The organism is Acidovorax sp. WCS2018Noco2-16, from assembly GCF_031843945.1.
Lineage (GTDB): Bacteria > Pseudomonadota > Gammaproteobacteria > Burkholderiales > Burkholderiaceae_C > Paracidovorax.
In genome coordinates, this window is sequence record NZ_JAVTJJ010000009.1 from 1 (window position 1) to 114,526 (window position 114,526).

At 63.1% G+C, this 114,526-nt stretch carries 101 protein-coding genes and 1 riboswitch (1 of these 102 cut by a window edge); of the genes, 30 read left to right on the forward strand and 71 right to left on the reverse strand.

From position 1 onward, the window contains the following. Positions 1-408: 408 nt before the first annotated feature. The 5 genes from RQI28_RS15760 to RQI28_RS15780 all read right to left on the reverse strand — a co-directional run bounded on the left by RQI28_RS15760 (position 409) and on the right by RQI28_RS15780 (position 7,686). Positions 409-1,806, reverse strand: a complete 1,398-nt coding sequence (locus RQI28_RS15760) for a phospholipase D-like domain-containing protein (RefSeq protein WP_311222507.1) — start codon at positions 1,804-1,806, stop codon at positions 409-411. Then, positions 1,803-3,251, reverse strand: coding sequence for an ATP-binding protein (locus RQI28_RS15765; protein ID WP_311222508.1), 1,449 nt, complete (start codon positions 3,249-3,251; stop codon positions 1,803-1,805). Before RQI28_RS15765 ends, RQI28_RS15760 begins: the two co-directional genes overlap by 4 nt. Next, the gene (locus RQI28_RS15770) at positions 3,248-3,907 is read right to left on the reverse strand and encodes a response regulator transcription factor (protein ID WP_311222509.1); all 660 of its coding nucleotides are present in this window, start codon (positions 3,905-3,907) and stop codon (positions 3,248-3,250) included. Before RQI28_RS15770 ends, RQI28_RS15765 begins: the two co-directional genes overlap by 4 nt. A gap of 189 nt (positions 3,908-4,096) precedes the next feature. After that, on the reverse strand, positions 4,097-5,641 hold the full coding sequence (locus RQI28_RS15775) for a Do family serine endopeptidase (RefSeq protein ID WP_311222510.1): 1,545 nt from the start codon (positions 5,639-5,641) through the stop codon (positions 4,097-4,099). 125 nt (positions 5,642-5,766) lie between these two features. Further along, a complete protein-coding gene (locus tag RQI28_RS15780) occupies positions 5,767-7,686 on the reverse strand; it encodes a serine/threonine-protein kinase (RefSeq protein ID WP_311222511.1) in 1,920 nt (639 codons plus the stop codon). A gap of 192 nt (positions 7,687-7,878) precedes the next feature. Between RQI28_RS15780 and RQI28_RS15785 the strand changes: the two genes are divergently transcribed. After that, complete coding sequence (locus RQI28_RS15785) at positions 7,879-8,787, forward strand: 23S rRNA (adenine(2030)-N(6))-methyltransferase RlmJ (protein WP_311222512.1); 909 nt, start codon at positions 7,879-7,881, stop codon at positions 8,785-8,787. Between the two features lie 51 nt (positions 8,788-8,838). On the opposite strand, the gene RQI28_RS15790 is transcribed toward RQI28_RS15785, so the two are convergent. The 5 genes from RQI28_RS15790 to RQI28_RS15810 all read right to left on the reverse strand — a co-directional run bounded on the left by RQI28_RS15790 (position 8,839) and on the right by RQI28_RS15810 (position 14,662). Continuing rightward, complete coding sequence (locus tag RQI28_RS15790) at positions 8,839-9,582, reverse strand: septal ring lytic transglycosylase RlpA family protein (protein WP_311222513.1); 744 nt, start codon at positions 9,580-9,582, stop codon at positions 8,839-8,841. A 148-nt stretch (positions 9,583-9,730) separates the two neighbouring features. Next, positions 9,731-10,594 (reverse strand): methylenetetrahydrofolate reductase [NAD(P)H], encoded by an 864-nt coding sequence (gene metF / locus RQI28_RS15795; protein WP_311222648.1) that lies wholly within the window; start codon positions 10,592-10,594, stop codon positions 9,731-9,733. Positions 10,595-10,620: 26 nt separating this feature from the next. Then, positions 10,621-11,622 (reverse strand): TlyA family RNA methyltransferase, encoded by a 1,002-nt coding sequence (locus RQI28_RS15800; protein WP_311222514.1) that lies wholly within the window; start codon positions 11,620-11,622, stop codon positions 10,621-10,623. A gap of 155 nt (positions 11,623-11,777) precedes the next feature. Beyond that, complete coding sequence (gene ahcY, locus RQI28_RS15805) at positions 11,778-13,208, reverse strand: adenosylhomocysteinase (RefSeq protein WP_311222515.1); 1,431 nt, start codon at positions 13,206-13,208, stop codon at positions 11,778-11,780. 83 nt (positions 13,209-13,291) lie between these two features. Then, positions 13,292-13,374, reverse strand: a riboswitch (S-adenosyl-L-homocysteine riboswitch). A gap of 37 nt (positions 13,375-13,411) precedes the next feature. Beyond that, complete coding sequence (locus RQI28_RS15810) at positions 13,412-14,662, reverse strand: MFS transporter (protein WP_311222516.1); 1,251 nt, start codon at positions 14,660-14,662, stop codon at positions 13,412-13,414. Positions 14,663-14,872: 210 nt separating this feature from the next. Between RQI28_RS15810 and RQI28_RS15815 the strand changes: the two genes are divergently transcribed. From RQI28_RS15815 to RQI28_RS15845, 7 genes are all read left to right on the forward strand, one after another. Further along, the gene (locus RQI28_RS15815) at positions 14,873-16,501 is read left to right on the forward strand and encodes a peptide chain release factor 3 (RefSeq protein WP_311222517.1); all 1,629 of its coding nucleotides are present in this window, start codon (positions 14,873-14,875) and stop codon (positions 16,499-16,501) included. A 3-nt stretch (positions 16,502-16,504) separates the two neighbouring features. Then, positions 16,505-17,866, forward strand: coding sequence for a hypothetical protein (locus tag RQI28_RS15820; RefSeq protein WP_311222518.1), 1,362 nt, complete (start codon positions 16,505-16,507; stop codon positions 17,864-17,866). Between the two features lie 12 nt (positions 17,867-17,878). Beyond that, positions 17,879-18,226, forward strand: coding sequence for an EamA family transporter (locus RQI28_RS15825; RefSeq protein WP_311222519.1), 348 nt, complete (start codon positions 17,879-17,881; stop codon positions 18,224-18,226). Between the two features lies 1 nt (position 18,227). Then, on the forward strand, positions 18,228-19,235 hold the full coding sequence (locus tag RQI28_RS15830; protein WP_311222520.1) for a glycosyltransferase family 2 protein: 1,008 nt from the start codon (positions 18,228-18,230) through the stop codon (positions 19,233-19,235). A 4-nt stretch (positions 19,236-19,239) separates the two neighbouring features. Further along, the gene (locus RQI28_RS15835) at positions 19,240-21,075 is read left to right on the forward strand and encodes a hypothetical protein (protein WP_311222521.1); all 1,836 of its coding nucleotides are present in this window, start codon (positions 19,240-19,242) and stop codon (positions 21,073-21,075) included. Positions 21,076-21,280: 205 nt separating this feature from the next. Next, positions 21,281-22,147, forward strand: a complete 867-nt coding sequence (locus RQI28_RS15840) for an HAD-IIB family hydrolase (RefSeq protein WP_311222522.1) — start codon at positions 21,281-21,283, stop codon at positions 22,145-22,147. Positions 22,148-22,474: 327 nt separating this feature from the next. After that, entirely contained in the window at positions 22,475-22,756 is a 282-nt protein-coding gene (locus RQI28_RS15845) for a hypothetical protein (RefSeq protein WP_311222523.1), read from the forward strand. Positions 22,757-22,934: 178 nt separating this feature from the next. Here RQI28_RS15845 and RQI28_RS15850 read toward each other — a convergent pair whose 3' ends face one another. Continuing rightward, positions 22,935-23,897, reverse strand: coding sequence for a tripartite tricarboxylate transporter substrate binding protein (locus RQI28_RS15850; RefSeq protein WP_311222524.1), 963 nt, complete (start codon positions 23,895-23,897; stop codon positions 22,935-22,937). Between the two features lie 418 nt (positions 23,898-24,315). On the opposite strand from RQI28_RS15850, the gene RQI28_RS15855 reads away from it, so the two are divergent. After that, positions 24,316-25,662 carry a hypothetical protein gene (locus tag RQI28_RS15855; protein ID WP_311222525.1) on the forward strand — a complete coding sequence of 449 codons (1,347 nt, stop codon included), beginning with the start codon at positions 24,316-24,318 and terminating at the stop codon, positions 25,660-25,662. Between the two features lie 78 nt (positions 25,663-25,740). Here the strand turns inward: RQI28_RS15855 and RQI28_RS15860 are convergent, their stop codons facing one another. The 7 genes from RQI28_RS15860 to RQI28_RS15890 form a co-directional block, all read right to left on the reverse strand. Next, positions 25,741-26,166 carry a hypothetical protein gene (locus tag RQI28_RS15860; RefSeq protein ID WP_311222526.1) on the reverse strand — a complete coding sequence of 142 codons (426 nt, stop codon included), beginning with the start codon at positions 26,164-26,166 and terminating at the stop codon, positions 25,741-25,743. A gap of 123 nt (positions 26,167-26,289) precedes the next feature. After that, complete coding sequence (locus RQI28_RS15865; RefSeq protein WP_311222527.1) at positions 26,290-27,027, reverse strand: amino acid ABC transporter ATP-binding protein; 738 nt, start codon at positions 27,025-27,027, stop codon at positions 26,290-26,292. Positions 27,028-27,088: 61 nt separating this feature from the next. Then, positions 27,089-27,757 (reverse strand): amino acid ABC transporter permease, encoded by a 669-nt coding sequence (locus RQI28_RS15870; RefSeq protein WP_311222528.1) that lies wholly within the window; start codon positions 27,755-27,757, stop codon positions 27,089-27,091. Position 27,758: 1 nt separating this feature from the next. Beyond that, entirely contained in the window at positions 27,759-28,487 is a 729-nt protein-coding gene (locus tag RQI28_RS15875; RefSeq protein WP_311222529.1) for an amino acid ABC transporter permease, read from the reverse strand. Positions 28,488-28,601: 114 nt separating this feature from the next. Continuing rightward, a complete protein-coding gene (locus RQI28_RS15880) occupies positions 28,602-29,504 on the reverse strand; it encodes a transporter substrate-binding domain-containing protein (RefSeq protein WP_311222530.1) in 903 nt (300 codons plus the stop codon). A gap of 123 nt (positions 29,505-29,627) precedes the next feature. Beyond that, on the reverse strand, positions 29,628-30,515 hold the full coding sequence (locus RQI28_RS15885) for an amino acid ABC transporter substrate-binding protein (protein WP_311222531.1): 888 nt from the start codon (positions 30,513-30,515) through the stop codon (positions 29,628-29,630). Between the two features lie 260 nt (positions 30,516-30,775). Continuing rightward, on the reverse strand, positions 30,776-31,723 hold the full coding sequence (locus RQI28_RS15890; protein ID WP_311222532.1) for a LysR family transcriptional regulator: 948 nt from the start codon (positions 31,721-31,723) through the stop codon (positions 30,776-30,778). 211 nt (positions 31,724-31,934) lie between these two features. Between RQI28_RS15890 and RQI28_RS15895 the strand changes: the two genes are divergently transcribed. The 3 genes from RQI28_RS15895 (at position 31,935) to RQI28_RS15905 (ending at position 34,921) form a co-directional block, all read left to right on the forward strand. Further along, a complete protein-coding gene (locus RQI28_RS15895) occupies positions 31,935-32,528 on the forward strand; it encodes a TRAP transporter small permease (RefSeq protein WP_311222533.1) in 594 nt (197 codons plus the stop codon). Further along, positions 32,525-33,823 carry a TRAP transporter large permease gene (locus RQI28_RS15900; protein ID WP_311222534.1) on the forward strand — a complete coding sequence of 433 codons (1,299 nt, stop codon included), beginning with the start codon at positions 32,525-32,527 and terminating at the stop codon, positions 33,821-33,823. Before RQI28_RS15895 ends, RQI28_RS15900 begins: the two co-directional genes overlap by 4 nt. Positions 33,824-33,886: 63 nt before the next feature. Continuing rightward, positions 33,887-34,921 carry a DctP family TRAP transporter solute-binding subunit gene (locus tag RQI28_RS15905; RefSeq protein WP_311222535.1) on the forward strand — a complete coding sequence of 345 codons (1,035 nt, stop codon included), beginning with the start codon at positions 33,887-33,889 and terminating at the stop codon, positions 34,919-34,921. 184 nt (positions 34,922-35,105) lie between these two features. On the opposite strand, the gene RQI28_RS15910 is transcribed toward RQI28_RS15905, so the two are convergent. Both RQI28_RS15910 and RQI28_RS15915 read right to left on the reverse strand, forming a co-directional pair. Then, entirely contained in the window at positions 35,106-35,426 is a 321-nt protein-coding gene (locus RQI28_RS15910; protein WP_311222536.1) for a nucleotide pyrophosphohydrolase, read from the reverse strand. Between the two features lie 63 nt (positions 35,427-35,489). After that, positions 35,490-37,373: an ABC transporter ATP-binding protein/permease gene (locus RQI28_RS15915; RefSeq protein WP_311222537.1), complete on the reverse strand. Its 1,884-nt coding sequence runs from the start codon at positions 37,371-37,373 to the stop codon at positions 35,490-35,492. Positions 37,374-37,414: 41 nt separating this feature from the next. Between RQI28_RS15915 and RQI28_RS15920 the strand changes: the two genes are divergently transcribed. Then, positions 37,415-37,891 (forward strand): acyl-CoA thioesterase, encoded by a 477-nt coding sequence (locus RQI28_RS15920; protein ID WP_311222538.1) that lies wholly within the window; start codon positions 37,415-37,417, stop codon positions 37,889-37,891. A gap of 191 nt (positions 37,892-38,082) precedes the next feature. Here the strand turns inward: RQI28_RS15920 and RQI28_RS15925 are convergent, their stop codons facing one another. From RQI28_RS15925 to RQI28_RS16000, 16 genes are all read right to left on the reverse strand, one after another. Beyond that, positions 38,083-38,673: a polymer-forming cytoskeletal protein gene (locus tag RQI28_RS15925; RefSeq protein ID WP_311222539.1), complete on the reverse strand. Its 591-nt coding sequence runs from the start codon at positions 38,671-38,673 to the stop codon at positions 38,083-38,085. Positions 38,674-38,820: 147 nt separating this feature from the next. Continuing rightward, the gene (locus RQI28_RS15930; RefSeq protein ID WP_311222540.1) at positions 38,821-39,294 is read right to left on the reverse strand and encodes a thioesterase family protein; all 474 of its coding nucleotides are present in this window, start codon (positions 39,292-39,294) and stop codon (positions 38,821-38,823) included. 158 nt (positions 39,295-39,452) lie between these two features. Beyond that, entirely contained in the window at positions 39,453-40,259 is an 807-nt protein-coding gene (locus RQI28_RS15935; RefSeq protein WP_311222541.1) for an enoyl-CoA hydratase, read from the reverse strand. Positions 40,260-40,290: 31 nt separating this feature from the next. Further along, positions 40,291-41,127: a thioesterase family protein gene (locus RQI28_RS15940; RefSeq protein ID WP_311222542.1), complete on the reverse strand. Its 837-nt coding sequence runs from the start codon at positions 41,125-41,127 to the stop codon at positions 40,291-40,293. Positions 41,128-41,331: 204 nt separating this feature from the next. Next, positions 41,332-42,531, reverse strand: coding sequence for an acetyl-CoA C-acyltransferase (locus RQI28_RS15945; RefSeq protein WP_311222543.1), 1,200 nt, complete (start codon positions 42,529-42,531; stop codon positions 41,332-41,334). 53 nt (positions 42,532-42,584) lie between these two features. After that, positions 42,585-43,103 carry a DUF4442 domain-containing protein gene (locus RQI28_RS15950; RefSeq protein WP_311222544.1) on the reverse strand — a complete coding sequence of 173 codons (519 nt, stop codon included), beginning with the start codon at positions 43,101-43,103 and terminating at the stop codon, positions 42,585-42,587. Between the two features lie 40 nt (positions 43,104-43,143). Then, positions 43,144-45,543: a 3-hydroxyacyl-CoA dehydrogenase NAD-binding domain-containing protein gene (locus tag RQI28_RS15955; protein WP_311222545.1), complete on the reverse strand. Its 2,400-nt coding sequence runs from the start codon at positions 45,541-45,543 to the stop codon at positions 43,144-43,146. A 33-nt stretch (positions 45,544-45,576) separates the two neighbouring features. Next, the gene (locus RQI28_RS15960; protein ID WP_311222546.1) at positions 45,577-46,011 is read right to left on the reverse strand and encodes a DUF2147 domain-containing protein; all 435 of its coding nucleotides are present in this window, start codon (positions 46,009-46,011) and stop codon (positions 45,577-45,579) included. 49 nt (positions 46,012-46,060) lie between these two features. Continuing rightward, on the reverse strand, positions 46,061-47,866 hold the full coding sequence (locus RQI28_RS15965; RefSeq protein ID WP_311222547.1) for an acyl-CoA dehydrogenase C-terminal domain-containing protein: 1,806 nt from the start codon (positions 47,864-47,866) through the stop codon (positions 46,061-46,063). Between the two features lie 81 nt (positions 47,867-47,947). After that, entirely contained in the window at positions 47,948-48,598 is a 651-nt protein-coding gene (locus RQI28_RS15970) for a TetR/AcrR family transcriptional regulator (RefSeq protein ID WP_311222548.1), read from the reverse strand. A gap of 164 nt (positions 48,599-48,762) precedes the next feature. Beyond that, positions 48,763-49,461, reverse strand: coding sequence for a nucleoid occlusion factor SlmA (gene slmA, locus RQI28_RS15975; protein WP_311222549.1), 699 nt, complete (start codon positions 49,459-49,461; stop codon positions 48,763-48,765). A 78-nt stretch (positions 49,462-49,539) separates the two neighbouring features. Further along, complete coding sequence (locus RQI28_RS15980; protein ID WP_311222550.1) at positions 49,540-51,012, reverse strand: ATP-binding protein; 1,473 nt, start codon at positions 51,010-51,012, stop codon at positions 49,540-49,542. Between the two features lie 61 nt (positions 51,013-51,073). Beyond that, positions 51,074-51,781: a response regulator transcription factor gene (locus RQI28_RS15985; RefSeq protein WP_311222551.1), complete on the reverse strand. Its 708-nt coding sequence runs from the start codon at positions 51,779-51,781 to the stop codon at positions 51,074-51,076. A gap of 177 nt (positions 51,782-51,958) precedes the next feature. Beyond that, positions 51,959-52,849 carry an acetylglutamate kinase gene (argB, locus tag RQI28_RS15990; RefSeq protein ID WP_311222552.1) on the reverse strand — a complete coding sequence of 297 codons (891 nt, stop codon included), beginning with the start codon at positions 52,847-52,849 and terminating at the stop codon, positions 51,959-51,961. 176 nt (positions 52,850-53,025) lie between these two features. Beyond that, positions 53,026-54,126 (reverse strand): glycosyltransferase, encoded by a 1,101-nt coding sequence (locus RQI28_RS15995; RefSeq protein WP_311222553.1) that lies wholly within the window; start codon positions 54,124-54,126, stop codon positions 53,026-53,028. Then, positions 54,123-54,914, reverse strand: coding sequence for a glycosyl transferase (locus RQI28_RS16000; RefSeq protein ID WP_311222554.1), 792 nt, complete (start codon positions 54,912-54,914; stop codon positions 54,123-54,125). Before RQI28_RS16000 ends, RQI28_RS15995 begins: the two co-directional genes overlap by 4 nt. Positions 54,915-55,008: 94 nt before the next feature. On the opposite strand from RQI28_RS16000, the gene RQI28_RS16005 reads away from it, so the two are divergent. Beyond that, positions 55,009-59,052 carry a methyltransferase domain-containing protein gene (locus RQI28_RS16005; protein ID WP_311222555.1) on the forward strand — a complete coding sequence of 1,348 codons (4,044 nt, stop codon included), beginning with the start codon at positions 55,009-55,011 and terminating at the stop codon, positions 59,050-59,052. A gap of 266 nt (positions 59,053-59,318) precedes the next feature. On the opposite strand, the gene RQI28_RS16010 is transcribed toward RQI28_RS16005, so the two are convergent. The 17 genes from RQI28_RS16010 to gspE form a co-directional block, all read right to left on the reverse strand. After that, the gene (locus RQI28_RS16010) at positions 59,319-60,176 is read right to left on the reverse strand and encodes a class I SAM-dependent methyltransferase (protein WP_311222556.1); all 858 of its coding nucleotides are present in this window, start codon (positions 60,174-60,176) and stop codon (positions 59,319-59,321) included. A gap of 198 nt (positions 60,177-60,374) precedes the next feature. Further along, positions 60,375-61,271, reverse strand: coding sequence for a class I SAM-dependent methyltransferase (locus RQI28_RS16015; protein ID WP_311222557.1), 897 nt, complete (start codon positions 61,269-61,271; stop codon positions 60,375-60,377). 147 nt (positions 61,272-61,418) lie between these two features. Continuing rightward, the gene (locus tag RQI28_RS16020) at positions 61,419-62,690 is read right to left on the reverse strand and encodes an ABC transporter ATP-binding protein (RefSeq protein ID WP_311230743.1); all 1,272 of its coding nucleotides are present in this window, start codon (positions 62,688-62,690) and stop codon (positions 61,419-61,421) included. A gap of 80 nt (positions 62,691-62,770) precedes the next feature. After that, positions 62,771-63,571, reverse strand: coding sequence for an ABC transporter permease (locus RQI28_RS16025; RefSeq protein ID WP_311222559.1), 801 nt, complete (start codon positions 63,569-63,571; stop codon positions 62,771-62,773). A gap of 184 nt (positions 63,572-63,755) precedes the next feature. Continuing rightward, a complete protein-coding gene (locus RQI28_RS16030; RefSeq protein WP_311222560.1) occupies positions 63,756-64,769 on the reverse strand; it encodes a peptidylprolyl isomerase in 1,014 nt (337 codons plus the stop codon). 99 nt (positions 64,770-64,868) lie between these two features. Next, positions 64,869-66,590, reverse strand: a complete 1,722-nt coding sequence (locus RQI28_RS16035) for a cell surface protein (RefSeq protein ID WP_311222561.1) — start codon at positions 66,588-66,590, stop codon at positions 64,869-64,871. A 175-nt stretch (positions 66,591-66,765) separates the two neighbouring features. Continuing rightward, complete coding sequence (locus RQI28_RS16040; protein ID WP_311222562.1) at positions 66,766-67,182, reverse strand: hypothetical protein; 417 nt, start codon at positions 67,180-67,182, stop codon at positions 66,766-66,768. A 38-nt stretch (positions 67,183-67,220) separates the two neighbouring features. Continuing rightward, complete coding sequence (gene gspD / locus RQI28_RS16045) at positions 67,221-69,569, reverse strand: type II secretion system secretin GspD (RefSeq protein ID WP_311222563.1); 2,349 nt, start codon at positions 69,567-69,569, stop codon at positions 67,221-67,223. Between the two features lie 900 nt (positions 69,570-70,469). Beyond that, the gene (gspM, locus tag RQI28_RS16050; protein ID WP_311222564.1) at positions 70,470-71,030 is read right to left on the reverse strand and encodes a type II secretion system protein GspM; all 561 of its coding nucleotides are present in this window, start codon (positions 71,028-71,030) and stop codon (positions 70,470-70,472) included. Further along, on the reverse strand, positions 71,030-72,289 hold the full coding sequence (locus RQI28_RS16055; RefSeq protein ID WP_311222565.1) for a PilN domain-containing protein: 1,260 nt from the start codon (positions 72,287-72,289) through the stop codon (positions 71,030-71,032). Before RQI28_RS16055 ends, gspM begins: the two co-directional genes overlap by 1 nt. A gap of 3 nt (positions 72,290-72,292) precedes the next feature. Further along, positions 72,293-73,027 carry a type II secretion system protein GspK gene (locus tag RQI28_RS16060; protein WP_311230445.1) on the reverse strand — a complete coding sequence of 245 codons (735 nt, stop codon included), beginning with the start codon at positions 73,025-73,027 and terminating at the stop codon, positions 72,293-72,295. A 145-nt stretch (positions 73,028-73,172) separates the two neighbouring features. Further along, entirely contained in the window at positions 73,173-73,832 is a 660-nt protein-coding gene (locus RQI28_RS16065; RefSeq protein ID WP_311222567.1) for a prepilin-type N-terminal cleavage/methylation domain-containing protein, read from the reverse strand. A gap of 26 nt (positions 73,833-73,858) precedes the next feature. Continuing rightward, on the reverse strand, positions 73,859-74,263 hold the full coding sequence (locus RQI28_RS16070) for a prepilin-type N-terminal cleavage/methylation domain-containing protein (protein ID WP_311230443.1): 405 nt from the start codon (positions 74,261-74,263) through the stop codon (positions 73,859-73,861). Continuing rightward, positions 74,260-74,706 (reverse strand): GspH/FimT family pseudopilin, encoded by a 447-nt coding sequence (locus RQI28_RS16075; RefSeq protein WP_311222569.1) that lies wholly within the window; start codon positions 74,704-74,706, stop codon positions 74,260-74,262. Before RQI28_RS16075 ends, RQI28_RS16070 begins: the two co-directional genes overlap by 4 nt. A 33-nt stretch (positions 74,707-74,739) precedes the next feature. Continuing rightward, a complete protein-coding gene (gspG, locus tag RQI28_RS16080) occupies positions 74,740-75,195 on the reverse strand; it encodes a type II secretion system major pseudopilin GspG (protein WP_311222570.1) in 456 nt (151 codons plus the stop codon). 25 nt (positions 75,196-75,220) lie between these two features. Then, positions 75,221-76,489 carry a type II secretion system F family protein gene (locus RQI28_RS16085; RefSeq protein WP_311222571.1) on the reverse strand — a complete coding sequence of 423 codons (1,269 nt, stop codon included), beginning with the start codon at positions 76,487-76,489 and terminating at the stop codon, positions 75,221-75,223. Beyond that, positions 76,482-78,185, reverse strand: coding sequence for a type II secretion system ATPase GspE (gene gspE / locus RQI28_RS16090; RefSeq protein ID WP_311222649.1), 1,704 nt, complete (start codon positions 78,183-78,185; stop codon positions 76,482-76,484). The genes RQI28_RS16085 and gspE overlap by 8 nt, the downstream gene beginning before the upstream one ends. A gap of 386 nt (positions 78,186-78,571) precedes the next feature. Here gspE and RQI28_RS16095 point away from each other — a divergent pair, with 386 nt between their 5' ends. Continuing rightward, complete coding sequence (locus RQI28_RS16095; protein WP_311222572.1) at positions 78,572-80,320, forward strand: hypothetical protein; 1,749 nt, start codon at positions 78,572-78,574, stop codon at positions 80,318-80,320. A 36-nt stretch (positions 80,321-80,356) separates the two neighbouring features. Here RQI28_RS16095 and rfbC read toward each other — a convergent pair whose 3' ends face one another. The 4 genes from rfbC to rfbB form a co-directional block, all read right to left on the reverse strand. Continuing rightward, the gene (gene rfbC, locus RQI28_RS16100; protein ID WP_311222573.1) at positions 80,357-80,902 is read right to left on the reverse strand and encodes a dTDP-4-dehydrorhamnose 3,5-epimerase; all 546 of its coding nucleotides are present in this window, start codon (positions 80,900-80,902) and stop codon (positions 80,357-80,359) included. 269 nt (positions 80,903-81,171) lie between these two features. Then, the gene (rfbA, locus tag RQI28_RS16105) at positions 81,172-82,059 is read right to left on the reverse strand and encodes a glucose-1-phosphate thymidylyltransferase RfbA (RefSeq protein ID WP_311222574.1); all 888 of its coding nucleotides are present in this window, start codon (positions 82,057-82,059) and stop codon (positions 81,172-81,174) included. Between the two features lie 26 nt (positions 82,060-82,085). After that, the gene (gene rfbD, locus RQI28_RS16110; protein WP_311222575.1) at positions 82,086-82,976 is read right to left on the reverse strand and encodes a dTDP-4-dehydrorhamnose reductase; all 891 of its coding nucleotides are present in this window, start codon (positions 82,974-82,976) and stop codon (positions 82,086-82,088) included. Further along, positions 82,973-84,043 carry a dTDP-glucose 4,6-dehydratase gene (rfbB, locus tag RQI28_RS16115; protein ID WP_311222576.1) on the reverse strand — a complete coding sequence of 357 codons (1,071 nt, stop codon included), beginning with the start codon at positions 84,041-84,043 and terminating at the stop codon, positions 82,973-82,975. The genes rfbD and rfbB overlap by 4 nt, the downstream gene beginning before the upstream one ends. A 221-nt stretch (positions 84,044-84,264) precedes the next feature. Between rfbB and RQI28_RS16120 the strand changes: the two genes are divergently transcribed. After that, the gene (locus RQI28_RS16120; RefSeq protein ID WP_311222577.1) at positions 84,265-84,936 is read left to right on the forward strand and encodes a TetR/AcrR family transcriptional regulator; all 672 of its coding nucleotides are present in this window, start codon (positions 84,265-84,267) and stop codon (positions 84,934-84,936) included. A gap of 32 nt (positions 84,937-84,968) precedes the next feature. After that, on the forward strand, positions 84,969-85,775 hold the full coding sequence (locus tag RQI28_RS16125) for a hypothetical protein (protein ID WP_311222578.1): 807 nt from the start codon (positions 84,969-84,971) through the stop codon (positions 85,773-85,775). 30 nt (positions 85,776-85,805) lie between these two features. Here RQI28_RS16125 and RQI28_RS16130 read toward each other — a convergent pair whose 3' ends face one another. Further along, positions 85,806-86,582 (reverse strand): type III pantothenate kinase, encoded by a 777-nt coding sequence (locus RQI28_RS16130; protein ID WP_311222579.1) that lies wholly within the window; start codon positions 86,580-86,582, stop codon positions 85,806-85,808. Between the two features lie 188 nt (positions 86,583-86,770). On the opposite strand from RQI28_RS16130, the gene lysM reads away from it, so the two are divergent. The 8 genes from lysM (at position 86,771) to RQI28_RS16170 (ending at position 95,539) form a co-directional block, all read left to right on the forward strand. Next, the gene (gene lysM / locus RQI28_RS16135) at positions 86,771-87,253 is read left to right on the forward strand and encodes a peptidoglycan-binding protein LysM (RefSeq protein WP_311222580.1); all 483 of its coding nucleotides are present in this window, start codon (positions 86,771-86,773) and stop codon (positions 87,251-87,253) included. A 242-nt stretch (positions 87,254-87,495) separates the two neighbouring features. Next, positions 87,496-88,968 carry a UbiA family prenyltransferase gene (locus RQI28_RS16140; RefSeq protein ID WP_311222581.1) on the forward strand — a complete coding sequence of 491 codons (1,473 nt, stop codon included), beginning with the start codon at positions 87,496-87,498 and terminating at the stop codon, positions 88,966-88,968. Next, complete coding sequence (locus RQI28_RS16145; RefSeq protein WP_404976906.1) at positions 88,962-90,281, forward strand: FAD-binding oxidoreductase; 1,320 nt, start codon at positions 88,962-88,964, stop codon at positions 90,279-90,281. Before RQI28_RS16140 ends, RQI28_RS16145 begins: the two co-directional genes overlap by 7 nt. A gap of 48 nt (positions 90,282-90,329) precedes the next feature. Continuing rightward, positions 90,330-91,094, forward strand: coding sequence for an SDR family NAD(P)-dependent oxidoreductase (locus RQI28_RS16150; protein ID WP_311222583.1), 765 nt, complete (start codon positions 90,330-90,332; stop codon positions 91,092-91,094). A gap of 3 nt (positions 91,095-91,097) precedes the next feature. Further along, positions 91,098-92,804 (forward strand): hypothetical protein, encoded by a 1,707-nt coding sequence (locus RQI28_RS16155; protein ID WP_311222584.1) that lies wholly within the window; start codon positions 91,098-91,100, stop codon positions 92,802-92,804. A 37-nt stretch (positions 92,805-92,841) separates the two neighbouring features. Further along, entirely contained in the window at positions 92,842-93,780 is a 939-nt protein-coding gene (locus RQI28_RS16160) for an NAD-dependent epimerase/dehydratase family protein (RefSeq protein WP_311222585.1), read from the forward strand. Beyond that, a complete protein-coding gene (locus tag RQI28_RS16165) occupies positions 93,780-95,120 on the forward strand; it encodes an NAD(P)/FAD-dependent oxidoreductase (RefSeq protein WP_311222586.1) in 1,341 nt (446 codons plus the stop codon). The genes RQI28_RS16160 and RQI28_RS16165 overlap by 1 nt, the downstream gene beginning before the upstream one ends. An 8-nt stretch (positions 95,121-95,128) precedes the next feature. Further along, the gene (locus tag RQI28_RS16170) at positions 95,129-95,539 is read left to right on the forward strand and encodes a GtrA family protein (RefSeq protein ID WP_311222587.1); all 411 of its coding nucleotides are present in this window, start codon (positions 95,129-95,131) and stop codon (positions 95,537-95,539) included. A gap of 21 nt (positions 95,540-95,560) precedes the next feature. Here the strand turns inward: RQI28_RS16170 and RQI28_RS16175 are convergent, their stop codons facing one another. The 9 genes from RQI28_RS16175 to RQI28_RS16215 all read right to left on the reverse strand — a co-directional run bounded on the left by RQI28_RS16175 (position 95,561) and on the right by RQI28_RS16215 (position 105,286). After that, positions 95,561-96,025 carry a rhodanese-like domain-containing protein gene (locus RQI28_RS16175; RefSeq protein WP_311222588.1) on the reverse strand — a complete coding sequence of 155 codons (465 nt, stop codon included), beginning with the start codon at positions 96,023-96,025 and terminating at the stop codon, positions 95,561-95,563. A gap of 75 nt (positions 96,026-96,100) precedes the next feature. Next, positions 96,101-97,102 (reverse strand): SprT family zinc-dependent metalloprotease, encoded by a 1,002-nt coding sequence (locus tag RQI28_RS16180; protein WP_311222589.1) that lies wholly within the window; start codon positions 97,100-97,102, stop codon positions 96,101-96,103. A 3-nt stretch (positions 97,103-97,105) separates the two neighbouring features. Continuing rightward, positions 97,106-97,885 (reverse strand): lysophospholipid acyltransferase family protein, encoded by a 780-nt coding sequence (locus RQI28_RS16185; protein ID WP_311222590.1) that lies wholly within the window; start codon positions 97,883-97,885, stop codon positions 97,106-97,108. 95 nt (positions 97,886-97,980) lie between these two features. Beyond that, positions 97,981-98,592, reverse strand: a complete 612-nt coding sequence (gene gmhB / locus RQI28_RS16190) for a D-glycero-beta-D-manno-heptose 1,7-bisphosphate 7-phosphatase (protein ID WP_311222591.1) — start codon at positions 98,590-98,592, stop codon at positions 97,981-97,983. A 32-nt stretch (positions 98,593-98,624) separates the two neighbouring features. Further along, a complete protein-coding gene (gene glyS, locus RQI28_RS16195) occupies positions 98,625-100,895 on the reverse strand; it encodes a glycine--tRNA ligase subunit beta (RefSeq protein ID WP_311222592.1) in 2,271 nt (756 codons plus the stop codon). Positions 100,896-100,927: 32 nt separating this feature from the next. After that, positions 100,928-101,869, reverse strand: a complete 942-nt coding sequence (gene glyQ, locus RQI28_RS16200) for a glycine--tRNA ligase subunit alpha (RefSeq protein WP_311222650.1) — start codon at positions 101,867-101,869, stop codon at positions 100,928-100,930. Between the two features lie 220 nt (positions 101,870-102,089). Then, positions 102,090-103,316, reverse strand: a complete 1,227-nt coding sequence (gene fabB, locus RQI28_RS16205) for a beta-ketoacyl-ACP synthase I (RefSeq protein ID WP_311222593.1) — start codon at positions 103,314-103,316, stop codon at positions 102,090-102,092. Then, complete coding sequence (gene fabA / locus RQI28_RS16210; protein WP_311222594.1) at positions 103,313-103,855, reverse strand: 3-hydroxyacyl-[acyl-carrier-protein] dehydratase FabA; 543 nt, start codon at positions 103,853-103,855, stop codon at positions 103,313-103,315. The genes fabB and fabA overlap by 4 nt, the downstream gene beginning before the upstream one ends. A gap of 321 nt (positions 103,856-104,176) precedes the next feature. Beyond that, on the reverse strand, positions 104,177-105,286 hold the full coding sequence (locus RQI28_RS16215; protein ID WP_311222595.1) for a type II asparaginase: 1,110 nt from the start codon (positions 105,284-105,286) through the stop codon (positions 104,177-104,179). 221 nt (positions 105,287-105,507) lie between these two features. On the opposite strand from RQI28_RS16215, the gene RQI28_RS16220 reads away from it, so the two are divergent. After that, on the forward strand, positions 105,508-106,431 hold the full coding sequence (locus RQI28_RS16220; protein WP_311222596.1) for a LysR family transcriptional regulator: 924 nt from the start codon (positions 105,508-105,510) through the stop codon (positions 106,429-106,431). A gap of 20 nt (positions 106,432-106,451) precedes the next feature. On the opposite strand, the gene lnt is transcribed toward RQI28_RS16220, so the two are convergent. The 4 genes from lnt to RQI28_RS16240 form a co-directional block, all read right to left on the reverse strand. Beyond that, entirely contained in the window at positions 106,452-108,056 is a 1,605-nt protein-coding gene (gene lnt, locus RQI28_RS16225; protein WP_311222597.1) for an apolipoprotein N-acyltransferase, read from the reverse strand. Continuing rightward, positions 108,056-108,940, reverse strand: a complete 885-nt coding sequence (locus RQI28_RS16230) for a transporter associated domain-containing protein (RefSeq protein WP_311222598.1) — start codon at positions 108,938-108,940, stop codon at positions 108,056-108,058. Before RQI28_RS16230 ends, lnt begins: the two co-directional genes overlap by 1 nt. A gap of 66 nt (positions 108,941-109,006) precedes the next feature. Further along, the gene (locus RQI28_RS16235; protein ID WP_311222599.1) at positions 109,007-109,765 is read right to left on the reverse strand and encodes a GNAT family N-acetyltransferase; all 759 of its coding nucleotides are present in this window, start codon (positions 109,763-109,765) and stop codon (positions 109,007-109,009) included. 194 nt (positions 109,766-109,959) lie between these two features. After that, positions 109,960-110,442: an Lrp/AsnC family transcriptional regulator gene (locus tag RQI28_RS16240; protein ID WP_311222600.1), complete on the reverse strand. Its 483-nt coding sequence runs from the start codon at positions 110,440-110,442 to the stop codon at positions 109,960-109,962. Positions 110,443-110,606: 164 nt separating this feature from the next. Here RQI28_RS16240 and RQI28_RS16245 point away from each other — a divergent pair, with 164 nt between their 5' ends. The 4 genes from RQI28_RS16245 to RQI28_RS16260 all read left to right on the forward strand — a co-directional run. Beyond that, positions 110,607-111,566, forward strand: a complete 960-nt coding sequence (locus tag RQI28_RS16245) for a triacylglycerol lipase (protein WP_311222601.1) — start codon at positions 110,607-110,609, stop codon at positions 111,564-111,566. Between the two features lie 4 nt (positions 111,567-111,570). Next, positions 111,571-112,575, forward strand: a complete 1,005-nt coding sequence (locus tag RQI28_RS16250) for a lipase secretion chaperone (protein WP_311222602.1) — start codon at positions 111,571-111,573, stop codon at positions 112,573-112,575. A 195-nt stretch (positions 112,576-112,770) separates the two neighbouring features. Further along, positions 112,771-113,898 (forward strand): 4-hydroxyphenylpyruvate dioxygenase, encoded by a 1,128-nt coding sequence (gene hppD, locus RQI28_RS16255; RefSeq protein ID WP_311222603.1) that lies wholly within the window; start codon positions 112,771-112,773, stop codon positions 113,896-113,898. A 120-nt stretch (positions 113,899-114,018) separates the two neighbouring features. Further along, positions 114,019-114,526: the 5' portion of a Bug family tripartite tricarboxylate transporter substrate binding protein gene (locus tag RQI28_RS16260; protein ID WP_404976907.1), read on the forward strand. The gene runs 494 nt beyond the window's last position; 508 of the gene's 1,002 nt are visible here — the first part of the coding sequence; its start codon is at positions 114,019-114,021; its stop codon lies beyond the right edge, outside the window.

Below are 114,526 nucleotides of genomic sequence, written 5' to 3' on the forward strand. Positions count from 1 at the left end.
CCAACACCCACACGGGCCATCGCTTTGCTCGGCCTGGGGCGCGGCGCAAGCGCCTGCGCAAAGGGCCGAGCGCAGCGATGGCCCGTGTGGCTCCCCCACTCCCGTGTGGATGCGCCTGTGTCGGGCAGGGCGTGGGGTGAGCGGGTGCGCCGCAGGACGCACACGCATCGTTGTCTAGCTCGCCGCGGCTGTCTGAACGTAGCTGCAAAGCAGCGCAGTGAGTTCCGCGGCGCATCCCACGCCCTGCACGACACAGGTTGCCCCGCTCGCCGCAGGCGAAAGGGGTCGCAGACAGTCGGGTCGCCTTTCTTTTGGGTACTTTTCTTTGGCGAAGCAAAGAACAAGTACCTCGCCCGCCGGGACGAGACCCGGCCCCGGGAAACAAACGCAGAACAAAACCCCAAAAGACTAAAGCTGAAACCCCACAGCCCTAACCACCCCCTCCCCCACATCCCGAACCCACGAAGGCCGCCGGGCAGCGTAAGGCACAGCCAGCCCCACCTGCGCCTCGCACCACCGCGAAAGCCATCCCACCTCTACAGGTGAATAGAAAACAGCCATCGCCTCGTAGTTCAAGAACAGACTCCGCGCATCCAGATTCAGCGACCCCGACATCGCCAGGTCATCGTCGATCAACACCGCCTTGGCATGCACCATCCCCGGCGCCAGCCACACCTGCGCGCCAGCAGCCGTCAGCTCACGCAACGCCCGCTCGCGCGCCCAGTCCGCCAGCCGGTGGTTGGACCTGGCAGGCACCAGCAAGCTCACCTGCACACCCCGCCGGCAGGCCAGGCACCAGGCGTCCAGCAGCGCGTCGTCGGGCACGAAGTACGGCGTGACGGCCACGATGCGCTGGCGGGCGTGATAGCCGCCCGCCAGCAGCAGCGCGTGCACGGTGTCGTCCGCATGGTCAGGCCCGCTGGGCAGCCACTGCACCAGCGGGCCGTGCGATGTCGCTGCGGGCGGCAGGCGGGGCAGCACGGTGCGCGCCAAGCGGCCGCTGGCAGACTGCCAGTCGGCGCCGAACTGCGCTGCGGCCTGCGCGGCGACGGCGCCCTGGATCTCGTAGCTCAGGTCAATCCACGCCGGTCGGCCGGACCGGTCGAGAAAATACTCGCAAGCCAGGTTTCGCCCGCCGCTCCACAGGCGCACCCCGTCGGCCACCACCAGCTTGCGGTGGTTGCGCAAGTTGGTGCGCCCGCGCAGCGGGTTGTGCAGCACGGGCATGAAGCGCTGCACCTGCACGCCGCCGCGGCGCAGCTCACGCAGCAGGCGGCGCGGCATGTGCAGGCTGCCCACGGCATCGACCAGCAGGCGCACGGCCACGCCACGTTGCACGGCACGCAGCAGCCCGCGCGCGACGCGTTCGCCGATCTCGTCGGCGCCGAAGACGAAGGTGCACACGTCCAGGCTGCGCTCGGCCGATTCGATGGTGTGCAGCAGGCCGCGCAGCGCCTGGGCGCCGTCCTGATGCAGCTCGATCGCGTCGTTGCGCACGGCGGGTGCCAGCTCCATGGAGGCCAGCAACTCCATCGCCCACACCGGGCCGCCGGCGGGCAGCGGTTCGACCTCGGCACCCCTGGCCGCCCGAGCCCGGCGCAGCGGCCGTGCGAACTTGCGGGTGCCGAACAGCAGGAACAGTGGCACCGCGACATACGGGAACGCAATGATGGCCACCACCCAGGCCATGGCGGCCGAGGGGTGGCGCCGCTGGTGCCCGATGCGCGTGCCCATCACGTAGACCAGCAGCCCCAGGGCCACGAACGCGGCATGGCCGACGCCGGAGAGAACGGCCAGCCAGGTCATGCGCCGCGCTCCTGGCCGGCCACCGCCGGCTCGGCCGCACTTGCATGCAAAGGCAGCGACACCGTCACGCGCAGTCCACCCAGTTGCGGCGATGCATCCAGCACCACGGCCGCGCCATGCATGCGTGCGATGGTCTGCACGATGGACAGGCCCAGGCCGCTGCCCGCGATGGCGTCGCCATCGGCCTCGGACTGCGCTGCGCGGTGAAAGCGCGCCATCACCTGCGTGCGGTCTTCCGGCGCGATGCCGGGGCCGCTGTCTTCCACGGTTAGTTGCACCGCCGTGCCGCCCCGCTCCGCCACCACGCTCACGTCTACCGTCCCGCCGGCGGGGGTGTATTTGAGGGCGTTGTCGATCAGGTTGCGCAGCAGAATGCGTAGCGCTTCCGCATGGCCGGGGACGGCGGCGGCATCGGCTGGGCCCAGGCCCAGGTCGATGTTGCGCGCCTGCGCGTGAACCGCAGCGTCCACCACCGCCTGGCGGGCCAGGTCGGCCAGCACCACGGGCTGCGGGGGCGTGCCGGCGGTCAGGCGGGCCTCTTGCCGGGCCAGGGCCAGCAATTGCTCGACCAGTGCCGTGGCGCGGTCGATGCCGGCGGCCAGCCGCGCCACGGCGCGCTCGCGCGTGTCGGCATCGGGCGCGCGCTGCAGGCCCTGCACCTGCAACTTGAGTGCCGCCAGCGGAGAGCGCAGCTCGTGCGCGGCATCGGCCACGAAGTGCTGTTGCGCTTCGAACGCGTGGTGCACACGGCCCAGCAGCAGGTTCAGCTCATCGACCAGGGGACGCACCTCGGCGGGCAGTGCATCGCCATCGACCGGCGAGAGATCGCCCGCCTGCCGCTGGGCCACCTGGCGGCGCACGCGCTCGACCGGCGCGAGCGAGCCGCTCACCGCCCACCACACAGCCAGCGCCAGCAGCGGCGCCAGCAGCGCGATGGGCGCCGCCGTGCGCAGCGCCAGCGAGCGCGCCATGTCACGGCGCACGGCCATGTCCTGCGCCACCTGAATCACCTGCGCTTGCGTCTGCACCGACAGCACACGGTAGGTCGTGTGGTTGGCCCGCACGTTGGAAAAGCCCAGCACCGCACGCTGCGGCAGCGCCGCGCCCACCGCCGACTCATACACGCGTAGCCCGTCGGACGACCACACCTGCACCACGAATTCATGGTTCTCGGGCTCGCCCGGCAGCAGCGGCGCATCGCCTGAAGGCAGCGAAGGCAGGCCCGGGCGCAGCGCCTGCGCCATCTGCTGCATGTGATAGTCGAACAGCACATCGGCCTCAGCCAGCGCGGCGCGGTAGGCCAGGCCCACTTGTGCCAGCGCGGCGCAGGCAATGGCGGCCAGCAAAAACCACAGCAGCCGGGCACGCAGCGAATGTGCACGCCGGGTCGTGGCCGGATGCGTATCCGAGCCAGTCTCTTCTGCGCCCGCGGCCGGCCCGCTCATACCTTGGGCACCATGTAACCCACACCGCGCACGTTCAGCACCAGGTCGGCGCCCAGCTTCTTGCGCAGCCCGTGGATGTAGACCTCCACCGCGTTGCTGCTGATCTCTTCGCTCCAGCCGTAGAGCTTTTCTTCCAGTTGCTGGCGCGACAGCACTGCGCCGGGGCGGGCCAGCAGCGGCTCCAACACGGCCCATTCGCGCGCCGACAGCACCACCGGCTGGCTTTGCACGGTCACTTCGCGTGTGGCGGGGTGGATGACGACACCCCGGTGTTCATAGGCCGGCTCGGCCCGCCCCGCCGCGCGGCGGGTGAGCGCGCGAATGCGGGCCAGCAACTCGTCCATGTCGTAGGGCTTGAGCAGGTAGTCGTCGGCGCCGGCGTCCAGCCCCTGCACGCGCTCGGCCACGGCGTCGCGTGCGGTGGCGATCAGCACCGGCGTGCGGTCCTTGCGCGCGCGCAGATCGCGCAGCACGTCCAAGCCGTCGCGGCGGGGCAGGCCCAGGTCCAGCAGCACTGCGTCATAGATCTGCGTGCGCAAGGCAGCGTCGGCCATAGCACCGTCGCGCGCCCAGTCCACTGCGTAGTGCTCGGCGCGCAGCAGGTCGTGCACGGCCTCGCCGATCATGGTGTCGTCTTCGACCAGCAGCAGGCGCATACCGACGGCTCCCGTCAGACTGGCGCCGCCGCCACCTGCGCACGCACGCAGACAGCGCAGCGATGGAGGGTGTGGATGGCGAGGGGTTCGGTAGGCGCAGGCATGCAGCAAAGCATAGCGGCAGCCTGTGGCCGGCAGGGGTAGGACGGCTTCAACCGTATGCCACGCCCTGCCGGCACGCCAGCCCGGTCAACCCAGCCGCACCGGCACGAAGATGCGGTCGCCATCGCGCTGGATCAGCAGCGCTACCGACTTGCCAGCCTTGGCCACGGCTTCGCGCACCTGGTCCATGCCCTGCGCGGGCGTGCCGTTGATGGCCAGCAGCACGTCGCCCGGCTCCACCCCCGCGATCGCTGCGGGGCCACGCACCTGCTCGATCAGCAGGCCGGCCTCCACGCCGGCTTCGCGCCGCTCCTGCGGCTTGAGCGGGCGCAGCGCCAGGCCCAGCTGGCCCTTGCCCACAGCCTGGTCGGCGGCGGCGGCCTTGGCGGACTTCTTGTCGCTGGCATCGCCCAGCGTGGCGACGATCTCTTCCTTCTTGCCGTGGCGCCAGACTTCCATGCGCGCCTGGCTGCCGGGCGCGGCCTGCCCCACGAACGCAGGCAGGTCGCCCGAAGCCACGATGGGCTGTCCGTCGATGCTGCGGATCACGTCGCCCGACTTCAAGCCCGCCTTGTCGGCCGGCCCGCCCGGCTCGACGCCCGCCACCAGCGCGCCTTCGGGTTTGTCGAGCTGGAACGAATCGGCAAACGCCTGGTTCACCTCCTGCACCGACACGCCCAGCCGCGCATGGCTGGCCTTGCCGGTAGCCAAAATCTGGTCCTTCACCTTCGCCGCCACTTCGATTGGAATGGCGAACGACACGCCCTGGTAGCCGCCCGAGCGGCTGTAGATTTGCGAGTTGATGCCCACCACCTCGCCGCGCGTGTTGAACAGCGGCCCGCCGGAATTGCCCGGGTTCACCGCCACGTCGGTCTGAAGGAAAGGCACGAAGCTGTCGTCCGGCAGCGCGCGGCCCTTGGCGCTGACCACCCCGGCCGTCACGCTGTTTTCAAAGCCGAAAGGCGAACCGATGGCCAGCACCCATTCGCCCACGTTCAGCGACCGCGTGCTGCCCAGTTGCACCACCGGCAGGTTGCTCGCGTCGATCTTCAGCACCGCGATATCGGTCTTGGGGTCGGAGCCCAGCACCTTGGCGCGAAACTCCCGCCGGTCGGTCAGCTTCACCGTGACGCTGCTGGCGCCCTTGACCACATGCGCATTGGTCAGCACCACGCCGTCCGCACTGACGATGAAGCCCGAGCCTTCGCCCTGCATCGGCACCTCGCGCTGATGCGGCATGCGCCCGCCGCCCGGCATGCCAAAGCGCTTGAAGAATTCATAGAACGGATCGTTGGGGTCGATACCCTGCGCGCCACGTTGCTGCGCGGCCGGCGTGCCGTCGTCATCGTCGTCATCGCCCGCGCCGCCCAGCGACGTCTTGGTGGTGCCGGTGACGCTGATGTTCACCACTGCCGCACCGTTGCGTGCGGTGATCTGCGCAAAGTCGGGCATCGCCACACCGCCACCCGGCAACCCGCCTGGCGCAGCAACCGCTGACACCGGCACCTGCTCAGCCGTGGCCGCATGCCCGGGCCGCATGTTGGTGACCAGCCCGGCACCGGTCGCCCCGATGGCGCCCGCAGCGACCAATGCCAGAGTCAGGCGGCGAGGAGTGGAGAGGATGGAGTTCATGGCAAACCTTTCAGTGGGTTGTTGCATGAACGGCAGTGTGGGAGCTAAGACTTAGGCGAGGCTTAGGTCCCAGGCATGCAAACATCGGCCGCGGCGTTGGAGCGGCCAGTCCTCTCATCCCTTTGCTATTGCGAGAACATTTCCCGCTTGCGCGCCTCTTCCTCCTGGCGGCGCCGGTTTTCGACGCAGACGGGATGGTTGGCAGCACCCGGTGCCTGACATTCGCGGTGCACGCACATCGGGCGTGTCAGCAGCGAGGAGCTGGCGCAGGCTTCGTCGGGACCCGGGGCGCGAGCGGCGCGCTGGGGTGCTGCGGGCGCAGGGGCTGCTGGCGTTGCAGGTGCAGGCGCATCGCTGGGCACTGTGCCGGTGGCAGCGGCTGGCGTTGTGCCGGCGGCGGGGGCGTCACGGCGCGTCGCGGTTTTGGCCGGACGCGGCGCTGGCGCGGTCACGAACGCGGGCGGCGGAGCATCGGCCGATGCAGGCGTTGCAGGGGCAGTCGCTGCCTGAGTGCCCGCGGCTGAAGCTGCCAGGGCAGCGGAGGCCGGCACGGCGGACGGCTCCGCCATTTCCGTGATGATTTCGCTATCGGGTGTGCGAACCGGCTGGGAGGCAGTCCGCCACCACAGCGCGGATGCAATGGCGACCATCACGAGCGCGCCGAGCAGCGCAGCGACCAGGACAGGCGACTTCTTCAGGTTGACTGCGGCTGCCGACGGCTGATTGGAGGATGTCAGTGTCTGACCGCCACCACCCGCCACGTCGGAGCCAGCAGAACGCGGAGCCGGACTGCGCTGGCTGGCCTCTGCCGCGCGCCGCGGCTTCGCAACGGGTGTAGTAGCGGCTTCTTCCACGGGCAGCACCAAATCGGCAATAGCCTTCTCGGGCGCCGGTGGGGCGGCGGGCGGCACAACGGCCACTGCTGCCCCGACTGCGGCCTGCTGCTGTGCCAACACATCGGCCAAGGTTTGCGGAACGCGCGTCGTGGGCATGGATACCGCGTCGAGCACGACTGAGGCGGACGACACAGACAGGTTGGCCGCATCTGCAGAACCTGGTTCGATCCAAACATCGCCCAGTTCGGCGCGGAAGTCGAAGTGCTCCAGCCCCAGAGCCGGCGCCTGCAATTCCAGAATCTGCGCGAACGCATCGATGGACTGGGGCCGATCTTGCGGGCGCAATTCCAGCGCCTGTGCCATGGCGGCGACGAACGGCGCCGAATATTCAACGCCGAACTGCTTTTGCACCGTGCGCGCCACGCGCGAGAAAGGCACCATGCGGTCGCGGATGGAGCGCAGCGTGGCGGGCAGCGGCGTGTCGTTGCACAGGCACCCGTGCATGACCGCTGCCAGCGAATACAGATCGCTCCATGGCCCTTGCTGCAGGTCGCTGCCAGCGTCGGTGTATTGCTCGATGGGGGCGTAATTGACCTTCAGCACGGCAGTGTGCTGGCGGTCGCGGTCGCTGATGGCGCGGCGCGCGGCGCCCAGATCCAGCAGCACAGGGGGCCCCACGTCCTGCAGGAAGACGTTGTCCGGCGAGATGTCGCGGTGCAGCATCTGCGCGTCATGCAGCACCCGCAGGGCGCCCAGCACCGACCACAGCACCTTGCGCAGCAAGGCCTCGGACGGCGGCGTGCGCATGTGCGCGCGCGCCTGCTTCAGCGTCATGCCGCCATAGAGCGGCATCACCATGTAGGCGGTGTGATTGGCTTCCCAGAAGCGGAACACCTTCACCAGCGAGGGATGGTCGAACTGCGCCAGCAGACGTGCCTCGTCCACGAACGATGCAAGGCCGGTCTGGTACGACTGCTCGTCGGATGAGGAGCGTACCCACAGCGACTGGCCTTCCGCACGCCCCGCCAGCGACGAAGGCATGTATTCCTTGATGGCGACGAAGCGCATCAGGGAATGGTCGAACGCGCGATACACCATGCCGAAGCCACCCACGCCCAGCAGCGACAGCACCTCGAACTCACCCAGGCGTGCACCGGGCTCCAGCGCATCGACATGGTTCACGGCGCTGGCAGATAGGGGACTGGGCATGGTGGAAATGAACAAAAACGGGGAGGCGAAAAGGGGAGGCGAGCAGCGTCCCTCCCAATCGTAGCGTGCGCTGCAGCCAATCCGCGCGCCATCATCGGTGAAGAAACGCCACCCAGGGCGACAAAAGTGCTCCGCGCCCGTGGAAACAGCGCCTAACGACACACCAGCGGCCGCGCTGGTTACCATTGGGCAATGTTCAGTTATCGCCACGCCTTCCATGCAGGCAACCACGCCGATGTGCTCAAGCACACCGTGTTGATTGCCACCTTGCAGCATTTGACCCAGAAAGACGCGGCGTTGACCGTGCTCGACACCCACGCGGGGGCCGGGCTTTACCGGCTGGACGGCGACTACGCCAACACCAGCGGCGAAGCGGCCGACGGTATCGCCCGGTTGCTGGCGACCGCGCCGGCTGACGCCAAGGCCCCGGCGGTCAAGCTCACCCCTGCGTTGCAGGCCTACCTGGACGTCGTGCGCGCCTTCAATCAGGGCACGCAAACGCGCGTTTACCCTGGCTCGCCCTTCATCGCCCACCAACTGCTGCGCAGCCAAGACAAGCTCAAGCTGTTCGAGCTGCACCCGACCGACCTGCGCTCGCTGGCCGGCAACGTGGCCCAACTGGAAGCCGGCCGCCAAGTGGCCGTGCTGCACGAAGACGGCTTCGAGGGTGTCAAGAAATTTTTGCCCCCACCGGCTCGCCGCGCCCTGCTGCTGTGCGATCCCAGCTATGAAATGAAGAGCGACTATGGCCGCGTGCTGGACATGGTGGCCGACTCGCTCAAGCGCTTTGCCACCGGCACCTACGCCATCTGGTACCCGATCATTCCGCGCCCTGAGGCGCACGATCTTCCGCGCCGCTTGAAGACCATGGCAGTCAAGGCCGGCAAGCCCTGGCTGCACGCCACGCTGACGGTCAAGAACAGCAAGCTGGTCGAAAACGCGGAAGGCGAGAAGCGACGCCCCGGCCTGCCCGCCAGCGGCATGTTCCTCATCAACCCGCCGTTCACGCTGAAGGCCGCGCTGAAAGACGCCCTGCCGCAGATGGCCGAGCTGCTGCAGCAGGACCGGCACGCCGCGCACAGCCTCGAATCGGGCGGCTGACGCACCGAGCAGCCCCGCAGACGCCATGCGTCGTGGGGCACAGGCTTTTGTTTACTCGCCCACGTCCTTTTCAGGGCAGCCCGCATCGTCTTCCGGCGCCAGCGCCGTGATGGCTACGGGCTTGGTGCCCAAACCCAGCATGCCCAGCTGCTTTGCCGCAGCCTGGCTCAGGTCGATGATGCGGCCACCCGTGTGCGGTCCCCGGTCGTTGATGCGCACCTGTACCGCCCGGCCGGTCGCCAGGCTGCGCACGCACACCCGCGTGCCGAAGGGCAAGGTGGGGTGGGCAGCGGTCAGCGCATACATATCGAACCGCTCGCCGCTGGCGGTGCGACGTTTATGGAATCGCGCGCCGTACCACGACGCCATGCCCTGCTGATCGGGTTCTGCGTCGTCGTCTTCGAGCGGCTTGCGCAAGCCTCCGCCGGGTTTGTCGCTGTCCAGCGAATACATGCCGTTGGGCCCCGGAACGCCGGCGGGTGCGATGGACGGAACGACGGTGGAGATGGGGGGCAGGTCGGCCTCGCGGCGTGCCCGGCTGCCAGCCGCTGATGCCTGCTGGGAGGCGGCCTCGGCCTTGGTGTCAGCACCTGTCGCCGCCTGATTCTTCCGGGGTGGCACCAGCGTGCGCAGTGGCGGACTGTCTGCTGCGGGCTTTTCACCGGAGGCGGGCGGAGAAGGTGCAGCGCAGGCGGCGATCAAGCAGACCCCCGCGAGCACGGCGCCCCAGCGCACCGCACACTGTGCGGCGTTCACCATGGAGGGACGAAAGGCGGCTGCCGCGATACGCCTCATGCGGGCTGCGCCAGAAGGTGGGCGAGACGGCTTGCACCGCCACACCACCAGGGGGCGAAGGAAATTTTCATCGGCGCGATGTTAGCCGAGCCATCCGCGGCCGCGTAACCAAGCGCAGTCTGGGGCTGCGTGGGCCGATGGCAAGACCCTATAGCCCCAGACGACGGCACAGCTCCAGCGTGGCACCGCTCTGGTTCATCGTGTAGAAGTGCAGCCCCGGCACGCCGCGTGTGCGCAATTGCTCGCACAGTTCGGCCACTACGTCCAGGCCAAAGGCGCGAATGCTGGCCACGTCGTCGCCGAAGCCCTGCAGGCGCAGCCGTATCCAGCGCGGGATCTCGGCGCCGCAGGCGTCGGAAAAGCGCATCAGCTGGGTGGAGCCCAAAATGGGCATGATGCCCGGCACCACCGGCACGTCCAGCCCCAGGCGCCGCGTGTCGTCCACGAAGCGGAAGTACGCATCGGCGTTGAAGAAGTACTGCGTGATGGCCGAATCGGCACCCGCGCGCACCTTGGCGGCATAGGCCTGCAGGTCGGCTTCGGGCGAGCGGGCCTGCGGATGCACTTCGGGGTAGGCCGCGACTTCGATATGAAAGTCGTTGCCCGTCTCTGCGCGGATGAAGGCCACCAAGTCGCTGGCGTAATGGAATTCACCACCCGCGCCGTAGCCGCTGGGCAAATCGCCACGCAACGCCACCAGGCGGGTGACGCCCATGGCTTTGAGCTGCGCAAGCTGGGTGCGCACCGTCTCTTGCGTGGCGCCGATGCACGAGAAATGCGAAGCCGCGCTCACGCCTTCGGCCAGTATCTCTCGCACAGTGCTGAACGTGCCTTCCTGCGTGGAGCCGCCGGCGCCGTAGGTCACCGAACAGAATTCGGGCCGGCGGGCGTAGAGCTGCTGGCGCACGGTGCGCAGCTTCTCGGCACCCTCGGGCGTCTTGGGCGGAAAGAATTCGAAGCTGACCGGGAACGCTCCCGATCTGGCCGCCGATGCGGCGGGCGCATCGGTCATGCTGGTGGTGGTAGTGGTAGTGATGTTCAAGCCGCACTCCTTGCGTGAATGAAGAACTCGCGGTTGCCGTCGCCGCCATCGACCGCGCTGTCGTACCAGCCCAGCACCTGAAGGCCCTCGGCCGCGCAGCAGTCGCGGATGCGCTGCTCGACCAGCGGGTACATCGCCACGTCGCGCACGATGCCGCCCTTGCCGACCTGGCCGGGCTGCAGCTCGAACTGCGGCTTGACCAGCATGAGCAGGTCGCCACCGGCCTTCAGCAGAGGCGCCACGGCAGGCAGGATCAGCGTGAGCGAGATAAACGACACGTCGCCCGTCACCAGGTCGAACACCGGGGTGACGTCGACCTGTTCCAGCCCCGCACGCCGGCGGCGCACGGTGGGCAAGGCGCCCTGGGCACGGGCACGCGCCCTGGCTGAACGCTCGGCCTTGAAGGCCTCCACGTCGTGTTCCTTGGCGTCGTCGCTGTCGTCGTACGCTTCGTCGACCAGGCCGCCGTTGCGCATCCAGCTGTAGGGCGCCTCGGGCTGGGTGTCGTTGTCGTCCGGGTCTTGCTCGACCTGCTCGGACAACGCGTCTTCGCAGGCCTCCCGCAGCGATGCGGCCGTTACGGAACGGGCGTTCAGGCCTTCGACTGCCACCACGCGCGGGTCTTGCCGCAGGCTGTCGTGCAGCTGGCTGTGGCCCACGTCCACGCCGATCACCTGCACAGCGCCCTGCTGCAACAGGCAGTCGGTGAAACCGCCGGTGCTCTGGCCCACGTCCAGACAGCGCCAGCCGGCCACCTGCAGGCCGGTGGTCTGCAGCGCGCCTTCGAGCTTCAGGCCGCCGCGCGACAGGTACCGCGCTTCGGATTGGTCCAGCAGCTGCACTTCGGCGATTTCTGGAATGTCGTCGCCGTTCTTGGCCACCTTGTGCCAGGGCAGGCTGGCCGCCAGCCGCCACTGCACACCGGCGGCGATCAGGCGCTGCGCCTGCGACCGGGTCGTCGCGTGGCCCTTGTCCACCAGATACACGTCTGCGCGCATGCACCCATCCTTTTTTTAGAGTCAAATAGGCCTCTAGCGCTTATCCATCAAGCGCTATTAGCTATTATTTTTATAGCAAATCAATTATCAACCAAGCCACAGGCCGGCAGGCCACCAAGGGCTTGCCGGCCTGTCGCCACCGATCCGCCCTGCGATCAGTAGCGGTACGTGTCGGGCTTGTAAGGGCCGCTCTTGCTCACGCCGATGTACGCGGCCTGCGTGTCCGTCAGCTCGGTCAGCACGGCGCCGACCTTCTTCAGGTGCAGGCGCGCGACCTTCTCGTCCAGCAGCTTGGGCAGCACGTAGACCTTGCCGACTTCATAGTCGCCCGGCTTGGTGAACAGCTCGATCTGCGCGATGGTCTGGTTGGCGAACGACGACGACATCACGAAGCTGGGGTGGCCCGTGCCGCAGCCCAGGTTCACCAGGCGGCCCTTGGCCAGCAGAATGATCTTCTTGCCGTCCGGGAAGGTGATGTGGTCCACCTGGGGCTTGATCTCTTCCCATTCGTACTTCTCGATCGACGCGACGTCGATCTCGTTGTCGAAGTGGCCGATGTTGCAGACGATGGCCTGGTCCTTCATCTTCGCCATCGTGTCATGGGTGATGATGTCCTTGTTGCCCGTCGTGGTCACGAAGATGTCGGCCTTGTCGGCGGCGTAGTCCATCGTCACCACGCGGTAGCCTTCCATCGCGGCCTGCAAGGCGTTGATGGGGTCGATCTCGGTGACCCACACCTGGGCGCTCAATGCGCGCAGCGCCTGGGCGGAGCCCTTGCCCACGTCGCCATAGCCGGCCACCACGGCGACCTTGCCGGCGATCATCACGTCTGTCGCGCGCTTGATGCCATCCACCAGCGATTCGCGGCAGCCGTACAGGTTGTCGAACTTGGACTTGGTGACCGAATCGTTCACGTTGATCGCGCGGAACAGCAGCGTGCCCTTGGCGGACATCTCGTTCAGGCGGTGCACGCCGGTGGTGGTTTCTTCCGTCACGCCGATGATCTCGGCCGACTTGCGCGTGTACCAGGTCGCATCTTCCGACAGCTTCTTGCGGATAGAGGCGAACAGAATGCGCTCTTCTTCGCTAGCGCCATTGCCGGCTACCAGGGACGCGTCTTTCTCGGCGCGCTGGCCCAGGTGCATCAGCAGCGTGGCATCGCCGCCGTCGTCCAGAATCATGTTGGGGCCTTCGCCCGCACTGCCCTTAGGCGCAAAGTCGAAGATGCGGTGGGTGTAGTCCCAGTAGTCTTCCAGCGACTCGCCCTTGATGGCGAAGACCGGCGTTCCCGCGGCGGCGATGGCGGCTGCAGCATGGTCTTGCGTGGAAAAGATGTTGCACGATGCCCAGCGCACGTCAGCGCCCAGGGCCTGCAGGGTTTCGATCAGCACAGCGGTCTGGATCGTCATGTGCAGCGAGCCGGTGATGCGAGCGCCCTTCAGCGGCTGGCCGGCGGCGAACTCTTCGCGGATGGCCATCAGGCCGGGCATCTCGGTTTCGGCAATGCGGATTTCCTTGCGGCCCCAGGCGGCAAGGGAAATGTCGGTGATGGCCTGGTCGGCTTGTGGCTTGAGAACTGCGCTCATGGTTTTCTCCAATCAAGGATGGGTATGAAAACCACGCGAGCCGGGGCAAGAGATGAAGGCAGTCACTCACCGCACCGGAACAGCGTGGGTGAGCGTCGTTGCGAAGATACCGGCTTCCGAGCCTCACGCCCCGCTGTTGGGTGACGCTGCAACGCTCCTCGGAAAGGCGCGTATTGTACAAAACCCGCTGGTGCCTGCCCGGGTCAATCGCTGGCGCGGGTGTGATGGGGGCCGGCAGCTCTCAGCCGCACGGCACCCCCCAGGGCCAGCATGAGCAAGGCCATGCAGAACAGCACCACCGCGGGCCACTGGCCCTTTTCCCAGAACCCACCCGCCACCACGCCCAGAACGCTGGAGGCCATGTAATAGGCCAACAGGTATATCGACGATGCATGGCCCTTGGAATGCAGTGCCGCCGCGCCCACCCAGCCGCTGACCACCGCATGCCCGCCGAAGAAGCCGAGGGTGATCAGGCAGATGCCGGCGATCATCGCAGCCAGGTGCGCAGGCAAGGTCAGCAGCACGCCGGCGGCCATGAGCAACACACAGCCGATCAGCACCACCGGGCGGCCCAGCCGGTCGGCCAGCGCGCCCGCCCAGGGCGACGCGCACATGCCCAGCAGATAGGCGCAGAAGATCAGCCCGATCTCGGCCTGCCCCAGCCCGAACACTGGCGACGACAGGCGAAAGCTCACCAGGTTGAAAACCGACACCAGTGGACCCACCAGCAGGCATCCCACCGCAATCAGCAGGGGCAGTACCGGATTGCGCAAATGGTCACGCCAGATGCGGGCCTGCTGGCGCACGCCCCCGCTTGCCGCACGAACGAAACGCCGAGAAGGCGGCAGCAACAACACGAAGCCGATGGCGACCAGCAGGTCGATCACGCTGACGATGACCATTGCCTGGCGCCAGCCGAAGGCATCGGTCAAAAGCCCTACGCCCACCCGGCCGACCATGCCGCCAAACGCGGTGCCGCCGATGTACAGCCCCATGGCGAAGCCCAGGCCGCGCGTGTCGATTTCTTCGGCCAGGTACGCCATGGCCACGGCGGGCACCCCGCCCAGCAGCACGCCTTCAAGCGTACGTGCGGCGAGCATGGTGGCCCAGTTGGGCGACAGCCCCGCCAGCAGGTTGCACAGCGCGGCCAGCGCCATCGAGCCGAACATCAGCCAGCGGCGGCCCACCGCCTGCGACACCACACCCGCCACCAGAATGGACACCGCCAGCGCAGCGGTGCTGGCCGAGAGCGCTACGGAGCTGGCCGCCGCACCGATCTGGAAATGCCGCGCAAATTCCGGCAGCAGCGGCTGCACGCAATACAGCAGCGAAAACGTGGCGAAGCCTGCGAAGAACAACGCGATGGTGATGCGCCGGTACGCGGGCGTGCCCACCTCCGCACCGGCTGGCAAGGTCGTTTGGGGCAAAGTCGGGCGTTGGGAAGAAGTCGTCATGCAAATCGCCGCAGCGGATGTGGGTCGCGATTCTGCTCGGGACTGCCGGGCTCTGTCCAACAAGAGGCTCGGAACCTGCCCAAGGGTTGCGCCGCTAGAATCCCAGCGATCCATTCCGGCCTGCGGCAGTGTGACTTCACCCCACGCGCACGGCCCTTGCGGGGCGCCTAGCGCTGCTGCACGCCTTTACACGCCTATCCGAGCTGCCCCTTGTCTTACGCCCCAGAAACGCGGCGCCGCCGCACTTTTGCCATCATTTCCCACCCTGACGCGGGCAAGACCACGTTGACGGAAAAGCTGCTGCTTTTCTCGGGCGCCATCCAGATTGCCGGCGCGGTAAAGGGCCGCAAGGCCAGCCGCCACGCCACCAGCGACTGGATGGAAATCGAAAAGCAGCGGGGCATTTCCGTCGCGTCCTCGGTGATGCAGATGGCCTACCGCGACCACGTGGTCAACCTGCTCGACACGCCCGGCCACAAGGACTTTTCGGAAGACACCTACCGAGTGCTGACTGCCGTCGATTCGGCCCTGATGGTGATCGACGCTGCCAACGGTGTGGAAGCGCAGACGCGCCGCCTGATTGAAGTCTGCCGCCAGCGAGACACACCCATCATCACCTTCGTCAACAAGATGGACCGCGAAGTGCGCGACCCGCTGGACATCATGGACGAGGTCGAGCGTGAACTCGGCATGCCCTGCTGCCCCATGACCTGGCCCGTGGGCCAGGGCAAGCATTTCGGCGGGATCATCAACCTGCGCACCAAGGCCATGACGGTCTTCGAGAGTGGGAGCGAGCGTCGTCCGCAAGACTTTGAAGCTATCCCGCTGTCGAATGAAGACGCCTTGCGCGGGCGCTTCGGCGCTGAGTTCGACACCGCGCTGGAAAGCATGGAGCTGGCTGTAGGCGCATCGCCCGCCTGGGATCAGCAAGCCTTTCTGGCAGGCAAGCTCACGCCCGTATTCTTTGGCTCCGGCGTGAACAACTTCGGGGTGATGGAGGTGCTGGACGCGCTGGTCGACATGGCCCCCTCGCCCGGCCCGCGCGTGAGCACGCTGCAAGTCAACAAGCAGCCGGTGGTCAAGACGATTCAGCCTGAGGACGAAGGCTTTTCGGGGGTGGTGTTCAAGGTGCAAGCCAACATGGACGCCAACCACCGCGACCGCATCGCGTTCGTGCGTGTGGCCTCGGGCCGGTATACCCCGGGCATGAAGCTCAAGGTACAGCGCACCGCCAAGGAGCTGCGCCCGACTTCTGTCGTCACCTTCATGTCCCAGCGCCGCGAAGCGGTGGAAGAGGCGTATGCAGGTGACATCATCGGCTTTACCACGCACGGCGGAGTGCAGCTAGGCGACACCATCACCGACGGCGCCAACCTGCAGTTCACCGGCCTGCCCTTCTTTGCGCCAGAAATGTTCATGACCGTGGTGCTGAAGAACCCGCTGCGCACCAAGCAACTGCAGCAGGGCCTGGCGCAATTGGGGGAAGAAGGCGCCATCCAGGTCTTTAAGCCTGATGCGGGCGGCAACATGCTGTTGGGCGCCGTGGGGCAGCTGCAGTTCGAAGTCGTGCAACACCGGCTGAAGACCGAGTACGACGCTGACATCCGGCTGGAAAACTGCCAGTACACGGGCGCGCGCTGGATAACGGCCGACAGCCCTGCCGAACTGCGCGCATTCACCGACGCTTATCCGTTGTGCCTGGCGCACGACGCCGCCGATACGCTGGCGTATCTGTGCACCAGTCCGTATGACGTGCGACTGGCGCAGGAGCGGTTTCCGAAGATTCGGTTTCACCCATTGCGCGAGCATGCGGGATTGGCTTTGCAGGCTGCGGAGTAAAGTATGAAGAGTATTTTCTTGGATGATCCGAAATCAAATTTCAAACCATTTGTAATAATCCTATTTTTACTTTTATTTGTTTATGGATTCTGGCTCTCGGTGTTTTGGCCTGGAGTTTTAGGAGAAGACAGTTACTCTATTCTATTAGAAGTTGAAAACCCTGGAATTCATAATTCAGGAAAACCGGCATTCTGGCTCTATTTTGTAAGAATATTTTATGAAAATAGCCGTCTGGCAGAGTTGCCCATTGCAGCTTTGCTGACTGTTGCCGCTGTGGTTTTTGCACGAATTATAGGATGGTGCTGGTCTGAGCGTCTCTTTAAGACCGCGCTCTTTTGTTTTATTTTTATTTGTCTTGCACCCCATCTTATTTTTTTCATGGGGAACTTATATCCCGATGGCGTTTATTCAGCATGTGTTGCAGGTTTATTATTTGAGATTTGGCTGGTGGCAACCAAACGCCGAGCCTCGGCATCAAACCTTGCAATGCTCGCGATAACAATTCCTTTTGCGGCATTTGCGCGACCTAACGGAATTGTATTTCTTGCTCCGGTTGCCATACTCCTGTTTTTTACCGTCAAATCTAGTCGCATTTGGATTGCAGCAATACTTATCGGGTGGTGCTCTATTATGGCCTTTGCCACCGCCAATCAGGGATCAAGAGGACACGGCGCACTATATCCGCTAGTCATCTTTGAAACCGTCAACTTTCTCCAGCCAAGGCCCATGAATTTATGGACCGCGTCGCCACGAGTATCAGCACTCACTATTGAAACACTTAAAAAACATAAGCCAATCGATAACTACTTGAAATTCTATGACCCAGATTATTGGGACCCATTGCAGTTTCAACCCGAAGGCCCACGTGCACTTACGTTCCCGCGAGAAGATCAAAAAATTATAGTCCGCGAATTTTTCACATATAACCTGTGGCGAAATATTCCAAAATTCCTTGCAAGCAGAGTCAATATCTTCATGGTTTCGGCTTTTGCTCAAGGAGGCATTCCCAGCTTTGAATATGCTGAGCATGTTTTGAAAATCCTCCACACAAACTCATCGTATCGAAAATTCGCACTAAGCAAATCGGAAGAAGTCTTAAAAAAAATTCATGAGGCGAGTTATAACACTCGAATGTTATTTTGGACACCATTTCTAGGAATTGGCTTATTAATATGGTCTCTTGTTATAGGAATACGGGAGGGAGACGCAGCACTACTGATAATTTGCACTCCCATGGCGGTGCAACTAATTGCTATTTTTGCGTTCTCCATCGCCGGGGAATACCGTTACTTGCTGCCTTTTTTCACGCTACCCCTAGTTCTCCTTCCCGCTTGGGCGACCCGTCGCGCCACTATTCCAAATTGATAAGCTTCCCATATGTCTTTACTACTCACAATATCAACGATACTTTGTGTTTTTGGAATCTCGATTGGACAGATGCTTTTCAAAAAAGCAGCTACCGCACTTCCGCCAGAAGCAGTCTGGCAAGACTGGCTTTTTAATGGATGGTTACTTAGCGCATTCGCGCTTTATGGACTGACCACAATCGCATGGGTTTGGATTCTTAAGCATGCTCCATTGCACATTGCCTACCCATTCATGGGATTGGCTTTTTTAATTGTCCCACTTCTAGGTTGGTTATTTCTTCAGGAGCCGGTTCATCCGAGAACATTTATCGGCGGCGCGCTCATACTAGCTGGCATAATCGTGACAGGACGTACCTAAAATGCTAATCGAAGCTCAAAAAAAAATAGCGGTGGCGATTCCCAGCTACAGGGTAACAGCTCATGTACTAGCTGTCATTGAAGCCATTCCCGATATAGTCACCCGCATTTATGCAGTGGACGATGCATGCCCTGACGGCAGTGGCGCCTTTATTCAAGAAAATTGCAAGGATCCTCGAGTTGTTGTATTGTTCAATACTGAAAATCAAGGTGTTGGAGGGGCTGTTATTAATGCTTATCGCCAAGCAATCGAAGACAGCATGGATATAGTTGTCAAAATTGACGGGGATGGCCAAATGGATCCGAAGCTTTTGCCATTTTTTTTAAGGCCCATTTTATTGGATGAGGCAGATTATACAAAAGGCAATCGATTTTTCAGGCCAGAATCCATTCGCGGCATGCCATCGATCCGTGTCTTTGGCAACGTTATGCTATCCTTCATTACAAAACTTAGCTGCGGTTATTGGTCGAATATGGATCCCACTAACGGCTACACGGCCGTGCACACCCGTGTTCTTCGTGAAATTCCACTAGACAAGTTAGAGCGGCGTTATTTCTTTGAAACTGATATGCTGTTCAGGCTAAATGTCTTGCGGGGCGTGGTTTGCGACATTCCCATGGATTCAATTTATGCCGATGAGGAATCACACCTCAAAGTGCGCAAGGTATTACCTGAGTTCCTGGGAAAGCACGCGTCGAGACTTGTACGCAGATATGTTTACAGCTATTTAATTAGGGATTTCAATGTCGGTACCTTATATAGTATATTTGGCATACTATTTTTAATAATTGGCTTAGGCTTTGGAATGTGGCATTGGATATTGAGTGCGGTAACCGACCAGACTGCGAGTAGCGGCACGGTTATGCTTGCGGCGCTCCCGATTATAATTGGGATCCAATTTTTAATTGCATTTTTGCATTATGATGTAAGCAATGTGCCTACAAAAGCGTTAAGCCCCCAGCTTTCTTACGCTGCCGCGATTCATTCGAAGCTAGGAATTCAGGATTGACCTCATGAATCAGTCGCTCTTTCGTTCGGGGCTATTTATTAGCTTTGGATTTGCCCTCATATTCCCCGTCAGCTCCCAGAGCATTACGCACCCGAAACTGTGGGTAGTGCCAGCCATTGAAGGCCTTCAGCTCTGCGATGCGGCAGTGAATGATCCGAATATCAGCAACCTAGAGATCGCCTACGCAAAATGCAAGGAACTCAAGGACGACGGCGCAGCGGCGGTGACGCGCCTTCTAGACACCTTAGAGCCGGGCGGGCCTAAGGGGAACGTTCAAGTTGGATACACAGCCACCCTGCAGTTGCTCGATCTGTACCGCCAGACGCCCAAGGGCTGGGAAATCGATGAGGACAAGGTCAACGCGTTTTTTCGTACGGTGGAGAAGATCAGGCGGCCGGTCGTGTTGTATCTTTCTTCCAGTCATTTCGACTCGCAGGGCCCAATCACCCACGAGTTACGGAAGGATCCGCGTAACGTTATGCAATTGAAGGATGGCAAGCCCCTGGAATTGGGCTATTTCGGTTACAGCATCGTGCCCTACACGTTGTTGCCCGATGCCACCATCCCGGTCAATAAATATCGGTTTGAGGCTTTGCGCTACGTTGCCAAGCGCATTAGGGCGCTGCCAGCTGCCGTGCAGCAACGGGTGGTTGCGATCACTTTAGCGGGCGAACTTCATCAGATGTTCCCGGACTTTGAAAACGGCATGGGAGCCTATTCCGATATCAAGGTAACCGACTATAGCCCCGGCTCCGTCGCGGGTTTCCGCACTTGGCTTGAGAGGAAGTACGGCACGGTCGGAAGGATGAAAGCTCAGACGGGTCTGGGCTATACGGCTTTTAATGTCATCGACCCGCCATCCAAGGACATCCGCAAGGAGCCGCTCACTATGTTCGGCGATCACTACGACGCCTTCGCGGACGGCACGCTTCCACTCTCGGGCTGGCTATGGGACCCGTTGAAGAAAATCACCCGACTCGATCTGTACGTTAATGGGAAGCGTGTGGCAGAAGTGCCCTATGGCCTGAATCGGCTGGATGTCTACCGCGCGGAAGCCGCAATCACTAGCGCCAATACCGGCTTCCGGTACGACTTGGACTACAGCCGGATGCCCGCAGGAAAGCACCGCACGCAGATCATCGCCGAGACAGCCACGGGCAGGTTCCAGCTGGCCGAGCGCGATTTCGTCGTGGTGTCCAGGGACCAGAGCCGAGTTTCCGACAAGATTCCCGGTTCGGTGACGGGTTTGAAGGAAGCTGACAAGCTGGAAGGCGTCCGATCATGGCTAGACCTGCCCAAATCGCTGCAGGACGTGTATTTCAATCCACTGGCTCGCGACTGGAATGAATACCGCGAAACGCAGGTGCGCGACTTTCTTTCGGCGTTCAATGATGTTGCTCTGAAAGCCGGGTTGCCGGCCGACAAGCTCTATTCCCACCAAATTATGCCGCAGGTCAATTCCACGTGGAATCCGCAACTTTTCGCGGTTGGCTCGAGCATGGCCTCGGATGTCTCGTGGAAACAGGGACTCAACATGTATGGCGGTGCGGCGGACAGCGCGTGGGTCCGCAAATTCCTGGCAGACCGCAAAATCACGGGCTACGGCGTGCCCGAGTTCAATCCTCAGCAGTGGAAAACCAAGGGTGTGCACCTGGCAGCCCTACAGAGCCATCTTCAAGGTGGGGCTCGGTTCGTTAGTCCCTACTACTTTTCAGTGATCCCGGAAAAGTTTAAGGGCGCCGCCCAACATGGTGTCAACCGGATGGAGATAGGCCCGAACAATCCGGCGGACGGCTCCGATGCCTTCTACCAAGCGATCATTGAGTTTGCGCGGCAGTGACGCGTTGCCCAGCATATATTTTGCACCCCTCCATAGAGACCTTTAGCAGTTTCGAGGACACAGGCTGGTGAGCTCAATGCAAGGGGCCAGCCCCGTATGGCGGAGTCGGATGACCCCGAAAACACTTAGCCGATTTAGATCACCGCCTCAGGCGCTTCATATTTACAAGCTGACCCCTTCTTTACATCGCTGACATTCTGCGCCAATGAAATCTTTAGCTTTGTGGCCTGAGTGCGACGCAGCACGCATCCGTGGCGTTTTTACCGATATTGACGACACCTTGACAACCGACGGTGTCATTACTCCCGAAGCTCTCATCGCACTTTCTGCCTTGAAGGCTGCGGGCCTCATCGTGATTCCCATCACGGGCAGGCCAATTGGGTGGTGCCAGGCGTTCCTCGACGGCACCCATGGCATGCCCTTGCCGGTCGACGCTATGGTGGCCGAAAACGGCGCGGTGGCTTTCGTCCGTGGCAATCGAGCGCCCAATACGAACGCCGCTCTGCCGGAGTTTGTTAAACGTTACAAGGAAGACGGCGCAACGAGGGCAGCGCACGCGGCTCGTTTGGCAGAGATCGCAAAGCAGGTGGCTGCCGAAGTGCCCGGCGCAGCGCTGAGTCGCGACAGTGCCGAGCGAGAAACTGATATCGCTTTCGATTACGCCGAGTTTGCTTGCCTTCCCAAAGAAATGGTGCGCCAAGTCCTAAAGGTACTGCAGCGATCCGGTCTGCACACCACTGTGAGTAGCATTCACATCCACGGCTGCTTTGGTAACGTCGATAAATGGCAGGGCGCCCGCTGGATTGTGCGTGAGTACATGCAGAGAGACCTAAGCCGGGAACTCGCCGATTGGGTCTTTGTTGGCGACTCAGGTAACGACCAAGCTATGTTCCAGCATTTCACTAACAGCGTGGGAGTAGCCAACATTGCTCGCTTTGTACCGGAACTCCAGAACTTGCCACGTTACATCACCCGAGAAGAACGGGGTGCAGGATTCGCCGAAGTGGCGCAGGCCATCCTGGCGGCACGACGGGTGAAACAGCCGATGATGGCCCATTGTCAAATCACCTGAGCACTTTTTTTCATCGCGTGCAAAACCCAAGGCTTTTTTAAGCTCACCACGTCTGAGCATTCACAATGTTTCTAATGTGAATAATCGGAGCTATAGAAGGTATTTTGCTGAACCCGTGCGCGCCCGGAAAGGAGCAAGTATTGTAGGACGCCCGGCTGTGCCGAAACGATGTTATGTCATTTAGTAAACGCGCGTTATACGTTGTTTGACGGCGCTTACCTCTCGAACCATGTTCGGCGTACGGCGCCCATGCCCCTAATTGTCGGCCGCTTGTTCGATTAAGCAGGGGCAAGAGATATCGTGGTAGAACTGCTAAAGTCACCTACTATGGACCCGATCAACACACTCAGACAATGGCAGGCCCTCGACCGTTCACGCCCTACCCTGCCCGGCGAAAATCTTTTGGTGGCAGGCCTTGGCCTGGCGCTGATTGCCGTTTCATTGCGGTCTGATCGTCGCGGCACGGCGGCGGTACAGGCTGCGGCGGGGGGTGCTTTGCTGCTGCGTGCAGCACGCAACTGCGATTACCTGACCCAGTCGCCTGAGCCGCGTCGGGCGCCCGCTTGGGATGCACATCTGGAAGATGCGCGCGCTCTGGGTCTGGACTGATCCGAGAGCGACTTTATCGGCGCAGCCGATGCAGGGCGAGGCCCTGGCCTTGGGGTATGAGGCCAATAACTAGCAGGGTCTCTATCAATCCTTCAATCAATCAATATTCGATATCAAATAGGCCGCTAACGCTTATGCAGCAAGCGTTAGTAGCTATTAATTTTGTAGCGAATGCTGACTACGGCGCTTTCGCCAGGCCCAGTTTTTCTACCAGCGCCTTCTCGCGCGCAAAGGTGGTTTCGGCAAACTTTTGGTACGCAGGAGTGCTCATGTAGATGGGCACCATGTCGTAGCGACCCAGCGCTGCACGGTAGCTTTCCTGCTCCATGGCTTGCTTGAAGGCGTCATGCAACCGGCGAACGACGTCGGGTGGCGTGCCGCGCGGCGCGCCAAGGCCGAAAGGCGAGTTCTGCACCACGTCGATGCCCACCTCCTTGAGCGTGGGCGCATCCGGAAACTTGGCCAGCCGCTCGGCGCCCCAGGTGTTCAGCACCCGCAATTTGCCAGCTTCGACCTGTGGCGCAAAGCCGGTGGAGTCGGCTGCGGCCATCAACTGCCCACCCAGTGTGGCCTGCATCAGGTCGGCGCTGCCCTTGTACGGCACGTGCAGCAGCTGAATGCCCAATTGCTGGGCGATAAGTTCCATCGTCAGGTGGGGGCTGGTCAGCGTGCCGGTGGAGCCATAGCTGAGCTTGCCGGGGTTGGCCTTGGCATAGGCCACGAAGTCGGCCCAGGTCTTGAAGGGCGAGTCGGCAGGCACGACCACGCCGAAGGCATAGCCTGTCAGGTTCAGCACATAGCTGATGTCCTTGACCGGATGCCAGTTGATCTTGGTGGTGTAAGGCAGGCGAAAGACACCCAGTGGGATCTGCGCGACGGTGTAGCCGTCAGCCGCTGAAGTTTGCAGCGCCTGTGCGGGCAGCGTGCCGCCAGCGCCGGGTTTGTTGTCGATGATGACGGGCTGGCCCAGCACCTTGCCGGCCTCCTCGGCCAGCATGCGCATGGTGATGTCGGTAGGGCCGCCGGCCGGAAACGCGACGATCAGTTTGATGGGCTTGGAGGGAAAGGCTTGCGCGCGGGCGACGAATGCGGGTGCGGCCAGAGTGGCTGCGGCGAGTTGCACGAGATGGCGACGATGCATGACTACGGAATTCCTTCGGATACGGACACAGAGGACGATGTCTCTATTGCACCGCATACCGAGCCATGCGCCCACGCCGGAAACCCTGACGACTGTCCCGCACGCGTCAATAGGGCGTCTTGACTCTGGGAATGGAAAAAGGCCCAAGCGCTTTAACGCCTTACATCTGACGCTATTTATCTAATAGCAGATGCAGATGCACTTCAGCGACTTGCAGTGACGGCAGCATGTGCCCGGGGCTACTTCCTACAGGCCTCGCCGGAAGGAGCCGACAGCCCAATGCCCGAGCGCCCCCTAACTTCGGTGACGTTGCCTGCGCACGCCCGACGCCCTTCGCACCAACAAACGATGGAATCACCACGGTTCCTACCATCCGTCTTGCCTTCCGATGTTTCCACGTTCCCCGAAAGGAAGCTCCATGTCGCCGCACCGTATCGCGCCCATCGCCATGGGGTTGCTGTTCGTGCTCATCGGGCTGGTGGTGGGCACCGCTGGCGTGTGGCTGATGGCGCTGGGCGGATCGTGGTACTACCTGCCTGCGGGGCTGATGATGGTGCTGACCGGCCTGCTCCTGCTGCAAGGCAGTCCGTCGGCCCTGTGGGCGCATGCGGCGCTGCTGGCAACCACACTGGCGTGGTCGCTGTGGGAATCAGGGCTGGACGGCTGGGCGCTGGCTGCACGCAGCAATGTGGTGTGGCTGCTGGGTTTGGTCATGCTGACCCCGTGGTTCACGCGGGGCCTGGATGACTCGGTACCGGTTGCCGCGCGCCGGGGCCTGGCCACTGCGCTCGCCTCGTTTGCCGCCGTGGGCCTGGGTGCAGCGCTCTATTCCAGTCCAGCGACAGATCGGACAGCCCGGGCCGACTCGGCGGCTGTGAGCCTGGGTGTATCGCCAAAGACTGCCTTGGTGGCAGACGGCGCCATGGTGCGTTGGCCTGCTGAACGCAGTCAGCACCTTGCGGCACGTGCGCTGCCTGCCGTGCTGGAAGCACCAGAGATGCTGTCGTCGCCTTTGCCTCCGACCTCGACATGCCCCAGCGTTCTGCTCGTGCCCGCTGCGCAGGGGCGCTTGGTCGCGTTCGATACGGCCGAAGGCTCGGATTGCACCGACACGGCCGATGCCGGCGGTGAAGGCGGTGATGGCCAAGGCTTGAACGTCATCGAATTCCCGCCGTTCAAAGGCTTCATCGATCAGGTCAGCTGGCATGCTGCCGCAGATGCACTGCACGGCGGTGCCGGCTCGCCTGCCCTGAGCGGCGCCGATATGTGGGGGCTGACGCTCTTCGATCAGCTGGCATGTCGCATCGCCTTCGAAAAGATGCGCTTCGATGGACGCTTTGCGCGGCCCATGGCAATGGGGCTTTTGATGCAGATGCCACAGCCTGGCGGGCGCGAACTGGTGGCGTCCGGACCGTCAGCCCTGGTGTTCACCGCCGAAGTCGTGACTTTGCCCAGCGACGCCGCATCGCGCCGCCTATCCGTGCCGGCCGCTGGCGCCCCGCTCATGATTCGCGCAACCGCGCCTGCACTTGCCGCCGGCCCTGCGCACGAAGCCGGCAGTTCGCCAGCAGCGCCTTACGGAGTGCGGCTGCAACCTTTTCTATCGCCCATCGGCCTGCCTTGCCAGGCACCGCCCTGGCGGCTGCATCAGCCTCCTGCGGCCCAGCGGGTATTGCAGCAGCCACCGGCAGGATCCGTAGTGCCGGGCTATCTGCGTTCGGGTCGTCCGGTGGCAGCAGCCGAAGCGGATGCTCCTGCGCTCTAGGCACCGCGCTCAAGAAATTTGAGCTAAATCGGCCTGCAGCGCTTTACCTATAAGCGCTAATAGCTACTATTTTTATAGCTAACGTGTAGGACTCGCCACATTTACACGCTCGACCTGCAGTGGGTGCGCGTCGCAGCCCGTCCCTGCCGATATCCAGCGCCGCGCCAAGCCACGCAGCCAGCGCAGGGCCCACGGTCTTCGCCAACCGGTAACGCCGGCCGGGTCGGTCAGCAAGCCGCAGCGGTACTGCACAGCGGACTCGTCCCAGCGCAACGCCATGCAAGCGCCGTGGCGCCTGCGCGATACCAGCATGCCCAGCGGACAGGGCTCTGCCAGGCAGCACAGGCCGCAGCCGTTGCATGGCGTGCCCCACGCGGGCTGTGCCGGGGCGTCGGCATGCCACTGAACGGTTTGCCAGTCGGCTGACGGCAAGGCGCTGCGGTCGGATGAACCATCGGGCATGGTGGAAGCTGGGCGCAGGATGAACTGAACGGAAGCGTGCATTTTGCTCTCGCCGCCCGCTCAACGGGCGCGCCCAGAGTGGCTTCAGAACGGAGAAAAGCGCCCGCAGGCGCCTTCCACTTGGGTCGCAACCCGCCACCTTGCAGACAGCGGGTCAGCACGCCATCAGTGCTGCAGGATCTTGTTGAGAAATTCCTTGGTGCGCGGTTGGCGGGCGTCCGGGTTGCCGAAGAAATCGTCTTTGGGGCAGTCTTCCAGAATCTTGCCGCCCACGTCCATGAAGATGACGCGGTGGCCGACCTTGCGGGCAAAACCCATTTCGTGGGTCACGCACATCATGGTCATGCCTTCGTTGGCCAGCGCTACCATCACGTCCAGCACTTCGCCCACCATTTCGGGGTCGAGCGCCGACGTCGGCTCGTCGAACAGCATCACGATAGGGTCCATCGACAGCGCACGGGCAATCGCCACGCGCTGCTGCTGGCCTCCCGAGAGCTGACCCGGAAACTTGTCCTTGTGCGCCGACAGGCCCACGCGGTCAAGCATCTTCAGTCCGCGCTTCTTCGCCTCGTCCTGGCTGCGGCCCAGCACCTTCACCTGTGCAATGGTGAGGTTTTCCGTCACCGACAGGTGAGGGAACAGCTCGAAATGCTGGAACACCATGCCGACCTGGCTGCGCAGTTTGGGCAGGTTGGTCTTGGGGTCGTGCGCAGCCACGCCGTTCACCCAGATCTCACCTTTTTGCACCGGCTCCAGCGCATTCACGGTCTTGATCAGCGTCGACTTGCCAGAACCCGAAGGGCCGCACACCACGACCACTTCACCCTTTTTGATGGTGGTAGAGCAGTCGTTGAGCACCTGGAAGCTGCCGTACCACTTGGAGACGTTCTTGAGTTCAATCATTTGCTTTATTCCTCACTCACTCAATTCACTGTTCGTCAGTTCGTTGTTGCTGCCGGGGCGATCAACGGATGATGGCAATCTTGCGATGCAGCCGCTTGACGAGCCACGATAGCGCAAAGCACATCACGAAGTACACCACCGCAGCCAGCAGGTAGGCCTCGATGGGCCGCCCATAGTTCTTGCCGGCCGTCTCGAAGCCCTTGAGCATGTCGTAGGCGCCGATGGCGTAGACGAGCGACGTGTCCTGGAACAGGATGATGGTCTGCGTCAGCAGCACGGGCAGCATGTTGCGGAACGCCTGCGGCAGGATCACGAACTTCATGTTCTGGCCGTACGTCATGCCCATCGCCTGGCCGGCAAAGACCTGGCCACGCGAGATGGACTGGATGCCGGCCCGCATGATCTCGCTGAAGTACGCGGCCTCGAAGGCTACGAAGGTAATCACCGCCGACATCTCCGCGCCAATGGGCTTGCCCACCATGAAGGGCACCAGCAGGAAGAACCAGAGAATCACCATCACCAGCGGAATGCTGCGCATGCCGTTGACGTAGATGGTGGCGGGCACTTCCAGCCACTTCTTGCCCGACAAACGCATCAGCGCCAGCACGGTGCCGAACAGAATGCCACCGATGGTGGCCACTACCGTCAACACGATGCTGAAGTAGAAACCCTTCAGGACGAACCTGCTGATGATGTCCCAGCTGTAGAACGAAAAATCGAGATTCATCATGTCAGTGGCCTCCTGCGCCGCTGGACGCGATGAAGCCTGGCACCCGCGAACGCTTTTCGATGAACGCCATGATCCGGTTGATGGCGAATGCGGAGATCACGTACAGGCCAGTTACCGCCAGGTAGACCTCGATGCCGCGAGACGTTTCTTCCTGCGCCTGCATGGCGAACATGGTGAGTTCGGCCACCGACACGGCAAAGGCCACGGACGAGTTCTTGAAGATGTTCATCGTCTCGCTGGTCAGCGGCGGAATGATGATGCGAAACGCCATGGGCAAGAGCACGTAGCGGTAGTACTGGAACGTGGTGAAGCCCATTGCCATCCCGGCGTAGCGCTGGCCACGCGGCAAGGCCTGAATGCCCGCACGCACCTGCTCGGCAATACGCGAAGAGGTAAAGAAACCCAGTGCCAGCACCACCAGAATGAAGCCCGACAGGTTCTTCATCACGGGGAACATCGCCGGCACCACGTGGTACCAAAGAAAAATCTGCACCAGCAGCGGGATGTTGCGGAACAGCTCCACCCACGCATTGCCGAAGCCGACGAGAAATTTGTTGTCCGGCAGCGTGCGAATCGTGCCGATCACGGAGCCGATGACCAGCGCGATCACCAACGCCAGCAGGGCGACGGACACCGTCCAGCCCCACGCGGAGAGCATCCACTGCAGGTACGTCGGGTACTCACCGCCCGGATCCTGCAGGAACACTTGCCAATCCCAATTCGATCCCATGGGAATTCCTTTTTTAATGATTTGTCATCCACCGTGCTCCGGCGGCTTCAGGGCCTGCTTACAAAAAACGCCCACTCGCGTGGGCGTTTTTGACGGAGACGGGCACCGGAGTGCTTAGTCCTTGAGCGTGTACTCTTCAGTAGGCTTGTCGTTGGGGTTGGCCCATGCAGCTTTGGTTGCATCGCTGGCTGGCAGGCCGATCTTCACGTTGTTCGGCGGAATGGGTTGCAGGAACCACTTGTCGTAGAGCTTGGCCATCTCGCCGGACTTCATCATCGCCTTGATGCTGTCGTCCACCACCTTCTTGAAGGCCGGGTCGTCCTTGCGGATCATGATGGCGATGGGCTCCACGCTCAACGTTTCGCCAACGATCTTGAAGTCAGCTGGTGCCTTGGACTTGGCGATGTTGGACGCCAGAATCGAGCCGTCCATGATGAAGGCGTCAGCGCGGCCCGATTCCAGCAGCAGGAAGCTGTCGGAATGGTCCTTGCCGAACACTTCCTTGAACGTCAGGCCATCGGCACGCTTGTTCTTGCGCAGAGTTTGCACGGACGTGGTGCCGGTCGTCGTGGCAATGGTCTTGCCGTTCAGATCCTTGATGGTGGCGATGCCGGAATTGGCCTTGACGGCGATGCGCACTTCTTCCACATAAGTGGTGACGGCGAAAGCGACATCCTTCTGGCGAGCCTGGTTGTTGGTGGTCGAGCCGCACTCGATGTCCACCGTACCGTTTTGCACCAGCGGAATGCGGTTTTGCGACGTCACGGGCTGGTACTTGGTGTCCAGCTTGGCCAGGCCCAGGTGCTTTTGCACGTCGGAGATGACCTTGGCGCACACGTCGTAATGGAAACCGGTGTACTTGCCGTCGCCCAGGGTGAAGGAGAGGCCGGATGACTCACGCACGCCTTCGGTAATCGTGCCGGACGCCTTCACCTTGGCCAGCGTGTCGCCAGCCTGGGCAAAAGCGCTGCCTGCGGCCAGAGCGGTAATGGCCACAGCCAACAGATGTTTCTTCATGAATATCTCCTTAACTTGCGAATACAAAAAAACAGAGGCTTTCATTCTAGGGGCGGGTGCCACGCAGACAACCCGCGTAAACCAGCCTCTGGAACAGGGGGTGCCCGGCCGTCATGCAGCCGGTCAGAACGGGACCTGATCGGTGGGGTATTTCCAGAAATCACGCAGCAGATAGCTGACAGGAAGATTCAGCGCCCGGTTACTGGGCGGAATGGGTTTGGCAAACCACTTGTCGTAGATGGGGTAGATCTCGCGACTGGTGATCAGACGGCGCATCTCGTCGTCCACCAGCTTCTTGAATTCGGGGTCGTCCTTGGGCAGCATGATCGCCAGGGGCTCGGTGGTAACGAAGCGTCCCACCACCTTCAGCGCCTTCGGGTCGGGCCGGTTGGCGGCCAGGCCATAAAGCAGCACGTCGTCCATCACAAACGCGTCGGCTTCGCCCTTTTCCACCATTTCCAACGCCTTGCCGTGCTCAGGAGCTTCCAGCACGGTGATGGCCATGCGCCGCTCGCGGATCACCTGCTGCACCGCCTTCAGCGGGGTAGTGCCCTGGGTGGACACCAGCTTCTTGCCTTCCAGGTCTTCCAGCCTATCGACCGTGCTGGCGCTGCTCACCAGCAGGCGCGCACCGGTGATGAAGTGCGGAATGGTGAACGCCACCGACTGGCGCCGCTCGGCGTTGTTGGTGGTGGATCCGCATTCCAGGTCGGCTTGGCCCTTGCGAATGGCATCGATGCGATTGGCTGGTGTGACCTGGAGGAATTCAACCGGCATGTCCTTCATGCCAGTCTTCTTGCGCACCATCTCGGCGATGCGCAGGCACAAGTCGATGGCATAGCCCACGGGCTTGCCCGCATCCACATACGAGAAAGGTACAGCCATTTCACGGTGGGCGATGACCAGCTTGCCGCCACCAGCGATCCGCGGCAAAACACCTTGCGCAGACGTGCCCAGGGCGCAACTGAGCGCAACGAGCCCGACAGCGAATTTCCAGTGCCTCAAGATCATGAAGGGTTTCGAAATGTGAAGATGCAAACCTGAAGCAAGCTTTGCGCCAGCATACGCCGCGCATTTCTGCGTGCAGCGATTGAAAGCGCTGTCCATGGCTTGGAAACCGACTGTAAATGCGGTGTCTCTGCCTTACCAATGCCAATGCGGACCAATGTTATGCGCAACTCACATACATCGGGTTAACCCTTGCATAACCTTGGGTGCGAAAAACGGCTTTCAATCAGCCTGAAGCTGCATGTACAGCCGCCCCGTCCCATTCACCCAGCAGAACGCACCAATTCGGAGCTTTGGTTCTGCAAGTAAGACCACAGCGATTGCGCCATGCCCTTGGCGGGCTCCTTGCCGGAGGGTTTTTCGCGGTACGCACGCACCTCCATCACCATCTGCAGATCGTCTACTCCGGACGGAGCTGCGCTGACGAGGCGCCGGGCACGCAGCTCTTTCTTCACCGCGCTGTGCGGCAAAAAGGCCACGCCGTGCCCCTCCAGCGCCATAGCCTTCAGGCCTTCGGCCATGTCGGTCTCGTACACCCGGTCAAGGTGGATGGCGGTGCCTGACTGCTTGAGGATCAATTCGGTGACGCGGCCCAGATAAGCGCCCGGAGCGTAGCCCAGATAGGGCAGCGGCTGGCCTGGCCGGCCTGGAAGGCAAAAAAGCGGCTGCCCGTCTGCACCGGCCTTGGCGTAGGGTGAAATCACCTCCTGCCCCAAGGTCACCATTTCATACCGGTCGGCGTCGAGCTGAAAAGGTTGCGAGGGGTGGTGGTAGGCAATCAACACATCGCAGCCGCCTTCCACCAGGCGCAAGACCGCGTCGTGCACGTTCAGCGCGATGAGGCGGCTCTTCAGAGGCCCGAACTTCTCGCGCAGTCCGGACACCCAGGCCGGAAAGAACGTGAAGGCCAGCGTGTGCGGCACGGCGAACTCGATCATGTCCTTGCCCGCGCTGGTGTGGGCGCGCAGCATGGCGCGGGTGTTCTGCAGCGCCTGCAGCATCTCCAGCGACTGGTCGTACAGCGTCTTGCCGGCCGCGGTCAGCCGCGTGGGGTACGAGCTGCGGTCCACCAGATCGGTGCCGGCCCACGCTTCGAGCGCCTGGATGCGGCGCGAGAAGGCCGGCTGCGTCACATGCCGCAATTGCGCCGAACGGCTGAAGCTACGCGTTTCTGCCAGACTGACGAAGTCTTCAAGCCACTTGGTTTCCATGGCGCGCATTATGTTCGCGGCAGGAAGCCGGCCAGCGGATGCTGCACTGCGGGAACACCCCACGCCGATGCGCGCACCTTTGGTTGCAAAATGCCCCGTAGCGCCCACCGCGCCGTTTTTCGTCCAGGCCGCCAGTCCACAACACTGGCCGGCAGAGTGACCTTCTTGCCGCTTTGCCTCCTTGTTCGATTCTCCCGACTCTCTGCCTTCCATGTCCGCACATCCCCCGTCCGGCCCCACGCCGGACGCCACCGCCACCGCCACTGCCGCCGGCGATGCCCACGCACCTCCCCGCTCCCTGCGCATCGAAGACTGGCTCACCGTCATCGTGATGGCGCTGCTGGCGCTAATCACCTTTGCCAACGTGCTGGTGCGCTACTTCACCAACTCCTCTTTTGCCTGGACGGAAGAGATCTCCGTGTTCCTGATGATCGTGCTGGCGCTGGTGGCGGGCTCGGCCGCCGTGGCGCGCGACCGGCACATCCGCATCGAATGGTTCGCCGAACGCGGCTCGCCCGCACGGCGCCGCTGGCTGGCGCAGTTCGGTGCGGCGCTGGTGGCCCTGCTGTTCGGCGTGGTCGCCGTGCTCAGCGTGCGCGTGGTCTACGACGACTTCCGCTTCGACGAAACCTCGCCCGGCATCGGCGTGCCGCAGTGGTGGTATTCGATGTGGTTGCCCATTCTGTCGCTGCTGATCACCTGGCGCGCCATCGGCCTCTACATCCGCCGTGGCCGCCAGCCCGATGCGTTCTTCACCGACGCCGGCGGCGATGTCCAGGGCTTGCCGCCGGAGCGCAAGCCATGATCGCGACGCTGCTCTTCGTCGCCTTCCTCACGCTGATGTTCGTGGGCGTGCCCATCGGGGCCGCATTGGGCCTGGCCGGCGTTACGGCCATTGCGCTGGCCAACTATGAAACGCAGTGGCTCGGCTTGCTGGCCGTGCCACAGAACTTCTATGCCGGCCTGGGCAAATACCCACTGCTGGCCATCCCGATGTTCGTGCTGGTGGGCTCCATCTTCGACCGCTCGGGTGTGGCGCTGCGGCTGGTGAACTTCGCCGTCGCCATCGTCGGACGCGGGCCGGGCATGCTGCCGCTGGTGGCGATTGCGGTGGCGATGTTCCTGGGCGGCATTTCGGGCTCGGGGCCAGCGAACGCGGCGGCCGTGGGCGGCGTGATGATCGCGGCCATGTCGCGCGCGGGCTACCCGGGCAGCTTCTCGGCCAGCGTGGTGGGCGCGGCCGCGGCCACCGACATCCTGATTCCGCCCTCGGTGGCGTTCATCATCTATTCGGTGTTGGTGCCCGGTGCCTCGGTGCCCGCGCTGTTCGCCGCCGGGATGATTCCCGGCGTGCTGGCCGGCATCGCGCTGATCGTGCCGGCCGTGTGGCTGGCCCGCAAGCACAAGATGGGCGCGCTGGAATCGTCCATGCCCCGCCCCGCATTCTGGAAGAGTCTGCGCGAGGCGAGCTGGGGCCTGGCAGCGCCGGTGCTGATCCTGGGCGGCATGCGCGCCGGCTGGTTCACGCCCACCGAAGCCGCCGTGGTAGCGGTGTTCTACGGCCTCTTCGTGGGTATGTGCATTCACCGCACTATTTCGCTGCGCGATCTGTTTCCCATCCTGCGCGAAGCAGGCGAGCTGTCGGCCGTGATCCTGCTGGTGGTGTCGCTGGCGGGCATCTTCGCGTTCTCGCTGTCCACGCTGGGCGTCATCGACCCGGTGGCCAACGCCATCGTGCATTCCGGCCTGGGCGAATACGGCGTGCTGGCGCTGCTGATCCTGCTGCTCATCACCGTCGGCATGTTTCTGGACGGCATCTCAATCTTCCTGATCTTCGTGCCGCTGCTCTTGCCCATCATGAACCACTACCAGTGGGATCCGGTGTGGTTCGGCGTGATCCTCACGCTGAAGGTGGCACTGGGCCAGTTCACGCCGCCGCTGGCCGTGAACCTGATGGTCTCGTGCCGCATTGCGGGCGTGCGCATGGAATCGACCGTGCGTTGGGTCGGGCCCATGCTGCTGGCGATGGGCGTGGTGATGCTGCTGGTCATCGCGTTCCCTCAGCTGGCACTGTGGCTGCCCGCCCGCCTGGGCTATTGAATTAGTTGAGTGAATGAATGAATCGAGTGAGTTGAATCCAAACAAGCCAAGGAGACTGAAACCATGAAACTGCGCACCTTCCTCACTTCGGCCGTAGCCGCCGCCGCTGCACTGGCCTTCACCGCTCCCGCCGCGATGGCGCAGAACTACAAGAGCGAATACCGCATGTCGCTGGTGCTGGGCACCGCCTTTCCGTGGGGCAAGGGCGGCGAGCTGTGGGCGGGCAAGGTGCGCGAGCGCACGCAGGGCCGCATCAACATCAAGCTCTACCCCGGCGTGTCGCTCATCCAGGGCGACCAGACGCGTGAATTCAGCGCACTGCGCCAGGGCGTGATCGACATGGCCATCGGCTCGACCATCAACTGGTCACCGCAGGTCAAGCAGCTCAACCTGTTCTCGCTGCCCTTCCTCTTCCCCGACTACGCCGCCGTCGATGCGGTGACGCAGGGCGACGTAGGTAAGAGCATCTTCCAGACCCTGGACAAGGCCGGCGTGGTGCCGCTGGCCTGGGGCGAGAACGGCTACCGCGAGATCTCCAATTCCAAGAAGGCCATCAAGAGCCCTGCCGACCTCAAGGGTATGAAGATCCGCGTCGTCGGCTCGCCGCTGTTTCTGGACACCTTCACCGCTTTAGGCGCCAACCCCACGCAGATGAGTTGGGCCGATGCGCAACCCGCCATGGCCAGCGGCGCCGTGGACGGCCAGGAAAACCCCGTGTCGGTCTACATGGCCGCCAAGCTCTACACCGTGGCGCAAAAGCACATCACGCTGTGGGGCTACATGAACGACCCGCTGATCTTCGTGGTCAACAAGGACATCTGGAACAGCTGGACGCCCGCCGACCGCGAGATCGTCAAGCAAGCCGCCATCGACGCCGGCAAGGAACAGATCGCCATCGCCCGCAAGGGCATGGTCGAAGCCGATAAGCCGCTGCTGAAAGAAATCGCCAGCCACGGCGTGACCGTGACCCAGCTCAGCGCCGAAGAGCGCGAGGCCTTCACCAAGGCTACCCGCCCGGTGGTGGACAAGTGGAAGGGCCAGATCGGCGCCGACCTGGTGGGCGCGGCCGAGAAGGCGATTGCGGCGCGCAAGCCCTGAACGAACGACCCGTTCACACGACCCGAAGCCCCGCACTGACGGCAAAGCCAGGCCAGCTAAACCCGTTCGCCCTGAGCCTGTCGAAGGGCTTTTGCGTGCCGTGCCATGGCTTCGACAGGCTCAGCCCGAACGGACTTTTCTTCACTGACCGGCATTGCCCGATGCCGGGCTTTTTTTGCCCGCCCTACCGCAACGCAGGCGGGTGCTTGACCGCGTTCTTCGCCAGCTTGCGCGCCACCGCGGCCTCCAAGTCGATGCCCGTGTGATCGGCCAGTTGCAGCAGGTACATCAGCACGTCGGCCATCTCTTCGCCCACGCGTTCGCGGCCTTCGGTTTGCTGCGTGAGCGACTGCGACTGCTCGGGCGTGAGCCACTGGAACAACTCCAGCAGCTCGGCAGATTCCACCATCAACGCCATCGCCAAATTTTTGGGCGTGTGAAAGGGCTGCCAGTCCCGCTCGGCGGCGAATTCACGCAGCCGCTGCTGCAAGGCTTGCATGTCCATCACAACTCCAAAAACATCAATTTGCTATTATATTCATAGCTATAAGCGCTTATCAGTAAAGCGCTAGAGGCCGTTTTGAGCACTATTTTGCTGCAGCGCCCACATGCTGGCGTAGCGCCCACCGCGCGCCAGCAGTTCGGCGTGCGTGCCGCGCTCGACGATCTGGCCGGTGTCCATCACCAGGATCTCGTGCGCGTCCACCACGGTGGAAAGGCGGTGCGCGATCAGCAGCGTGGTCTTGCCTTGGGCGGCGCTTTGCAGCTCGGCCTGGATGGCGCGTTCGTTGGCGGAATCAAGGGCGCTGGTGGCCTCGTCGAAGATCAGGATGGGCGGGTTCTTCAGCAGCGTGCGGGCAATCGCCACGCGCTGCTTTTCACCGCCCGAGAGCTTCAGCCCGCGCTCGCCCACCGGCGTGGCGTAGCCCTGCGGCGTGGCCGATATGAAGCCGTGGATGCGCGCGGCCTGCGCAGCGGCCTCCACCTGGGCTTGGCTTGCGCCGGGCTGGCCGTAGGCGATGTTGTAGGCGATGGTGTCGTTGAACAGCACCGTGTCTTGCGGCACGATGCCGATGGCGCGCCGCACGCTGTTTTGGGTGACCGCGCGCAGGTCGTGCCCACCCAGGGTGATGCGGCCGGCCTGGATGTCGTAGAAGCGGTAGAGCAGCCGCGCCAGCGTCGACTTGCCCGAGCCCGACGGGCCGACCACCGCCACCGTGCGGCCGGCGGGAATCTCGAAGCTCACGCCGCGCAGGATGGGCCGGGCCGGGTCGTAGGCGAAGTGCACGTCTTCAAAACGCACGGCGGGCGGGCCGTCCAGCGCCAGCGGCACGGCGCCGGGCGCGTCGTCCACCTCGCGTTCGCGGTCCATCAGGGTGAACATCTTGTCCAGGTCGGTCAGGCTCTGTTTGATCTCGCGGTAGATCACGCCCAGGAAGTTCAGCGGTATGTACAGCTGGATCATGAAGGCGTTGACCATGACCAGGTCGCCCACGGTCATGCGGCCGTCGGCCACACCCTGCGCGGCGCGCCAGAGCATCAGCACCAGGCCGGTGGCGATGATGATCTGCTGGCCGGCGTTGAGCAGCGACAGCGAGGTCTGGCTTTTCAGCCGCGCGCGGCGCAGGCGCTGCAGGCTCTCGTCGTAGCGCTGCGCCTCAAAGGCCTCGTTGTTGAAGTACTTGACGGTCTCGTAGTTCAGCAGCGAGTCGACGGCCTTGGCATGGGCGGCGGAATCGAATTCATTGGCCTGGCGGCGAAAGTGCGTGCGCCATTCGGTCACGCCGACGGTGAAGCCGATGTAGAGCGTGAGCGCACCCAGGGTGATCCAGGCGAACCAGGCGTCGAAGCGCACGGCCAGCACGGTGAGCACCATGAACACTTCGATCAGCGTGGCGCCGATGTTGAACAGCGTGAACGAAATGAGCGACTGGATGCTGCTCATGCCGCGCTCAATGTCGCGCGTCATGCCGCCGGTCTGCCGCTCCAGGTGAAAGCGCAGCGACAGCGCGTGCAGGTGCTCGAAGGTCTGCAGCGCAATGGTGCGCGCCGCGCCCTGCGTGGCCTTGGCGAAGACCAGCTCGCGCAACTCGGTGAAGATGGACGTGGAAAGCCGCAGCAGCCCGTAGGCCAGCAGCAGCGCCACGGGCACCACGACCACGGCGGCCGGGTTGCCGGGCGTGAGGGTCATCGCATCGACCAGGTGCTTGAGCAGCAGCGGCACGCCCACGTTGGCCGTCTTGGCCGCAATCACGAACACCAGCGCCGCGATCACGCGCCACTTGTATTGCCACAGATACGGCAGCAGCCGCGCAATGGTGCCCCAGTCAGAGCGTTGGGAACCCGGGGCGGGAGCCAAGGAGGAAGGTGCCGTGGAGTGCGGCGCTGAGTGCGGGGCAGAGTGCGAGGCAGGGGCGGCGGGGGAAGGAGCGGGGTCGCCGTGAGGGCGCATGAGGGACAATTCCAGTTGTTGTTTTTACCGAGATTGTGCCCATGACCGAATCCACCAGCGCCACACCACCGGCCGCGCCTGCCGACACCGCGCTCACCGCGCTGCCCATCGACAAGGAATTGGTGCTGAAAGTCATCCCCATGCCGGGGGACTGCAACGCCAACGGTGACATCTTTGGTGGCTGGGTGATGGCGCAGGTGGACCTGGCCGGTTCGGTGCTGCCCGCGCGCCACGTGCAGGGCCGCATGGCCACGGTGGCGGTCAATGAATTCGTGTTCAAGCAGCCGGTGCGGGTGGGCGACATCCTGTCGTTCTTTGCCAGCGTGCAGCGCGTGGGCCGCACGTCCGTCACCGTGCAGGTGGAGGTGTATGCCGAGCGGTTTGCCGCGCAGGGCCGCTACGTGAAAGTGACCGAAGCACGCCTGACCTATGTGGCCATCGACGCCGCCGGCCGGCCCCGGCCCATTCAGCCCAGCGCACCGCAGGCGTCAGCCGACGCAGCAGCCGAACGACGCTGACCATCAGTCTGGGTTGAGGATGCGCGCACGCGATGCGTGCGCGCCATGCTTGCAGTAACGAAGCCGCCACAGTCACCCCGCAGCGCCGTGATGCGCAGGGTGCCTGTGGCGGCTTCGTTATTGGAGGGCTGGCCGGCGCCGGCGCCGAATGGCGCGCCAGGCCGGGCAGCGACCGCTGATCGGTCGATCGATCAGGCGGCGGCGAGCGCCGGTGATTCGTTGCGGGCTGCGTAGGCGGTAGATGCCGAGGCGCTGCTCTGGCCCCGGGGGCTGGCGCCGCCGGCTTCGATCTCGCCCGACAACTGGCCGCCTTCTTCGATCACCACCTTGCCGTAGCGGATCTTGCCCGTGACCTTGCCGGTGCTGTAGATCACCAGCTTCTGGCGCACGATCAGCGTGCCGTCGAATTCGCCATGGATCTCGGCGATGTCGATCTCCGCGGAGCCGCGGAACGCGCCCTGCTCGGCGATCTGGATCACGCGCGAATCCATCGTGGCCTCGACCGTGCCTTCCACCACCAGCGTGTCGCAATCGGTGATCTCAACGCCCTTGAGCTTGATGTTCGGGCCCACGGTGAGCTTGCTGCCCACGCCTTCGCCGGCAGGAACGGCCGACGCGGTGCTGCTGGTCAACGGCTTGTTCACGGCCGGGCTGGCCGTCAGCGGGTTGCTGGTGGCAGCAGCGCTGCCGGGCGTGGTGGCGCCACCGAGCACGGAATTGGATTGGCGGGGCTGGAACGCGTCGGGTTCACGCTTACCGAAGAAGGGGTTTTGCACGGCCATCAGATCTCCTTGAAAAGAAGCCATGCTAGAAGTGGTGACGGGCTAAAGATCCCTGCGTTACGAAAGAACGGTAACGAAACCGCTCGTTCGTAGCATGCGCTTGCAGTGTTTTCAGCAGAACACAGCCACGCGGTGTGGCAGCGCAGATCAGGCGACGATGTAGGCCGCCGCGCCCACCGCCAGCAGCGACCCATCGGCACCAAAGAATTCCATGCGCGTGTTGGCCACGCGCGAGCCCAGCCGCAGCACCTCGGCACGCATCGTGAAATGGTCGCTGCCCACGCCGGGCCGCAGGTAGTCCACGCGCAGGTCGATGGTGCCCAGCCGGGCGAAGCGTTGCAGGCGCTGCTCGGGCGACTCGTCCATGTGCCGCGCGCCGATGGCGGCCATTACCGCCAGGCCGCCCATTGCGTCCAGCGCAGCGCTGATCACCCCGCCGTGCAGCCGCTGGTGGCCGTAGTGGCCTACCAGGTCGGGCTTCATGTCGATGCGCGCCGCCACCTCGTCGGGCAGCACGCTGTGCACCTTCAGGCCGAGCAGGCGGTGGAAGACGATGCGCTCTTCGAAGATCTCGGTCAGGCCGGCGATGAACTCGGGCTCGAAGGTGGGGGCGGGTTGCATGCGCTGGGTGTCGCCAATCGTGATGCTATTATTTTAATAGCTACTAGCGCTTGATGGATAAGCGCTAGAGCCGTATTTCATTCAAAAAATCCAGCTCGCACTGAAGTCAGGGCGCCGCTTCGGCAAGACGGCGTCGCCCGCCTGCGGCTTGCCCGATTTCAGTTCGCGCTGAAGTCAGGGCGCCTTTTCTCCATGAACGCGCTGAACGCCTCCCGCGCCGCTGGCTGCACCAGCATGCGGCCAAAGCTCTCGCCCTCCTGCGCGATGCGCTCCAGCACGGCGGGCTGCTGGTCGTGCTTCATCAGGCGCTTCGTTTCTATCAGCGACGAGAGCGGCTTGGCCGCCAGCTTGCGGGCTTGCGTTTGCGCGACCATGTTGCATTCGGTCGGCGGCACCACACGGTTGACCAGGCCCACTTCCAGCGCGGCTTCGGCCATGAAGGGCTCGCCCAGCAGCAGCGCCTCGGCCGCGCGGTGGTAGCCGAACATGCGCGGCACCAGCAGGCTGGAGCCCGCCTCGGGGCACAGGCCCAGGTTCACGAAGGGCATGGAGAACGCCGCGTTGTCGCCCGCGTAAACCAGGTCGCAATGGAACAGCATGGTGGTGCCGATGCCCACGGCCGGGCCGCACACCGCCGCGATGACCGGCTTGGGGAAGGTGGCGATGCCGCGCAGGAAGCGAAACACCGGCGAATCCTGCGTGGAAGGCGTCTGCTGCAGAAAGTCGCCGATGTCGTTGCCGGCGCTGAAGATGGCAACGTCGCCCTGCAGCACGACTACGCGCACGGCGGCGTCCTGCGCGGCGGCGTCGAAGGCGTCAGCCAGCGCCGCGTACATGACACGGGTGATGGAATTCTTCTTGTCCAGCCGGTTGAAGGTGATGGTGGTGATGCCGGCTTCGGTGTGGACGAGGATGTCCTGCGAGGCGTTGGCGGGCGTTGTAGCGGGAGTGGTGGTGTCGGTCATGTCGGGAATCCTTTGCTTGGGGTCTGCGCGGTCATTCTTTGTAATAGACGATCTGGTGGCTGCTGGCCAGCAGGCTGCCGGCGCGGCTCCACAACTGGGCGGTCTGGTCGAAGAACCCGTTGCGGAATTCCTGCGCCCGCGCCTGGCCCAGCAGATGGTCTGCGCCGGTGGCGTGCAGCTGCGCGCCGCTGGCGTGAAAGTACACGGTCAGCGACACGGTGCCGGCCGGCACGCGGTGCGCGCGGCGCAGCCAGACACGCGGGTAGAACACATCGGCCAGCGCCGCCAGCGCGCAGAAGTCGAGCGGGCGGGCGGGCTCGTCGCGCATCCACAGCCGCGTCAGGCTGCCTTCGCTGCGGCTGCTGCCGTCCCAGCGCTGGGGCATGTCGCCGGTCACGGGGCGCAGGTCGTAGCGGTCGAGCCAGCCCACGCCCAAGCCTTTGCCCAGTGGTTGCAAAGCGTCGGGTGCGGGCGCATCGGGCATGGGCGTGTCGGTGGCGCTCCAAGTCTCGCGGCGCGCGGCCGTTACCGCCGTGCCGGTGGTGGTGGTCACCGGCTCGCCGTCCGGGCCGGGCTGCACGATGGACAACACCCAGTGCTGCGTCGACCGGTTGGTGCGCACCGGCGTGGCCTGCACGGTGAATGCGCCCTCCCCCACTGCGCCGGCGTAGTTGACGGTCAGCGACAGCGGCTCGCCCAGGCGCTGAGGGTGCTGCATCACGGCCTGCAGCAGCGTGGCCGCGGTGGCCCCGCCGAACGGGCCGACCATGTTCCAGTAGGCAGGCGTGGTGCGCCCGGTGTACCGGTCGGCGCCGGCGGGCTCCAGTTGCAGCGCGTCGTCCAGAGGGTGGAGAGTGTCGGAATTCATGGTGTGCGAGTGTGCCGTGGAACCTCTGAAAGCGTCGTCATGCCGGTGACTGAAAGATGGACAGCAGCCTCTGATGCGGGTCGTGGAAGTTCGACATCGGACGCCGTGGAACGGGCTTGGTCCGGCCACTGGGGTCGTACCCCATCCCGCGTGTCAGCGCCAGAGATGGGATGAAGCGACGTACCCGCTCAAGGCGATGGACCGTTACACGCGCTCAAAAATACCGGCTGCGCCCTGCCCCATGCCCACGCACATGGTCACCATGCCGTACTTGAGGTTCTTGCGGCGCAGCGCGTGCACCACCGTGGCCGCGCGGATGGCGCCCGTGGCGCCCAGCGGGTGGCCCAGTGCGATGGCGCCGCCCATCGGGTTCACCTTGGCCGGGTCCAGCCCCAGTTGGCGAACGACCGCCAGCGACTGCGCGGCAAAGGCTTCGTTCAGCTCGAACCAATCGATGTCTTCATGCTTGAGGCCCGCATAGCGCAGCGCGGCCGGAATGGCCTCGATGGGGCCGATGCCCATGATGCTGGGCGGCACGCCCTTGCTGGCAAAGCTGACGAAGCGCGCCAGCGGCGTGAGGCCGAAGCGCTTGATGGCCGCTTCGCTCGCCAGGATCAACGCACCCGCGCCATCGCTGGTCTGCGAGCTGTTGCCAGCCGTCACCGAGCCGCGCGCGGCGAACACGGTCTTGAGCTTGGCGAGGCCCTCCAGGCTGGTGTCGGGACGTGCGCCTTCGTCCAGCGACACGGTGCGGGTCTTGGCTATGCTCTCGCCCGTCTCCAGGTTGGCCGTGCGGTCGGTCACCTCGATGGGCGTGATCTCGTCGGTGAACTCGCCCGCCTGCTGCGCGGCCAGCGCCTTCTGGTGCGACAGCAGCGCGAAGGCGTCCTGGTCTTCGCGCGAGACCTTCCACTGCTGCGCCACTTTCTCGGCCGTCAGGCCCATGCCGTAGGCGATGCCCACGTCGCCATCCTTGGCGAAGATGCTGGGCGACAGCGAAGGCGTGTTGCCCATCATGGGCACCATGCTCATGCTTTCCACGCCGGCGGCGATCATCACGTCGGCCTCGCCTACGCGGATGCGGTCGGCGGCCATCTGCACCGCAGACAGGCCCGAAGCGCAGAAGCGGTTGACGGTGATGCCGCCCACGCTGGTGGGCAGCCCCGCCAGCACGGCGCCGATGCGCGCCACGTTCAGCCCTTGAGCGCCTTCCGGAATCGCGCAGCCGCAGATGATGTCTTCGATGGACGCCGGATCCAGCCCCGGCACCTGGGCCAGCGCGGCCTTCAGCGTGGTGGCCAGCAAGTCGTCAGGCCGGGTGTTGCGGAAGAAGCCGCGGTGCGACTTGCCGATGGGCGTGCGCGTGGCGGCGACGATGTAGGCGTCCTGCATTTGTTTTGCCATGGAGAAGGCTCCTTGAATCAATCAGTCGATCAGTCGATCGGTCAGTCAGTCGGTTACTTGGCGGGGCGGCTGGATGGAATCCAGGCCCAGGTGAATTCGCATTCGACCGGCTCGATGCCGGCCTCGTCCGTCACGGTGACCTGCACCTGCATCTCGCCCTTGTCGTTGTCGCGCAAGACCTGGCGCTGCGCGTCGGTCAGCACCGCCACCGCACGCAAGGCGCCAGTGGCCCGCTTGCGAAAGGCCATTTTCAAATCCTTGGCGAGCGGCAGGCAGTCGTCGCGCACGTTCAGGCCGATGGCCATGCCGGTCGCCGTCTCCGCCAGCAGGTTCATGGCGGAGGCGTGGATGCCGCCGATATGGTTCTGCACACGGTGCTCGTTGGGCAGGCGCACTTCCACGCGGTTGGGCGACATCTCGATGAACTCCACCCGCGCCGTGCGGGTGAAGGGCACGGCACGGCGCAGCACCAGGTTGCGCACCCAGGGGCGCAGAAACTTCGGCACGTCGTCGAGTTGCTCGAGTTGAAGCTGCATGCGGTTGGGCGGAAAGGCGGAGGCAGGGGTCGTCATGCGGTGTTCAGTGGCACGCCAGTTGCAAGTCAGTGGCAGGTCAATTGCGTAGAGGCTTGCCGGTGCTCAGCATGCCCAGAATGCGTTCCTGCGACTTCGGGTGCTGAATGAGCGCGCAGAACGCCTTGCGCTCCAGCGCCATCAGGTATTCCTCGCTCACCAGCGTGCCGGCATCCACGTCGCCGCCGCAGACGATCTCGGCGATCAGCGTGGCGATGTGCTGGTCGTGGTCGCTGACGAAGCCGCCGTCGCGCATGTTCACCAGCGAGCCGCGAATAGTGGCGACACCGCTGCGGCCCGCTACCGGGAACAGCCGCTTGTTCGGCGCACGCCAGCCGCTGGCGGCCATGGCCTTCGCTTCGTTCAGCGCGACGAACAGCACCTCGTCCTTGTGCGGCACGACGATGTCGCCGTCCAGCAGGTAGCCGAGCTTCTTCGATTCCAGCGCGCTGGTGCCCACCTTGGCCATGGCAGCGGCGGTGAAGCCTTCTGTCAGGAAGGGCAGCAGGTCCTTGCCCGTGGACGCGGCGGCGCTCTCGGCCGCGCGGCGCGCGATGTAGGTCAGCCCGCCGGCGCCGGGCACCAGGCCCACGCCCACTTCGACCAGGCCGATGTAGCTTTCCATGTGGGCCACGCGGCGTGCCGAATACACGGCCAGCTCGCAACCGCCGCCCAGCGCCATGCCGTGGATGGCCGAGATGACGGGCACCTGGGCGTAGCGCAGACGCAGCATGAGATTCTGCAGTTCCTGCTCTACGCTCTCGATGGCCGAGATGCCGGCCACGACGAAGGCCGGCATGGTGGCCGCAAGGTCGGCGCCCACGCTGAACGGGCCATCGCCCGACCAGATCACCAGCGCGTCGTATTCGCGCTCGGCGGTGTCGATGGCTTCGACGAGCCCTTCCATCACGTCGGGGCTGATCGCGTGCATCTTGCTCTGGATACTGGCAATCAACACCTTGCCATCAAGTGTCCAGGTGCGCAGCGCATCGGACTCGGACACCGTGGTGCCGGCCGTGCGCCAGTCGGGTAAAGCCTCGCCCAGCAGCCTCTCGGGGAAGTGCTGCCGCTCGTACACGGGCAACTGGCGGCGCGGCACGAACTTCGACTTTGAAGCACTCCACGAGCCTTCGGCCGTGTGCACGCCGCCGGCATCGGCCACCGGCCCTTTGAAGACCCATTCGGGCAGCGGCGCCTTCGACAGCGCCTTGCCCGCATCGATGTCTTCCTGAATCATCTTCGCCACGTCGAGCCAGCCGGCTTCCTGCCACAGCTCGAACGGGCCCTGCTTCATGCCGAAGCCCCAGCGCATGGCCTGGTCCACGTCGCGCGCGTTGTCGGCAATCGTTGCCAGGTGCACGGCGGCATAGTGAAAGCTGTTGCGCAAAATGGCCCAGAGGAACTGGCCCTGCGCACCCTCGGCATTGCGCAACAGCTTCAGACGCTCGGCAGCGGGCTTCTTGAGCATGCGGGCATACACCTCGTCGGCCTTCTGGCCGCCAGGCACGTACTCGCCGCTTTCCAGGTCGAAACGCAGGATGTCGCGGCCCACCTTCTTGTAGAAACCGGCCTTCGATTTCTGGCCCAGCTGCTTCAGTTCGATCAGCTTGTTCAGCACCTCGGGCGTGCCGAAGCTGCCGTAGAACGGATCGGTTTCTTCCGTCAGGTTGTCCTGCAGCGTCTTGACGACGTGGGCCATCGTGTCCAGCCCCACCACGTCGGCGGTGCGGAAAGTGCCGCTGGAAGCGCGGCCCAGCTTCTTGCCGGTCAAGTCGTCCACCACGTCGAAGGTGAGGCCGAAGTTCTCCACCTCCTTCATCGTCGCCAGCATGCCGGCGATGCCGACGCGGTTGGCGATGAAGTTGGGCGTGTCGTGCGCACGCACCACGCCCTTGCCCAAGCCGCTGGTGACGAAGGCTTCGAGCTGGTCGAGCACTTCAGGCTTGGTGGTGGGCGTGTCGATCAGCTCCACCAGCGTCATGTAGCGCGGCGGGTTGAAGAAGTGAATGCCGCAAAAGCGCGGCTTGATGGCATCGGGCAGCGCCTCGGACAGCTTGGTGATCGACAGGCCCGAAGTGTTCGATGCCACGATGGCCTGAGGCGAGACGAAAGGCGCGATCTTCTTGTAGAGATCGAGCTTCCAGTCCATGCGCTCGGCAATCGCCTCGATGATGAGGTCGCAGCCGCGTAGTTGCTCCAGATGCTCTTCGTAGTTGGCCTGGCCGATCAGTGCGGCGTCTTCCACCACGCCCAGCGGCGCGGGCTTCAATTTCTTCAGGCCGTCGATGGCCTTGGTGACGATGCCGTTCTTCGGGCCTTCCTTGGCAGGAAGATCAAAGAGAACGACCGGCACCTTCACGTTGGCGAGGTGGGCGGCGATCTGCGCGCCCATCACGCCGGCGCCGAGCACGGCGACTTTCTTCACTTGGAATCGGGACATGTGTGGTTTCTTGTGAATGGTTGGGGGCTGCGCTTACTGCACGCGCTGCCAGACCTGTGTGCGCCAGAAGGGGCCCAAATAGCCGCGCACTTCCATCTTGGCGCCGCCGTCGATGGGCGTGAAGCTGGCGCGGTATTCCTTGCCGCTTTCGGGGTCGATGATCTTGCCGCCCTCCCACACGTCCTTGCCTTCGGCCTTCTTGCCGCCGCGGATGATCTCCAGGCCGGCGATGGGCTGGCCCTTGCGGTCGTCCGTGCACTCGGTGCAGGTGGCATCGGGCGCCGTGTCCTTGCGCAACGATTTCTCGATGCGACCGGTGAGCAGGCCAGCGGCTTCGCCGATGCGGATCTGCGCCTTGGCCTCACCGGTTTTGTCGTCGATGCTGCGCCATGTGCCCAAGGGCGACACCTGGGCCCATACGGGGGCGGAGATTGCTACACAAAATATAGCTGCTAGCGCTTTATTCATAAGGACTCCGGGGCAAAAAGGCTTAGAAACGTGAAAGGTAGCGGGTCGCTCAGGCCAGCGCGGCGTCGGTGTCCATCAGCGGCATGGCACCAGCACGCGCGGTGCGCATCAGCGTGGCCGTCTCGGGGAACAGCTTGGCGAAGTAAAAACGCGCGGTCTGCAGCTTGGCGACGTAGAACGGGTCGGTGTTGCCATTGGCAATCTCGCGCAGCGCCACCTGGGCCATGCGGGCGAACAGGTAACCGAACACCAGGTGACCGGCAACGCGCAGGTAGTCCACGGCGGCGGCGCCCACTTCGTCGGGGTTCTGGAAGCCCTTGAAGCCGATCTCGGTGGTTAACTTGGTCATCTGGTCGCCCAGGTAGGCGATGGGGTTGATGAACTCGGCCATCTTCTCGTTCACGCCCTCTTCCGCCACCAGTTGGCCCACCAGCTTGCCGAATTTTTTGAGCGTGGCGCCGTTGTTGCCCAGCACCTTGCGGCCCAGCAGGTCCAGCGACTGGATGGTGTTGGTGCCTTCGTAGATCATGTTGATGCGGTTGTCCCGCACGAACTGCTCCATGCCCCATTCCTTGATGAAGCCGTGGCCGCCGAAGACCTGCATGCAGTGGTTGGTGGCGATGTGGCCGTTGTCGGTGATGAAGGCTTTGACGATGGGGGTCAGCAGCGCCACCAGTTCGTCCGAATCCTTGCGCACCTTCTCGTCGGGATGGCTGTGCGCCTTGTCCAGCAGCAGCGTGCAGTAGATCTGCAGCGCGCGGGCGCCTTCGGCATACGCCTTGGCGGTCAGCAGCATCTTGCGCACGTCCGGGTGCACGATGATCGGATCGGCGTCCTTGTCCTTGGCCTTGGTGCCCGACAGGCTGCGCATCTGCGTGCGGTCCTTGGCGTAGGCCAGCGCATTCTGGTAGGCCACCTCGGTCAGCCCCAGCGACTGGTTGCCCACGCCCAGGCGAGCGGCATTCATCATCACGAACATGGCCTGCAGACCCTTGTGCGGCTGGCCCACCAGCGTGCCGATGGCACCGTCGATGGCGATCTGCGCGGTGGCGTTGCCGTGGATGCCCATCTTGTGCTCCAGCCCGGCGCAGAAGATCGGGTTGCGCTCGCCCAGCGAACCGTCGGCGTTCACATTGAATTTGGGCACGATGAACAGGCTGATGCCCTTGCTGCCCTTGGGCGCGTCGGGCAGGCGGGCCAGCACCAGATGCACGATGTTCTCGGTGAAGTCGTGCTCGCCCGCGCTGATGAAGATCTTGTTGCCGGTGATCTTGTAGGTGCCCTCGGGCGCGCCGGCCACGGGCTCAGCCTTGGTGCGCAGCAGCCCCAGGTCGGTACCGCAGTGCGGCTCGGTCAGGCACATGGTGCCGGTCCATTCGCCGCTGGTCAGCTTGGGCAGATACAGCTTCTTTTGCTCGGGCGTGCCGTGTGCGTGCAGCGCTTCGTACGCGCCGTGCGACAGGCCGGGATACATCGTCCAGGCCTGGTTGGCGCTGTTGAGCATTTCATACAGGCACTGGTTCATCACGAACGGCAGGCCCTGACCGCCGTATTCAGGGTCGCACGACAGCGCCGCCCAGCCGCCTTCGATGTACTGCGCGTACGCGTCCTTGAAGCCCTTGGGCGTGGTGACTTCGTGCGTGGCCTTGTCCAGCGTGCAGCCTTCTTCGTCGCCGCTGATGTTCAGCGGGAACGCCACGCCAGCCGCGAACTTGCCAGCCTCTTCCAGCACGGCGTTGATGGTGTCCACATCCACCTCGGCATGCTGGGGCATGGCCTTGAACTCATCGGTGACGTGGAAGACCTCGTGCAGGACGAATTGCATGTCGCGCAGAGGTGGCGTGTAGCTGGGCATGGTGACTCCTGAAGTGTTATGAGAAGAGAAGAAAAGACAAAGAAGAAAGCGTTGTCGAAGAAACGGAAACGGGGCAGCGCCTCAGGCCGTGCCGTAGCGCGCCAGGATGTTGTCGAAGCCGGCGTTGGCGCGGTCGATGGAGCCGGGAGTCTTCAGAAAGCGTGCCTCGTAATGCAGCGCCAGGATCAGGCCGTGGATCTCGAACAGCATCTGCTCTGGGTTGACGTCGGCACGCAGTTCGCCCAGTTCCATCGACTGCTCGATGGCGCGCTTCATCGCGGCCAGCCAGGTCAGTACCGAGCTGGCCAGTGCATCGCGCACCGGGCCGGCACGGTCGTCGAACTCCACCGCGCCGCTGATGTAGATGCAGCCCGAATCGATTTCGATGGAGGTGCGCTGCATCCAGTTGCCGAACATGGCGCGCAGCCGCGCCACGCCGCGCGGCGCGGCCATGGCGGGGTAGAACACTTCCTGCTCGAAGCGGGCGTGGTATTCGCGCACCACGGAAATCTGCAGCTCCTCGCGCGAGCCGAAGTGCGCGAACACGCCGGACTTGCTCATGCCGGTCACGTCGGCCAGAGCGCCGATGGACAGGCCCTCCAGCCCGATGTGCGTGGCCAGGCCCAGAGCGGCCTCGACGATCACCGCCTTGGTCTGCTGGCCCTTTTGCAAGGCGCGCCCGTCGCGGGCTGCGGTGCGCGCGGGTTTGGTGGGAGAGGACGTATCGGACATGAGCAAAATAAAACGAACGGTCGTTCTATTTTGCATGAAAAGCGGTGCGCCAGGTCAGTTCCTGCACGCCGCGCGGGATTTCCAGGGAAAACCCTGAAACCCAACCCCAGCCGCCGCCAACTGGCTCTTGGCCATCACCAAGCCGATGGGTTACGGCCCTGGTTTCACACCAGCAGTTGCAGCGACGCGTCCAAATGCTCGGTGGGCGAGCGCCGGAAGCCCGAGCGCGCAAAGCGCTGCAGCCTGCCGCGCACCAGGTCGCACAGCGCCGCGGCGCGTACTTGGGCATCCACGGTGGGCATGGCCGAGCCGGCAGCGTCGGCCGCGGGCCGCAGGCACAGCCGCAACGACGACTCGATGCGCTCGAAGAACTGGTTCATGCGCTGCAGCAGGCGCTCGTTTTCCAGCACCAGCGCATCGCCCACCATCACGCGCACCATGCCGGGGTTGCGCTCGCCGAACTGCAGCACCAGGGCGGCGATGCGGGCGGCGCGCTGGGCGCCGTCGGCAGGGCCTTCGCTTTCGGCGGGGCGTTCCATGATCTGGTTCACCAGCGTGAAGATGCTTTGCTCGATGAAGTCGATCAGGCCTTCGAACATCTGCGCCTTGCTGGCGAAGTGGCGGTAGAGGGCTGCTTCGCTGACCTCCAGCCGCGCGGCCAGCGCTGCGGTGGTGATGCGCTCGGCGCCGGGTTGCTCCAGCATGCCGGCCAACGTCTGCAAGATTTGCACGCGCCGCTCACCGGGCTTGGGCCGGCGCCGCGTGGCTGCAGGGGCCGCAAGGGCCGCGTTTTGCACCCCAGCGGATGTGTCGGTGTCTGCCAAGGGGGCGAGTGTGTCGGTGGCGGGAGGGAGTTCGGACATGGCAGCCAATGTGTGCAATTGATTCTCGCACAGCGGTCTGACCGCCTTTCTTCCAGCGACGGGTGGCTGGAACGCAGCTCAGGGCGGTCCGGATTCGGCCGTGAACCGCACGGACACCAGCAGGCCGTGCCCGCCTGCGCCCGGCTCCAGCGTCAGCACGGCGCGGTGCACATGGGCGATCTCATCGGCAATCGCCAGCCCCAGGCCCGTGCCCTCCCCTTCCGAGCCCGGCAGCCGGTAAAAGCGCTGCTTGACGCGCGCCCGCTCGGCATCCGGCACGCCCGGGCCGTCGTCTTCCACCTGCAAAAAGGCCTGGCCGGGCTGCCCGCCTGCCGCCGCCTGCACGCCGCTGCGCAGCGTGACGCTGCCGCCGGCCGGCGTGTATTTGATGGCGTTGTCGACCAGGTTGGACAGCAGCTCGCGCAGCAGCCAGCCGTGGCCGGCGGTGCGGGCGGGCTCCGCTTCCAGCCCCAGGTCGATGCCTTTGGCGGTGGCGGCGTCCAGAAAGGCCTCCAGCAGGCTTTCGCACAGCGCCTTCAAATCGACAGACTGCGGCGCCTGCGCGTCAAGGCTGCGCGCGTCGGCCCGCGACAAGGCCAGCAGCTGATGCGCCAGCTTGGACGTGCGCCGCGTTGCCTGGCGCAGCTTCTGGATCTCGCCTACTCCTAAAACAATAGCGCCCTGCGCTTTACCATCAAGCGCTAGCGGCCTATTTGACTCATATTTCCGCCTCTCGCCATCCGCGTGCCCCCCTGCAGCCTGGGCCGCCAGCGCCCAGGCTTCCACCTGCGCCTGCAAGCCGGCCAGCGGCGTGCGCAGTTGATGGGCGGCATCGGCCACGAAGCGGCGCTGGCTCTCGGCCTGCGCGTTCACCAGCGCAAACAGGCGGTTGAGCGAATCAACGAGCGGCCGCACTTCGGCGGGCGATGCCGCTTCGTCGATGGGGCTCAGGTCGCGCGGCGAGCGGCGCTCGACGGCGCCGGTCAACGCCACCAGCGGCTTAAAGGCGCGGCGCACGGCCCAGTGGATGGCCAGCGCAGCGGCGGCGATCAGCGCTAGGTTGGGCAGCAGCACGCGCAGCAGCATCTGCCGGCCCCACTGCTGGCGCGGATCAGAGCCGTCGGCCAGCGCCACCACCAGTTCGCCAGCGCTGGTGCGGCCGCGCTGCACGGCCACGCGGTAGATGACGCGTTCATGCTCCACGCTGTGGAATTCTGGCACCTGGGTAGTGGGCACGGCGTTGCCCAGCCAGTCGTCGCCCAGCAAGACCTGGCCCGACAGGTCCTGCACGCTGAAGCCGGAAAACCCGCTGTTCTGCCGCAAGAACTCTTCCACCGGCGGGGCCAGCAGCAACAGGGGCTGGCCGTCGTCGGTTATGGCGGGCGACAGGATCGAATCGGCCAGCGCAGGCAACAGCCGCATTAATCGCTGGTCATGCCGGCCGGCGGCCTCGTCGGCCGAGCGGTAGTCGAGCCAGGCGCCGGCCAGCGCCAGCAGGCACAGCGGTGCGACCAGCAGCAGCAGGAGCCGATTGCGCAGGTCGGATGTCACGGGCGGTAAGCGCGGGGGGATGGAGGAAAGCCGGGCCGCTGCGTGTGCTGCCCGTGCCCGGTCATTCGCGCGGGGGCTGCAGTTCCAGCCGGTAGCCGAAGCCGCGAATCGACCGCAGCGCCACGCCGTAAGGTTCGAGCTTGCCGCGCAGGCGCGAGACGTAGACCTCGACGGCGTTGGGGGTGATCTCCTTGTCCCAGCCGGTCAGCGCCTGCAGCAGCTTGTCTTTGCTGGCGGGCTTGGGCGCGTTGATCAGCAGGTATTCCAGTACCGTCCATTCACGCGGGCCCAGCTCGATCGGCTGGCGCGCAAGCGACCCGTCGCCCGCGCGCACGGTGACGCTGCGGTTGGCCGTGTCCAGCTCCAGCGGGCCGAAGCAGAGGATCGCCGTGGTGGCGGCCTGCGACCGCCGCAGCAGCGCCCGCAGGCGGGCCAGCAGTTCGGGCAACTCGTAGGGCTTGACCATGTAGTCGTCTGCGCCCAGGTCCAGCCCCTGCACCCGGTCGTGCAGCGCGTCGCGTGCGGTCAATATGAGGACGGGCATCGAAGGGTGCGCCATCTCCGGGTGGCGCAGACGGCGGGTGAGCTCCAGCCCGTCCATGCCCGGCAGGCCGATGTCGATCACGGCCGCGTCGAACGATTCGGCCTGCAGCACCTCTTCTGCGCGCTCACCGCTGCCCACCCAGTCCACCGCGTAGCCGGCATCCGTCAGGCCCAACTTGATGCCGCTGGCCAGCATGACGTCGTCCTCGACCAGAAGGAGCCTCATTTCAGCCTGGCGCCTGTTGAACCGTACGCACCGGATGCCATCGACGCGGCCCTCCCAGTCCGATGGCTGCGGAGCAGGCCACGCCAGCAGACGCCGTGGAACTGGCTCTGCCAGGCCACTGGCGTCGTCCCCCCGAGGGGAAGGCGCTGCAGGCGACACAGGGGGGCTGATTCATTCTCAGTGGCTACGAATCATCGTGCCGTAGGCCTGGTCGGTCAGAATTTCGAGCAGCATGGCGTGCGGCACCCGGCCGTCGATGATGTGCACGGCGTTCACCCCGGCCTTGGCGGCATCCAGCGCGCCGGCGATCTTGGGCAGCATGCCGCCGGAGATGGTGCCGTCGGCGAACAGGCTGTCGATCTCGCGCGAGGTCAGGTCGGTGAGCAATTCGCCCGCCTTGTTCAGCACGCCGGGAATGTTGGTCAGCAGCACCAGCTTTTCGGCCTGCAGCACCGTGGCCAGCTTGCTCGCCACCACGTCGGCGTTGATGTTGTAGCTCTCGTTGTCTTCGCCAAAGCCGATCGGGCTGATGACGGGAATGAAAGCGTCGTCTTGCAGCGCCTTGACCACGCTGGGGTCGATGGAGACGATGTCGCCCACCTGGCCGATGTCGTGCTCGATGCTCGGATCCTTGTTGTCCAGCATGCGCAGCTTCTGCGCGCGGATCATGCCGCCGTCACGCCCTGTCAGGCCCACCGCCTTGCCACCGGCCTGGTTGATCAGGCCGACGATGTCCTGCTGCACTTCACCGGCCAGCACCCATTCCACGACCTCCATGGTCTCGGCATCGGTCACGCGCATGCCCTGGATGAATTCACCCTTCTTGCCCAGCCGGTTCAGCGCCGTTTCGATCTGCGGCCCGCCACCGTGCACCACCACCGGGTTCATGCCCACCAGCTTGAGCAGCACCACATCCTCCGCAAAGTCGGCCTGCAAGGCCGGGTCGGTCATGGCATTGCCGCCGTACTTGATGACGATGGTCTTGCCGTGGAACTTGCGGATGTAGGGAAGCGCCTGGGCAAGGATCTCGGCCTTGTCGCGAGGGGCAATGGATTGGAGGTCGGTCATGGGGCACGCCATCAGGCAAAGCGAAGGAAGAGGCGCAAATTGTGCCGCAACTGTGCGGCACTGCCGCGTCAGCGGAAACGCAGGCCGGACCCAACGGCCAGGAGCGGGTCACAAAATCAGCGAAGCGGCGCCAGCCCAGCGCCGCAACCACGCCAGGAAGGATCTGCCAGCCGCGCTCAGTGGCGCAGCCAGTGCGGCACCTTGAATCGCACGATGCCCAGGTAAGCCGTCACATACAGCGCGCCGAAGATGCCGCAGAAGGTCATCAGCACGAGCGTGTTGTTCCAGAACAGCACCGCCGGCACGACGGTGAGCATGGTGAAGCCCCAGAGATAGGGCGAGGTGCGGTTGTTGCGCATCAGCACGCGGCGCGACTCGTCGTCGTGGAACACGCCACGCACGATGCGGCGGTAGATCAGCTGGTGAAAATGCAGCGCATCGGCCACGCCTGGCGACACCCCGCGTGCCAGCTTGCGGTAGATGGAGAACAGCGTTTCCCAGACGGGGTAGATCAGCAGCAGCAGCGGAAACCAGGGCGAAACATCCGGATTGCGCTGTACCAGCGAAATGCTGGCCAGGGCGATCACCACCCCCCACACATACGCACCGCCATCGCCCGCGAACAGCATGCCGCGCGGGTAGTTCCAGACCAGGAACCCACCCGTCGCCGCCGCCGTGCACACCAGCAGCGCCGCAAGTGAGCGATCGCCAACCTGAATGCAGACATGGGCAAGCGCTAGGCAAATGATGAGCGCGACCATACCGGCAAGGCCGTTGTAGCCATCGATGATGTTGAAGGCGTGCGGGAGGCCGGTGATGGCGAGCAGCACGATGGCAAAACCCAGCCAAGGAATCGCAGACAGTCCCGCATCGAGCCAGGGCAGGCCCAGCCGGGTGACGTTCAGGCCCAGCAGGCAAATGGCCAGCACACCTGACAAACCTGTCAGTGCCAGCCGGTAGCGCACCGCCAGCCGCTGCGTCAGGTCTTCGGCAATGCCGCCCAAGGCTGCAGGCAACAGGACGAGAATCCAGCACAGCACCCAGTCACCCAAACGCAGCGATGCCGCATCGCCGTTGCCGTTCTGCCAGATGCCCAGCAGCCAGCTGACCAGAATGCCCAACAGCAATGCCGCCCCTCCCAGCCGAGGCACCTCACCCACGTGAAAACGCTGGGGCATGCTGGCGCCGTACTCCACCGCGTGCTCGCTCATCCAGCGGATGATGAAACCTGCTGCGAAAAGGGCAACGAAAAAACTGACGAGCGACAACCAGATCATGACGGGCCGATGGTACGCCGAGGGGATGTATCCATGGGCAACATCAACTTGGCTTGGCGATACACCGGGGAGAACCACAACCGCAGAAGACTGCGCACATGCCAGGCCAGATGCTGGATGCGGCGATGGCTGGCGCGCTGGCCGGCATGAATGACGGACACTGGCGCACGCACCAGCCTGAGCCCGAGCAAGCGCAGGCGCAGGCTCAGGTCCACGTCTTCGCAATACATGAAGTAACGCTCATCGAAACCACCCACCTTCTGCCAGACTGGAGTGGCGATCACCAGGCACGCGGCATTCACCCAGTCAACACGGGCCTGCGTCTGCCCCAGGACCCGGCGCCGCCAAAGTGCCTTTGGGCTGGGAAGTTCCCGCTCGCTGTCCTGTATTAGGCCCTGCTCGTCCAACTGGATCGGATAGGCACAACCCGTTCCGGACTGCACTGCCGCCGCAACCAGTCCCGAGAACGGGTCTGCGTCTACAGCACGCAACCGGACATCAGGGTTCAGAATGCAGATGCACCCCTCAGTGGCACCGGCCAGTGCCTGGTTGTGATTGGTTCCGAAACCCTGCGGGCGGATGTTGCGGCGCACCTGCACTGCGAATGGCCAAGCGACATCAATATGTGGAGCAGGCTCGCCCGGAAGATTCAGTGTTACCACGACGCGACAGATTCGCTGCGCGCCCACGCGGACAAGATCCCGCAGGAGTTCATCCAGCAGCATCCCGTGACCATGACTGACTACTGACACGACCAAGTCGCAGGAAGGTGCTAAAGGGGAAGACATCGGGCGCTATTGTCGTCGGATTGCAAGCCCCACCCGCCCGGCTTACAGGCACGGCGCTGCCAGGGCCGCTTCACCGCTTGGTCATAATCGCGGGATGACGCAAACAATCGAGGATTTGCACGTCTATCTGCGCACCATTCGGCAGGACGAGCGAACATCCCTATCCGTGCTGGCGAGCCTTATCCGCGAAGGCACATCCGTTCTTGACCTGGGCTGCGGTAGCGGTGCGCTGGGCCAGTATCTGAAAGAAACCCGATCAACGACGAGCGACGGCCTGACGTGGAGCGAGGCTGAGGCCGCCCATGCACGGCCCCACTACCGCCATGTGGTGGTGGCAAACCTGGAAACCTGCGACCTGCTGGCACTGTTTGCAGGCAAGACGTACGACTACATCGTCTGCGCCGATGTGCTTGAGCACCTGAGCCAGCCCGAGCGGGTGCTCGAAGCCTGCCGCTCGCTGCTAGCTCCCGATGGCCGGCTGTTGACGTCCGTGCCCAACGCTGGTTACGCGGGTCTGGTGGCTGAACTGCTACAAGGTGACTTCCGCTACCGCCCCGAGGGCCTGCTCGACCGCACCCACTTGCGCTTCTTCACCCGCCGTTCGTTGGCTAGGTTCATGGGAGAGCACCGTTGGGCCCTGGACAGCCTGGACACCATTCGCCGAGAATTACCTGAATCTGAGTTCCGCGTCGCCTTCGACCAGTTGCCGCCCGCAGTGGCCCGGCACCTGCTGGCGGTGCCCGACGCACTGACCTACCAGTTCATCGGTGTGGCGCGCCCTAGTGCCGAGGCGGTGCTGGTAGACCAGGCCGGAGCGCCGGATTCTGAGCCTGCTGCAGCATTGTTCACCGCGCAGTTGTATTTGGGCCATGACGGCCAGTATTCGGAAGACAGCAAACTATCGGTCGCGGGCACCATCGGGCGCGAGCGCCAGACGCTCCGATTCGCCCTGCCGCAGTCCGACAACCTCACCCATTTGCGGTTCGACCCTGCCGACCGCCCTGGATTCATGCATCTGTATGGCATCACCTTGCGCGATGCCGATGGCAACGCCGTTTGGAATTGGTCTGCGGAGACGGCCCCTGGCACCCTGCTGGCCGAAACAACCCACAGCCAATTGGTATGGCATGCCCCGCTAGTTGCCGCAGCCCCTGCAACCTTGCTGCTGCTTACGGGAGAAGATCCCTGGGTCCAGCTGCCCATCCCGCCGCAACGCGTGGCGCAAGCCGCTGCCGGTAAGGGTGCCGTGCTGGAAGTCGAATTCGGCTGGCCCATGTCTGCCGATTACTTGGCGCTGGCTGGCACGGTGCGCCCGCTGCAAAGCGAGATCGTGAATGTCCAAGCCAAGGCGGCTGAGGAGCAGGAACGGCTGCGGGGCGACGTTCGCGACACCGAGCAGGCTCATCTGCGCGCTCGTGAGCAGGAACGGCTGACAGCGGAGGCTGCTCGCCTCGCGCTGGAGGAGTCCAACCGGCAGGCGCTGCAGGCAGCCTGGCAGGCGGCCGAGCAAGCCAGGCAGGCCGCCGAGACGTCAGCGCGCGAAGAGTTCGCTGCCGCACAGGCGCACTGGAATGGGCTGGTAGACACAGCGCGGGTGGAACACGACCGCCTGTTGGGGCTGCATAAGGCGATGGTCAACGCCCGTGACGGGCTGCTGCGGCAACGCAGCGAACTGCTTCAGGAGTCCGCGCAACACCGGCGGCAGGCGGAGCAGTTGGAACAAGACCTGCTGCGCACCCAACGCGAATTCGCCGAACTTGCGCATCACCTGAAATCCATCGAAAGCTCCACCGTGTTCCGCGCCACCCGCCCCATCGTGCACGCCAAGATGCGCGTGGACCGCCTGCTGGGCCGCGCGCCGCGGCACACTGCCCCCACTCCTTTGGCGGGATCCCACACACCAGGAGGCGCACGCCCGATGGCGCCCACCGACCACCCCGTGGACGTGATCGTGCCGGTGTACCGAGGCTTGGCTGACACGCAACTGTGCATTGACTCCGTGCTGGCCAGCCCGGTGCGAGTGCCCTATCGGCTGGTGGTCATCAACGACTGCAGCCCTGAGCCTGAGGTGACGCAGTGGCTGCGCACCCGCGCCGCCCAGGACAGCCGCATCATGCTGCTGGAAAACGAGGAAAACCTGGGCTTCGTGGGCACCGTCAACCGCGGCATGGCGCTCAGCGACAGCAACGACGTGCTGCTGCTCAACAGCGACACCGAGGTGGCCAACGACTGGCTCGACCGCATTCGTACGGCCGCCTATGGCGATCAGCGCATCGCGTCGGTCACGCCGTTTTCCACCAATGCCACTATCTGCAGCTACCCTGAGTTCTGCAAGGACAACGCCCTGCCGCCGGGCTACGACACCGCCCGCATCGATGCGCTGTGTGCACGCACCAACCCAGGCGCGGTGGTGGATGTGCCTACCGGCGTGGGCTTTTGCATGTACATCCGCCGCGACAGCCTGGACCACGTGGGCCTGTTCGACACCGAAAACTTCGGCAAGGGCTACGGCGAAGAAAACGACTTCTGCCAGCGCGCAGCACAGGCCGGCTGGCGCAACCTGCATCTGCTGGACACGTTCGTGCTGCACACCGGCGGCGTGAGCTTTGGCGACAGCAAGAGCCCGCGCGAGCAGGCTGCGATGGCCACTCTGGCCCGACTACATCCCAACTACGCACGCGACGTACACGCCTTCGTGCAGGCAGACCCGGCCCGCCCGTACCGCCTGGCTCTGGACGCTGCGCGCATTGCTGAATCAGGTTTGCCCGTCGTCCTGAACGTGCTGCATGATCGCGCTGGTGGCACGGTGCGCCATGTGCGAGAACTTGCAGCGCATCTGGCTGACCAAGCCGTATTTCTGACATTGACGCCGGGCCCCAGCCACAGTGTGCTGCTGCGATTTGCCCGTGAAGAAGAAGGCTTCCAGCTGTCCTTCCAGCTCGGCTCTCAACACGCCGAACTTTTGGACGTGCTGCGCCGCCTGGGCGTGGGCCACGTGCACTTCCACCATCTGTTGGGCCATGACACAGCGATTCGCGATCTGCCTTACCTGCTGAATGTCTCCTACGACTTCACCACGCATGACTATTTCAGCTACTGCACCCATATCTCGCTGACAGGCACGGGCAACAGCTACGCTGGCGAACTCGGCCCCGGCCAGTGCGCCTGCTGCCCGCCCGACATGGGCGCACCGTCGCATGGCAACGTCACGCAGTGGCGCGCAGCCAATGCACGGCTGCTGGTTGGCGCTCGCCATGTGCTGGCACCCAGCCACGACACGGCCCGCCGCATCTCGGCCTTCGTGCCGGCGGTGCACGTCCTGCCGATCCCACATACCGACGTCAAGGACGCCACCTCGCTGCCCTTGCCAGCACCACGCACTCTGCACGAAGGTGCGGCCCTGAAGATCGTCGTCATTGGCGCGCTAAGCGTGATCAAGGGTGCGGACGTGCTGGAAGCAGTCGCCCTAGAGGCTGCCAAGCGCAACGTCCCCATTGAGTTCCACCTGATCGGTTACGCCTACCGCCATCTGCAGACCCAGCCCCGCTCTCGGCTGACCATCCACGGCAGCTATGCGGAAGAAGACCTGCCGCGCCTCATCGAGTGGCTGCAGCCCGACCTGGCGTGGTTCCCCGCGCAATGGCCGGAAACCTACAGCTACACCTTGAGCGCTGCACTGCAGGCGGGTTTGCCCGTGATGGTCAGCGACTTGGGTGCTTTTGCCGAGCGAGTGGCTGGCCGCCCCTGGAGCTGGATCGGTGACTGGGATCAGACACCCAAGGCCTGGGTCGATGCGTTTATGGCCATGCGCGACGATCACTTCGCCACCGGGGTGCCGCCCACGTTGGCGCAAAGCCAACCCAAGCCGTTGCCTCTCATCGAAGTGCCGGACTGGCACTACAGCACGCATTACCTGCGTGACCTGCCGCTGCCCACAGTGCCCGAAGGCAGTGCCGGTTCGGTGCTGGCCCCCAGCCAGCTGCAAGGCTTGGTGCCGCAACCCACCACTACCGACCAGGCCAAGTCGGGCGTGCTAGATGCCATCGTGTACCTGCGATCCCTTCCCGTGTTACGGGGAGTGGCGCGCAGCATTCCCGCGCACTGGCAACGACGCGTGAAGAATTGGCTCAAGGCCTGAGACAGCTTTCGGGCGCCGGCTGCCCCGGCGCCCGGCAGCGGACTTGAGCACTCAGAAGTACCAAAACAATAGCAGCTAGCGCTTGATACATAAGCATTCGAAGTATTTTCGATACTCAAAGCCTTATGTATCAAGCGCTAGCCGCTATGATTTTTGATCAACAGATACCCTGCGACGTCCAAATTGCTTTCAAAGCCACAACGGCGGCCACAGCCACCGATGTCTAAGAACCGGCGCTTGGGACGGCTTGCAGGCAGCCCACGAGCCTACTTACTCAACAGCAGGAAGATCTCGTTGTTCAGCAGCCAGTCGTCCGGGTAGCGACCGCGCAGTTCGGCAGGAATTTCTGTCTGCACGTGCCGACGCTCCTGCCGTACCACGTGGAAGCCCGCAGCGGCGGTGATCTCCACCAGCTCATCCGCGGTCAAGCGGTTCAGCGCCTGATATTCCTTGAACACGAACCGTTTGTAGCCATCCACACCAAAGTCGGCAAAGCCGAAATCCACCTCGGCCGCGTCAATAGGCCCGTCGTGGTCTTCGATCACCTTCCACAACGCATCCTCACTCGCCAGCAGATGGTGCCAAGGCACTTCGTCGTACCGGCGCAGATGCGACCCATAGGGTGAGTAGAACAGCGGCTCGATCTGGATGAAGAAGTAGCCTCCCGGGCGCAGGCAGGCATGCAGGTCGCACAAGATCGGTAGCAACTGGTCCCGCTGCACATGCTCGAAGGTCGACCAGCTCATGATGCCGTCCACCAGCGGCCGGCTGCCTGCCAGCGGCGTGCCTGGCTTGATCGTCTCGAACGTCAGCGCAGACGGAATGCGCGACATGCCCAACTGCTCGCGCGCGATGCGCGGCAGCTTGGCGTATTCCTGACGAATGTCCACGCCATGGATGGCCGTAGCGCCGTGCCGCAATACCAGCGACAAGTCGGTGATGCCGTCCCCGCAGCCGAAATTCAGCAGACGCGCCGTCGGCAGGTCGAGCACGCCGCCCACCCAGTGGTTGACCACGTCGGACGCGTACTCGAAATGCGCGCGAAACCACTCATCGGTGATTTGCTTTGCATCCCATGGGGCGACGCCCCAAAGCTTTTCCTGCAGCCGCAGCATCCAGTTCATGCGCATATCCTTGATCAATGGGTCAACCGCATGATTGCGCGAGTGACACTGCTACCGACGCGGCCTACCTGCCACTCAAGCCGCCATGGGTGGCTGGTGAGTAAAGATGTCCCCATGTTCGCGGCGCCCTACGGCTTACGGCTTACGGCTTACGGCTTACGGCTTACGGCTTACGGCTTACGGCTTACGGCTTACGGCTTACGGCTTACGCAGAACGTAGGCGTCCTGATGGTTCCAGAAGTGCACCAGCGCATGGTGCACCAGCGCGTCTGGCCCCCACACTTCAGCGATTTCGTTCAGAACGAAGGCTTCGGAGGTGAAAGCCGTGCCGTACTCCTGTGCATCGATGGCGTTCGATTCGCTCGAGGGAGCAAAGAAGAATCCATCGGCATCCAGCGTTACGCTGTCGAAATCTGCGGCCTTCTGCCCGTGCGTGCTGAACACCAGCAGACCACCGGGCGCCACGGCATCCTGCAGCACGCGCAGCCACCGCGACCACGTACTGCGTGGCAAATGGCTGAACAGCGACAGAACGAATACCAAGTCGTACTGACCCGGCCAGCGCACGTCTTCCGGCCTGCTCGCCGACAGGAAACCGTCGGCACCGAATGTGGCACACGAAAACTCCACCGCGCTGGGCACCACGTCGGACACGGTGACACGCGGTGCACCCAACGCTTTCACCAGATGCCGCGTGAAGCGGCCGTGACCACTGGCGAATTCGAGCACGCGCGGCGTGCGCAGCAGCGGTCTGTCCACCGCTTCCAGCAACAGCATCAGCTCTGACAGCGTGCGCCAGCCGTCCGCAAAATAGTCCCGCAGCGGGTTCACGCTGGAAGGATGGCCAGCGAAGAACTGGAAGATGTCATCGCTGGGCGAGATGCGGCAGTCCAGCCCGGTCATGTTGGTGAACGAACCCACCAGGCCGTGCTGTTCGATCAAGGCGTGGGCCTGGAGCAAGGCGGTGCAGTCTTCCCGAGCTCGCGCCAGCACCTGCGCGGCGCCAGCGCGATCACCGCGCTCAAGCAATTGGAGGCCTTCTTGCAATAGCTGTGCGCCAGGGCCCGCGTGGGGTGTGAAGTATGTCGTGGTCATGGGGAGCGTCATTATCAGCGGCGAAAACCCGTCGGTAGTCTTCCGATGGATGGGTGGCAGCGGTCGACTGCCAATGAGATGCGAGCCCTTCGCATGCAGGCATGCACCCGAATGCGCATTCAGACGCCGGGGCCTGTCACCTGCAGGTCATGCCCAATGGTGCGGCAGGCGCACCAACCCAGGCAAAGGTTTTGGAAAGATGAACCGGAAGTGCTTGAACTGGAACCACTCGTCGTATACCGCCAACCCGGTCTCATCGAACAAGAAGGCACTGATGACGTAGTCGCCACTGTGCAGCGGCAAATCGGGAAAGGTCAACACCGATTGCCAGGTACCGTCGGGCAACTGCCTGGGCACGGCGCCGTCTTCATGCGTTGCGAGCGAGGTGATTCCCACGCCCTTGGATTGCTCAATCATGAAGCCGATGTGCGGGCGTTCGTCGCCCCGGCCGCGCGCCGTGATGGTGACCACCAGATCCATGCTGTGCAGCACTGCAGGCTGGGCACCCTCTGGCTCACCCAAGTCCTTGACCTCCACCGACAACAGGCAAGCGGCGCCGCCTTCAACCGCAGCCACGGGCGCCGGCGGATCTACCGGCACATCCGACTCAGTGCCCGGCTCCTGTGCAAAAGGCGTTTCACCGGCCAGCGATGGGGCCATCGGCTGGGTGGCCAACTCGATGGCCTGTTGCTCCTGCACCTGCCGTTCACGGGTGTGCAGGTCGTAGGCTGCCAGCACAGGTTCCGTCGCGCCGAACTGCTCCACGTGGCCGGCCTTCAGCCAAATCGCTGCATCGCACAAATGGCGTATGTGATACGGGCTGTGCGAGCAAAAGAGAATGGTGCAACCGTTGTTGCGGAACGCCATGATGCGTTCGATGCACTTCTTCTGGAAATGCTGGTCTCCCACCGCGAGCGCCTCGTCGATGATGAGCACATCCGGTTGAACCGCGGTGACCAGCGCAAACGCAAGGCGCACCGCCATGCCGGAGGAGTAGGTCTTGACCGGACGATCCAGCGCTTCGCCCAGTTCGCAGAATTCAATGATCTCAGGTTCCAGCCGAGCCATCTCGTCATGGTCGATACCGATAAGGCTGCCGCCGAAGTACAAGTTATCGCGACCGCTGAAATCGGGATGAAATCCCGCACCCAGTTCCAGGATGGCGGTGACTCGGCCAACGCGTTCGATACGGCCGGTGGAGGGCTGCAAAGTGCCCGCCAGCAACTTCAGCAGCGAACTCTTGCCCGCACCGTTGTCGCCCACCACGCCAATGCACTGGCCGCGGCGCAGCTCGAAAGACACGTCGCGCAGCGCCCAATGGCTGCGGTGCGTGGCCTTGCCAGTCACCAATGCGCGCAGGCGGGAGCGCGGCGAGGGGTACAGCTTGTATTCCTTGCTGACGTTGCTGACCTTGAGCACGGTTTCGGCAGGCGCGTCCGGATCGAGGGCTCTGGCTGCGACCGGGGATGACTGAGAAACGGAATTTACCGACACTTCGCTCATAGCCAGTCCACCAGTTGGTCGCGGCTGCGCCGCACCACTACGTTCAACGCCAGCGCTGCCACTACAAGCCAAGTACTCAGGGCAATCCACACCGCCACAGGAGGCCACGCCCCTTGCAGAAGCACCTGTTGGTAGCCGATGACCAAGGCCGTCATGGGGTTGAGCCACAACACCCAGCGCCAGTCCTCGGGAAACATGGACAGCGGAAACAGAATCGGTGTGAGATAGATACCCACCGACAGCAGAAAGCCGACGATCTGCACCGTGTCGCGCAAGGCCGCCGCCAGGATGGCCAGCAGATAGCCCAGCAAAATGCTGAGCAGCAACTGCCCGGCCATCAAGGGCAGCATGGCTACCACTGGCAACCGGAACCCGTGCAACGGCGTGTAGACCAACGCCACCAAAGCGATGATGGGCCCATAGATCACAGCACTGGCAAGCACCGCACGGGTGGTAAACAACACCGGCGGTAGCGGATTCTTCTGCAGCATGCCGCCGGCTTCGATCAAGCTGTTCATGCCGCGCGACACCGCATCACAGAAAGCCATCCAGGGCAGGGCCCCGACTACGAGGAAGGTACCGACCGCATGGGGCACACCTCCATCCTGCAGCCTCATCGAAAACACTACGTCAAAAACCAAGTAGTACGCAGCGACGCTAAGCAGAGGCTGTAAATACGGCCAAAGTACACCTACAGCGGTGCCAGCATGCCGCGCGGCCACTTCCCGCTTTGTCAGCACCCAGATCAGCGACCGAGCACTGCTTACCGCTTGCCATTCATCAATCAAAGTTCGCATGGAACACAAATATTTTTCGAAACGGAGAGACGAATGCCGCTACCGGCCCCTTGGAAACGCGTTCAGAGGCGTGCCCAGAAGCGAAAGGAATTGCGACGGTATTTGGCGACTACGGTACATCAGCCGTTGCCGAAGACCGTCGCGCATCAGAAGGACAGATGCAAATACTCCAGACCCGCTTCTGTCAAGGAGCGATACGCACAGTGGTCGGTTTAAAAGTCGCACTGAAGGCAGAAACTGCGTCCTTCTCCACGGTCATGCCTTGCTGAAGCCGCTGTGCTTCCGACACACGGGCTTCTTGAAGAAGCGTGCCGCGCGCCTCCTTCATAAGTTCGCCGCGCACGTCCTCGAATGGTTGCGGCCCTGGCAGTTTCCGCTCTTCAAATCTTATTATGTGGTATCCGAACTGGCTTTCAACTACTCCACTAAGTTCGCCAGGGGTAGTGAGCGCAAAAGCAGCCTGTTCAAACGCAGGTACCATGCGACCGCGTTCAAAAAATCCCAAATCGCCATCCTTGGCTCCGCTACCTTTATCAGCTGAGCTTTCACGCGCCAACTTCCCAAAATCTGCGCCCTTCTTCAGTTCATCAAGCGCAGTTTCGGCTTGTGCACGTGACTCAGGAGTTACACCACTGAACAAAATATGGCGGACGCGAATCTGTTCCCTCGTCACAAAGCGCTCGGGCTTCGCTTTGTAAGCAGCGAGCGCTAAGCCTTCTGCAGCGGCGTCAGAAATTGAGTTCTGGTCGCCAATTTTTGCGAGCCACGCGTCAGACAGTACCCGATCTTTCGCCACTTGCAACGCAGCCGCGACTGCAGGCAGTTCGTTGAGTTTAGCGGCTTCAGCATCAGCGGCCATGGCACGTCGCGCATACAGGTTAGTCGCGATCTGACTGACTGCTGCGGAGCGCGACAGCACTTGGTCTAAGTTTTCTGCTGGAATGCGCATAGCTGCATCGGCCTGAACGTCGCCCACGGTGACCGTCGCTTTTGAACCCCGAACCAAAACAGACGTCGACGGCAACGCGGCGGCGGGCATTGATGCATCGTTAGTGGTTGCAGACCTGCCCGAGGCCTGAGCGGCAGAGCCGGTCACGGGTTGCGCATTTGCGCAAACAGCTATTTGCAACACCGCGAGGGCGACGAGCTTTTGTGATAACCGAAAAAAGTGAGTATGAGAATTTTTAGAGTCATGCATGCGGTCAATTTCCAAAAAAAAAGGCGGGGAAACCCCGCCTTTTTTGATCGCATCTCTGCGACTAAGTGCCCTTACTAGGCAAATTATCGACGCCTAATCTTAAGGCGTAGGCGTAACAGCAGCAGGTGCCAAAGCGCGGGTGAAACGGTGCGGCCACGTGATACCGAAGTTGCCGGACACGCCGTTGCCCACGTCTGGGTTCGTCAGCTTGATGAAAGCAGAACCCAGGATTGGCAGACCAGGACCACCGTTGACCGTGCTGATCAAGCCCCAGCCGTTTTCAGCAATACCAGAAGTCAGGTTTTGACGAGCAACGTTACCGGCCAGCACGGAAGAGCCGGCGTCAGCGAACGACAGCACGCTGGTTTCACCGCAGAAGCTGAAACGGGTAGGTGCGGATGGCGTGCCTGGCGAGAACACTGGCTCTTCACCGGCTTGATCTGGACCCTCTTCACGGTCACGGAAGAAGGAGCCAGTTGCATCCGCTGCTACGCAGATATTGCCGCGCGAATCGATGCTGGTGTTGTTAGGACGGAACCATTCAGCAGTGTCAGTGCCACCAGCCAATACGGAGAACAAGCGATAGTTAGGTGCGTTAATACCCACCACCGACTGACCGTTAGGGGCCGTGCCCGAGGCAGCGTAGTTGGCGACCACGCTGTAACGACGCGTAGGCATAGAGAACACCCAGTCCGTCTTCGCAGAGATCACCGCATCCGTTGCGTACTGGTTCGTCACCGAAGTGGCAGCCAGAGCAGAGGTCAGCAAGTTAGCTTGCGCGAGCGGTGCGGTGTTAGCGAAATTCTGCGTTGCGTAAGGCGTCGACATGTCAGGCAGGTCGTAGTTGGACGCACGAAGCGTCGCAGCACCGGAACCTGGTGCATACGAAGTGCCGTTGGCAACCTGTGCATCCGTACGGAACAGGGGATCCGCCGTGAAAAAGTCAACCGTGCGAGTAGCCGTGTTGGAAACGAATGGAGCAGCAGTTTGTGGGAAATGCACGAAGTTGCCGCGAGCGGACACTCCAGCGTCATCCAAAGCAACCACCGAGGTAGCTGCACCAGAGAAGGTCGTCGTCTGTGGTACGTTGATGATGTACCAGTCGCCCAACAAACCAGAGGTAGGCGTGTCGAAACCCAAAGCGCGGGTAGCCGCTTCATCAAAGTGGTTCGTGATGGCGCGCGAGTTCAGCAGAGTGCGCGAGGCAGAGCCAGCCACCGAGCAAGGAGCCACACCGCTCTTGTGCTTGATTGCGTAGTACAGATCAGGCGCGGTCTCCGTGCCAGAAGTGGTTGGAGGAATGTCAGCCATGTTGAACAGCTCGACATACCCTTCACGGGTTTGGTTGGCCTTGTCTTCGGGCAAGATCGTTGGATTCAGGCGATCCGTCACGAACGAGCGAGCCACATTCTTTTGCAGAGCAGGCACGGTGCAGCTGTTGTCAGCCGTCGTGATTTGCGCCACGCCATTGGCGCCAGCGGTCACAGCAGCGGTCCACACGTCACCAGGCGACAGGAAGACTTGAAAGTCAAGAATATCGTCAGAGTTAGAGGCGCTACGGAAACGCACCTTCACAGCCTTGCCGTTCACGGTGTCGGTGTTGACCACGTGGAACACGCTCATGTTGCCATTTTGCGCGTTGAAGTAAGGCACCAGCAGATTGTGGCCAACGCCAGCATCGGAAATACGCAGCTCAGTGGCGTCGGACGTCGTCATTCCGCCAGTACCGGTACCGACGATCACTTCAGCCGACGCGACGCCTGCCAGGCCCAGGCCACCAATCATGGCAGCAATGCTCAGAGCCAGAACATTTTTCTTCATACAAGGAACTCCAGTTAAAAAAGTTGGTAAGCGCAACTACCACGATTGATTACGCCGGGGAATGTTAGCACAGCGTACGAAGTGGGAGCAGGGAGGGAAAACTGTAATAAAACGCGTTGTTGATGAAATGCAACACACGCCTCTTGTTGAGACACCATGCGCGGCTAGCAAGCGCTTATGGAGCTTCGTAATGCCACCACTGCCCGTCTTCACGAACCCACACGTCGTCCATGTACATCTCTATGCTGTCCAGCTTAAGCAAGGCCAAGCCGGGCTGAACTGCCAGCTTGATACGAGCGACGCACCTCTCAGCCTCACACTTGACGCCCTCTACCTCAGCCGCCTTCGCGCCCAAACCTGCGAACTTCACTCGATATTGCTGGAAGCTTTTCACTTGCCGATACGAAGGGGTGGTCAACTCATAGGCTTTGTCGGGCCTTCCCTCTACTCTGGCTTGCCAAAAATTATGAGCCCGGCTTTTAACGGCTCCCTCTGAGCCGGAAAGGGACGCACATCCGCTCAGAGCCACTACTGCGCCCAGCAGGGCGATTTTCGAAACGAAATGAAAACGGGTCATGTTGTAGAACGTCATTAGGATCTCTGTGAGGAAATGATCATCGGATCAGCCTATTACTGCGCCGGCAAAGGATTGATAGGCAGAGGCAGCTTGGCAGCAGGTAAGGCAGCCGCACCTTGCGTTCGCGAGTTTCGCTCGTCAATGACACGCAGACCTTTGAGACGGTCGCGCAGGTCTTCACTAACCTCACGAATTTCTGGGTCCGTGCGCACCACGCGCGGAGTCAGAATGACCAGTAGTTCGGTACGGTCCCCTGCCCGGCTATTTGTTCCGAAAAGATTACCGACTACCGGGATGTCTTGCAACAGTGGTATGCCACGCTTACCGGACGACTGCGTGTCTTTGATCAGACCCCCAAGCACCACGGTTTCTCCGGAACGCACCGCGACCTTGCTTGTGATCTGCCGTTGAAGGAAGGTGGGCTGATCATTGGCATTGTTGACATCTGACGTGTCTGTCAAAGACTGGTCAATCTGCATTGTGACCAGATTGCCTGCATTCACTGATGGCGTCACGGCGAGATTGACCCCCGTATCACGATATTGATAACCCTGGCTCGTCGCCCCGTTGGTATCACGCAGCAACTGCGTTGGGACGGGAACTTGGTTGCCCACCGACATCATTGCCACATGATTGTCAAGAACCATCAGCGACGGGTTGGACACCATCTTGACCAGCCCTTTGCTGGCCAATGCATTCAAGATCACTCGCACATTGCCCGCTGAATTCAGCAGTGAATAAGTGAAACCTGAACCCGCATTGATGTTGTTCAGGCTGGTGCGGCTGGGCGGCGCACTCAAACCATTCGGCAAAGTATTCATAACGCCTGCGCCGTCGTAGCTTCCAGCCCCACCGCCGAACGCCCACTGCAGCCCGTATTCCAGCGAATCGTTCAGCGTGACTTCGACAATGGACGCGTCGATCAGCACTTGTGTGGGGGGCAAGTCCAGCCGCTTCAGCGTGGGTTCGATCTTTGAGAATTCGCTCTTGGTACCCCATACCAAGATGGAGTTATTGAGTTCATCCGCCATGACACGGATATTGCCTATCAATGCAGTGGTTGTGCCCTGATTCGTTGAGCCATTGTTGTTTGCGCCCTGACTGAACTGACCACCCGAGGCGCGGCTGCCGAACCCGCTATTGCCGCCGAAGCCGCTGCTGTTCCCGAAACCGGAATTACCAAAACCCGAATTGCCAAACCCTGAATTACCAGAGCCTGAATTGCCGAATCCTGAATTGCCAAAGCCTGAGTTCCCCATTTGGCTGGACGTATTGCCATACCCGCCGCCCAGACCAGGCGCCACGCCGCTGTTGGCATAGCCACCACTGGCCGCCCCCCCGCCGAAGATACCGCTAAGCACGCCGGCCAAATGACGGGCATTGCCGTTTTGCACCTTGTAGATATGCAGTTGTGGCTCTGCTCCGTTGTCACTTGGTTGGTCTAGTTTTTCGATCCAGCGGCGCGCCTCTTCCAAATACGATGCACGAGGCGTAACGACCAAAATACTGTTGAGGCGCTCAATGGGCACGATGCGCAACGCACCAAAAAATGTGTTGCTCTCTGTCAGTGCTGCAGCACCTCGCGCTGCGCCCGCGCCCTGCCCGACAGCGCCTGCCGTGCCCGCGGTCACCGCGCCAGCAGGGGAACCTGCCGCACCGCTGCGGCCTGCCGGGCTGCCATCCGCTCCGCCACCCCCCATCAACCGCAAGGCCGTTTCCACCTCTTCGATGGAAACGTGCTTCAAGGGAAAAATCCCCACGGACATGCCTTTGAGCAAGTCAACGTCGAAGGTGCTGACCATGTCGAGCCAGCCTTCAGCCTGCGTACGCGTGCCGGCCATGACGAGCAGATTGCGAAGAGGGTCCACGCGGACGATGGACTCTGGCGGCACCATTGGTCGCAAAATGGACGCCATTTCGCCAGCGCCAATGAACTGCAAGGGGATGACAACAGCGCCATAACCAGGTGGCAGGGGAGTAGAACGGCCCGCTTGGCGAATAGAGCCGCCAATGCCTCGCAGTAGTTCAGGCTTGCCAACGTGGTAGGTGCCTCGAGCGTCCCGCAACATGGCCAAGCCGTTAGCCTGCAGTGCACTTTCCAGCAAGAACACCGCTTGATCTGGTGGTATAGGCGTGCGTGTAGACAACGTCACCGTGCCCGCAAGCGGCGGATGAAGCACATACGGCGCTTTCAAAATGTCGCCGAGCAGCGTGCGAACCACCTCAGAGACGGGCGCTTCTTCAAAGTTGAACGATAGAGGCGCCCCGGTGAGAGGCGGCACAACCTTCGGGGGCGCCACCACAACATCATTGCCCCGCATAAATCGGGGCTTGGATTCGACTGTTCCGTCTTGCGCGGCAGGAGCTGGAGCATCCGCTGCAGCGGTGGGCGACTGCTGCATACCGGAAGGGGAAGCGCTACCACTTTCTGTCAAGGCGGGATTTGTCTGTGCTCCCACAGTCGTGGCGAGTGCAGCGAGAGCCAACGTGGTGAGGGCGTAGCGGGGAAAAGTCATTCTGATTTACCGATCTATCACGGTGAAACTTGCGAGTGGGCAATTAACGCCCACCAAATGTAGGCTCAGCAGATGGAGCGGGCGCGTCTCCTGTTCGCCCAGGCGCCGGCGCCGTTGCGGCACGAGGCGCTGCAGCCGCTGCGGCAGGTGGACTGGACGGAGCAACTGCCGCTGGCGTGGGACTTGCAGCAACAGGCACCGCAGGCACAGAAACCTGCCCACGCTGCACGGGCCTGGCTCCTCGAGTGACAGGGGTGGCGCGGCCAGAAGCAGGTGTAGAGGCACTTTCTGCCCCAGCTGTTTGCAGCAGCGCGCGCTCCAAAGTGAGCACCCGTTGTTGCGCGCCGCGGCCAAAAGTGACCGTCCGCCCCTGGATAGATCTGAGGGTCCAACCTTCCACTGCATCGTTGATTTGCGCTCGACGTTGCTTACCACCGATCAACATGATCACGCCGCCGACACCCTCCCCCTGGAAAACGCCCGATAGACGGGCAGTGCTGAGATTGTCGGGAGGCGGAGCTTGAACCGACTCCGGAGGAGGCGGGGGAGGAGGTGGACGCCGGGTCGCGGAGAAGATGGGTCTGTCGAGCATGGCGACAAAACGGGTGGTGTCTGCGGATCCTATGGGAGGCAGGACTGGCAGCATCGCCTGGTAGTCGTTCAGAACTGGTTCAGGCGGAACCCAGGTGCCGTTGCGCACAGAACCGTCGGGCTTGAGCCAAAAGCCCGCCAACAATAAGGATAGCCCGGCGGCCAGCACCGTCAAAAGATGCAGTGCATACCTTTTCATGGACGCTCCCGCAACACACTGAGGCCGAATTGGACCGTCAACTTGGGCGTGAATTTTGGGTTCGCGCTGGCAAGGCCGCCCACGACTTGGATTTCCAGATCATCAAGAATAATGATGGGCAACTGGCTGCTGAGCACTGCCAGCGCGCTCTGAACCGCGATCAGATCGCCTTCGGTACGAAGCGTCAGGGGAATGCGATCAAAACCTTTTTCATCCTTAGATGGCAACACTTGGCTGCTTCTGATCTGAAGACCTGCAGCGTTGAAAATATCTCGAACCTTTTGCTGGGCCACATTGCCTGTCTGATTGGGATCTTGTGTGGCAGGGTAGATGTACTGCGCGCGCATTTGATTGGCCTTACTCAGCACGCTCGCTATCTCTTCACGCTGAACCTCCAATCCAAGCAGCCGTGCGTGGCGCGGCTCCAACGTGGCAAGCTGTCCCTGTGCCCATCGGTGCTTGCTGGCCACATACCAACCGCCAACGACCAAAGGGTTAAGTACCACCAACAGCGTGCCAACCACCAGAGCTAACTCGCGAACATGTAATTTTTTCATCACGGTGTCTTTCCACCGACCGGCACGGGAGGGGCGGCCCCACCGAACGACGCCCCACCGCTGCCACCTGCACCTGCCGCAGCGATAGGGGCAACACCGGCAAGACCGTTTGAAGTGGGCGCAGCTGAGGTTGCTGGTACTGGCGCCGCGACCGAAGCAGTTTGCGATGAAGCCGTTGGAGCAGTTGAAAGCACAGCAGTGGAGGCTACCGACGCGGGCACCACCACGCCAAACTCTCTCAGGTCAAGCGTGAATTCGATCACAAAGCTCTCTTTGGCAGAGGTGCCGAGACGGGTTGCCGGGCTTGGCGCTTTCACGTCGCGCAACCCAGGTTGCTCACCCAGCAATTGCATCAGGGCAGAAGCATTGCCAGTGATTCCAGCCAGCGTCACCTTGCGCCCTTGCAGTTTGAAGCTTTGCACTGCCGTATCGTCAGGGAGCACCTTGGTCAGCATGTCCAACACACGCAAAGGCTCCAGCCGATCTGACACCAATTCGGACAGCGCACTAAGTTTTTCGATGGATTTCAGCATGGCCTCCCGCTGCTGAACCTGCGGCGCCACCCGCTGTGAGAGTGCCTGATACGATGCTGATGCCTGCAAAGCACGCATGCGTAACTGCAAAGTAGGGGTGATGGCCATTGCCAACAACAGCACTGCGCTAAGGGCAAGCAAGGCGTACCCCGCCTTGCGAAAGCGACGAGCATAGGCCTTGCGCGCGCCCTCTCCATAGCCGCGCAGTACCGCAGGCAATCCGTCAGCGCCTCGCACCCACACCTCGTAATCGGCAATAGCGCCCAGTCGCGCTGCCTGCGATGCAGCGTACGCAGATACTTGCCTGCGTGACGCAAGCATGAGCTCTACCAAAGTGCCCTCATGGGCGCCGCCCCGAGCAATGTAACCCCACACTAGATCGTCGACAGGAAACGGGCTGATGGAGCGAGCCTGCAAGGCAATGGCGCTTTCCAGATCACTGCTGGCGATACGTGGCAGCGTCAGTGTGCGGCGAAGCACATAGTCGTCGGGCAACTCCAGCGCTGTAAAACTAGCTTTGAGCCGACCGACGGGCTGGGCGTACACAACACCACCGCACCAGAATGATTGCCCGCCGTCTGCGTGCAGCAATACCACCTGCGGCTCAGGCGTAAGCCACGACAGCACAGGCCAGTCATTCACCCCCGCCCAAGCGTGACGAATGTCTCGCCAAAGTGTATGGAGGTCGATGCCTAGAAAACGGGCGTCGGAGGAAAGGGACGGCATCTGTTATTGGGTGTTTGCGCGTTGGACAGGCTCAACACTGCGGAAAGTGCGGAAGGTGTGCCACGGAGCGCCATCTGGCATCCGTGCATCTAAAGCGACGTTGCGGGCAATCCGCATTACCGATCCGTCGGCCATGGGCACCCTCGCCTGTATTCGGAATTGCCTCACTGCGGAAATCTCGGTGAGCGACCCATCAATAGAAGACGTGTCCACCCCCACCTGACCCGCTGCCCTTCTGGAAGCGATCTGCATCGCAGCACCTGCGTTGCCGCCGGTCAGCACCATTAACACCTCAACAGGCGCTGCCAATGGGTTTACACGGCCTGAACCGCGTACGTCGGCAGTCAAAAGATCGGCGAGTCTAGCATAGAGGTCATAGTCAATGCCGGGCACTCTTAGCAGGTCTTCTTCTGCTTCGAACCGCTGCCGCGCGCCCCTGGCGTCCGGCGTATCACGCACCGCAATCACGGCCTGCGCGGCAGTCTGTGCCGCAGCCGGAGCAAGTCCTCCTGCGACAGAAAACAGCCGTTCCAATAGAGACGGCGGGGCCGCATTGATATCAATGTATCCACTCAATGGAGTGACCTGCACTTGCATGGAAACGCCGCGATACACCACTTGCGATTGCACCCACTGCGTTAGAGGCTGATTGTTAGCGGACAAGGCCTGAAGCGCAATCTGAATAGCACCGTCACCTAAAGCCTGCGCCTGCACCGACTGCCGTGACAAGGACATCATGCGGGCTTCGTCTCGGATAGACCGGGCCAGTCCGGTAGCGATGACACTAAGAGCCGCCACAATCCATAGCACAGCAATAAGCGCCATGCCGCGAAGAGCGGCGCGCCGGGGTGCGACACCAGCAAATTTGCACCGAGTTTGCACTCTAGCCTCCTCCGAACGTTGGTTCGCTGGAACGAGGGTCGCTGGCTGGCATAGCGCGCAGAGGTACAACGAGTTCAGGCCAGGCACCGTCTGCGGCCTGGACAGAGATCAATACCCGCTGTGGGAGCACATCGACCTCCGCCCAGGATGCAGACCATACCGGTGGCTCATACCGAGCGTCTTCATATTGGAGCGCCACGTTGCTCACGCCAGTCATAAGGGTGTACGACGCCGCGCTGTTCCAGTTAGGCAAAGTGGCGACATCGATCCACGGCGTGTATTGCAAGACCAGCGCACCACCGGACTCAGCGGAATCGACCAATCCAATGCGGAAGTGATATCGCCCTCCGGCGCCATACCGGCCAGGCATTACGCCCACCCAAGCCAACTGCTGTGGCTGGCCGAGAAAAAAGAACTGACTCGAACCCAAAGGCACTGGCATCGCAATCTTCTGTGCTGACACGCGCTCCAGCACTGAACGCAGAAAGCCCTGCGCCACGCGCAATTCATCAGCGCGCTGGAGCCTAGAATCTACCCGCACTTCCGTCTGGGCCGCGGTACGCAGCGCAGAGCCCAGAGCCAACATGATGAGAGACAGCAGGGAAATAACCACCAGCAGCTCCACCAGCGTAAAGCCGCGGGAATGGTCAGCAGCAACCAAAGGCAAACGCCGGTCAATGCAGCCTTTCACCGAGAAAACCCCGCTTCTGGTGGCTTTCGCTGTGGCCGCAATGTGATGAGTTCAAAGTTGCGGTCGCGGTCGCCATCGAACCAAGTGACGACGATCCGCACCTCGTGCAGCGGCGGAATGTTAGCTCCTGACAAGCCGGTGCCGAAAGGAGTGGAAGTGACCTGCCAGCGGTAGCCTGAACTCGCACCCGACTGGCGCCAGCCTTGTTCTGGCACCGCATCACGAAGCGACATGACAGACTCAGCCAACAGAACGGCACGCTGATAGCGCTCCACATCACCCGCGCTGCGGGCTCCACTGCCCATGGCGCGGTAGAGCATGCCCAGCGCCAGCGCCATGATGGCAAACGCAACCAGCAATTCCAGCAGCGTCATTCCGCGTTGTCGCACGATGTGCCTCATGGCGTCAGAGCCTCTTGGCTTACACGCCCCGACAACCAGTCAACGCGCAGCCGTGTCCCAACCTGGGGCGAGCGAAGTATCTCTATGCTTCCGCCAGTTGCTCCACCACTCGGGAGAAACCGGATGGATGCCTGCCCCTGAGGCCCCAATTCCCTGCCTGCAACAATGGCCCGCAGTTGCAGTGGCTCAGGCAATGGTTTGAGGTTCGGCTCCATACCGTAGGCTCGCCCCTGCAGGTCCACCGTGAACCGCACCTCCCGGCCTTCAGCCATGGCCGTGACGCGAGCAGATCGCATTTGGCTGAACATTGTGCGAACAGCATCACGATACTGCGACGATTCGCGGAGCCGCTCAAAAGCAACAGGCACCAATCCAATGACAAGTGCCAGAATGGCAAAAACCACAAGAAGCTCTACCAGCGTAAAGCCGCGCGCGCGACGCATGCTATCAACGAGGCAGAACGACGCGATGATGGCTTACTGGACGTTCCGGAGGTCGGCAGCTTCGCCGTCACCACCCGGAGCGCCGTCGGAACCCAAAGACAGGATTTCAATGCCACCATTCGGGCCAGGACCTGCATACCGATAAGGATGCCCCCAAGGGTCGCTTGGGACACCGCCCTTGAGGTAGGGGCCCGACCATCCGTTCACAGTCCCAGGGCGCTTGACCAGAGCCTCGAGGCCTTCTTCGGTGGTGGGGTACCGCCCCACGTCCAGCTTGAAGAGCTCCAGTGACTTGTCGAGATCAGCGATCTGCACACCTGCCGTCTTCGCCTTGGCTCCCCCTAACTGATTAAGCACCCGAGGGCCAACAAGGCCGGCCAGCAGAGTCAAGATGGCCAGCACTACCAACAATTCGATCAGGGTAAAACCACGCACAGGCCGGCGGGATTGCAGTTGGCCGGCGGTACGGCTCGCACGAGTTTGCGCCATGAAAAGCGGCTCCTTAGAAAAAAATTTATACGGCTAGGTCGTTGATCGACAGGATGCCCAGAAGGATCGACACGATGATGGCTGCGATAAGCACGCCAAGAACCAGGATCAGCACCGGCTCCACCAACGTCAACAGGCGTTTGATACCCGTTTCCACCTCACGGTTCAATATGTTGGACAACTCCAGCATCATCGGTCCGATGCGCCCCGTTTCTTCGCCAACTCGTATCAGATTGATGGCCAACGGTTCAAAGATAAGCGTAGCGGAAACAGCCTGAACCACCTTGCCCCCCTCCTTGACGATAGGTGCCACTTTGCTGAGCGCCTGCTGCAAAACGGTGTTGCTTACGGTGTCAGTGGCAATGTGCAAGGCTGTCAACATGGGAACGCCATTACCTAGCAGAGTGCCCAACGAGCGAGAGAAAAGTGTCAGTTGGTACTTGAGGGTTAACCGCCCTACAAGTGGAAGCCTCAGGAGCCATGCTTGCCACCATGCCCTGCCAGGGGGCGAACGAAACCAGCGCATCAATAACGAAAAAGCTCCGAAGAGCAGCACACCGATGAACAAGCCATAACTTTTGAAAGCGTGCCCGAGTGCCATGACCCACTGGGTCGGCAAGGGCAGCGCATCCCCCATATCGGTAAACAACTTCTCGAATTGCGGAACGACAAAGCCCAGCATTGCGATCAGCGAGAGTACAGCTACTCCCAGCAAAATAGCTGGGTAAATGGTGGCCGAGATCACGCTTTCACGCAGTGCACGCTGACGCTCCATGTGCTCAACCAACCGCTCCATGACCGCCGACATTTGCCCGCTGGCTTCTCCAGAACGAATCATGTTGATGTAGAAGTCACCAAAGAGGTCCCGGTGGGGGACCAGCGCCCGGCTCAGCGGTGTTCCGCCTTTGACCGCATCCAGCACACCCTGCAGCAACAAGGCAACGCTGGGCTTATAGCTCATCTCGATGAGTACTCGCAATGCGTTGTCCAGTGCCAGACCCGCTCTCAACATGATGGATAACTCGGACGTCAGCGCAAGCACATCCGAAGATCTGACAGGGCTTTTGTCCACCCGGGTTTTGCGCGTGGGCGCCAGCATGGCTGCCGCGGTGGCACTGGAGGCCGAGCCAGCTTTGCCCAATGCCGCAGCTGCTGTAATACCCTCGGTGACAGCCAGAGGGGTCAATCCCTGGTCTCGTAAATGCCTGAGCACTGCAGCTTCGTTAACCACGTTCAAGTGGCCCTCGATGACCTTGCCCTCGGCAGACGCGCCCCGCCAGGAATAATCAGGCATCCGACTGATCCTGTGTCACACGCGCCAATTCGTCGAGCGTAGTCAAACCCGCAGCGACCTTACGCAGACCGTCTTCGTACAAGTTGAGCATTCCTGCTTGAGACGCCAAAGCATTCAGGGCATTGGCATCACGCCCGTCGATGATGGCACGCCTCATAGGTTCATCCAGTACGAACAATTCATGAATACCCATCCGCCCTTTGTAACCTGACTGGCGGCACTGCTCACACCCTACGGCGCGATATACCAGCTGGCCAGAGATTGCGAAACGGTTCAAGCCCGTGCGCTCCCTGACCTCAGCACCAGGTTCGTAAGCCTCTTTACAGTGACTGCACAAGGTGCGAACCAGCCGCTGAGCCAGCACGCCATTGACAGCCGAAGTGATGAGGTAACTCTCAACACCCATGTCCTGCATGCGAATCACGGCACCGGCTGCGGTGTTGGTGTGGAGGGTGGATAGCACCAAGTGCCCAGTGAGCGCAGATTGCACCGCGATCTGAGCCGTTTCGCCATCTCGCATCTCACCAATCATGATGATGTCGGGATCCTGCCGCAGGATGGAGCGCAGAGCGTTGGCAAACGTCAGGTTGATCTGCGGATGCACCTGGATCTGGTTAATACCCTCCAACTGATACTCCACCGGGTCTTCGACCGTGATGATCTTGTTGGCGTCCGCATCGATCTTGGACAGCGCGGCGTAAAGCGTGGTCGTCTTGCCGGAACCGGTAGGGCCCGTGACAAGCAAAATGCCGTGAGGTCGCGCCAAAAGCATATTGAACCGGGCCAGCGTGTCTTTCTCAAAACCCATCTTTTCAAGGTCGAGCCGCACACTCGCGCGATCCAGTACCCGCATCACCACGCTTTCTCCGTGAACCGTAGGTACGGTAGAGACCCGAAGGTCAAGTTCACGCCCTTTGACTCGGGTCTTGATGCGCCCGTCCTGCGGCAACCTCCGCTCGGCAATATCCAGATGGGCCAGCAATTTCACCCGGGAATTCACAGCCGCGCTGAGGCGAGGTGGAACAAGCTCTCCCGTATGAATCACGCCGTCCACGCGGTAGCGCACGTGGAGGCCATCATCAAACGGTTCCAAATGAATGTCTGATGCACGCAGGTCGATGACCCGCCCAATGATCGAGTTCACCAAGCGGATCACAGGCGCTTCGCTAGCCAGATCCTTCAGATGCTCGACGAAGTCGCCGCCATCCATGCCGTCGCCAAAGCCATCATCCACGGCCTCTTCATCAGCAGGCGCCTGCTGGGGCTCCGTGAGTGCCTTTTCAATAACGCTCTCTAGCGCAAGGTGAGGGATGATCTGGCGCCCAGTGACCAAGCGCAACGCCTTCAGTACAAACGCATCTTGTGGAGTAGCCATCGCTACATGCAGCGCTTCGTCCTGCACATACAGGGGACAGACGATATTGGCCTGCATAAAGTCGGGCAGCAGGCCCTCCACCTCAGGAATGAACTCAGGAAAGGCATCCTCGGACACCATCGGTATCTCGAGTTGCCGAGCCAACGCCTGAACCACGTCGATTTCGGAGACCAGCCCCAGCCGCACCAGCACTCGGCCCAGCATGCTGCCCATTTCCTGTTGAGCCAACAAGGCACGGTCGACGTCTCGCGCACTCACCTTGCCTGACTGCACCAGAAGCTCACCAATGCGCAGACGCGGAGCCACGACGTCAACGCCCATAGGCTCTACACGTTCGGATAGGGAAGGATGGTTCATGGCACGATAGCAGAGTAACGCCACCAGAGAAGAATGCACTCGTCGCGATGCATGCTCCCTCGGCGAGCAATGGCTTGCAGTGTAGCCGGGCGCCATGGAGGCAGTGCGCCGGATGCCCTGTGCTCAGGACGGCAGCAACTGCACGCGGGTTTTGTGCATTTACAGTAACTGCTAAGCCAACCGACCAAACCACCTGACTCATGCCCGCAGACTTACCCTCAATTCCGCCGTCTTCGACCCGATACGTTCGTTATGCGATCGCACTGAGTGGCGCAGGAATTATCTGCGCAGGTGCATTGGGTGCACTCTGGTTCGAGCGCGCTACACACACTGCCCCCTTAATGCGCGGAATGATGATCGCGCCCATGGTCGGTGTGATTGAGCCGTGCATACTAATTCAACCGCCGAACTCTGATGTACCCGCCAGCCTGGCAAAACGGTGCGGCGGTTCCGACGGTTCTGCTGGCGCGCTGATTGATGCCACGCTGCAGGACTTCAGCCCCACACCTACTTCACCTGTGCGTTACCCGCTGGGCTACACACTGCCTGTGCCGTTGCTGCAACTGTTTAAAAAAGAAGGGCAACGCTGGGAAATTGATCAAGACATGGTCAAGCGATTGGTTCACACAATCCGCGACTCTAACCACCCACTAGTGCTTTACCTTTTCTCCACCCACTTCGCAGCAAACGCTCCTATCGAGCGCGAATTGGCGGAGGACACAGCGAATCTGGCTCAAACAAGAGACGGGCCTCTAGGAGTCGATTCCTATTACGACTCGTCTATTTACAACTGGAGTTTTGCACGTACCGACAACCCCATCACCCAGCGTAGGCTGCAAGCGATACACGCCGTATTGGATGAAGCTTGCGGACTTGAGGAAAAAGACCGCGAAAAGATCCGTGCCATCACGCTGCTGGGAGAGTTGCATCATTTGTTTCCCGACTTTCAAGCGGGCATGGGATACGGGACGCCCTATCGCATCACCGACTACAGTGCAGAGTCCGTTCGTAACTTCCGGAAAAGTTTGGAGCGTGAGTTCCAATCCATCGCACAATTCAATAGGCTGATTGGTAGCAATTATCGATCGTTCAACGAGATTGATCCGCCGTCCAAGGATATTCGTACCGAGCCATTAACTCGATTTTCAGAACATATCGATTCTTTTGCGCACGGAAGCTTGCCCGTTTCGGGATGGGCATTCCTGCCGAATGCGCAGCCAGGCCGGCCTCTACACATTCAGATCTACCGCAACGGCGTGTATGCCGGAAAAGCTGCCGTACAACTGAGCAGACAAGACGTGTTGGCTGCGATGCCTCAGTTCGGGTCGGCCAACACAGGCTGGCGCTTGGAATTGGACTTTCGGCAATGGCCCACCGGCCTGCACCAACTCGATATCTTTTTGGAAGACGAGCCCGGTCGGCTGAGCCATCTGGGTACCCGACAGGTTGCGGTGATGGATAGGCAGCAAAACACTCCGCAGCTTCAGCCCCAGCGGGCTTTGCCCAGATCACTGCCTGCCTCTCCCGCACTGCAGGCTTCAATCGATTTCCCTCAAGAACAGTCGTCATACTATTACAACCCTTTAGTCAACCTGTGGCACGCGTTTCGCTCACGGCAAATCAGCCGGTATCTAGCGTACATCGATAAACCCGTGCAAGCCTCCTGCTTGGCAAGCGTGCCTCGCTACACGCACCAGATCATTCCATTTACCAATCCCAGTTGGGATACCCACAAATTTGCGATTGAAGATTCGCTAAGAAAAAATAGTGGTTCAGGGTTGCGCTTGGGCGTGAGTTTGTATGGGGAGTCGACGTACGGACCGACCTTTTCGGATTGGTTGAAACGATCAGGCCATCACCGTTATGGCGTCACTGAATTTCACCCGTTGAAGGCGATGGATCGCCAAGCAATGGCAGACGTGCTGAAGAGTCACTCTGAACAAGGGGCGGACTTCCTATCCTTCTTTGTCGAACCCACTTGGGAAGGGCAGCGTGTGCCCCGCGGACACAATATCTTCTCGCTCGACCCACTTAATCCCCAGTTCGCTTCGGACAAGCTTTTTCACGCTATGCAGGGGACGCTGCGCGATGAACGATGAGGTTTGTTCAGTGTGTAGCGTTGGTAGTCTCTCATTTCAACCGAAAATTTCAGCATTGGCCAAGGAAACCCCCTGTGCGTCTTTTGCTGAAAGATTAGGCTCCTCTGAGATGTGCCAATCGATGGCAAGCGAGGAGTCGTTCCACAAGATGCAACGCTCATGGGCCGGTGCGTAATAATCAGTGGTCTTATACAGAAAATCTGCAGAATCGCTGAGTGCGACAAAACCATGCGCAAATCCCGGGGGCACCCACAACTGCCGGTGGTCGTCTGCACTCAGCTCGACCCCCACCCATCGCCCAAAAGTCGCTGAGCTTTTGCGAATGTCGACCGCCACGTCATATACGGCACCACTCACCACACGCACCAGTTTGCCTTGGGGCTGATGCAACTGATAATGCAGCCCTCTGAGCACATTCTTGGAACTGCGGCTGTGGTTGTCTTGCACAAACTGATAATTAACTCCCGTCGCTTCATCAAACGCCTTTTGATTGAAGCTTTCCAAAAAGAACCCCCGAGCATCTCCGAACACCTTGGGCTCGATGATGAGGACCTCTGGAATATTGGTTTTGATGATTTTCATTTAATAATTTGAGAAAACAGCGAGTCAAATTGTGTACGCCACTGCGTCGTCGGGCCGACTCAGCAAAGTTTGCTGAAAGAAACTGAGCGCTTCCCTGGGTTTCGTTGGTGTGCTTTCAATATACCCAGCAGGTGAAGCGCAACAGGGTGTTGAGGGAGGTCTTTCAGCACGGCGGTAGGCCAATTCTGATTCCTCGAACAGGCCCTGCTGGTTTCTCAAAACCTCTTGCAACGGTTCTGCGCAAGGGTCGCAGGACACCGAGGTAGACCTCATGGCAGGGCAGGCTCTTTCAAAATGCGCTCAAGGTATTTGCCATACCCGCTCTTGTACAAAGGCTTGGCCAAGCGCTCAAGTTGCTTGTCGTCGATGAATCCTCGGCGCCAGGCTATTTCTTCCGGACACGCAATTTTCAGCCCCTGCCGGTGCTCCAAGGTAGCAATGAATTGTCCGGCCTCGAGCAGACTCTCGTGGGTGCCTGTATCGAGCCATGCATACCCTCGCCCCATGATTTCCACATGCAAAGCATCGCGATTGAGATAAAGCCGATTCAAGTCAGTAATTTCGAGCTCACCGCGTGGTGAAGGCTTCAGTTGCCGCGCCAGTTCGACGACATCGCTGTCATAGAAATACAGTCCGGTGACGGCGTAGCTCGACTTGGGAGCCCTTGGTTTCTCCTCGATGGACAGCACTTTGCCCCGGGCATCGAACTCCGCAACCCCATAGCGCTCCGGATCCAGCACGTGATAGGCGAATACGCTGGCTCCGTGTTCGCGCTGCATGGCATGGCTCAGCAGATCTTCAAAATCGTGTCCGTGGAAGATGTTGTCGCCCAGAACCAGTGCGCTGGGGCTGCCCGCCAGAAACGCTTCGCCGATCAGGAAGGCCTGGGCAAGTCCATCGGGACTGGGCTGCACGGCGTACTGCAACTGAATGCCCCACTGGCTCCCATCGCCCAGCAACTGCTCGAAGCGCGGCGTGTCCTGCGGCGTGCTGATGATGAGAATTTCGCGGATGCCTGCGAGCATCAAGGTGCTCAGCGGGTAGTAGATCATCGGTTTGTCGTACACCGGCAGCAGTTGCTTGCTGATTGCGAGGGTGGCCGGGTGCAGGCGGGTGCCGGAGCCTCCCGCGAGGATGATGCCTTTGCGTGCGGTCATGGGTAGGGTCTTTCTTCCTGTCGGCTTCAGATGGCCTCGGCCAGCATGCGGGCCACCCCGGCCTGCCAATGCGGCAGGGTCAGATCGAACGTGGATTGGAACTTGCGCGTATCCAGGCGCGAGTTGTGCGGGCGCACCGCAGGCGTCGGAAACGCACTGGTCGGGACAGCCGCCACCTCTTTTGCTAGTATTTTTATAGCTGGTTGCGCTTGCTGCGCCTGCGCCAGTACGTATTTTGCATAGGAATGCCAGTTCGTCTCACCGCCCGCCACCAAGTGATACAAGCCCCCATCCTGCGGGCACTGGTGAACATGGCGAAGGGCATGGGCGGTGGCATCGGCCAACAGATCGGCCCCGGTGGGCGCACCCCATTGGTCGTCGATGACGGTGAGCCGGTCGCGCTCCTGCGCCAGGCGCAACATCGTCTTGGCAAAATTGCCGCCGCGCGCGGCATACACCCAACTGGTGCGCAATATCAAATGCCGGCAACCGGCCTGCTGGATGCGTTGCTCGCCCTCCAGCTTGGTGCGGCCGTACACCGACAGAGGTGAGGGCATGTCGGCCTCAGTCCAGGGACGATCGCCGCTGCCGTCGAACACGTAGTCGGTGCTGTAGTGCACCAGCCAGGCCCCGAGCTTCGCGGCCTCTTCAGCCAGCACGCCGGGCGTGACGGCGTTGAGCGTGCGAGCGAAGTCGGGCTCGCTCTCTGCTTTATCGACGGCTGTGTGGGCGGCCGCATTGACGATGATGTCGGGGCGCAACGTGCGCACTGTTTCGGCAATACCCGCGGGGTTGGCAAAGTCGCCGCAATGGTCGGTGCTATCGAAATCGAGAGCGGTGACTGTGCCCAGCACGGAAAGGCTTCGCTGCAGTTCCCAGCCGACCTGGCCGCTTTTGCCCAGCAAAAGAATGTTCATGCTGCAACCGCGTTGGTGTACTGGGTCTGCACCCACTCGCGATAGGCACCGGTCTGCACGCCGGCTACCCATTCAGCATTCTCCAGGTACCACTGCACGGTCTTGCGAATGCCGGTCTGGAAGGTTTCTGCGGGCTTCCATCCCAGCTCGCGTTCGATCTTGCGGGCGTCGATGGCATAGCGGCGGTCGTGGCCTGGGCGGTCCGTCACGTAGGTGATTTGGCTGCTGTAGCTCTGCACGTCGGCGCGTGGACGCAGTTCGTCAAGCAGCGCGCAGATGGTGTGCACGATCTCGATGTTGGGCTTCTCGTTCCAGCCGCCGACGTTGTAGGTCTCGCCCAATCGGCCCGCCTCCAATACGCGACGAATGGCACTGCAGTGGTCCTTCACATAAAGCCAGTCGCGGATCTGCATGCCGTCGCCATACACGGGCAATGCCTTGCCTGCCAGCGCGTTGACGATCATCAGCGGGATGAGTTTCTCCGGGAAGTGGTACGGCCCGTAGTTGTTGCTGCAGTTGGTGGTGAGCACGGGCAAGCCGTAGGTGTGATGCCAGGCACGTACCAAGTGGTCACTGGCAGCCTTGCTGGCGGAGTACGGGCTATTGGGCTCGTACGCGTGGCTTTCAGTAAAAGCGGGCGCATCGGCTGCCAGGGTGCCATACACCTCGTCGGTGGACACATGCAGGAAACGAAAAGCATCCTTGTCGACAGCAGGCAGCCCCTGCCAATAAGACCTCACCGACTCCAGCAAGCGGAACGTGCCCACCACATTGGTCTGGATGAATTCACCCGGCCCGTGAATGGACCGGTCGACATGCGACTCGGCCGCAAAATTGACGACGGCACGGGGGCGGTGCTCGTTCAAAAGACGTTCAACCAGTTCGGCGTCGCCAATGTCACCTTGTACGAAAAGATGCCGTCCATCGGCCGGCAGTCCGGCCAGTGTCTGCAGATTGCCCGCGTACGTGAGCTTGTCGAGATTGATGACAGGCTCATCGGATGAAGCCAGCCAGTCGATAACAAAATTGGCGCCGATGAAGCCTGCGCCGCCAGTGACGAGAATCATAGAAAAAAGAATTCGGAATGGCCAGATGGCAAGGCGCGAATTATCACATTGGCTCATGAGAACACGTAACCATCTTGGAGTGAGCCAGCAGCCAGCAACGCCTGCTGATGCTGGATGCATCGCAGGGTGCAAGTTCATATTGCAGTGCAGCGTGTCGAAAATGAAGGCGTGGAGTAGAGTGATTGCGAGACATTCGCACAACAAGACAGTGGAGGCAGCACATGGCGAAAAAAGCGCCGCGCCGCACGGCTGAACGCATTCTGGAAACGAGCCAGGAACTGTTCAATCGCTTTGGCGAACCCAACGTCTCCACCACCGCCATTTCAGCTGAAATGCGCATCAGCCCGGGCAACCTTTATTACCATTACCCGGCCAAAGACGAGTTGATCAACGCACTTTTCGCTCGGTTTGAGGTGGCTTTGAGAGAGGTTTTGAAAGCTTGCACCGGTGTGCGTACGCTGGAAGATGCATGGCGTTTTCTGCGCGCCTTATTCGAGTTGATCTGGCAGTACCGATTTTTTTACCGTGACCTCAATGACTTGATGTCCCGTAACCGGCAGCTGGAAACCGCCATTCAGCCGGTGATAGGGCACAAAGTACAAGCGATGCAGTCGATGCTGGCCGGCATGCGATCAAGCGGGGTGCTTCACATGGACGAACAGGATGTTCCCGATACGAGCACCAACATGATCATCGTCGCGACCTACTGGCTCAGTTTCGAATACGTGCGCAATCCACGTCACGCACTGGAACCGGCCAGTGCGCAGCTGGCGTTGCTGAGAGGGGTGCAGATGGTGATGAACTTGCTGACGCCCTATCTCCAACCCGAACAACGCAGCCGCCTGGCCTCGTTGACCCAACCCATCGAAACGGACGCATTGGCAGCGGCCTGACGAAACCGCCTTGCTCCAGAAAGGATTACGTCATGCCCTACTGGACTCCATTTTCGTCTGCGGCAGATTACGCCTTCAGCCCCGAAAAGCTGAGCGCAGCATGGCTGCAACTGCACGCCGGAGATGCAGAACCTTACCCCAACGACGCAGGAGCGCTGCAGGCCTGGGGGTTATTTCACGCCGGGCACTTTCAGCAGGCCGAGCAAGCCGGACTGGTCGCAGGTGGCGCCGGCACCACCGCCGCCAACAAAGCCACCATCGTGTACGCGCTTTATCTGGAGCGCAGTGAAAGCCGCCGCCTGGAGCTTCTGGAGTTGGCGGCCGAGCGCTCCCGCCGGCAGGCACTTGCAGACCCTCACAATGCCAATGCTTGGTTCTGGCACGCTTATGCACTAGGGCGATATGCGCAGCGAATCAGCGTAACCAAAGCACTGGCAGAAGGACTGGGCGCCAGAGTGCGCGACACGCTGACGCAAGTGATCGCCTTGGAACCCCGGCACGCCGATGCGCGCATTGCGCTTGGCGCATTCCATGCCGAAGTCATCGACAAGGTCGGGCCGCTGGTAGCGGGGCTGACTTTCTCAGCCCGCAAAGACCAAGGACTGCGCCTTTTCGAAGAGGCGCTTGCCCACAACCCGGCAAGCATCATCGGCAAAATCGAATATGCGAAGGCGCTGATCATGCTGGAAGGTGATGCGCGATCAGGCGAAGCGATGCAACTCTATAAGGCTGCATCGTGCGCCATGCCGCAGGATGCAGCAGAGCACTTGGCCGTAAACCTGGCCCAGCGTAAATGGGAACACCATCTGGCCACGTCAACCCTTGACGAGGGCAATTAGGACTACCCACAAGCTTTCAAATGCGCCGACTCACGCAGGAACTTCGGCAAACCGGCGCGCTGCGATCTCCAGCAGTCCGTCGAAGATCAGGTTTTCAATGAGTTCGAAGGGTCGGGTCATGCTGGGGGCCATCTTCCAGCCCGCACCACCCGTCATCATGCACGCTGGTTCCTCGCCGCAATGCTGAATGACATGCTGCACCATACGCTCCACAGCGCCAGCAATCGCGTAGGTGCCGCCACTGGTCAGCGCATCGCTGGTGTTGGCGGGAAAGAGCCGGACCTCTCCGGTCGGCACGTGCAACCCCGCCGTTCCGGCCTCCAGAGCCCGCAGCATGATGCCGTGCCCCGGCAAGATCAGCCCCCCGAGGAACCTCCCCTCGGAATCGATGGCTTCGACCGTCACCGCAGTACCCACCATCACCACGATCAAAGGTCGCGCCCGCCCCCTGGCCAGCATGCGATGACGCGCGCCGATCATCGCCACCCACCGGTCCGACCCCAAACGAGAGGGATGGTCGTAGCCATTGACCAGGCCAGCCTCTTGCGCGGATGACACTACCCACTGGGCAGGTACATCCCACAGCTCCATCTGTTCGACTACTCGGCGCTTCACGGCGTCGCCAGCAACCACGCACCCCAACATGCGCGAGGGCGCAGGCAGCCCCGCCCACGCACCTTCCGCCAAGCGGTCGATGTGGTCCAGAAACTCTGCGCCGTGGGCTCGCACGGAAGCCATGGGATGCGGCGCGTCGAACAACGCCCATTTGAGGCGGGTGTTGCCAACATCTATGGCCAGGAAAGTCATGTGCGAATTATCACGAGTTTTACCCAGATGCCTGTCACCGAACGGCTCAGCCTAGCCCAAGCAGGGCATTCGCCAGCATCCCGCGCCCAAATGTTAAGAATTCCGGTTCGGCGCATCTTCCGACACCCACAGAGACAGGTGGCCGCTACAGTTCAAGGCTCTTTCAACACCATCAGAGGGCCGATGCCATGGGACTTTTTAATTTCATCAAGGAAGCTGGAGAGAAGCTGTTCGGCGGCAAGGATGCACAGGCGGCTCCCGCATCAGCACCTACGCAGGATGAACTCAATGCAAAAGCCAGCAAGGCGATTGAAACCTACATCGCATCGCAAAACCTGGGCACAGGCAACGTGCAGGTTGCATTCCAGGGGCCCGAAGGCAAGGTGACCGTGAAGGGTGATGCACCCACGCAGGCGGCCAAAGAAAAGGTCACGCTTTGCTGCGGCAACGTGGCTGGCGTCACCAGTGTGGACAATCAACTGGTCGTTACCAATCCGGAACCTGAGGCCCAGTATCACGACGTGGTGCGTGGCGATACCCTGTCGGCGATTGCCAAGAAGTTCTATGGCGATGCGAACAAATATCCGGCAATCTTTGAGGCCAACAAGCCCATGCTGTCTCACCCCGACAAGATTTATCCTGGCCAGAAGCTGCGTATTCCAGCGCTTTAATCGGAACAGGGGCGCCTTTGCGCCCCTCACGTTAACAACACGCCTGTAGCGTCTTATCGATGCGCAGGCGTTTTGCTTTGGCCGCGCTTTCGGTGCTCTGGTACAAGGCCAGCTCACTCAAGACGATCATTCACTCGATACCCAGGAACACGGCGAAAGCCCTGCATGGTTGGGCCGCAATTTACAATCCGCAGCCGCCCCGAACACACTCCGACACAATTTCTTGATTCCGAAAGCTTCCGTTGAACGCCTCCTCCGGCCACGCTCTGCCAGTCGATAACGCCATACCACTTATTGTGGATCTGGATGGAACGCTGATCCTGACAGACATGCTGCACGAGTCGTCGCTGCAGTTGGCGCGGACCAGTCCCTGGCTGTTGCTGCAGGCGCCCCTTTGGCTGGCAAAGGGAAAGGCGAGCTTCAAGAAAGAGATTTCCGACCGCACATCCATCAACCCGGCTTCACTGCCCTACAACCAACCGTTACTTGCCTGGTTACGTGAGCAAAAAGCGCAGGGGCGCACACTGGTGCTGTGTACCGCCTCTCACTCCGCTATAGCCAACTCCATTGCTGGTCATCTGGGTCTGTTTGACCATGTCATGGCCAGTGATGGAGCACTGAATCTTTCGGGTAGTCACAAGGCTGATAGCCTGGTAAAAATCTTTGGAATGCAGGGCTTTGACTACGCTGGCAATGCCTCGGTGGACATGGCTGTCTGGAAGGTGGCCCGCCAGGCCATTGTGGTGAACGCATCCAACGCGGTTGTAGCCAAGGCAAAGGCCCTGGGCAATGTGACTCAAGTGCTGCCAGCCGCCACATCTCAAAGTCGCATCTTGCTGTGGCTTCGCGCCACGCGTGTGCATCAATGGCTCAAGAACATGTTGCTTTTCGTGCCGTTGCTCGCGGCCCATGAGCTTCAGAATGTCGACGCCATCTTCACCCTGGTCCTCGCCTTCTTGGCTTGGGGTCTTTGTGCCTCTTCCGTGTACATCGCCAACGATCTGCTGGATCTGGAGAGCGATCGCGAGCATCCGCGCAAACGTCGTCGTCCGTTCGCAACAGGGCTGCTTCCGTCCTCACACGGTGTTCTGGCGGTACCGGTCCTCGCCGGGTTGAGCCTTTATCTGGCCGCACTGGTGGGGGGGCCGTTTCTGGCGTGGATGCTGGTCTATCTGGCGTTGACGTGGGCCTATTCACTTTCGCTCAAGCGCATCGCGCTGCTTGACTGCGTCACCCTCGCATTTCTCTACACGCTGCGCATCGTTGCCGGGTCGATGGCCGCCGATTTGCCCACATCGTTCTGGCTACTGGCATGTTCTGCCTTCCTGTTCCTGTCGCTTGCTTTCGTAAAACGGTATGCCGAACTGCTGGTACAGCGCGATGCCGGGAAGACCCAAGCCCACGGGCGGGGCTACTTGACGTCAGACGCCTCCATGGTGCAATCGCTGGGCGTTGCGGCAGCCTATACGGCTGTCGTAGTGCTGGCCCTCTATCTGAACAGCGCCACCGTGCTGCTGATGTACGACACGCCGGAACTCGTCTGGGCCACCGTCCCCATCCTGTGCTTCTGGGTCAGCCGGATGTGGCTGTGCGCTGCGCGTGGCGAGATGCATGACGATCCGCTGGTATTCGCATTCAAAGATCGCGTCAGCCTGGTGGCAGGCGGCCTTTTCTGCGCAGTTCTTCTGGCAGCCAGCGCCCGTTATCCATGGTAATCGCACGCTCCTGGGGGCGGCTGTCGCAAGACGCCCACACGCTCCGTCCTTTGTTGGACCACCCTCCTACTGCTCTGCCGCTGGCAGCAGGTGAACGCGGGTTGCCGCACGGCATGGGGCGCAGTTACGGAGACGTGGGCCTGAACCCTGGTGGAATTCTGTGGCTCACTGCGCTGCAGGATCGAATGATGTCGTGGGATGAAGCCACCGGCACCCTCACCTGTGAAGCTGGCGTACTGCTTCAGGACATACAACGCGTGTTCGTGCCACGAGGTTGGATGTTGCCAGTCACCCCCGGCACACAGATGGTCACGGTGGGCGGCGCCATCGCCAACGATGTGCATGGCAAGAATCACCACGTGCGGGGATCGTTTGGCGACCACGTGTACGCTCTTGAGTTGCTCCGCACGGACGGATCAACCATGAGTTGCGGTCCGCAGGAGCGCAGCGACTGGTTCTCGGCAACTGTCGGCGGCATGGGCCTGACCGGAGTAATTACCCAGGCCACCTTGCGCCTGGTGCGCATTCCCAGCGCTTGGCTGGACACCGAGACCATCCCTTATCAATCGCTGGACGCGTTTTTCGCGCTCGCGGATGCATCGGAATCCTACTGGGAGCACACGGTTTCCTGGATAGATTGCCTCTCCGCACGCGATGGCGGGCGTAACGTCCGTGGAATCTTTCTGCGAGCCAACATGGCTGCTGCCGATGCCAACGCTCCGGACGCGCCCCATCGGCACCGTCCACGGACCATACCGTTCGCTCCGCCCTTTTCGCTGGTGAACCGCGCCACTTTGCGGCCATTCAACGCGGCCTATTACCACTTGAACCGCCACCGGGCCGGACCAGCGCGACAACATTACGTTCCCTTTTTTTACCCGCTCGACAACCTGCAGGAGTGGAACCGCATCTACGGCCGCCCGGGCTTCTACCAGTACCAATGTGTGGTTCCACGCGCTTCGGGGCCGCAGGCCATCGCGGCGCTGCTGCGCGAGATCACCGCATCAGGGCAGGGATCATTTCTGGGGGTGCTGAAGACGTTCGGCAATCGCGAATCCGTCGGGATGATGAGCTTTCCACAGCCCGGCGTCACCCTGGCACTGGATTTCCCCAATCTCGGCAGCAAGACACTGCAGCTTTTCGACCGAATGGACAGCGTGGTGGCCGAAGCGGGCGGGCGCCTCTACTCGGCCAAGGACGCGCGCATGCCGCGAGCTCTGTTTGAAGCCGGCTATCCCAAGCTCGCGCAGTTCCTGCCGTTCCGCGACCCTGGCATCCAATCCGCCATGTCGCAGCGCCTGATGGGCTGGTGACGCAGCCCTCTTGCCCCCTCTCCACCTTCTTTGGCATTTGATTCCGACATGCAGAGCAATCCACCGTTCAACACCATCGTCATCGTAGGCGCCACTTCTCTCATCGCACAGCACTGCGCCCGGCAGTGGCTCCAGGCCGAGCCCACCAAACGTCTGGTGCTGGTGGGGCGCGATGCCCTCCGGCTGGAAGGCGTGGCCAATGACCTGCGTGTGCGCGCGCCGCGGGCGACGGTCGAGGTGGTGGAAGCCGACCTGACGCAGGCAGCATCTATCGAAGGCATGGTGCAGCATGTGCAATCGCTGTGCACTCCAGACGCTGTGCTGATCGCACATGGCGATTTGCCCGACCAGGCCCAGTGCCAGCAGCAATTGTTGCTGGCACAGGCGGCGCTCGTAGTGAATGGCCTGTCCCCCGCACTCTGCGCCGAAGGCTTCGCACGTTCGATGCAGTCCACCGGGCGCGGCACCATCGGCATCATCGGATCGGTCGCGGGCGACCGGGGACGCAAATCCAATTACGTCTACGGCGCCGCCAAGGGCCTTGTAGACCGTTATGCACAAGGCATGCAGCATCGATTTGCGGGGACTGGCGTCTCCGTGGTGCTGATCAAGCCGGGGCCGACCGACACCCCGATGACCGCCGCGCTCAAGGCGGGCGGAGCCAAACTGGCCAGCGTAGAGTCCGTCGCGGCCGCCGTCGTGGCAGGCATGCAGCGCGGCACCCCGGTGGTGTATGCCCCGGCCAAATGGGCACTGATCATGCTCGTGATCCGCAACCTGCCACGGGCCATCTTCAACAAGATGGACATCTGAGCGATGGCGCGACTGCTTTCGCGTTGGCCGCAATGGGCGGTGGCAGTACTGCTGCTGTATGGCGGCTGGTTTTTGCTGGCCACCGCCGTCGCAGCATGGCGTGCATACACGCCGGTACCGATCTGGGATATGTGGCATTCCATTGGGTTCCTGGCTTTTGTAAGCGAAGGCGCCGGATGGCCTGTGTGGTGGGAGCAGATGAACGAACACAGGATTGTTATCACCCGCGGTTTTTTTTGGGTTGACCAAGCCTGGTTCGGCGGCAGATTCCTCTTTCTCATCGCCATCAACTATTTGCTGGTGTTGGCTGCGGTGACAACGTTGCATGCCTACCTGCGCGCGCACGCAGGCCGCATGAATCCAGCCCTCATCCTTGGCTCGTTGGTGGTCATGGGCGCATGGCTGCTGTCATGGGTGCAGCAAGAAAACCTGACATGGGCGTTTCAAAGCCAGTTCTTTCTGGCGCAACTACTGCCACTGATCGGCTTCTACAGCCTCTACCGTTCGACGCAAGACAAAGCGCCGAAGGCCTGGTTTGCCGCAGCCTGTGCCATCGGCGTGCTCAGCATTGGCACCATGATCAACGGCATCATGGCGCTGCCTATGATGGTCCTGTACGCGACAGTGCTGCGTATGGGCTGGCGGCGCCTCACCATCTTGTTAGCACTGACCCTCGCCTGCCTTGCTGCCTACCTGTGGGACTACGTCTCACCCGTCGCGCACGGCAGTGTGCTGGGCACCTTGAAACAGAATCCCCTCGGCATGTTGCAGTACATGCTGCAGTACCTTGGCAGCCCCTTCCAGCTGATGGCGAAATCGCCCAGGCAGATGTGGATCGGACAGTGCTTTGGCGTGTTGTTTCTGGCCCTCACCCTGCGCCAGTTAGTGGCCGCGTTGCGTGTGCCCCGTGCGCATGCGCTAGAGCTGTCGCTATTGACCTTCATCGCCTATGTGGCAGGCATCGCTTTCGCCACGGCGGGCGGGCGGCTGGCCTTTGGATTGGAAAGCGCCCTGTCCAGCCGTTACACCACACCGACGATGATGGCCTGGACGGCGCTCGCCATTCTTTACTGGCCCACTCTCATTGCGTTGCGCGGCAAGGCCCGCGCGCTGGCGGTAACACTATTGGTCGTGCTGCTCGCGCTGATGATCGCAGTGCAGATGCGCGGCACCCGGCGCACCGATGTGCCCCACCTGCGCATGACCGCAGCCCTCGCCTTGCTGCTCGAGGTGCACGATGCACGGCGCACCGGCATGCTGATATGGGACGAAGGCTACGGCATTGTGCTGGCCCGAAGGGCGGTGCAGCACGGCATTGGCATCTTCGCCAAACCGCCCCTGGCAGGTGCTAACCAGGCGCTGGGCCAGCGCGACGCAATACCGCCCACCGCTTGCCGTGCAGTCATCGACTCCGTGAACCCCGTCCCGGAAGATCCCCGCTTCATGCTGGTCACCGGTGCCCTCCTGCCAGCCAACTCCACCGCCCCCGACTCGGTCCGGCTGCTGCAGCCGGACGGCACCGTCGCCGGCATCGGGCTGACCGACCGCTGGCGCAAGCGTCCGGTTGCTGGTGAAGGCTCCGAACGGCGCAAGCACCTGACCTTCACCGCCTACCTTCGCGCGACGCCGGCCACATTGCCCGCACCCATGGTGCTTACGGCTCCTGGCTCGGCCTGCTCCGTCCCCCTCACGCTGCCTGCGCCGCAATGAACCGCGCCGCAGCCCCGCTTATCGCATTGAACACGCCATGAACTCCCCCAAGATCCTTCTCCCCGGCGGCGCCGGCCTCGTCGGGCAGAACCTCGTCGCGCACCTGAAGCTCCACGGCTATCACAACCTCGTCGTACTCGACAAACACACCGCCAACCTCGCCATCCTGCGCGATATGCACCCCGACATCGTGGCCGAGCATGCCGACCTGGCCGAGCCCGGCGACTGGGAGCACCACTTTGAAGGCGCCGATGCCGTGGTCATGCTGCAGGCGCAGATCGGCGCGCCCCTGGTCGAGCCCTTCGTGCGCAACAACCTCACCTCGACCGAGCGCATCCTCGCGCTGATCCAGCGCCACCAGATCCCGCACACCGTGCACATCAGCTCGTCGGTGGTGGAATCGGTGGCGCAAGACCACTACACCGACACCAAGCGCGCGCAGGAAAAGATGGTGCTGGCCAGCGGCATTCCCTGCGTGGTGTTGCGGCCCACCCTGATGTTCGGCTGGTTCGACCGCAAACACCTGGGATGGCTGTCACGCTTCATGCGCAAAGTGCCGGTTTTCCCCATTCCCGGCAGCGGCCGGTACATGCGCCAGCCGCTCTATGCGGCCGACTTCTGCCGCATCATCGTGCGCTGCATCGAAGAACGCCGCGTGGGCGGCATCTTCAACATCACCGGGCTGGAGAAGGTCGACTACATCGACATCATCCGCACCATCAAGAACGCCACAGGTGCCAAGGCCGCCATCGTGAAGATCCCTTACGGGCTTTTCTATCTGCTGCTCAAGACCTGGGCGCTTTTCGACCGCGACCCGCCCTTCACCGCCGACCAATTGAAGGCGCTGGTGGCGCATGACGAATTCGAGGTAATCGACTGGCCAGGCATCTTTGGCGTGCGTGCCACACCGTTTGCTGAGGCCATTCACGAAACCTTCCACCACCCGGAGTACAGCCGCGTGGTGCTGGAGTTCTGATGAGCGCACAGCCTTCTTCCTCCTTCTCCCATCCTCAGCCGGGCCAAAGGATTGCGGTGCTGGGCGCCGGCCCCATGGGCCTGGCCGTGGCCTACCAGCTCGCGCGCGACGGGCATCGCCCCGTCATCTTCGAGGCCGACGACCGCGTCGGCGGCATGACGGCCATGTTCGACTTCGACGGTCTGCCCATCGAGCGCTACTACCATTTCCACTGCACGTCCGACACCGCCTTCCTGCAGGTGCTCGACGAGCTGGGCCTGGCGGACAAGATGCGCTGGCGCGAAACCCGCATGGGCTACTGGTACCAAAAGCAGTTGCAGGCCTGGGGCAACCCGGTGGCCTTGCTGCGCTTCAAGGGCCTGGGCCTGGTCGCCAAGTTTCGTTACGGACTGCACGCCTTCCTCTCCACCAAGCGCACCGACTGGAAGCCGCTGGATGGCGTGGAGGCCACCGGTTGGATCCGCCGCTGGGTGGGCCAGGAAGCCTACGACGTGCTCTGGCGCCGGCTCTTCGACTACAAGTTCTACGACTATGCCGACAACCTGTCGGCCGCCTGGATCTGGAGCCGCATTCGCCGCATCGGCCGCTCGCGCTACAGCCTGATGCGAGAGCAGCTCGGCCACCTGGAAGGCGGCTCGGCCACGCTGCTGGACGGCATGGCGGCCGACATCCGCGCGCACGGTGGCGAGATCCGCCTGTCCACGCCCGTCACGCAGGTGCGCATCGAAGGCGGCAGTGTGCAGGGTGTGGAAACAGCGCAGGGCTTCGAGGCCTTCGACAAGGTGATCAGCACCGTACCGCTGCCCTACGTGCCGCGCCTCATGCCAGGGCTGCCGGCCGACGTGCGCGAGCGCTTTGCTGCTTTGAAGAACATTGCCGTTGTCTGCGTGATCGTCAAGCTGCGCAAGCCGCTCACGGGCAACTTCTGGCTCAACGTGAACGACCCGGACATGGACATTCCGGGCCTGGTGGAATACAGCAACCTGCGCCCGCTGCCTGAATCCATCGTCTACGTGCCCTTCTACATGCCTGGCGAGCACCCGACCTACGCCGAGCCCGACCAGGCCTTCCTGGACAAGGTGCGGCGCTACCTGCGCACCATCAACCCCGATCTGCAGGACGGCGACTTCTTGGCCATGCGGGCCAGCCGCTACCGGCATGCGCAGCCGATCTGCCCGCCCAACTACCTGGACAGCCTGCCGCCGGTGGAACTGCCCGTGCGCGGCCTGTGGGTGGCCGACACCTCGTACTACTACCCCGAGGATCGCGGCATTTCCGAGAGCATCGGCTTCGGCCGCCAGATGGCACGGCAGGCTGCTGCATCGGCGCCCGCTGCCTGAAAAATCGCATGTTCGCCCTCTTCCGTTCGCGCCAGTTCGTGGCCTTCTTAGTCACGGGCGGGGTCGCCGCGTTGGCCAACTTCAGCGCCCGCATCGTGCTGAACCAGTGGATGCCGTTTTCATGGGCGGTGGTGCTGGCCTACGGTGTCGGCATGGTCACCGCGTTCTTGCTGGCGCGCGCCTTCGTGTTCACCGACAGCCGCCAGCAGACTCACAAGTCGGTGCTGTTCTTCGTGCTGGTCAACCTGGTGGCCGTGGCCCAGACTTGGGGCGTGAGCATGCTGCTGGCGCGCTATGTGTTGCCCGCGCTGGGCGTGGAGCGATTCGTGCACGAGATTGCCCACGCCGTGGGCGTGGTGGTGCCGGTCTTCACCAGCTACCTGGGCCACAAGCGCTGGTCGTTTGCCAGCCGCGACTAGGCAGCAGCCGGGCGATCTAGCTCACCCCTGCCGCCACGGCAGCCCGCGAAACCGCCAGCCGCCGCGCAGGTTGCGGTGGCCGTTCTCGTCGGCGTCGCCTTCGAAGCCTTCCAACACGTTATAGGCGCTGATGCCCAACTCGGCCGCGCGGCGCGCTGCCGCGACCGAGCGCACACCGCTGCGACACAGCAGCACGGCCTTGCCGCCGGGCGGCACCGCAGCCTGCAGGATGTCGTCGAAGGCCGGGTTGGGCACCATGCCCGGCCAGTGCTTCCAGGCAGCGGCGACCGCACCCGGCACGAAGCCGACCCAGTCGCGCTCTGCGTCGGTACGCACGTCGATCAGCACGGCCTCGCCGGACTGCACCCACTGCCAGGCCAGCTGCGGCGTGACGTCGCCGGCGTAGCCTTCGGCCGGGCGTGGTGCGTCCACTGCGGGGGCGGACGGGACGGAAGATGGGAATGAGGAATCGTTCGTCTGGGTCATGCGAGGCATTCTGTCAGAGGCTTTGCCCGCCATGGAAGCGTCATGGGCAAACCGCCCCCAAGCGCCAGCGCCGCGCTATTCCCAGAGCGGCGCCGGCTCATCGCGCAGCTGGTTGCGCAGGCCGGCGTAGTCGGGCATCACACTCGCCACCGTCTCCCAAAAACGCGGGCTGTGGTCCATCACGCGCAGGTGCGACAGCTCGTGCGCCACTACGTAGTCGATCACCGCCGGGCGGTAGTGCAGCAGCCGCCAGTTCAGGCGAATGGAGCCGTCGGCCTTGGCGCTGCCCCAGCGGGTTTCGGCGCTCGACAGGCGCAGGCTGGTCCAGCGCACGCCCAGCAGCGGCGCGAAGTGGTCGAGCCGGCGCATGAAGTGGCTGCGCGCGTCGCGCATCAGCCAGGCCTGCACGGCGTCGCGGATCTGCTGGGGCGTGGCGCTGCGCGATAGGCCGACGTGCAGCGTGCGTGCGGTTTTGGCCGATGAGGCGGGCGAGGCGCCCGCCGCGCCCTCCACCAGCGCCGCGCCCTTGCCGGTAAAGCCGTGCGTCGGGTCCAGCACCACCGTCAGCGGCTCGCCCAGGTACGGCAGCACGGCGCCGTCGCGCCAGACGATGCGGCCGCTCGCCTGCCGGTCTTGCCGCGCCTGGGCTTCGGCCAGCTTGCGCAGGATCCAGTCAGACTTTTCCTGCAGCGCCTGCTCGATGCTTGCGATGGTGACCCAGCCAGGCGCACGCACGGCCAAGCCGTCCGGGCCGACGGTAAAGCCAATGCTGCGTCGGCGCGCCCGCTGCAGTGCGTAGCCGATGAGCGCGTCGCCCAGCAGCACCTCGCGCTGGGCAAGGGGGTGGCGAAAGATGGCGGGCGTCAGCAGCGTGCCCAGGGGTGCGGGTGGCGGCGATGCGATCGGGCGTGCCGGCGAAGCAACAGGTTGATCTGCTACCAAATGAATAGCTGACTGCGCTTTTACATCGGGCGCTGGAGGCCGATTTGGCTTCAAACCTGGCGCGGCCTTCGCATCAGGCGCAGCCGGCGCACCGCTGCCCCACAGGTCCAGCGCCAGCTGCACCAGCCGCTGCATCGGTCAGCGCCCTGCCTCATCCATGCCCGCCACACCGGCGGCGCCGGGTCGGTAGGCATCCGGGTCCAGACGGCGCATCTCGGCTTCGATCCATTCCTCCACCTCGTGCATCAGCTCGTCGGGTTCGCGGCCGGTGGTGGGGATGACGCGGCCGATGGATACATCGACGATGCCGGGCCGCTTCACGAAGGCCTTGCGCGGCCAGACCTTGGCGGAGGTGACGGCGATCGGCACCACCGGCACGCCGGCTTCGATGGCCAGGCGTGCGCCGCCGCTCTTGTACTGCCCACGCTCGCCCCGCGCGGCGCGCGTGCCTTCGGGAAACATGATCACCCAGGTGCCCTGCGCCAGCAGCCGCCGCCCCTGCTGCAGCACCTTGCCGAAAGCCAGGGCGCGCTGGCCGCGGTCGATGTGGATCATGTCCAGGCTGCCGATGGACCAGCCGAAGAACGGAATGCGCAGCAGCTCCTTCTTGAACACGTAGGCCAGTGGGCGCGGCATGATCGCCGGCATCAGAAACGTCTCATAAGTGGACTGGTGCTTGACCAGCAGCACCACGCCCTGCGTTGGATCGGTGGGCAAGTTGTCCATGCCAGTCACGCGGGTGCGAATGCCGATGAAGACCCGCGCCGCGTCCACGCTCAGCTTGAGCCAGGCACGCGCGATGCGGTAGCGCGTGCGGCTGCTGGCGCCGAACACGCGCACCAGCAAAATCGCCAGCGTATAGGGCACCACCGTGGCGGTCATCCACAGCAGATGAACGAGTGATCTGAGGAAGGCCATGGTGGGTGGGTGCTGCCGTCTTGCGCCAGGGTTTAAGGTGTTTTAGGGCTCTAGCGCTTATCCATAAAGCGCGAGTAGCTACTATTTTTATAGCACTAGACGGCGACGCTCAATACACCGCCCGCATCGGGCGCGGGCCAGGGGCGGGTGGCGCCGGCGGCGTCCAGCAGCGTGTCGACCAGCACCGTCAGACTGGCGTGAAGCCGGCTGCCTGCGGGCCAGCCTTCTGGCAACGCCCCATCGGGTGACAGATCGGCCGCCCGCCCCGTGCACACGGCGTGCAGTTGTCGCGCCCCCATGGCGGCCGCCGCCTGCAGGTGGGCCGCGCAACTGCCGATGGCCAGCACGTCCGCACCCTCCACGCCATAGCGGTCGCGGATCTGCTCCATCAGCCCGGGCAAGGGCTTGCGGCAGGTGCAGGGTTCGCTGTCGGCGTGCGGGCAATAGAACACCGCGTCGATGCGCCCGCCCGCCGCCGCCATCTGCCGGTGCATCTTGGCGTGGATGGCGTTGAGCGCCAGCACGTCGAACAAACCCCGCCCCAGCCCCGGCTGGTTGGTGGCCACCACCACATGCCAGCCGGCCCGGTTCAGCCGGGCCACGGCCTCGAACGCACCGGGCACGGGCTCCCAGTCATCGGGCGAGGCGATGAAGTCCTCACCCAGGGCGTTGAGCGTGCCGTCACGGTCGAGGATGGCGATTTTCATGGCGCGGCGGGTGTGGTGTGAAAGGACGGAAATCAGGCAGCCAGACGCGACAGGTCGGCCACGCGGTTCATGGCGTCGTGCAGGCTCTTGAGCAAACCCTGGCGGTTCAGGCGCAGGTCCATCTGCTCGGCGTTGACCATCACGTCGTCGAAGAACGCGTCCACCGGCGCGCGCAGCACGGCCAGCGTCTGCAGGCTGGCGGTGTAATCGCCCGCGTCGAACTGTGCATTGGCCTCGGGCACGAAGCGCTGCAGCGCGGCGTACAGGTCCTGCTCGGCCTTTTCCTGCAGCAGATCGGGGTTGACGTGCGGGTCGACCGGGCCGGCGACTTCGGCTTTTTTCAGGATATTGCCCACGCGCTTGTTGGCCGCTGCCAGGGCCGGAGCCTCCGGCAGCGCGGAGAAGGCACGCACCGCCGCCAATTGCTTTTGCACCAGGGACAGGCGCTGCGGACGCAGGGCGATGACGGCATCGACTTCCTGTGCGCTGTAGCCCTGCTCGCGCAGGCTGCCGGCGAGGCGGTCGTAGATGAAGGAGCCAAGAGCATCGGCGGTATCTCGCGTAGCAAATTCAAGATGCTGCTGAGTGTGCTTGGAGGCAATCGCAGGATAGACACCGGGCGGCGAGGTACTCGTGCCCACAGTGACGCCCTTGTTCATCATCAACTCGTTGAACACTCGAATGGTGCTGCCGATCAAGTCATCCAAACCTATCGGCAAATCGCGTTCCACCAACATCCGGATCACCCCCAGCGCATGCCGGCGCAGCGCGAACGGGTCGCGGTCGCCGGTGGGCAGGTTGCCGATGCCGAACATGCCGACCAGCGTCTCCAGCTTGTCGGCCAGCGCCACGATGACGCCCACGTTCTCGCGTGGCAGCTCGTCGCCGGCAAAGCGGGGTTTGTAGTGGTCTTCGATGGCATGGGCCACCTCGTGCGCCAGGCCGTCGTTGGCGGCGTAGTAGCCGCCCATGATGCCCTGCAGCTCAGGAAACTCACCCACCATGTCGGTGACCAGATCGGTCTTGGCCAGCCGCGCGGCCGTGTCCACGCACTCCAGCAGGTAGTCGCGGGCGATGTCGCCTTCGTCGGTATCGAGCGCCGGGTTCTGGTGGCTGATGTTGTTGAAGAGCTGCACGGCGATGGCCTTGGCGATCGCGCGCACGCGCTCCACGCGCTCGCCCTGCGTGCCGAGCTTGTTGTGATAGACCACTTTGCCCAGGCTCTCGACGCGCGAGGCCAGCGTCTTCTTGCGGTCCTGGTCGAAGAAGAACTTGGCGTCTGCCAGGCGCGGGCGCACCACGCGCTCGTTGCCGCCGATGACGGCGCTCGCATCCGACGGGCTGATGTTGCTGACCACCAGAAACTGGTGCGTCAGCTTAGCCTGAGCGTCCAGCAGCGGAAAGTACTTCTGGTTGGCCTTCATCGTGAGGATCAGGCATTCCTGCGGCACGCCCAGAAATTCCTTTTCGAATTCGCACACCAGCACGTTCGGGCGCTCGACCAGCGCGGTCACTTCATCGAGCAACGCATCGTCGTCGATGGGGCGCACACCACCGCCCACGCGCTCGGCGGCGGCCTGCAGCTGGCGCACGATGTCGGCACGGCGCTCGGCAAAGCTGGCGATCACGGCGCCTTCGCTCTTGAGCTGCGCGGCGTAGCTGTCGGCGCTTTGAATGACCACCGGGTCGACGGCCGCCTCGAAGCGGTGGCCCTGCGTGGTGTTGCCGGCGGACAGGCCCAGCGCCTTCACCGACAGCAGCACCTCGGTGCCATGCAGCGCGACCAGGCCGTGCGCGGGCCGCACGAAGTTCACGCTGCTCCAGCCGTCCGCCAGCTGGTAGCGCATCACCTTCGGGATCGGCAGCTTGGCGATGGCTTCATGCAGCGCCTTCTGCAGACCGTCGGCCAGCGTCGCGCCGCGGGCGGTGCTGTTGTAGAACAGCACGTCGGCCTTGCCGTCATTCACGCGCGCCAGGCCGGCCACGGCCGATGCGTCGGCGCCTAGTGCGGCCAGTTTCTTCAGCAGCGCGGGCGTGGCGGTGCCGTCAGCAGCCAGGCCCACCGCCACCGGCATGAGCTTGTGCGACACGGCCTTGTCGTCGGCGGCCGGGGCCACTTCGGTGATGTGCGCGGCCAGACGGCGCGGCGATGCGTAGGCGGTGAAGCGCGCGTCGGCAGCGGTCAGCCCCTGGGCCTTGAGTTGTTCGAACAGCACGCCGGCAAAGGCGTCGCCCAGCTTTTGCAGCGCCTTCGGGGGCAGTTCTTCGACGAACAGTTCAACGAGAAGATTCGGATGGGTCATGGTGATGCTTTTCAGTGCTCCGCGCCGCGCCCTCAGGCGGCCTTCTTGTTCTGTTGCTGCTGCTCGGCCTTCGCCAGGTCGGCCAGCACTTCGGTGGCCCAGTCCTTGGGCGCCATCGGAAAGCCCAGGCGCGCGCGGCTGTCCAGGTAGCTCTTGGCGACGGCGCGGGCCAGGTTGCGGATGCGGCCGATGAAGGCGGCCCGCTCGGTCACGCTGATGGCGCCGCGCGCGTCCAGCAGGTTGAAGCTGTGCGCGGCTTTCAGCACCTGCTCGTAGGCAGGCAGGGCCAGTTGCTGTTCGACCAGGTGCTGGGCCTGCTTTTCATGCGCCGTGAACGCGGTGAACAGAAAGTCGGCGTCGGAATGCTCGAAGTTGTAGGTGGATTGCTCCACCTCGTTTTGCTTGTACACATCGCCGTAGCTCAGGCCCTCGGTCCACGTCAGGTTGTAGACGTTGTCCACGCCCTGCAGGTACATGGCCAGGCGCTCCAGGCCGTAGGTGATCTCGCCCGTGGCGGGCTTGCAGTCGATGCCGCCGACCTGCTGGAAGTAGGTGAACTGCGTCACCTCCATGCCGTTGAGCCACACCTCCCAGCCCAAGCCCCAGGCGCCGAGCGTGGGGTTCTCCCAGTCGTCCTCGACAAAGCGGATATCGTTCTTCTTCAGGTCGAACCCCAGCGCTTCCAGGCTGCCCAGATACAGCTCCAGGATGTTGGCCGGCGCCGGCTTGAGAACGACCTGGAACTGGTAGTAGTGCTGCAGTCGGTTGGGGTTCTCGCCATAGCGGCCGTCCTTGGGGCGGCGGCTGGGCTGCACGTAGGCGGCCTTCCAGGGCTCGGGGCCTAAAGCGCGCAGGAAGGTGCCGGTGTGCGAGGTGCCGGCGCCCACTTCCATGTCGTAGGGCTGCAGCAGTGCGCAGCCTTGTTCAGCCCAGTACGACTGCAGCTTCAAAATGATTTGCTGGAAGGTCAACATGCGTGTGTCTGGCATGGCAGGGGCCATGCGGTTGGGTAAGGGATGAGGCACGCAGGCGCGCGCGAAACGGTCGATTTTACGAGCCACGGCCGGCGCGTCGATTTCCACACGCCACAGCGCCGCAGTTCAAAGCAAAAATAGCCGCTAGCGCTTATGTATCAAGCGCTAACAGCTATTATTTTTATAGCAACGCGCCACAGGGGGCGTTGCGGGGTTCACGTCACTCTGACCAACGGCGCAGCACCAGGCTGGCGTTGGTGCCGCCAAAGCCGAAGCTGTTGGACAGCACGGTGGTCAGCTCGGCATCGCGCGAGGTGCGCACGATGGGCATGCCCTCGGCGGCCGGGTCCAGGTTCTCGATGTGGGCCGAACCGGCGATGAAACCGCCCTGCAGCATGTAGATGCAGTAGATCGCCTCTTGCACGCCCGTCGCGCCCTGCGAATGGCCGGTGAGTGACTTGGTGGACGAGAACGGCGGCACCGCATCGCCGAACACTTCGCGCAGCGCGCGCAGCTCGGGCAGGTCGCCCACGGGGGTGGAGGTGCCGTGCGTGTTCACGTAGTCGATGGTGCCGCCGCCCGCCTCGGCAATGGCTTGCCGCATGCAGGCGATGGCGCCGTCGCCCGAGGGCGCGACCATGTCTTCGCCGTCCGACGACAGGCCGAAGCCGACGATCTCGGCCAGGATGGTGGCGCCGCGGGCCTGGGCGTGCTCCAGGCTTTCCAGCACCAGCGCACCGCCGCCACCGGCGATCACGAAGCCGTCGCGGTCCACGTCGTAGGGGCGCGAGGCCTTCTCGGGCGTGTCGTTGAACTTGGCCGACATGGCGCCCATGCCGTCGAACAGCGTGGCCAGGCCCCAGGACAGCTCCTCGCCGCCGCCCGCGAACATCACGTCCTGCAGGCCGAAGGCGATCTGCTGCGCCGCCATGCCCACGCAGTGCGCAGACGTGCTGCAGGCCGACGTGATGGAGAAGTTGATGCCCTTGATGGCGAACGCCGTGGACAGGTTGGCCGACACCGTCGAGCCCATGCAGCGTGTGACCTGGTAAGGCCCCACGCGGCGAATGCCCTTGGAGCGCAGCGTGTCGGCCGCCTCGATCTGGTTGGCCGGCGAGCCGCCGCCCGAGCCCATGATCAGGCCGGTGCGCGGGTTCGAGACTTGGGTGGGCGCCAGGCCCGACTGCGCGATGGCGTCTTTCAGCGAAAGATAGGCATACGCCGCCGCATCGCCCATGAAGCGGCGTTGCTTGCGGTCGATGAGTGCGTCCAGGTCGATCTGGGGAATGCCGGCGACCTGGCTGCGCAGGCCGAGTTCGGCGAACTCGGGCATGGCACGAATGCCGGAGGTGCCTTCGCGCAGCGACGTGGTCACTGCCTGCTGATCATTGCCGATGCACGAGACGATGCCCGCACCCGTAACGACGACGCGCTTCTTCGTGGTCATGCCGATGCTCCCGCTGCGGGCGCTCCGTCCTTCCCGCCTTCTTCACGCTTGAAGAGGCCCACGCGGAGGTCGCTGGCCACATAGATTTCCTGGCCGTCGGCCAGCAGGCGGGCGTCGCCAATCGCCATGACCAGCTTGCGCTTGATGACCCGCTTGATGTCGATCTCGTACGTGACGAGCTTCACGTTCGGGCCGACTTCGCCGGTGAACTTGACTTCGCCCGCGCCCAGTGCGCGGCCCCGGCCCGGCAGTTGCAGCCAGGTCAGGTAAAAGCCGATCAGCTGCCACATGGCGTCCAGCCCCAGGCAGCCCGGCATGACCGGGTCGCCCTGGAAGTGGCAGTCAAAGAACCACAGATCAGGCTTGATGTCGAGTTCGGCGCGAATCTTTCCCAGCCCGTGGGCGCCACCGTCGGTGTCGATGTGCGTGATGCGATCGAACATCAGCATGGGCGGCAGTGGCAGACGGCCACTGTCAGGGGTGAACAGCCGGCCTTCACCCGAGGCGATCAGTTGTTCATAGGAAAAGGAATCAGCCATTGTCAGTCGTGCTCCAGATCGGCGCCTTGCCGTCGCGGGGGAGGGGGTGAGAAGAGTCGGAAGGAAGAAAAAGTCAGCAGGTGCGCGCCCGTATTGTGCCGGGCCACAGCCCCGCATTATCAAGGCTTGCGGAGGCCCGACCATGCGGCAGGGCCAAGGGACTCTACCTATCCTGCCTGCGTTGCATGACATTTGTCGGTAGGCCGAAACCAACAAAAGCCCCATGAAGGGGCTTTTGCACTGCGGTGACCCCAGACGCGCAGGCTGAGCGCCGGTGCACCATGGGTTCCAAACCACCGTCCCGGCTAGCTCAAAGCGGGCTCAGTACTGCCAGAAGATGCGCTGCAATTCCTGGCTGGTCTGCGGGCGGGTGAGCGCCACGGCGGCCAGAATGCGCGCCTTCTGGGGGTTCAGGTCATGCGCGACCACCCAGTCGTATTTGTCGTCGGGCTGCTCGGCGTTGCGCAGCACGAAGCCGTCGGCCACACGCGAAGAGCGCACGACCTGAATGCCCTGGCCGCGCAATTCCTGTAGCGCAGGCACCACACGGTCGGCCACCGAGCCGTTGCCCGTGCCTGCATGGATCAGCGCCTTGATGCCCGTGCGGCCCACCGATTCGATCGTGGAGCGCGGCACGTTGCCGTAGCCATAGACGATCTCGACCGGCGCCAGCGTGTCGATCTCGTCGATGTTGAATTCCGACTGCGCGGTGTGGCGCTTGACGGGCGCGCGGAACCAGTAGCTCTTGCCTTCCACCACCATGCCCAGCGGGCCCCACTGGCTGCGGAACGCCTGCGTCTTGATGTTGACGCCCTTGACCACGTCGCGGCCGCTCTGGATTTCATCGCTCATGGTCACCAGCACGCCCTTGCCGGCTGATTCCGGACTGGCCGCCACCGTCACCGCGCTCAGCAGGTTGAGCGCGCCATCGGCCGAGAGCGCCGTGCCGGGCCGCATCGAGCCCACCACCACGATGGGTTTGCTGGTGCGCACCACCAGGTTCAGGAAGTAGGCCGTCTCTTCCAGCGTGTCGGTGCCGTGGGTGATGACGATGCCGTCCACGTCGGCCTGCTTGGCCAGTGCGGACACGCGCTTGCCCAGCGTGAGCAGCTGCGCGTTGGTGAAGCTCTCGGACGCGATCTGGAACACCTGTTCGCCCCGCACCGTGGCCACGTTGGCCAGTTCGGGCAGGCCGGCCAGCAGCTTGTCGACCGGCACCTTGGCGGCCGCGTACGACGCGCTGTTGACCGCCGAAGCGCCCGCACCCGCGATGGTGCCGCCGGTGGCCAGCACCACCACGTTCGGCTTGGCGACGACGGCCGCTTGAACCGGCTGCGTGGCGGGTGCCAGTTGCTGCGCGGGGGCGGCGATGGCCCAGGCGGCAAAGGCGGCGCCGGCCAACAGGCGCTTGAGTTTCAGGTGCGAAAACATGGGTGTCGATCCTCCAGAAGATTCAGAAATATGTCGTTATGTGCCAGCAGATGCGGCGGCGTGCAGCGCGCGTTGCGCTGCAGCCCCGCTCCGGTCCCCGCGCTGATCGCTGCGGGTGCCGTATCGTAGGAAGGCGGCGCCGGCCGGGTGGGGAATAATCGCCGCCCGGGTGTGACGGGAAGTCATATCCGGGAAAACACCAGCCTGGACCTTCTTTTCCCATGAACCTGCGGCAACTCGAAGTCTTCCAGGCCGTCATGCAGACGGGCAACATGAGCGCTGCCGGGCGTCTGATCTGCATCACGCCATCGGCCGTCAGCAAGACCATCGCCCATGCCGAGCTGCAACTGGGCTACCCCCTGTTCAGCCGCGTGCGGGGCACACTGGTGCCCACGCCCGAGGCGCAGGCGCTGTTCGCCGCGTCCAGCCAGATCCACCGCCAGCTCGACGAGCTGCGCCACACCGCGCTGAACCTGCGCCAGCCCGAAGACGGCCTGGTGCGGCTGGCCGCGATTCCATCGGTCACGCACGAATTCCTGCCCGCCGTGCTGGAGCAGCACGCCCTGCGCGCACCGCGCGTGCAGATAGAGGTGCGCACGCTGCACCAGGACCAGATGGCCCAGGCCCTGCTGACGCACGCCGTCGATTTCGGCCTGGGCTTCTACCCGCATCCGCACCCGCAGGTGCACAGCGACATGCTGGTGAGCGGGCCGCTCTTCATCGCCGTCACGCGCGAGATCTGGCTGCGCGCCGTGCGCGTGAACCGGTCCGATCCCATCACCTTCCTGGCCAACACGCCCATGATTCCGCTACTGGGCGACGACCCCATGCGCCCGCACATGGCAGAGCTGGCGCGCCAGCTGGGCGTGCACCACGAACTGGGCATTCAGGTGCAGACATCGCGGTTGGCGCTGGAACTGGTCAAGCGCGGCATGGGCTGGACGATGATCGACTTCCTCACCGCCAGCAACCTGGACGCCGCCACCATGGCCGCCGTGCCGGTGCGCGATTTGCCGCCGATCCCGTTCTACGCCTATCACGCGGCCCGTCGGCCGCCCGACCGCCAGGCCGCGCGCCTGCTGGCGTCCTTGCCGGGGCTGCTCAGCCAGACGCTGGGCAGGCCGCATGCGCAGCCCGCGGGGTAAATCCGAAAGCGGAAAAAGCCTCAGCGGCGCCGCCGCGCGATCCACGCCGCGGCAGCCACGCCCAGGCCCAGCGCCCAGAAGGGCCACAGCCCCCAGCGCGAGACCCACCAGGCGAATGGCGTGACGGCGCCGCTGCGGCCCTGCACGTCGGCCAGCAGCACGCCGCGCGTGTGTGGCGCCAGCGCATGCGTGACGCGGCCCCGGTGGTCGATGACCGCGGTGGCGCCAGTGTTGGTGGCGCGCACCATCGGGCGCTCGAACTCCAGCGTGCGCATGCGGCTGATGGACAGATGCTGGTCAATGGCGATGCTGTCGCCGAACCAGCCGATGTTGCTGAAGTTGACCATCACCGTCGGCGCCGTGGCCGCGTTGGCAAAGCGCGCGCCCAGCTCTTCGCCGAACAAATCTTCATAGCAGATGTTGGGCGCGATGCGCTCGCCCTGCCACGCGAAGGACGGCTGGCCCACAGCGCCGCGGTTGAAGTCGCCCAGCGGAATATTCATCAGCTCGGTGAACCAGCGAAAGAACGGCGGAATGAATTCGCCGAACGGCACCAGGTGGTGCTTGTCGTAGCGATACGGCCCGGTCTGGCCCGGCGCCATGCCGATGACCGAATTGGTATAGCCCAGATCCATGTTGCCCAGCGGAATGCCGACCAGCGCCGCCTGCCGGCCGCTGGCATAGCGCGCCGTGATGCCTTCCAGATAGCCCGGCAGCAGTTGCTGCGGCAGCAGCGGAATCGCCGTTTCAGGCGCGACGACCAGGGATGCGGTGGCGGCGTTCAGCTGCTCGGCATACCAGCGCAGCGCCAGCGGCACGCCGCTGCCCGGCTGGAATTTCTCGTCCTGCGGGATGTTGCCCTGCAGCAGCGCCAGCGACAGCGTGCGGGGCGGCTCCATCGGCGTGTGGCACAGCTCCACGGCGCAGTGGCGCTGGGCAGACAGGGCCGCCCAGGCCAGCACGGCGGTGGTGGCCAGCACCCACACGCCGCGTCGGCGCGCATCGGCCCGGCGCAGCAGCGCAATGCCCATGGCCAGCGCCGCGGCGACAAAGCCGATGCCGTAGACGCCCACGCTGCGCGCCAGCACGGCCAGCGGGCCGTCCACATGGGCGTAGCCGCCGGCACCCCAAGGAAAGCCCGTCCACCAAATGCCGCGGGCCAATTCGGCCAACAGCCAGAATGCTGCAAAAAGGATAGCTGCCAGCGCTCTATTGACGGGCGCTAGAGCCCTGAAACACCCTGAAACCACAGCGTAGTAGCTGCCCAGGAAAGCAGCCAGACCCACGATGGCCAGCACGGTCAGCGGCGCCGCCAGCCCGCCATAGGTGTGCATGGAAATGAACAGCCACCAGAACGTGCCCGTCAGCCACACGGTGGCAAACAGCCAGCCCAGCGCCGCCGCGCGCCGGCCCGTGGGCGCTGCCACCAACACCCGCGCCAGCAGCGCCAGCGACAGCACCTGCAACCACCACAGGGGCTGCCCGCCCCAGGGCCAGGCGATGGAAGCAGCCTGCGCCAGCCCGCCCACCGCAGCCAGCAGCCAGGGCAGCGCGCGCGACAGCAGGCCGGGCGCGCCGATGCGTGCGGCAGCGGAAGGCGCTGCGTGCGAAGAAGGGGAGTTCATCAGCCGGCGGACGCGGCGCCGGCGCCGTCGGTGGCCGGCGACACCTTGAACCAGCGCACCGCACCGCCCTTGGTGTGCAGCACCACGAACTGCAGCCCGCCCAGCACGATCTGTTCGCCCTTGCGCGGCATGTGGCCGAACTCGTGCGCGATCAGCCCGCCGATGGTGTCGAAGTCTTCATCCGGGTCGCTGCCTTGCAGCACCACGCTGAAGGCCTCGGCCACGCGCTCGACCGGCGTGTCGCCGCTCACGCGCCAGGTCTGGTCGGCCAGGCCGAAGATGTCGCCCTCTTCTTCAGGAAGATCGAATTCGTCCTCGATCTCGCCGACGATCTGCTCGAGCACGTCCTCGATGGTGACGAGGCCTGCCACGCGGCCGAATTCGTCGATCACCACGGCCATGTGGCTGCGCGTGCTGCGGAAGTCGCGCAGCAGATCGTTCAGCCCCTTGCTTTCGGGCACGAACACCGCCGGGCGCAGCAGCGCGCGGATGTTGAGTTCGGGCGCGCGGCGCAGCTTGAGCAGGTCTTTGGCCAGCAGCACGCCAATGATGTTCTCGCGCCCGTCCTGATAGACCGGAAAGCGCGAATGCGCGGTGTCGATCACCTGGTTCATCAGCACTTCGTGGGGCGCCTCGATGTCGAGCAGGTCCATGCGCGTGGACGGCACCATCACGTCGCTGGCGGTCATCTCGGCCATGCGCAGCACGCGCTCGAGCATCACACGGGCGTCCGCGTTGATGACGTCGTTGGTTTCGGCCTCGGCCAGTGTGGCGATCAGCTCAGCGGTCGAATCCGGTCCGGGGTGGATGAATTCGACGAATCTCTGCAAAAAGGTGCGCTTGTCTTCCTTGTCGGAAGGGCGCCCCGGGTGGGGGTCTGCCACGGTCTTGGAATGCAGGACGTGCGGTCGTTGAACAAGCCGCAAGGATAGCGGATCGACCCGCGGGGACTATTGGGCCGACTGGTGGCGCCCGCTGCGCACGCCCTGGCGCACTTCCTGCACACCCGAGAGAAACGCCCAGAACTGCCGCGCCTGCTTCTTCATCTGGTAGTTCGCTTCGCCGTAGTGCAGCGTCATGAGTTCGGCCACGCGCGTGCCCCGCCCGGGCGGGCTCAGCTGCAAATAGGCTTCGGATTCAGAGCCGTCGCGCCGCACGATGGCGCCGGCATTGCGGGCAATCTTCAGCATGGCCGTGTTTTCCGACAGCGCATGGATGAACACCATGGTGACGCCGGCCGTGCGCGCATGCATCACTGCCCGCTCGAACAGCCGCGCACCAAAGCGCCTGCCGCGTGCACGGCGAAGCACCGATACGCCGAACTCGGCACAGCCGGGGTGGCTCGCCTGCGCGGCGAAGGCCAGGTGGGCGGTGGCGATCAGGTCGAGCCGTCGATTGAAGATGCCGAAGATCTCGTCGCGCGCAAAGTCGAGCTGGTCGACATAGCGGCGCACCTGCTCGTCGCTGGCGGAGTAGCCAAAGCGCAGGTAGCGGTCGGAAGGTTCGAGCAGCAGCAGGTGCTGGGCGATGCGTTCGCGGTGCTGGGGTCCGAGTGAGCGAATGGGTATCGCCACGCCGAAGGAGGCGAAAGCAGCCGCAGGAGGTGAGGGCACCACAGACGTGGCCGCGCCTCGGTGCGCGGTGCGTGCACGCATCAGATTGCGGCACGCGTTCCAGGAAGTCTGGATCCAGTCTTTGGATGGGAACATGATGGGCGCGATTCTAGGGTTTTCCCTGATGTCGTGCCCATCGCAGTGTCGTTTGTCGGCACTTGCCTGCAAATTTCAGATTTCAAGCCAAATCGGCCTCTAGCGCTTAACCATCAAGCGCATATAGCTATTAATAACGTAGCAAAAGAGCCTGCAGCGATGTCGCCTGCGCGTCAACGCACGGCCGGCGTGGGCTACACCGGCACCGCCGTGGTCGCCTTCACCCGGTCCAGTACGAAGCTGGTCTTGCAGTCCTGCACGCTGGGGTGCTTGAGCAGCGTGTCCATGATGAAGCGGCTGTAGTGCGCCATGTCGGCCACCACCACGCGCAGCAGGTAGTCCATCTCGCCGGTCAGCGCGGCGCATTCCACCACTTCGGGCCAGGTCTGCACGCTGGCGCGGAACAGATCCATCGGGTTGCGCTTGTGGCTTTCGGTGTGCTTTTCGAGCCGCACGTTCAGGTAGGCGGTCAGGCCCAGGCCCACCGCCTCGGGCTGCACCAGGGCGACGTAGCGGTCGATCACGCCCGCGTCTTCCAAGCGCTTGGCGCGGCGCAGCACGGCGCTGGGCGACAGGCCGACCTGCTCGCCGATCACATCGTAGGTTTCGCGGCCGTTCAGCTGAAGGCAGCGCAGGATGGCCCGGTCAAGCCGGTCCAATGCGTGAAGAGCGCTCATGGCACAGGATTCTACGAACTGCGCTGGCCTTCGCGGGGCCTGGCCGACCGGCCTGCGGGTTTGTCCCGGTGAATGCCCAGGAAGTGGGGCAAATAATGGGACGCACAAAATAGAACGGTCGTTCTTTTTCTGGCTTCACAACGATACCAACGGAGACAGACACCATGCACACAATCCTCCGCCACGTTCAGCGGGCAAGGGCGCTGGCGACCGGCACCTTGCTGGTCTTCGCCCTGGCCTTCACCTTCACCACCTCCACGGCCCACGCGCAAGCCAGCGGCACCACGCAGACGCGCTATCCCATCGTGCTGGTGCACGGCCTCTTCGGCTTCAAGTCGCTGCTGGGGGTGGACATGTTCTACGGCATTCCGCAGGCGCTGCAGCGCGACGGCGCGCAGGTGTTCGTCGCCGAAGTGTCGGGAGCCAACAGCTCGGAAGTGCGGGGAGAGCAGCTGCTGGCGCAGGTCAAGGACATCCTCGCGATCACCGGTGCGGCCAAGGTGAACCTGATCGGCCATTCGCACGGCGGACCTACCGTGCGCTACGTCTCGGGCGTGGCGCCCCAACTGGTGGCGTCCGTCACCACGGTCGGGGGCGTGAACCGGGGCTCCCGCGTGGCCGATGCGGTGCGCGGCGTGCTGCCGGCCGGCTCGGTGCAGGAATCGGTCGCCAACCAGGCCGTCAAGGCCGTGGCGCAATTGCTGGCGCTGCTGGCAGGCTCTCCCGACTACCCGCAGGTGCCGAAGGCGGCCCTCGAATCGCTGACCACCTCCGGCGCTGCTGCGTTCAATCGCCGCTTTCCCCAAGGCCTGCCCGACGGTTGCGGCGACGGTGCCTCGGTGGTGAACGGCGTGCGCTACTACTCCTGGACCGGCACGCGCCCGGTCACGAACGTGCTGGACCCAAGCGACGCGTTCCTGGCGCTGCTGGCCCCCGTGCACGGCGAGGCCAATGACGGACTGGTGTCGGCCTGCTCTTCGCGCCTGGGCAAGCACCTGGGCGATTATCGGCAGAACCATCTGGACGAGATCAATCAGTTCGTCGGCCTGCGCGATTTGTTCTCCGTCGATCCGGTGACGCTGTACCGCCAGCATGCCCAGCGCCTGAAGGCGCAAGGGCTTTGACGCCATGGCGCGCCTGGGCCAGCGGTTTCCCCCGGCGTCGGTGACCGGATGGGCCGCGGCGCTGGCGGCTGTGGTGGCGCTTGGCGTGGCTGGCTGGCTTGCCACCCGTGCGCAGCCGCCGGATAGCGCGGCAGCGCAAGCCCCGCCCGGCGCCGCAGCGCCCTGGAACACCGCCCCCGCGCGGCACGCGGTGGCAGGTTCTGCCGACCCGTTCATGTCACCGCGTGCGCCGGGCCCGCCGCCCGGCCCGCTGGCCGACCCACTGCTCGGTCCCGGGTTGCGCGATGCGATCGAGGCGCTGCTGAACGCCGCGCTGGAAGGCATCGACACGCAGGACACCGCCGCGCTCAAGCGCCGCATGGAGGCGCTGGTGGGCCAGCACTTCGCCGCCGACGTGCGCGACCGCGCCCTGGCGATCGCGCTGCGCTACGTGGACTACCGCACCGCGCTGGGCCGCGTGCCGCCACCGGCCGATCTGTTTGACCCGCACGCCGTGCGCGATGCGATGCAGGCGCGCGGGCGGCTGCGCCAACAGTTGTTTGATGGCCCCGAATACGAGGCGCTGTTTGCCGCCGATGCAGCACTCGACCGCCACACGCTGGCGCGTCTGGAGATCGCGGCAGACCCCGCCCTGACACCGGCGCAACGCACCCAGGCGCTGAGCGCTGCGGAAGCCACCTTGCCCGCACCCATGCGCGCCGCGCGCCAAGCCTCCGTTGCGCACCTGGCAGCAGCCGAACAGACGGCCGCCCTGGATGCCCGCCAGGCCGACGCCGCCACGCGCCTGGCCGAGCGCAGCGCCCGCTATGGCGATGCGGCGGCCCAGGCGCTGGCCCGGCGCGACAGCGAGGAAAGGCAGTGGCAAGACCGGCTGAACCAATATCAACAAGCACGCGCGGGCGATGGGGAAGGCGCCGCACTGCAACGCTTGCGCGAGCAACTCTTTTCGCCCGAGGAACAACTGCGCGTGGAGGCCGCACTGGCGCTGCGCGACGCCAATAGCCAATAGCCAATAGCCAACAGTGCTTCGGGTTTACCCTGCATGCATCGCTCGTTCAGCGCTCAAGCGGTGCGCACTATCCAACTGGCTTGCAGTTTTCCTGCGTAGCCAGCGCATGCAGACGCGATTTACGCCAGAAACATGAGCCGGGCTGCGCCTACAGTGCATTGATACCGATCAACGCACCGCACGGAGACCCGCCCCATGAACACCCCCCTGCCCCAGACTGCCGCCCAGGACACTGCCGCCTGGGAGAACCCCATGGGCACCGACGGTTTCGAGTTCATCGAGTTCGCCGCACCCGACCCGCAGGCCATGGGCCTGGTGTTCGAAGGCATGGGCTTCAAGCCCGTGGCCCGCCACCGCCACAAGAACGTGACGCTGTACCGCCAAGGGCAGATCAACTTCATCATCAATGGCGAGCCCGACAGCTTCGCGCAGCGCTTTGCCCGCCTGCACGGCCCCAGCGTCTGCGCCATCGCCTTTCGCGTGCACGACGCCAAGGCCGCCTACGAACGCGCGCTGAACCTGGGCGCCTGGGGCTTCGCGGGTTCGGCCGGCCCGGGAGAGCTGAACATTCCCGCCATCAAGGGCATTGGCGACAGCGTGATCTACCTGGTGGACCGGTGGCGCGGCAAGGGCGGCGCAGCGCCCGGCGACATCGGCAACATCGGCTTCTTCGACGTGGACTTCGAGCCGCTGCCCGGCGTGTCGGCCGAAGAGGCGCTGAACCCCAAGGGCCACGGCCTGACGTACATCGACCACCTGACGCACAACGTGCACCGGGGCCGCATGATCGAATGGGCCAACTTTTACGAGCGGTTTTTCAACTTCCGCGAGATCCGCTACTTCGACATCGAAGGCCAGGTGACGGGCGTCAAGAGCAAGGCCATGACCAGCCCCTGCGGAAAGATCCGCATCCCGATCAATGAAGAGGGCAAGGAAAAGGCCGGCCAGATCCAGGAATACCTGGACATGTACAACGGCGAGGGCATCCAGCACATCGCCATGGGCTCGGACGATCTGTACGCCACCGTCGATGCGCTGCGCGGCGCCGGCGTGCGGCTGCTGGACACCATCGACACGTATTACGAGCTGGTGGACAAGCGCATTCCCGGCCACGGTGAAAGCATTGAGGAGCTGCAGCGCCGCAAGATCCTGATCGACGGCAAGCAGGACGCCATCTTGCTGCAGATCTTCAGCGAGAACCAGCTGGGCCCGATCTTCTTCGAGTTCATCCAGCGCAAGGGCGACGATGGCTTCGGCAACGGCAACTTCAAGGCACTGTTCGAGAGCATCGAGCTCGACCAGATGCGCCGCGGCGTGCTGTAAGGCCAGCGCCGCCTTCGCCGCACAGGTCACGTTTCCATCACTCGGGACGCACGCCTGTGCTGCACTGCAACATGGCTCCCTATACTCCGCGCTTCGCCCAAATCGAAGACAAGGAGACCCATGCTGCGCCGCTCTCATTTCCTGGCCCTTTTTCCGGGCCTCTTCCCGGTTGTGTTCACTGCCTTGCTGGCAAGTGCCGCAGGCATGGCCCAGGCGCAGAACGCAGCCGCGCCGCTGAGCATCGTGGTGCCCTACCCGGCAGGCGGGCCGCTGGACAAGGCGGCGCACATCCTGGCCACGGCAGCGGCAACGCAGTTGGGCGCCGTCACGGTGCAGAACAAGCCAGGAGCGGGCGGCAACACCGGGGCGGATCTGGTCGCCAAGGCGCCTGCGGGCGGCAACCTGCTGGTGATGGGCGCGGTCGCCACGCACGCGGTGAACCCCTGGTTGACCAAGCCCTTCCCCTACGACCCGATCGCGGACTTCACGCCCATCGTGCTGGTGGCCCGCACGCCCAACGTGCTGGTGATGGAAGCGGGCAACGCCAAGCGCCTGCAGATCCAGACCAGCAGCGACCTGGTGAAGTACCTCAAGGCGCACCCCGACACGCTGAAATACGGCTCGGGCG

Excerpts from the sequence above, each read along its gene's own strand:
- RQI28_RS15760 (WP_311222507.1), bottom strand. The coding sequence starts at position 1,806 with ATGACCTGGCTGGCCGTTCTCTCCGGCGTCGGCCATGCCGCGTTCGTG.
- RQI28_RS15765 (WP_311222508.1), bottom strand. The coding sequence starts at position 3,251 with ATGAGCGGGCCGGCCGCGGGCGCAGAAGAGACTGGCTCGGATACGCAT.
- RQI28_RS15770 (WP_311222509.1), bottom strand. The coding sequence starts at position 3,907 with ATGCGCCTGCTGCTGGTCGAAGACGACACCATGATCGGCGAGGCCGTG.
- RQI28_RS15775 (WP_311222510.1), bottom strand. The coding sequence starts at position 5,641 with ATGAACTCCATCCTCTCCACTCCTCGCCGCCTGACTCTGGCATTGGTC.
- RQI28_RS15780 (WP_311222511.1), bottom strand. The coding sequence starts at position 7,686 with ATGCCCAGTCCCCTATCTGCCAGCGCCGTGAACCATGTCGATGCGCTG.
- RQI28_RS15785 (WP_311222512.1), top strand. The coding sequence starts at position 7,879 with ATGTTCAGTTATCGCCACGCCTTCCATGCAGGCAACCACGCCGATGTG.
- RQI28_RS15790 (WP_311222513.1), bottom strand. The coding sequence starts at position 9,582 with ATGAGGCGTATCGCGGCAGCCGCCTTTCGTCCCTCCATGGTGAACGCC.
- metF (WP_311222648.1), bottom strand. The coding sequence starts at position 10,594 with ATGACCGATGCGCCCGCCGCATCGGCGGCCAGATCGGGAGCGTTCCCG.
- RQI28_RS15800 (WP_311222514.1), bottom strand. The coding sequence starts at position 11,622 with ATGCGCGCAGACGTGTATCTGGTGGACAAGGGCCACGCGACGACCCGG.
- ahcY (WP_311222515.1), bottom strand. The coding sequence starts at position 13,208 with ATGAGCGCAGTTCTCAAGCCACAAGCCGACCAGGCCATCACCGACATT.
- RQI28_RS15810 (WP_311222516.1), bottom strand. The coding sequence starts at position 14,662 with ATGACGACTTCTTCCCAACGCCCGACTTTGCCCCAAACGACCTTGCCA.
- RQI28_RS15820 (WP_311222518.1), top strand. The coding sequence starts at position 16,505 with ATGAAGAGTATTTTCTTGGATGATCCGAAATCAAATTTCAAACCATTT.
- RQI28_RS15825 (WP_311222519.1), top strand. The coding sequence starts at position 17,879 with ATGTCTTTACTACTCACAATATCAACGATACTTTGTGTTTTTGGAATC.
- RQI28_RS15830 (WP_311222520.1), top strand. The coding sequence starts at position 18,228 with ATGCTAATCGAAGCTCAAAAAAAAATAGCGGTGGCGATTCCCAGCTAC.
- RQI28_RS15835 (WP_311222521.1), top strand. The coding sequence starts at position 19,240 with ATGAATCAGTCGCTCTTTCGTTCGGGGCTATTTATTAGCTTTGGATTT.
- RQI28_RS15840 (WP_311222522.1), top strand. The coding sequence starts at position 21,281 with ATGAAATCTTTAGCTTTGTGGCCTGAGTGCGACGCAGCACGCATCCGT.
- RQI28_RS15845 (WP_311222523.1), top strand. The coding sequence starts at position 22,475 with ATGGACCCGATCAACACACTCAGACAATGGCAGGCCCTCGACCGTTCA.
- RQI28_RS15850 (WP_311222524.1), bottom strand. The coding sequence starts at position 23,897 with ATGCATCGTCGCCATCTCGTGCAACTCGCCGCAGCCACTCTGGCCGCA.
- RQI28_RS15855 (WP_311222525.1), top strand. The coding sequence starts at position 24,316 with ATGTCGCCGCACCGTATCGCGCCCATCGCCATGGGGTTGCTGTTCGTG.
- RQI28_RS15860 (WP_311222526.1), bottom strand. The coding sequence starts at position 26,166 with ATGCACGCTTCCGTTCAGTTCATCCTGCGCCCAGCTTCCACCATGCCC.
- RQI28_RS15865 (WP_311222527.1), bottom strand. The coding sequence starts at position 27,027 with ATGATTGAACTCAAGAACGTCTCCAAGTGGTACGGCAGCTTCCAGGTG.
- RQI28_RS15870 (WP_311222528.1), bottom strand. The coding sequence starts at position 27,757 with ATGATGAATCTCGATTTTTCGTTCTACAGCTGGGACATCATCAGCAGG.
- RQI28_RS15875 (WP_311222529.1), bottom strand. The coding sequence starts at position 28,487 with ATGGGATCGAATTGGGATTGGCAAGTGTTCCTGCAGGATCCGGGCGGT.
- RQI28_RS15880 (WP_311222530.1), bottom strand. The coding sequence starts at position 29,504 with ATGAAGAAACATCTGTTGGCTGTGGCCATTACCGCTCTGGCCGCAGGC.
- RQI28_RS15885 (WP_311222531.1), bottom strand. The coding sequence starts at position 30,515 with ATGATCTTGAGGCACTGGAAATTCGCTGTCGGGCTCGTTGCGCTCAGT.
- RQI28_RS15890 (WP_311222532.1), bottom strand. The coding sequence starts at position 31,723 with ATGGAAACCAAGTGGCTTGAAGACTTCGTCAGTCTGGCAGAAACGCGT.
- RQI28_RS15895 (WP_311222533.1), top strand. The coding sequence starts at position 31,935 with ATGTCCGCACATCCCCCGTCCGGCCCCACGCCGGACGCCACCGCCACC.
- RQI28_RS15900 (WP_311222534.1), top strand. The coding sequence starts at position 32,525 with ATGATCGCGACGCTGCTCTTCGTCGCCTTCCTCACGCTGATGTTCGTG.
- RQI28_RS15905 (WP_311222535.1), top strand. The coding sequence starts at position 33,887 with ATGAAACTGCGCACCTTCCTCACTTCGGCCGTAGCCGCCGCCGCTGCA.
- RQI28_RS15910 (WP_311222536.1), bottom strand. The coding sequence starts at position 35,426 with ATGGACATGCAAGCCTTGCAGCAGCGGCTGCGTGAATTCGCCGCCGAG.
- RQI28_RS15915 (WP_311222537.1), bottom strand. The coding sequence starts at position 37,373 with ATGCGCCCTCACGGCGACCCCGCTCCTTCCCCCGCCGCCCCTGCCTCG.
- RQI28_RS15920 (WP_311222538.1), top strand. The coding sequence starts at position 37,415 with ATGACCGAATCCACCAGCGCCACACCACCGGCCGCGCCTGCCGACACC.
- RQI28_RS15925 (WP_311222539.1), bottom strand. The coding sequence starts at position 38,673 with ATGGCCGTGCAAAACCCCTTCTTCGGTAAGCGTGAACCCGACGCGTTC.
- RQI28_RS15930 (WP_311222540.1), bottom strand. The coding sequence starts at position 39,294 with ATGCAACCCGCCCCCACCTTCGAGCCCGAGTTCATCGCCGGCCTGACC.
- RQI28_RS15935 (WP_311222541.1), bottom strand. The coding sequence starts at position 40,259 with ATGACCGACACCACCACTCCCGCTACAACGCCCGCCAACGCCTCGCAG.
- RQI28_RS15940 (WP_311222542.1), bottom strand. The coding sequence starts at position 41,127 with ATGAATTCCGACACTCTCCACCCTCTGGACGACGCGCTGCAACTGGAG.
- RQI28_RS15945 (WP_311222543.1), bottom strand. The coding sequence starts at position 42,531 with ATGGCAAAACAAATGCAGGACGCCTACATCGTCGCCGCCACGCGCACG.
- RQI28_RS15950 (WP_311222544.1), bottom strand. The coding sequence starts at position 43,103 with ATGACGACCCCTGCCTCCGCCTTTCCGCCCAACCGCATGCAGCTTCAA.
- RQI28_RS15955 (WP_311222545.1), bottom strand. The coding sequence starts at position 45,543 with ATGTCCCGATTCCAAGTGAAGAAAGTCGCCGTGCTCGGCGCCGGCGTG.
- RQI28_RS15960 (WP_311222546.1), bottom strand. The coding sequence starts at position 46,011 with ATGAATAAAGCGCTAGCAGCTATATTTTGTGTAGCAATCTCCGCCCCC.
- RQI28_RS15965 (WP_311222547.1), bottom strand. The coding sequence starts at position 47,866 with ATGCCCAGCTACACGCCACCTCTGCGCGACATGCAATTCGTCCTGCAC.
- RQI28_RS15970 (WP_311222548.1), bottom strand. The coding sequence starts at position 48,598 with ATGTCCGATACGTCCTCTCCCACCAAACCCGCGCGCACCGCAGCCCGC.
- slmA (WP_311222549.1), bottom strand. The coding sequence starts at position 49,461 with ATGTCCGAACTCCCTCCCGCCACCGACACACTCGCCCCCTTGGCAGAC.
- RQI28_RS15985 (WP_311222551.1), bottom strand. The coding sequence starts at position 51,781 with ATGAGGCTCCTTCTGGTCGAGGACGACGTCATGCTGGCCAGCGGCATC.
- argB (WP_311222552.1), bottom strand. The coding sequence starts at position 52,849 with ATGACCGACCTCCAATCCATTGCCCCTCGCGACAAGGCCGAGATCCTT.
- RQI28_RS15995 (WP_311222553.1), bottom strand. The coding sequence starts at position 54,126 with ATGATCTGGTTGTCGCTCGTCAGTTTTTTCGTTGCCCTTTTCGCAGCA.
- RQI28_RS16000 (WP_311222554.1), bottom strand. The coding sequence starts at position 54,914 with ATGTCTTCCCCTTTAGCACCTTCCTGCGACTTGGTCGTGTCAGTAGTC.
- RQI28_RS16005 (WP_311222555.1), top strand. The coding sequence starts at position 55,009 with ATGACGCAAACAATCGAGGATTTGCACGTCTATCTGCGCACCATTCGG.
- RQI28_RS16010 (WP_311222556.1), bottom strand. The coding sequence starts at position 60,176 with ATGAACTGGATGCTGCGGCTGCAGGAAAAGCTTTGGGGCGTCGCCCCA.
- RQI28_RS16015 (WP_311222557.1), bottom strand. The coding sequence starts at position 61,271 with ATGACCACGACATACTTCACACCCCACGCGGGCCCTGGCGCACAGCTA.
- RQI28_RS16025 (WP_311222559.1), bottom strand. The coding sequence starts at position 63,571 with ATGCGAACTTTGATTGATGAATGGCAAGCGGTAAGCAGTGCTCGGTCG.
- RQI28_RS16030 (WP_311222560.1), bottom strand. The coding sequence starts at position 64,769 with ATGCATGACTCTAAAAATTCTCATACTCACTTTTTTCGGTTATCACAA.
- RQI28_RS16035 (WP_311222561.1), bottom strand. The coding sequence starts at position 66,590 with ATGAAGAAAAATGTTCTGGCTCTGAGCATTGCTGCCATGATTGGTGGC.
- RQI28_RS16040 (WP_311222562.1), bottom strand. The coding sequence starts at position 67,182 with ATGACGTTCTACAACATGACCCGTTTTCATTTCGTTTCGAAAATCGCC.
- gspD (WP_311222563.1), bottom strand. The coding sequence starts at position 69,569 with ATGCAGCAGTCGCCCACCGCTGCAGCGGATGCTCCAGCTCCTGCCGCG.
- gspM (WP_311222564.1), bottom strand. The coding sequence starts at position 71,030 with ATGAAAAAATTACATGTTCGCGAGTTAGCTCTGGTGGTTGGCACGCTG.
- RQI28_RS16055 (WP_311222565.1), bottom strand. The coding sequence starts at position 72,289 with ATGCCGTCCCTTTCCTCCGACGCCCGTTTTCTAGGCATCGACCTCCAT.
- RQI28_RS16060 (WP_311230445.1), bottom strand. The coding sequence starts at position 73,027 with ATGATGTCCTTGTCACGGCAGTCGGTGCAGGCGCAGGCTTTAGGTGAC.
- RQI28_RS16070 (WP_311230443.1), bottom strand. The coding sequence starts at position 74,263 with ATGAGGCACATCGTGCGACAACGCGGAATGACGCTGCTGGAATTGCTG.
- RQI28_RS16075 (WP_311222569.1), bottom strand. The coding sequence starts at position 74,706 with ATGCGTCGCGCGCGCGGCTTTACGCTGGTAGAGCTTCTTGTGGTTTTT.
- gspG (WP_311222570.1), bottom strand. The coding sequence starts at position 75,195 with ATGGCGCAAACTCGTGCGAGCCGTACCGCCGGCCAACTGCAATCCCGC.
- RQI28_RS16085 (WP_311222571.1), bottom strand. The coding sequence starts at position 76,489 with ATGCCTGATTATTCCTGGCGGGGCGCGTCTGCCGAGGGCAAGGTCATC.
- gspE (WP_311222649.1), bottom strand. The coding sequence starts at position 78,185 with ATGGGCGTTGACGTCGTGGCTCCGCGTCTGCGCATTGGTGAGCTTCTG.
- RQI28_RS16095 (WP_311222572.1), top strand. The coding sequence starts at position 78,572 with ATGATGATCGCGCCCATGGTCGGTGTGATTGAGCCGTGCATACTAATT.
- rfbC (WP_311222573.1), bottom strand. The coding sequence starts at position 80,902 with ATGAAAATCATCAAAACCAATATTCCAGAGGTCCTCATCATCGAGCCC.
- rfbA (WP_311222574.1), bottom strand. The coding sequence starts at position 82,059 with ATGACCGCACGCAAAGGCATCATCCTCGCGGGAGGCTCCGGCACCCGC.
- rfbD (WP_311222575.1), bottom strand. The coding sequence starts at position 82,976 with ATGAACATTCTTTTGCTGGGCAAAAGCGGCCAGGTCGGCTGGGAACTG.
- rfbB (WP_311222576.1), bottom strand. The coding sequence starts at position 84,043 with ATGATTCTCGTCACTGGCGGCGCAGGCTTCATCGGCGCCAATTTTGTT.
- RQI28_RS16120 (WP_311222577.1), top strand. The coding sequence starts at position 84,265 with ATGGCGAAAAAAGCGCCGCGCCGCACGGCTGAACGCATTCTGGAAACG.
- RQI28_RS16125 (WP_311222578.1), top strand. The coding sequence starts at position 84,969 with ATGCCCTACTGGACTCCATTTTCGTCTGCGGCAGATTACGCCTTCAGC.
- RQI28_RS16130 (WP_311222579.1), bottom strand. The coding sequence starts at position 86,582 with ATGACTTTCCTGGCCATAGATGTTGGCAACACCCGCCTCAAATGGGCG.
- lysM (WP_311222580.1), top strand. The coding sequence starts at position 86,771 with ATGGGACTTTTTAATTTCATCAAGGAAGCTGGAGAGAAGCTGTTCGGC.
- RQI28_RS16145 (WP_404976906.1), top strand. The coding sequence starts at position 88,962 with ATGGTAATCGCACGCTCCTGGGGGCGGCTGTCGCAAGACGCCCACACG.
- RQI28_RS16150 (WP_311222583.1), top strand. The coding sequence starts at position 90,330 with ATGCAGAGCAATCCACCGTTCAACACCATCGTCATCGTAGGCGCCACT.
- RQI28_RS16155 (WP_311222584.1), top strand. The coding sequence starts at position 91,098 with ATGGCGCGACTGCTTTCGCGTTGGCCGCAATGGGCGGTGGCAGTACTG.
- RQI28_RS16160 (WP_311222585.1), top strand. The coding sequence starts at position 92,842 with ATGAACTCCCCCAAGATCCTTCTCCCCGGCGGCGCCGGCCTCGTCGGG.
- RQI28_RS16165 (WP_311222586.1), top strand. The coding sequence starts at position 93,780 with ATGAGCGCACAGCCTTCTTCCTCCTTCTCCCATCCTCAGCCGGGCCAA.
- RQI28_RS16170 (WP_311222587.1), top strand. The coding sequence starts at position 95,129 with ATGTTCGCCCTCTTCCGTTCGCGCCAGTTCGTGGCCTTCTTAGTCACG.
- RQI28_RS16175 (WP_311222588.1), bottom strand. The coding sequence starts at position 96,025 with ATGACCCAGACGAACGATTCCTCATTCCCATCTTCCGTCCCGTCCGCC.
- RQI28_RS16180 (WP_311222589.1), bottom strand. The coding sequence starts at position 97,102 with ATGCAGCGGCTGGTGCAGCTGGCGCTGGACCTGTGGGGCAGCGGTGCG.
- RQI28_RS16185 (WP_311222590.1), bottom strand. The coding sequence starts at position 97,885 with ATGGCCTTCCTCAGATCACTCGTTCATCTGCTGTGGATGACCGCCACG.
- gmhB (WP_311222591.1), bottom strand. The coding sequence starts at position 98,592 with ATGAAAATCGCCATCCTCGACCGTGACGGCACGCTCAACGCCCTGGGT.
- glyS (WP_311222592.1), bottom strand. The coding sequence starts at position 100,895 with ATGACCCATCCGAATCTTCTCGTTGAACTGTTCGTCGAAGAACTGCCC.
- glyQ (WP_311222650.1), bottom strand. The coding sequence starts at position 101,869 with ATGTTGACCTTCCAGCAAATCATTTTGAAGCTGCAGTCGTACTGGGCT.
- fabB (WP_311222593.1), bottom strand. The coding sequence starts at position 103,316 with ATGACCACGAAGAAGCGCGTCGTCGTTACGGGTGCGGGCATCGTCTCG.
- fabA (WP_311222594.1), bottom strand. The coding sequence starts at position 103,855 with ATGGCTGATTCCTTTTCCTATGAACAACTGATCGCCTCGGGTGAAGGC.
- RQI28_RS16215 (WP_311222595.1), bottom strand. The coding sequence starts at position 105,286 with ATGTTTTCGCACCTGAAACTCAAGCGCCTGTTGGCCGGCGCCGCCTTT.
- RQI28_RS16220 (WP_311222596.1), top strand. The coding sequence starts at position 105,508 with ATGAACCTGCGGCAACTCGAAGTCTTCCAGGCCGTCATGCAGACGGGC.
- lnt (WP_311222597.1), bottom strand. The coding sequence starts at position 108,056 with ATGAACTCCCCTTCTTCGCACGCAGCGCCTTCCGCTGCCGCACGCATC.
- RQI28_RS16235 (WP_311222599.1), bottom strand. The coding sequence starts at position 109,765 with ATGTTCCCATCCAAAGACTGGATCCAGACTTCCTGGAACGCGTGCCGC.
- RQI28_RS16240 (WP_311222600.1), bottom strand. The coding sequence starts at position 110,442 with ATGAGCGCTCTTCACGCATTGGACCGGCTTGACCGGGCCATCCTGCGC.
- RQI28_RS16245 (WP_311222601.1), top strand. The coding sequence starts at position 110,607 with ATGCACACAATCCTCCGCCACGTTCAGCGGGCAAGGGCGCTGGCGACC.
- RQI28_RS16250 (WP_311222602.1), top strand. The coding sequence starts at position 111,571 with ATGGCGCGCCTGGGCCAGCGGTTTCCCCCGGCGTCGGTGACCGGATGG.
- hppD (WP_311222603.1), top strand. The coding sequence starts at position 112,771 with ATGAACACCCCCCTGCCCCAGACTGCCGCCCAGGACACTGCCGCCTGG.